This is a genomic window from Mycobacteriales bacterium (genome assembly GCA_030697205.1).
Taxonomy (GTDB): domain Bacteria; phylum Actinomycetota; class Actinomycetes; order Mycobacteriales; family SCTD01; genus JAUYQP01.
Window position 1 is genome coordinate 1 of sequence record JAUYQP010000047.1, and the last position, 112,807, is coordinate 112,807.

114 protein-coding genes (1 of these 114 cut by a window edge) are annotated in these 112,807 nt (G+C 73.1%); 50 read left to right on the forward strand and 64 right to left on the reverse strand.

Annotated features, from left to right (window positions below):
• Positions 1-408: 408 nt before the first annotated feature.
• The 3 genes from Q8R60_15215 to Q8R60_15225 form a co-directional block, all read right to left on the reverse strand.
• On the reverse strand, positions 409-1,809 hold the full coding sequence (locus Q8R60_15215; GenBank protein MDP3713824.1) for a diguanylate cyclase: 1,401 nt from the start codon (positions 1,807-1,809) through the stop codon (positions 409-411).
• Positions 1,810-2,097: 288 nt separating this feature from the next.
• A complete protein-coding gene (locus Q8R60_15220; protein ID MDP3713825.1) occupies positions 2,098-3,510 on the reverse strand; it encodes an NAD(P)-binding protein in 1,413 nt (470 codons plus the stop codon).
• A 69-nt stretch (positions 3,511-3,579) separates the two neighbouring features.
• Positions 3,580-4,551 carry a DUF2157 domain-containing protein gene (locus Q8R60_15225; protein MDP3713826.1) on the reverse strand — a complete coding sequence of 324 codons (972 nt, stop codon included), beginning with the start codon at positions 4,549-4,551 and terminating at the stop codon, positions 3,580-3,582.
• A 133-nt stretch (positions 4,552-4,684) separates the two neighbouring features.
• On the opposite strand from Q8R60_15225, the gene Q8R60_15230 reads away from it, so the two are divergent.
• The 3 genes from Q8R60_15230 (at position 4,685) to Q8R60_15240 (ending at position 7,923) form a co-directional block, all read left to right on the forward strand.
• Positions 4,685-5,242 carry a hypothetical protein gene (locus Q8R60_15230; protein MDP3713827.1) on the forward strand — a complete coding sequence of 186 codons (558 nt, stop codon included), beginning with the start codon at positions 4,685-4,687 and terminating at the stop codon, positions 5,240-5,242.
• Between the two features lie 268 nt (positions 5,243-5,510).
• Entirely contained in the window at positions 5,511-7,643 is a 2,133-nt protein-coding gene (locus Q8R60_15235; GenBank protein ID MDP3713828.1) for a DEAD/DEAH box helicase, read from the forward strand.
• Positions 7,644-7,653: 10 nt separating this feature from the next.
• Complete coding sequence (locus Q8R60_15240) at positions 7,654-7,923, forward strand: DUF2277 domain-containing protein (protein ID MDP3713829.1); 270 nt, start codon at positions 7,654-7,656, stop codon at positions 7,921-7,923.
• On the opposite strand, the gene Q8R60_15245 is transcribed toward Q8R60_15240, so the two are convergent.
• The 3 genes from Q8R60_15245 to Q8R60_15255 all read right to left on the reverse strand — a co-directional run bounded on the left by Q8R60_15245 (position 7,911) and on the right by Q8R60_15255 (position 11,868).
• On the reverse strand, positions 7,911-8,303 hold the full coding sequence (locus tag Q8R60_15245) for a rhodanese-like domain-containing protein (GenBank protein ID MDP3713830.1): 393 nt from the start codon (positions 8,301-8,303) through the stop codon (positions 7,911-7,913). The two genes, Q8R60_15240 and Q8R60_15245, sit on opposite strands and share 13 nt — an antisense overlap.
• The gene (locus Q8R60_15250) at positions 8,300-8,665 is read right to left on the reverse strand and encodes a hypothetical protein (protein ID MDP3713831.1); all 366 of its coding nucleotides are present in this window, start codon (positions 8,663-8,665) and stop codon (positions 8,300-8,302) included. Before Q8R60_15250 ends, Q8R60_15245 begins: the two co-directional genes overlap by 4 nt.
• A gap of 74 nt (positions 8,666-8,739) precedes the next feature.
• Positions 8,740-11,868, reverse strand: coding sequence for an AAA family ATPase (locus tag Q8R60_15255; GenBank protein MDP3713832.1), 3,129 nt, complete (start codon positions 11,866-11,868; stop codon positions 8,740-8,742).
• Positions 11,869-12,187: 319 nt separating this feature from the next.
• Here Q8R60_15255 and Q8R60_15260 point away from each other — a divergent pair, with 319 nt between their 5' ends.
• Complete coding sequence (locus Q8R60_15260) at positions 12,188-14,005, forward strand: diguanylate cyclase (GenBank protein MDP3713833.1); 1,818 nt, start codon at positions 12,188-12,190, stop codon at positions 14,003-14,005.
• Here the strand turns inward: Q8R60_15260 and Q8R60_15265 are convergent, their stop codons facing one another.
• Complete coding sequence (locus Q8R60_15265; protein MDP3713834.1) at positions 14,006-15,787, reverse strand: acyl-CoA dehydrogenase; 1,782 nt, start codon at positions 15,785-15,787, stop codon at positions 14,006-14,008. It lies immediately after the preceding gene.
• 35 nt (positions 15,788-15,822) lie between these two features.
• Here Q8R60_15265 and Q8R60_15270 point away from each other — a divergent pair, with 35 nt between their 5' ends.
• The gene (locus tag Q8R60_15270) at positions 15,823-17,508 is read left to right on the forward strand and encodes a Mur ligase family protein (GenBank protein MDP3713835.1); all 1,686 of its coding nucleotides are present in this window, start codon (positions 15,823-15,825) and stop codon (positions 17,506-17,508) included.
• 8 nt (positions 17,509-17,516) lie between these two features.
• On the opposite strand, the gene cphA is transcribed toward Q8R60_15270, so the two are convergent.
• The 3 genes from cphA to Q8R60_15285 are packed head-to-tail and all read right to left on the reverse strand — an operon-like array spanning position 17,517 to position 21,542.
• Positions 17,517-20,243 carry a cyanophycin synthetase gene (gene cphA / locus Q8R60_15275; protein MDP3713836.1) on the reverse strand — a complete coding sequence of 909 codons (2,727 nt, stop codon included), beginning with the start codon at positions 20,241-20,243 and terminating at the stop codon, positions 17,517-17,519.
• On the reverse strand, positions 20,240-21,184 hold the full coding sequence (locus tag Q8R60_15280) for a cyanophycinase (protein ID MDP3713837.1): 945 nt from the start codon (positions 21,182-21,184) through the stop codon (positions 20,240-20,242). Before Q8R60_15280 ends, cphA begins: the two co-directional genes overlap by 4 nt.
• Before the next feature lie 58 nt (positions 21,185-21,242).
• The gene (locus tag Q8R60_15285; protein MDP3713838.1) at positions 21,243-21,542 is read right to left on the reverse strand and encodes a WhiB family transcriptional regulator; all 300 of its coding nucleotides are present in this window, start codon (positions 21,540-21,542) and stop codon (positions 21,243-21,245) included.
• Positions 21,543-21,633: 91 nt separating this feature from the next.
• On the opposite strand from Q8R60_15285, the gene Q8R60_15290 reads away from it, so the two are divergent.
• The 3 genes from Q8R60_15290 to Q8R60_15300 are packed head-to-tail and all read left to right on the forward strand — an operon-like array spanning position 21,634 to position 24,749.
• On the forward strand, positions 21,634-21,945 hold the full coding sequence (locus Q8R60_15290; protein ID MDP3713839.1) for a BlaI/MecI/CopY family transcriptional regulator: 312 nt from the start codon (positions 21,634-21,636) through the stop codon (positions 21,943-21,945).
• 3 nt (positions 21,946-21,948) lie between these two features.
• Positions 21,949-22,842, forward strand: coding sequence for a M56 family metallopeptidase (locus Q8R60_15295; protein MDP3713840.1), 894 nt, complete (start codon positions 21,949-21,951; stop codon positions 22,840-22,842).
• 29 nt (positions 22,843-22,871) lie between these two features.
• Entirely contained in the window at positions 22,872-24,749 is a 1,878-nt protein-coding gene (locus tag Q8R60_15300; GenBank protein ID MDP3713841.1) for an acyl-CoA dehydrogenase, read from the forward strand.
• A gap of 4 nt (positions 24,750-24,753) precedes the next feature.
• Here the strand turns inward: Q8R60_15300 and Q8R60_15305 are convergent, their stop codons facing one another.
• The gene (locus Q8R60_15305) at positions 24,754-27,219 is read right to left on the reverse strand and encodes an EAL domain-containing protein (protein MDP3713842.1); all 2,466 of its coding nucleotides are present in this window, start codon (positions 27,217-27,219) and stop codon (positions 24,754-24,756) included.
• Between the two features lie 50 nt (positions 27,220-27,269).
• On the opposite strand from Q8R60_15305, the gene Q8R60_15310 reads away from it, so the two are divergent.
• Entirely contained in the window at positions 27,270-29,567 is a 2,298-nt protein-coding gene (locus Q8R60_15310) for a pyruvate dehydrogenase (protein MDP3713843.1), read from the forward strand.
• Positions 29,568-29,571: 4 nt separating this feature from the next.
• On the opposite strand, the gene Q8R60_15315 is transcribed toward Q8R60_15310, so the two are convergent.
• Genes Q8R60_15315 through Q8R60_15330 form a run of 4 tightly spaced genes read right to left on the reverse strand, consistent with a single transcriptional unit; the run spans position 29,572 to position 32,164 of the window.
• Positions 29,572-29,832, reverse strand: a complete 261-nt coding sequence (locus tag Q8R60_15315; GenBank protein ID MDP3713844.1) for a hypothetical protein — start codon at positions 29,830-29,832, stop codon at positions 29,572-29,574.
• Positions 29,829-30,272, reverse strand: coding sequence for a hypothetical protein (locus Q8R60_15320; GenBank protein MDP3713845.1), 444 nt, complete (start codon positions 30,270-30,272; stop codon positions 29,829-29,831). The genes Q8R60_15315 and Q8R60_15320 overlap by 4 nt, the downstream gene beginning before the upstream one ends.
• Before the next feature lie 27 nt (positions 30,273-30,299).
• Entirely contained in the window at positions 30,300-31,106 is an 807-nt protein-coding gene (locus tag Q8R60_15325; protein MDP3713846.1) for an RNA methyltransferase, read from the reverse strand.
• Positions 31,103-32,164 (reverse strand): NADH:flavin oxidoreductase/NADH oxidase, encoded by a 1,062-nt coding sequence (locus Q8R60_15330; GenBank protein ID MDP3713847.1) that lies wholly within the window; start codon positions 32,162-32,164, stop codon positions 31,103-31,105. The genes Q8R60_15325 and Q8R60_15330 overlap by 4 nt, the downstream gene beginning before the upstream one ends.
• A 48-nt stretch (positions 32,165-32,212) precedes the next feature.
• Between Q8R60_15330 and Q8R60_15335 the strand changes: the two genes are divergently transcribed.
• Complete coding sequence (locus Q8R60_15335) at positions 32,213-32,398, forward strand: hypothetical protein (GenBank protein ID MDP3713848.1); 186 nt, start codon at positions 32,213-32,215, stop codon at positions 32,396-32,398.
• A 34-nt stretch (positions 32,399-32,432) separates the two neighbouring features.
• Here Q8R60_15335 and Q8R60_15340 read toward each other — a convergent pair whose 3' ends face one another.
• On the reverse strand, positions 32,433-34,160 hold the full coding sequence (locus Q8R60_15340) for a DEAD/DEAH box helicase (GenBank protein ID MDP3713849.1): 1,728 nt from the start codon (positions 34,158-34,160) through the stop codon (positions 32,433-32,435).
• Positions 34,161-34,339: 179 nt separating this feature from the next.
• Here Q8R60_15340 and Q8R60_15345 point away from each other — a divergent pair, with 179 nt between their 5' ends.
• The gene (locus Q8R60_15345) at positions 34,340-35,299 is read left to right on the forward strand and encodes an alpha/beta fold hydrolase (GenBank protein MDP3713850.1); all 960 of its coding nucleotides are present in this window, start codon (positions 34,340-34,342) and stop codon (positions 35,297-35,299) included.
• A gap of 17 nt (positions 35,300-35,316) precedes the next feature.
• On the opposite strand, the gene Q8R60_15350 is transcribed toward Q8R60_15345, so the two are convergent.
• Both Q8R60_15350 and Q8R60_15355 read right to left on the reverse strand, forming a co-directional pair.
• Entirely contained in the window at positions 35,317-36,858 is a 1,542-nt protein-coding gene (locus tag Q8R60_15350) for a hypothetical protein (GenBank protein ID MDP3713851.1), read from the reverse strand.
• 43 nt (positions 36,859-36,901) lie between these two features.
• The gene (locus Q8R60_15355) at positions 36,902-37,726 is read right to left on the reverse strand and encodes a DUF3097 domain-containing protein (protein ID MDP3713852.1); all 825 of its coding nucleotides are present in this window, start codon (positions 37,724-37,726) and stop codon (positions 36,902-36,904) included.
• Positions 37,727-37,790: 64 nt separating this feature from the next.
• Here Q8R60_15355 and Q8R60_15360 point away from each other — a divergent pair, with 64 nt between their 5' ends.
• The 3 genes from Q8R60_15360 to Q8R60_15370 all read left to right on the forward strand — a co-directional run bounded on the left by Q8R60_15360 (position 37,791) and on the right by Q8R60_15370 (position 40,555).
• Positions 37,791-38,570, forward strand: coding sequence for a hypothetical protein (locus Q8R60_15360; GenBank protein MDP3713853.1), 780 nt, complete (start codon positions 37,791-37,793; stop codon positions 38,568-38,570).
• Positions 38,567-39,730, forward strand: a complete 1,164-nt coding sequence (gene serB, locus Q8R60_15365; GenBank protein ID MDP3713854.1) for a phosphoserine phosphatase SerB — start codon at positions 38,567-38,569, stop codon at positions 39,728-39,730. Before Q8R60_15360 ends, serB begins: the two co-directional genes overlap by 4 nt.
• 183 nt (positions 39,731-39,913) lie before the next feature.
• Positions 39,914-40,555 (forward strand): pyridoxamine 5'-phosphate oxidase family protein, encoded by a 642-nt coding sequence (locus Q8R60_15370; protein ID MDP3713855.1) that lies wholly within the window; start codon positions 39,914-39,916, stop codon positions 40,553-40,555.
• A 45-nt stretch (positions 40,556-40,600) separates the two neighbouring features.
• On the opposite strand, the gene Q8R60_15375 is transcribed toward Q8R60_15370, so the two are convergent.
• Together Q8R60_15375 and Q8R60_15380 are read right to left on the reverse strand one after the other, a co-directional pair.
• Positions 40,601-40,945, reverse strand: coding sequence for a hypothetical protein (locus Q8R60_15375; GenBank protein MDP3713856.1), 345 nt, complete (start codon positions 40,943-40,945; stop codon positions 40,601-40,603).
• The gene (locus Q8R60_15380; protein MDP3713857.1) at positions 40,888-41,967 is read right to left on the reverse strand and encodes a ferrochelatase; all 1,080 of its coding nucleotides are present in this window, start codon (positions 41,965-41,967) and stop codon (positions 40,888-40,890) included. The genes Q8R60_15375 and Q8R60_15380 overlap by 58 nt, the downstream gene beginning before the upstream one ends.
• A 53-nt stretch (positions 41,968-42,020) precedes the next feature.
• On the opposite strand from Q8R60_15380, the gene Q8R60_15385 reads away from it, so the two are divergent.
• Genes Q8R60_15385 through Q8R60_15395 form a run of 3 tightly spaced genes read left to right on the forward strand, consistent with a single transcriptional unit; the run spans position 42,021 to position 44,565 of the window.
• Positions 42,021-42,728: a Type 1 glutamine amidotransferase-like domain-containing protein gene (locus Q8R60_15385; GenBank protein ID MDP3713858.1), complete on the forward strand. Its 708-nt coding sequence runs from the start codon at positions 42,021-42,023 to the stop codon at positions 42,726-42,728.
• Positions 42,725-43,816 carry an N-acetylmuramoyl-L-alanine amidase gene (locus Q8R60_15390; GenBank protein MDP3713859.1) on the forward strand — a complete coding sequence of 364 codons (1,092 nt, stop codon included), beginning with the start codon at positions 42,725-42,727 and terminating at the stop codon, positions 43,814-43,816. Before Q8R60_15385 ends, Q8R60_15390 begins: the two co-directional genes overlap by 4 nt.
• Positions 43,813-44,565, forward strand: a complete 753-nt coding sequence (locus Q8R60_15395; protein MDP3713860.1) for a sulfite exporter TauE/SafE family protein — start codon at positions 43,813-43,815, stop codon at positions 44,563-44,565. Before Q8R60_15390 ends, Q8R60_15395 begins: the two co-directional genes overlap by 4 nt.
• Here Q8R60_15395 and Q8R60_15400 read toward each other — a convergent pair.
• Complete coding sequence (locus tag Q8R60_15400; GenBank protein MDP3713861.1) at positions 44,562-44,963, reverse strand: hypothetical protein; 402 nt, start codon at positions 44,961-44,963, stop codon at positions 44,562-44,564. The two genes, Q8R60_15395 and Q8R60_15400, sit on opposite strands and share 4 nt — an antisense overlap.
• A 101-nt stretch (positions 44,964-45,064) precedes the next feature.
• Between Q8R60_15400 and Q8R60_15405 the strand changes: the two genes are divergently transcribed.
• Positions 45,065-45,763 carry a hypothetical protein gene (locus Q8R60_15405; protein MDP3713862.1) on the forward strand — a complete coding sequence of 233 codons (699 nt, stop codon included), beginning with the start codon at positions 45,065-45,067 and terminating at the stop codon, positions 45,761-45,763.
• Positions 45,764-46,052: 289 nt separating this feature from the next.
• Positions 46,053-46,454 (forward strand): hypothetical protein, encoded by a 402-nt coding sequence (locus Q8R60_15410; GenBank protein MDP3713863.1) that lies wholly within the window; start codon positions 46,053-46,055, stop codon positions 46,452-46,454.
• Positions 46,455-46,483: 29 nt separating this feature from the next.
• Here Q8R60_15410 and Q8R60_15415 read toward each other — a convergent pair whose 3' ends face one another.
• The gene (locus tag Q8R60_15415) at positions 46,484-46,726 is read right to left on the reverse strand and encodes a DUF86 domain-containing protein (protein ID MDP3713864.1); all 243 of its coding nucleotides are present in this window, start codon (positions 46,724-46,726) and stop codon (positions 46,484-46,486) included.
• 40 nt (positions 46,727-46,766) lie between these two features.
• Between Q8R60_15415 and Q8R60_15420 the strand changes: the two genes are divergently transcribed.
• Together Q8R60_15420 and Q8R60_15425 are read left to right on the forward strand one after the other, a co-directional pair.
• Positions 46,767-46,964 carry a hypothetical protein gene (locus tag Q8R60_15420; protein MDP3713865.1) on the forward strand — a complete coding sequence of 66 codons (198 nt, stop codon included), beginning with the start codon at positions 46,767-46,769 and terminating at the stop codon, positions 46,962-46,964.
• A 183-nt stretch (positions 46,965-47,147) separates the two neighbouring features.
• A complete protein-coding gene (locus tag Q8R60_15425; GenBank protein MDP3713866.1) occupies positions 47,148-48,098 on the forward strand; it encodes an NADPH:quinone oxidoreductase family protein in 951 nt (316 codons plus the stop codon).
• 6 nt (positions 48,099-48,104) lie between these two features.
• Here the strand turns inward: Q8R60_15425 and trmB are convergent, their stop codons facing one another.
• Both trmB and Q8R60_15435 read right to left on the reverse strand, forming a co-directional pair.
• The gene (gene trmB / locus Q8R60_15430) at positions 48,105-48,788 is read right to left on the reverse strand and encodes a tRNA (guanosine(46)-N7)-methyltransferase TrmB (protein MDP3713867.1); all 684 of its coding nucleotides are present in this window, start codon (positions 48,786-48,788) and stop codon (positions 48,105-48,107) included.
• A 206-nt stretch (positions 48,789-48,994) separates the two neighbouring features.
• Positions 48,995-49,597, reverse strand: coding sequence for an acyltransferase (locus tag Q8R60_15435; GenBank protein MDP3713868.1), 603 nt, complete (start codon positions 49,595-49,597; stop codon positions 48,995-48,997).
• Between the two features lie 26 nt (positions 49,598-49,623).
• Here Q8R60_15435 and Q8R60_15440 point away from each other — a divergent pair, with 26 nt between their 5' ends.
• Both Q8R60_15440 and Q8R60_15445 read left to right on the forward strand, forming a co-directional pair.
• Positions 49,624-49,824: a hypothetical protein gene (locus Q8R60_15440; GenBank protein ID MDP3713869.1), complete on the forward strand. Its 201-nt coding sequence runs from the start codon at positions 49,624-49,626 to the stop codon at positions 49,822-49,824.
• Complete coding sequence (locus tag Q8R60_15445) at positions 49,818-51,050, forward strand: hypothetical protein (GenBank protein ID MDP3713870.1); 1,233 nt, start codon at positions 49,818-49,820, stop codon at positions 51,048-51,050. Before Q8R60_15440 ends, Q8R60_15445 begins: the two co-directional genes overlap by 7 nt.
• 21 nt (positions 51,051-51,071) lie before the next feature.
• Here the strand turns inward: Q8R60_15445 and Q8R60_15450 are convergent, their stop codons facing one another.
• On the reverse strand, positions 51,072-51,443 hold the full coding sequence (locus tag Q8R60_15450) for a hypothetical protein (protein MDP3713871.1): 372 nt from the start codon (positions 51,441-51,443) through the stop codon (positions 51,072-51,074).
• 43 nt (positions 51,444-51,486) lie between these two features.
• Between Q8R60_15450 and Q8R60_15455 the strand changes: the two genes are divergently transcribed.
• Genes Q8R60_15455 through Q8R60_15465 form a run of 3 tightly spaced genes read left to right on the forward strand, consistent with a single transcriptional unit; the run spans position 51,487 to position 54,810 of the window.
• Positions 51,487-52,506, forward strand: coding sequence for an LLM class flavin-dependent oxidoreductase (locus Q8R60_15455; protein MDP3713872.1), 1,020 nt, complete (start codon positions 51,487-51,489; stop codon positions 52,504-52,506).
• Positions 52,493-53,068: a GNAT family protein gene (locus Q8R60_15460; protein ID MDP3713873.1), complete on the forward strand. Its 576-nt coding sequence runs from the start codon at positions 52,493-52,495 to the stop codon at positions 53,066-53,068. The genes Q8R60_15455 and Q8R60_15460 overlap by 14 nt, the downstream gene beginning before the upstream one ends.
• Positions 53,065-54,810: a DEAD/DEAH box helicase gene (locus Q8R60_15465; protein MDP3713874.1), complete on the forward strand. Its 1,746-nt coding sequence runs from the start codon at positions 53,065-53,067 to the stop codon at positions 54,808-54,810. The genes Q8R60_15460 and Q8R60_15465 overlap by 4 nt, the downstream gene beginning before the upstream one ends.
• 6 nt (positions 54,811-54,816) lie before the next feature.
• On the opposite strand, the gene Q8R60_15470 is transcribed toward Q8R60_15465, so the two are convergent.
• The 4 genes from Q8R60_15470 to Q8R60_15485 all read right to left on the reverse strand — a co-directional run bounded on the left by Q8R60_15470 (position 54,817) and on the right by Q8R60_15485 (position 57,848).
• Positions 54,817-55,995, reverse strand: coding sequence for an amidohydrolase family protein (locus tag Q8R60_15470; GenBank protein MDP3713875.1), 1,179 nt, complete (start codon positions 55,993-55,995; stop codon positions 54,817-54,819).
• 101 nt (positions 55,996-56,096) lie between these two features.
• Positions 56,097-56,417, reverse strand: a complete 321-nt coding sequence (locus Q8R60_15475; GenBank protein ID MDP3713876.1) for an AzlD domain-containing protein — start codon at positions 56,415-56,417, stop codon at positions 56,097-56,099.
• Complete coding sequence (locus tag Q8R60_15480; GenBank protein MDP3713877.1) at positions 56,414-57,061, reverse strand: AzlC family ABC transporter permease; 648 nt, start codon at positions 57,059-57,061, stop codon at positions 56,414-56,416. The genes Q8R60_15475 and Q8R60_15480 overlap by 4 nt, the downstream gene beginning before the upstream one ends.
• A gap of 271 nt (positions 57,062-57,332) precedes the next feature.
• Positions 57,333-57,848 carry a YbaK/EbsC family protein gene (locus tag Q8R60_15485; protein ID MDP3713878.1) on the reverse strand — a complete coding sequence of 172 codons (516 nt, stop codon included), beginning with the start codon at positions 57,846-57,848 and terminating at the stop codon, positions 57,333-57,335.
• Between the two features lie 24 nt (positions 57,849-57,872).
• Between Q8R60_15485 and Q8R60_15490 the strand changes: the two genes are divergently transcribed.
• The gene (locus tag Q8R60_15490) at positions 57,873-58,295 is read left to right on the forward strand and encodes a hypothetical protein (protein ID MDP3713879.1); all 423 of its coding nucleotides are present in this window, start codon (positions 57,873-57,875) and stop codon (positions 58,293-58,295) included.
• Here Q8R60_15490 and Q8R60_15495 read toward each other — a convergent pair.
• Genes Q8R60_15495 through Q8R60_15515 form a run of 5 tightly spaced genes read right to left on the reverse strand, consistent with a single transcriptional unit; the run spans position 58,265 to position 64,668 of the window.
• A complete protein-coding gene (locus Q8R60_15495; protein ID MDP3713880.1) occupies positions 58,265-59,464 on the reverse strand; it encodes a molybdopterin molybdotransferase MoeA in 1,200 nt (399 codons plus the stop codon). The genes Q8R60_15490 and Q8R60_15495 overlap by 31 nt on opposite strands.
• A complete protein-coding gene (locus tag Q8R60_15500) occupies positions 59,464-59,691 on the reverse strand; it encodes a DUF6457 domain-containing protein (protein ID MDP3713881.1) in 228 nt (75 codons plus the stop codon). The genes Q8R60_15495 and Q8R60_15500 overlap by 1 nt, the downstream gene beginning before the upstream one ends.
• Before the next feature lie 52 nt (positions 59,692-59,743).
• Entirely contained in the window at positions 59,744-60,730 is a 987-nt protein-coding gene (gene moaA, locus Q8R60_15505) for a GTP 3',8-cyclase MoaA (protein ID MDP3713882.1), read from the reverse strand.
• The gene (locus Q8R60_15510; protein ID MDP3713883.1) at positions 60,727-64,080 is read right to left on the reverse strand and encodes an adenylate/guanylate cyclase domain-containing protein; all 3,354 of its coding nucleotides are present in this window, start codon (positions 64,078-64,080) and stop codon (positions 60,727-60,729) included. Before Q8R60_15510 ends, moaA begins: the two co-directional genes overlap by 4 nt.
• A 3-nt stretch (positions 64,081-64,083) precedes the next feature.
• The gene (locus Q8R60_15515) at positions 64,084-64,668 is read right to left on the reverse strand and encodes a hypothetical protein (protein MDP3713884.1); all 585 of its coding nucleotides are present in this window, start codon (positions 64,666-64,668) and stop codon (positions 64,084-64,086) included.
• Positions 64,669-64,805: 137 nt separating this feature from the next.
• On the opposite strand from Q8R60_15515, the gene Q8R60_15520 reads away from it, so the two are divergent.
• Positions 64,806-65,102, forward strand: a complete 297-nt coding sequence (locus Q8R60_15520) for a putative quinol monooxygenase (protein ID MDP3713885.1) — start codon at positions 64,806-64,808, stop codon at positions 65,100-65,102.
• Between the two features lie 7 nt (positions 65,103-65,109).
• Here Q8R60_15520 and Q8R60_15525 read toward each other — a convergent pair whose 3' ends face one another.
• Positions 65,110-65,460 (reverse strand): hypothetical protein, encoded by a 351-nt coding sequence (locus tag Q8R60_15525; GenBank protein MDP3713886.1) that lies wholly within the window; start codon positions 65,458-65,460, stop codon positions 65,110-65,112.
• 40 nt (positions 65,461-65,500) lie between these two features.
• Here Q8R60_15525 and Q8R60_15530 point away from each other — a divergent pair, with 40 nt between their 5' ends.
• From Q8R60_15530 to Q8R60_15560, 7 genes are all read left to right on the forward strand, one after another.
• On the forward strand, positions 65,501-65,977 hold the full coding sequence (locus Q8R60_15530; protein ID MDP3713887.1) for a PH domain-containing protein: 477 nt from the start codon (positions 65,501-65,503) through the stop codon (positions 65,975-65,977).
• A complete protein-coding gene (locus tag Q8R60_15535) occupies positions 65,970-67,241 on the forward strand; it encodes a PH domain-containing protein (protein MDP3713888.1) in 1,272 nt (423 codons plus the stop codon). Before Q8R60_15530 ends, Q8R60_15535 begins: the two co-directional genes overlap by 8 nt.
• 35 nt (positions 67,242-67,276) lie before the next feature.
• The gene (locus tag Q8R60_15540; GenBank protein ID MDP3713889.1) at positions 67,277-67,567 is read left to right on the forward strand and encodes a hypothetical protein; all 291 of its coding nucleotides are present in this window, start codon (positions 67,277-67,279) and stop codon (positions 67,565-67,567) included.
• Positions 67,564-68,334 carry an HAD-IA family hydrolase gene (locus Q8R60_15545; protein ID MDP3713890.1) on the forward strand — a complete coding sequence of 257 codons (771 nt, stop codon included), beginning with the start codon at positions 67,564-67,566 and terminating at the stop codon, positions 68,332-68,334. Before Q8R60_15540 ends, Q8R60_15545 begins: the two co-directional genes overlap by 4 nt.
• The gene (locus Q8R60_15550; protein MDP3713891.1) at positions 68,331-68,837 is read left to right on the forward strand and encodes a GNAT family N-acetyltransferase; all 507 of its coding nucleotides are present in this window, start codon (positions 68,331-68,333) and stop codon (positions 68,835-68,837) included. Before Q8R60_15545 ends, Q8R60_15550 begins: the two co-directional genes overlap by 4 nt.
• A gap of 287 nt (positions 68,838-69,124) precedes the next feature.
• The gene (locus Q8R60_15555) at positions 69,125-69,601 is read left to right on the forward strand and encodes a hypothetical protein (protein MDP3713892.1); all 477 of its coding nucleotides are present in this window, start codon (positions 69,125-69,127) and stop codon (positions 69,599-69,601) included.
• A gap of 6 nt (positions 69,602-69,607) precedes the next feature.
• Positions 69,608-70,540 (forward strand): HNH endonuclease signature motif containing protein, encoded by a 933-nt coding sequence (locus Q8R60_15560; protein MDP3713893.1) that lies wholly within the window; start codon positions 69,608-69,610, stop codon positions 70,538-70,540.
• 63 nt (positions 70,541-70,603) lie between these two features.
• Here the strand turns inward: Q8R60_15560 and Q8R60_15565 are convergent, their stop codons facing one another.
• Both Q8R60_15565 and Q8R60_15570 read right to left on the reverse strand, forming a co-directional pair.
• Positions 70,604-72,073 carry a cryptochrome/photolyase family protein gene (locus tag Q8R60_15565; protein ID MDP3713894.1) on the reverse strand — a complete coding sequence of 490 codons (1,470 nt, stop codon included), beginning with the start codon at positions 72,071-72,073 and terminating at the stop codon, positions 70,604-70,606.
• A 32-nt stretch (positions 72,074-72,105) separates the two neighbouring features.
• Positions 72,106-73,644: an AMP-binding protein gene (locus Q8R60_15570; GenBank protein MDP3713895.1), complete on the reverse strand. Its 1,539-nt coding sequence runs from the start codon at positions 73,642-73,644 to the stop codon at positions 72,106-72,108.
• Positions 73,645-73,811: 167 nt separating this feature from the next.
• On the opposite strand from Q8R60_15570, the gene Q8R60_15575 reads away from it, so the two are divergent.
• Positions 73,812-74,849, forward strand: coding sequence for a hypothetical protein (locus tag Q8R60_15575; protein ID MDP3713896.1), 1,038 nt, complete (start codon positions 73,812-73,814; stop codon positions 74,847-74,849).
• A gap of 41 nt (positions 74,850-74,890) precedes the next feature.
• On the opposite strand, the gene Q8R60_15580 is transcribed toward Q8R60_15575, so the two are convergent.
• Positions 74,891-75,163, reverse strand: a complete 273-nt coding sequence (locus tag Q8R60_15580; GenBank protein ID MDP3713897.1) for a hypothetical protein — start codon at positions 75,161-75,163, stop codon at positions 74,891-74,893.
• Between the two features lie 180 nt (positions 75,164-75,343).
• Between Q8R60_15580 and Q8R60_15585 the strand changes: the two genes are divergently transcribed.
• Positions 75,344-75,718 carry a hypothetical protein gene (locus tag Q8R60_15585; GenBank protein ID MDP3713898.1) on the forward strand — a complete coding sequence of 125 codons (375 nt, stop codon included), beginning with the start codon at positions 75,344-75,346 and terminating at the stop codon, positions 75,716-75,718.
• A gap of 14 nt (positions 75,719-75,732) precedes the next feature.
• Here Q8R60_15585 and Q8R60_15590 read toward each other — a convergent pair whose 3' ends face one another.
• The 3 genes from Q8R60_15590 to Q8R60_15600 form a co-directional block, all read right to left on the reverse strand.
• Positions 75,733-75,963 (reverse strand): hypothetical protein, encoded by a 231-nt coding sequence (locus Q8R60_15590; protein MDP3713899.1) that lies wholly within the window; start codon positions 75,961-75,963, stop codon positions 75,733-75,735.
• Between the two features lie 94 nt (positions 75,964-76,057).
• Entirely contained in the window at positions 76,058-76,312 is a 255-nt protein-coding gene (locus tag Q8R60_15595; GenBank protein ID MDP3713900.1) for a hypothetical protein, read from the reverse strand.
• A gap of 124 nt (positions 76,313-76,436) precedes the next feature.
• Complete coding sequence (locus tag Q8R60_15600) at positions 76,437-76,676, reverse strand: helix-turn-helix transcriptional regulator (GenBank protein ID MDP3713901.1); 240 nt, start codon at positions 76,674-76,676, stop codon at positions 76,437-76,439.
• Positions 76,677-76,729: 53 nt separating this feature from the next.
• Between Q8R60_15600 and Q8R60_15605 the strand changes: the two genes are divergently transcribed.
• Positions 76,730-77,047: a hypothetical protein gene (locus tag Q8R60_15605; GenBank protein ID MDP3713902.1), complete on the forward strand. Its 318-nt coding sequence runs from the start codon at positions 76,730-76,732 to the stop codon at positions 77,045-77,047.
• 27 nt (positions 77,048-77,074) lie between these two features.
• Here Q8R60_15605 and Q8R60_15610 read toward each other — a convergent pair whose 3' ends face one another.
• Complete coding sequence (locus Q8R60_15610; protein MDP3713903.1) at positions 77,075-77,764, reverse strand: AMP-binding protein; 690 nt, start codon at positions 77,762-77,764, stop codon at positions 77,075-77,077.
• 64 nt (positions 77,765-77,828) lie between these two features.
• On the opposite strand from Q8R60_15610, the gene Q8R60_15615 reads away from it, so the two are divergent.
• Together Q8R60_15615 and Q8R60_15620 are read left to right on the forward strand one after the other, a co-directional pair.
• A complete protein-coding gene (locus Q8R60_15615; GenBank protein MDP3713904.1) occupies positions 77,829-78,647 on the forward strand; it encodes an NAD-dependent protein deacetylase in 819 nt (272 codons plus the stop codon).
• Between the two features lie 29 nt (positions 78,648-78,676).
• Positions 78,677-79,807, forward strand: coding sequence for a glycosyltransferase (locus tag Q8R60_15620; protein ID MDP3713905.1), 1,131 nt, complete (start codon positions 78,677-78,679; stop codon positions 79,805-79,807).
• Between the two features lie 296 nt (positions 79,808-80,103).
• On the opposite strand, the gene Q8R60_15625 is transcribed toward Q8R60_15620, so the two are convergent.
• Positions 80,104-81,561: an SDR family NAD(P)-dependent oxidoreductase gene (locus tag Q8R60_15625; protein ID MDP3713906.1), complete on the reverse strand. Its 1,458-nt coding sequence runs from the start codon at positions 81,559-81,561 to the stop codon at positions 80,104-80,106.
• Positions 81,562-81,646: 85 nt separating this feature from the next.
• Here Q8R60_15625 and Q8R60_15630 point away from each other — a divergent pair, with 85 nt between their 5' ends.
• Positions 81,647-83,233, forward strand: a complete 1,587-nt coding sequence (locus tag Q8R60_15630) for an alkaline phosphatase D family protein (GenBank protein ID MDP3713907.1) — start codon at positions 81,647-81,649, stop codon at positions 83,231-83,233.
• A 2-nt stretch (positions 83,234-83,235) separates the two neighbouring features.
• Positions 83,236-84,318 carry a Zn-dependent alcohol dehydrogenase gene (locus Q8R60_15635; protein ID MDP3713908.1) on the forward strand — a complete coding sequence of 361 codons (1,083 nt, stop codon included), beginning with the start codon at positions 83,236-83,238 and terminating at the stop codon, positions 84,316-84,318.
• Here the strand turns inward: Q8R60_15635 and Q8R60_15640 are convergent.
• Positions 84,308-85,363 carry an AraC family transcriptional regulator gene (locus Q8R60_15640; protein MDP3713909.1) on the reverse strand — a complete coding sequence of 352 codons (1,056 nt, stop codon included), beginning with the start codon at positions 85,361-85,363 and terminating at the stop codon, positions 84,308-84,310. The genes Q8R60_15635 and Q8R60_15640 overlap by 11 nt on opposite strands.
• On the opposite strand from Q8R60_15640, the gene Q8R60_15645 reads away from it, so the two are divergent.
• Positions 85,362-86,804 carry an NAD(P)/FAD-dependent oxidoreductase gene (locus Q8R60_15645; protein ID MDP3713910.1) on the forward strand — a complete coding sequence of 481 codons (1,443 nt, stop codon included), beginning with the start codon at positions 85,362-85,364 and terminating at the stop codon, positions 86,802-86,804. The genes Q8R60_15640 and Q8R60_15645 overlap by 2 nt on opposite strands.
• Before the next feature lie 531 nt (positions 86,805-87,335).
• Positions 87,336-87,719 (forward strand): alpha/beta hydrolase fold domain-containing protein, encoded by a 384-nt coding sequence (locus tag Q8R60_15650; GenBank protein ID MDP3713911.1) that lies wholly within the window; start codon positions 87,336-87,338, stop codon positions 87,717-87,719.
• Positions 87,720-87,917: 198 nt separating this feature from the next.
• Here the strand turns inward: Q8R60_15650 and Q8R60_15655 are convergent, their stop codons facing one another.
• Both Q8R60_15655 and Q8R60_15660 read right to left on the reverse strand, forming a co-directional pair.
• A complete protein-coding gene (locus tag Q8R60_15655; GenBank protein MDP3713912.1) occupies positions 87,918-88,175 on the reverse strand; it encodes a hypothetical protein in 258 nt (85 codons plus the stop codon).
• 63 nt (positions 88,176-88,238) lie between these two features.
• Positions 88,239-89,672 (reverse strand): PLP-dependent aminotransferase family protein, encoded by a 1,434-nt coding sequence (locus Q8R60_15660; protein MDP3713913.1) that lies wholly within the window; start codon positions 89,670-89,672, stop codon positions 88,239-88,241.
• A gap of 53 nt (positions 89,673-89,725) precedes the next feature.
• On the opposite strand from Q8R60_15660, the gene Q8R60_15665 reads away from it, so the two are divergent.
• Positions 89,726-90,367: a hypothetical protein gene (locus Q8R60_15665; protein ID MDP3713914.1), complete on the forward strand. Its 642-nt coding sequence runs from the start codon at positions 89,726-89,728 to the stop codon at positions 90,365-90,367.
• A gap of 9 nt (positions 90,368-90,376) precedes the next feature.
• Here the strand turns inward: Q8R60_15665 and Q8R60_15670 are convergent, their stop codons facing one another.
• Genes Q8R60_15670 through Q8R60_15685 form a run of 4 tightly spaced genes read right to left on the reverse strand, consistent with a single transcriptional unit; the run spans position 90,377 to position 94,453 of the window.
• A complete protein-coding gene (locus Q8R60_15670; protein MDP3713915.1) occupies positions 90,377-92,269 on the reverse strand; it encodes an ABC transporter ATP-binding protein in 1,893 nt (630 codons plus the stop codon).
• Between the two features lie 54 nt (positions 92,270-92,323).
• The gene (locus Q8R60_15675; GenBank protein MDP3713916.1) at positions 92,324-93,478 is read right to left on the reverse strand and encodes an acyl-CoA dehydrogenase family protein; all 1,155 of its coding nucleotides are present in this window, start codon (positions 93,476-93,478) and stop codon (positions 92,324-92,326) included.
• Between the two features lie 4 nt (positions 93,479-93,482).
• Positions 93,483-94,208, reverse strand: coding sequence for an enoyl-CoA hydratase/isomerase family protein (locus Q8R60_15680; protein MDP3713917.1), 726 nt, complete (start codon positions 94,206-94,208; stop codon positions 93,483-93,485).
• Positions 94,209-94,243: 35 nt separating this feature from the next.
• Positions 94,244-94,453: a helix-turn-helix domain-containing protein gene (locus Q8R60_15685; protein MDP3713918.1), complete on the reverse strand. Its 210-nt coding sequence runs from the start codon at positions 94,451-94,453 to the stop codon at positions 94,244-94,246.
• 236 nt (positions 94,454-94,689) lie between these two features.
• Here Q8R60_15685 and Q8R60_15690 point away from each other — a divergent pair, with 236 nt between their 5' ends.
• From Q8R60_15690 to Q8R60_15700, 3 genes are read left to right on the forward strand one after another with little or no spacing between them, the layout of a single operon-like run.
• Positions 94,690-95,718: an extracellular solute-binding protein gene (locus Q8R60_15690; protein MDP3713919.1), complete on the forward strand. Its 1,029-nt coding sequence runs from the start codon at positions 94,690-94,692 to the stop codon at positions 95,716-95,718.
• Complete coding sequence (locus tag Q8R60_15695) at positions 95,715-97,307, forward strand: iron ABC transporter permease (GenBank protein ID MDP3713920.1); 1,593 nt, start codon at positions 95,715-95,717, stop codon at positions 97,305-97,307. Before Q8R60_15690 ends, Q8R60_15695 begins: the two co-directional genes overlap by 4 nt.
• On the forward strand, positions 97,304-98,317 hold the full coding sequence (locus Q8R60_15700) for an ABC transporter ATP-binding protein (GenBank protein ID MDP3713921.1): 1,014 nt from the start codon (positions 97,304-97,306) through the stop codon (positions 98,315-98,317). Before Q8R60_15695 ends, Q8R60_15700 begins: the two co-directional genes overlap by 4 nt.
• Positions 98,318-98,412: 95 nt before the next feature.
• On the opposite strand, the gene Q8R60_15705 is transcribed toward Q8R60_15700, so the two are convergent.
• Positions 98,413-100,005, reverse strand: coding sequence for an ABC-F family ATP-binding cassette domain-containing protein (locus Q8R60_15705; GenBank protein ID MDP3713922.1), 1,593 nt, complete (start codon positions 100,003-100,005; stop codon positions 98,413-98,415).
• A 106-nt stretch (positions 100,006-100,111) separates the two neighbouring features.
• Here Q8R60_15705 and Q8R60_15710 point away from each other — a divergent pair, with 106 nt between their 5' ends.
• On the forward strand, positions 100,112-100,978 hold the full coding sequence (locus Q8R60_15710) for a neutral zinc metallopeptidase (GenBank protein ID MDP3713923.1): 867 nt from the start codon (positions 100,112-100,114) through the stop codon (positions 100,976-100,978).
• Positions 100,979-100,984: 6 nt separating this feature from the next.
• Here Q8R60_15710 and Q8R60_15715 read toward each other — a convergent pair whose 3' ends face one another.
• The 13 genes from Q8R60_15715 to Q8R60_15775 all read right to left on the reverse strand — a co-directional run bounded on the left by Q8R60_15715 (position 100,985) and on the right by Q8R60_15775 (position 112,436).
• On the reverse strand, positions 100,985-101,152 hold the full coding sequence (locus Q8R60_15715; protein ID MDP3713924.1) for a hypothetical protein: 168 nt from the start codon (positions 101,150-101,152) through the stop codon (positions 100,985-100,987).
• A 33-nt stretch (positions 101,153-101,185) separates the two neighbouring features.
• The gene (locus Q8R60_15720; GenBank protein MDP3713925.1) at positions 101,186-101,443 is read right to left on the reverse strand and encodes a hypothetical protein; all 258 of its coding nucleotides are present in this window, start codon (positions 101,441-101,443) and stop codon (positions 101,186-101,188) included.
• A gap of 42 nt (positions 101,444-101,485) precedes the next feature.
• Positions 101,486-102,367: a methyltransferase domain-containing protein gene (locus tag Q8R60_15725; protein ID MDP3713926.1), complete on the reverse strand. Its 882-nt coding sequence runs from the start codon at positions 102,365-102,367 to the stop codon at positions 101,486-101,488.
• 71 nt (positions 102,368-102,438) lie between these two features.
• On the reverse strand, positions 102,439-103,737 hold the full coding sequence (locus Q8R60_15730) for an ATP-binding protein (protein ID MDP3713927.1): 1,299 nt from the start codon (positions 103,735-103,737) through the stop codon (positions 102,439-102,441).
• On the reverse strand, positions 103,734-105,803 hold the full coding sequence (locus Q8R60_15735) for a SpoIIE family protein phosphatase (GenBank protein ID MDP3713928.1): 2,070 nt from the start codon (positions 105,801-105,803) through the stop codon (positions 103,734-103,736). The genes Q8R60_15730 and Q8R60_15735 overlap by 4 nt, the downstream gene beginning before the upstream one ends.
• Positions 105,804-105,911: 108 nt before the next feature.
• On the reverse strand, positions 105,912-106,271 hold the full coding sequence (locus tag Q8R60_15740) for a metal-sulfur cluster assembly factor (GenBank protein MDP3713929.1): 360 nt from the start codon (positions 106,269-106,271) through the stop codon (positions 105,912-105,914).
• On the reverse strand, positions 106,268-106,729 hold the full coding sequence (locus Q8R60_15745) for an SUF system NifU family Fe-S cluster assembly protein (protein ID MDP3713930.1): 462 nt from the start codon (positions 106,727-106,729) through the stop codon (positions 106,268-106,270). Before Q8R60_15745 ends, Q8R60_15740 begins: the two co-directional genes overlap by 4 nt.
• Positions 106,726-108,000, reverse strand: a complete 1,275-nt coding sequence (locus tag Q8R60_15750) for a cysteine desulfurase (GenBank protein ID MDP3713931.1) — start codon at positions 107,998-108,000, stop codon at positions 106,726-106,728. Before Q8R60_15750 ends, Q8R60_15745 begins: the two co-directional genes overlap by 4 nt.
• Positions 107,997-108,833, reverse strand: a complete 837-nt coding sequence (gene sufC, locus Q8R60_15755) for a Fe-S cluster assembly ATPase SufC (GenBank protein ID MDP3713932.1) — start codon at positions 108,831-108,833, stop codon at positions 107,997-107,999. The genes Q8R60_15750 and sufC overlap by 4 nt, the downstream gene beginning before the upstream one ends.
• A 1-nt stretch (position 108,834) precedes the next feature.
• Positions 108,835-109,149 carry a non-heme iron oxygenase ferredoxin subunit gene (locus Q8R60_15760; protein MDP3713933.1) on the reverse strand — a complete coding sequence of 105 codons (315 nt, stop codon included), beginning with the start codon at positions 109,147-109,149 and terminating at the stop codon, positions 108,835-108,837.
• A complete protein-coding gene (sufD, locus tag Q8R60_15765; protein ID MDP3713934.1) occupies positions 109,146-110,390 on the reverse strand; it encodes a Fe-S cluster assembly protein SufD in 1,245 nt (414 codons plus the stop codon). The genes Q8R60_15760 and sufD overlap by 4 nt, the downstream gene beginning before the upstream one ends.
• Positions 110,383-111,795 (reverse strand): Fe-S cluster assembly protein SufB, encoded by a 1,413-nt coding sequence (gene sufB, locus Q8R60_15770; GenBank protein ID MDP3713935.1) that lies wholly within the window; start codon positions 111,793-111,795, stop codon positions 110,383-110,385. Before sufB ends, sufD begins: the two co-directional genes overlap by 8 nt.
• Positions 111,792-112,436, reverse strand: a complete 645-nt coding sequence (locus tag Q8R60_15775; protein MDP3713936.1) for a transcriptional regulator — start codon at positions 112,434-112,436, stop codon at positions 111,792-111,794. Before Q8R60_15775 ends, sufB begins: the two co-directional genes overlap by 4 nt.
• Positions 112,437-112,571: 135 nt before the next feature.
• Here Q8R60_15775 and Q8R60_15780 point away from each other — a divergent pair, with 135 nt between their 5' ends.
• Positions 112,572-112,807, forward strand: the 5' portion of a protein-coding gene (locus Q8R60_15780; protein MDP3713937.1) for an ABC transporter ATP-binding protein. 712 nt of this gene lie beyond the right edge of the window; the window shows 236 of its 948 coding nt (coding positions 1-236); it begins with the start codon at positions 112,572-112,574; the stop codon falls past the right edge of the window.

Consider the following 112,807-nt stretch of genomic DNA (forward strand, 5'->3'; position numbering starts at 1 on the left):
GGCCGCCGTTCGAGATGTCGTCGTCCGAGGTGGTCACAGCGGCCTTCGCAAGCGTCGGTGCCTTCATCGTGCAGTCTCCTGTCCGAGGCGTCAGCCCCAGCGTCGGACCTCAGCGACTTACACAGACGATCTGACACGCCCTGAACGCCGGTTCGCCCACCTCGCGGTAACGAGCCAGGAGCTCGACGAGCCCCGACGTCGACACGCCGTACTCAGCGATGACCTCGGCCGGTGGGGGGCCCCGGGAGGACGACGGCAGTGATGACCAGACGGGCTGTGGACACCCCACCAACGTCGGCACGGCTGGTTCGGGACGTCCTGAGACATCAGTCCGGGATGTCCTGACGCAGCCCTCCCCTCGGACACGACGTCGCAGGCGCGACCACGCACCAGGCCCAGCTGCCCGGCTCAGGCGTCGTACTCCATCCGGTTGCGGCCGCTGCTCTTCGCCCTGTACAGCGCCGCGTCAGCCCGCGCGTAGGTGTCGGCACTGTCCTCGTGGGTCCGCTTGCTCGCGACACCACCACTGAAGGTCGTCGACGGGGCCGTGGCCAACCAGGCGTCTTTGATGCGGCCCAGCACCGCCTCCGCCTCGTCCCTGTCGACAGCAGCGAGCACCAGCAGGAACTCCTCACCGCCCACGCGGGCGACGCTGTCGAGGTCACGCAACCCGGCACGGACGTGATGGGCGAACTGCTGGAGGGTGGTGTCTCCAGCAGCGTGGCCACGTGTGTCGTTGACGGCCTTGAAGTGGTCGAGGTCCAGCACCACGACGACGTCGCCGGGCTGGAGCTCGGCCAGCATCAGGTCGGCAGCGCGACGGTTGCCGACCTGGGTCAACGGATCGGTCTCCGCCTGCTCGGCGTAGTGACGCGTCGCTGCCTGAGCCCTCAGCAGGCGGCGCGCGTTGCCGAGAGCGGTCCCTGCGATGTCGGCGAGCAGGCTCAGCACGTCGACGTCCGAGGGGCTGAGCTTCGCCGGCTGCGTCGTCCCCGCGTGGAGCAGCGCCACGAGATCACCTGTAGTGCGCACCGGCAAGGAGATGGTGGTCCGCACCCCGGTGTCCCTGATGACGGATCTCGCCTTGGCGTAGTCCTGGTAGTCATCGACGACGACGGGGCCGCCGCCAGTCAGGACGTCCCCAGAAGCTCCCTCCTGCATCGAGAGCGCCTGGCCGTCCAGTGCCGCGAACAGCCCCCGCCCGTGACGGGTGACGAACGCCTGGCTGTCCCGGTCGAGGAGTTCGAGGCTCGAGCCGGCGTAGCCGAGCGCGAGCACCGCATCGGCCACGGCTTCCTGGATCTCCTCCGGGGCCAGGGCGTGCAGGGACGCGCTCACGCGACTGACGATCGTCAGCTGCTCCGCCAGCCGGTGGGTACGTCTCTGCTCCTGCTGCAGCTGCTGCTCGGCCAGCACCCGGGGAGTGATGTCGGCGACGAGGACGAAGAAGCCGTCCACCTGACCGGACTCTGCGATGTCGGGCACGTACGAGGCTTGGGAGTAGCGCACCGTCCCGGTGGGGTCGACGATCTCCCTGTCGAAGGTCTGCTCGACGCCGGATAGGGCCTTCTCCATGTACGGCAGGTTCTTGAGGAACAGCTCAGGACCCAGCAGCTCGCTGATGTGGACGCCGCGCAGCTGCTCAGGCATCTTCCCGAACCAGTCCTGGTAGGCCCGGTTGGCCATGCGGTTGCGCAAATCGCGGTCCCAGTAGCCGATCATGGCCGGTATGTGGTCGAGCACCGTCTGCAACCACCTGCGTCCATCCGCGAGCTCCCGCAGCCGCGCGACGAGTTCACCCGGTGACACACCGTCGAGCCATCCGTCGCCAGTTGTGCGGGGGGCAGGAGGGAACCCCTCGGTGACGACACGGGGGGACGCCGGCACGACTCGCTCCACACCCACAGCATCGGATGACGCCCTGTCGACGGCGATAGCACGAGGTGACTACTGGACCAAGGGGCGCGTCGGCGCGACAGCGGCAGCACCGGGCGCTGCGACGACAACCCGGCCGCTCGCCGCTCGACCTGAAGATCCGCGACGACGACCTCGCCGCGGGCGCCGAGAAGCAGGGCCCGGGGTGAGTGCGGACCCGCGCTACCAGGCAATGCGGACCTGCGGGTCGGGCAGGTCGGCGAGCCCGCTCAGCGACGCCAGCCGGGCCAGGCCGGGAGCCGCGTGGCGTTGCAGCCGCGCCAGCGCATCGTCGAGGTCGGGGCCGCTCGGCTCCTGCGGGGAGATGCGCGCGGGGTTCAGCGCGACGCCGTGCGACCACGCCAGCACGTCGGGTTCGGCGCCGAAGGAGGCGGCGGCCCGCGCTCCCAGGACGGTCATGTGGGCCCACCCCTCGAGCGAGTCACCGAAGGGCGTAGGCGGGCAGAGGGCGTTCTTGTCGGCGTCGTCGGCCCGGGTCGCCTCGACGTAGCCGGCGAGCGCGGCACCGAAGCACGGGAAGCCGCTGCGGATCGGCTGCAGCGTGATCGCCGCGGGCCCCCAGATCGGCACCCGGGGTGGGTAGCGCAGACCCGGAGCTGCGCAGTGCACGACGACCGCGTCCCGCGCGACGGCGACCGACCCCTCGTCGAGGTCCAGGTGCCCGGGTCGGACACGTCGGAGGTGACCGCGCCGGACCACGTGCTCGACCGTGCGCAGGCGCTCGAGCTCCCACGTGGCGAGGGTCGGCGTCTTGCCCATGGTCGGTGTGACCGATGGGTCGATGCGGAGCATGGAGCCGCGCTCCTCGAGCTCGAGGAACAGCTGGTCCAGGCTCTCGGCAGTGCCAGCTGCCTCCAACGTGTCGGCGACCATGCCCAGGAACACCGCGGGGGCCGGCTGGACGACCGCGCGGTTGAGCATCCACGGGTCGCGCGGGCGCACCCAGCACACGGCACCCGGGTCGACGCCCTGCCCGAGCAACCACACCACCGCGTCGGTGGCGGTCTTGCCCGACCCGACGACGACGAAACGCGAGGGCGGCTCCTCCAGCTCGACGAGGCCGTTCACCGTGACCACACGCGCTGCGTCGTCGACCTCGAAGGGCGCGGCCGTACGCGCAGGGATCGACGGAGCCAGGTAGCGCGCGTCCACGACCCGGCAGCCCTCAGGCACCTCGTACACCCGGCCCGAGACCCGCGAGACGAACCTGCGCCCGCCGACGTAGTCGCAGCCGGGGAACCACTCGACCCGGTCGGACGGTTGCAGGCGCTCAGCGAGGAGCTGCGCGTAGTAGGCACAGATCTCCGACACGCTCGCGCGCTCGTGCAGACCCGCCTCCGGACCCCGCTCCTGCACGCGGTTCGCGCCGAGCAAGGTCGACCCGACACCGTAGAAGGCCGAGGCCTGGTGGAGGCGGACGAAGGGGTAGGCGTCGAGCCAGTGGCCCCCGACACCCGGGCGACGGTCGACGAGCGCCACCCGCACGTCGGTGTGCTCGACGAGGGCGTCCACGAACGCCATCCCCGTCGCGCCCGCACCGACGACCAGGTAGTCAGCCGCCACCGCGTGGGTCACGCCCACAGCCAAGCACCGCAGTCCCCGCCCTGGCCACCTCCGCGAGAGTGAAGCCGGCCAGGGCCGTCGTCACCCCGGCCCAGCCGTACCGTGCCGCAGGGTCCGCAACGCCGCGAGGACGAGCAGCGTCCCGGCGAGCAGCAGTGCCAGCGGTGCGGCGACCGCGCCGGGGAACCAGCTCATCAGCACCCCCGGGAAGACGATGAACATGCCGACCGCGCCGACCGCCAGCAGCGCGAGGTCGGCCATCCGCAGCGCGAGCCCGACGAGGGCGAGCACCGCGACCAGCGCCACGACCCGGCCCCAGTCGGCCATCTGCACGGTCGCGGCCCCGAGGGCGACCCCCACGGCCCCGAGCACGAGCACGAAGCGACGGGGAGCGAGCATGTCTCGCACCCCGAGGTAGAGCCAGCCGGCCCCGACGGCGAGGATCCCGAGGGCGGGTAAGCCGTCGCCCGACGGTCCGGACGGTGCGACCCGGGCCAACGCGGCGGCACCCGTGGCCGCCAGCCCGACGAAGGCAACGGCCTGCTGGAGCGGGCTTCGCAGCAGCCACCAGAGCACAGCGGAGTACGCCGTTACCCCCGTGGCCACGACCAGCGCGGTGTCGGCGTCCCGGGTGTCCAGCACCTCGACGGCGAACAGGCCCAACAGGAACGCGACGGTCGCTGCGGACAGTCCCCAGGCGGCGGAGTGCAGCCGTCCCGCGGCCGTGCCGAGCCCCACGGGCAACGCCGCCCCGAGCCCGAGCAGCAGGCCCGCCGCCGCTGCGGTCAGCCCGAGACGGGCCCACAGCGCCAGGTCCGCCCACAGCTGCGCCGTCAGCAGCAGCCCGGCCACGACGACCAGGACTCCGCCGACGTAGCCGAGGGCCTCGGTGAGCATCGGTGCGCGACCGGTGCGTCCACCGGCGGCGAGGGCGGCCTGCTCGTCGGCGACGATCTGCGAGGCCTGCGCCGGGCTGATCAGCCCGTGCTCCACCCACCGTTCGAGGTGCTCGTCGAGGTCGTCCAGCTGCCTGACCGCGTGATCGGTGCTCATGTCGCGACGATGGGCGGCGGCGTCCTTGCAGGCCAGGGTCCAAGGTCCCTCCGCGACGGCCCGTCTGTCCTGACAGCTGTCGTCGTCCACAGGCCCCCGCGATGTCGGCAGCCGCGTGCGGTAGCAAGAGCGGATGACCGTGACCGCGCTCCGCTTCACCCGCACCGCCCGCGAGGGCGAGGCGACCCCCGAGGCCGCCCTCAAGCTCGTCCTGTCGACCGAGCCCGTCGTGCTGCCCGCCGAGATCGGGTACGACGAGAGGTGGGTGTGGGTCGGCCCTGACGGCGAGCGGGAGCCGCTCGAGGTGGTCGCGGTGTCGGTCGGCGACGACCTCGTCGTCGTGAGTGCCTCCCCGCGGATCCGCGGGGAGGAGCGCCCGGCGGGGCTCGCCTCCCCGCCGCGAGACCCTTTGCTGGCCCAGGACCTCTACCGAGGCGACGACGTCGACCTCGACGTCGAGGTCCTGCGCGACTCGCGCGGCAAGCGGTACAACGAGCGGCGCGCGCGCAACCTCAGCAACCAGACGCTGCGCGGGCTGCGCGAGAAGGGCGTGCCCGACGGCACCCGCGTCAGCCTCACCGTCGTGCTCCCCGCAGAGCTCCACGACCGGGTCGGCGACGCGGCGCGCACCCGCGGGGTGACGGTCGCGCAGGTCGTGCGCGACGCCCTCACCGCGCAGCTCGGCGGCTGAGACGGCACCCCCTCCCGCACCGCCTCCCCCCACGAGGGAGCGTGCGGGATAGAGTCGTGATCGCTACCGGGTGTGCCCTCACCGACGCGACAGCGCGCAGTCAGAGCTGCTGAGCGCTCGTCGTCAGGGCCGTCCCCTCGAGCACCCGCCCGCGGACGTCGACGACGCCCCGGGCCGGACGTGCCGCGCGGGGCGTGAGGCCTCCGGCGCGGCCGCCGGTCGCGTCCTCGACGGTGGTGACGGCACGACCGGCACACAGGGAGACGGCGTGGCAGAGCGCGGCGGGCGACAGCCCGGCAACCGGCCTGCCCAGCGCCAGCAGCCGCGCCGGCCCGCGCGCCGCGAGGAGGGCGTCCTGCCCGTTGTCGAGCGGGCCGTCCGCGAGGTCGAGTTCGCCGTCCAGCGGGGCAAGGTCCGCCCGGCGATCCGCGCGCAGTTCCAGGTCGTGGCGCTGCTGGTCCGCGAGGAACGAGCCCGCGTCAAGACCGACGCGAGCCTCACGGAGTTCAAGCGCAACGGTGCGATGAAGCGCATCGAGGCGATCGGCACCGCGATGGCGAAGTGCGCCGCCCGCGACACCTCGCTCTACGCCCTGCTCGCCGAGGACGCCGAGCTCGTCGAGGGCGCTCGCGCCCTGCTGCGCGAGCTGCGCGAGGCAGCCGGCCTCGAGGCCGCCCCTCCCCCGGCAGAGGCGGGCTCCGCGACGGTGCAGCCCCGGCAGGAGCGTCGCGTCGTACCCCAGTCGGTGATCTCGCGACAGCTGGCCAACCCCTTCCTCGAGCCCGACTTCTCAGGTGCCCCGTCCAAGCAGACCCGGCCGCGGCTGCTCGCCAACTGGGAGCTGCTGCAGCCGCTGCTGCGCGCCTTCGAGAACCCCGGCGGCGGCGCGTCGTCGTGCATGCCGCTGCCGGCTCCGAAGTCGCTGCTGGCCGCGGGCGGTCGCGAGCTCATGCCACACCAGGCGCAGGTCATCCAGGCCGCCGCCGGAGGGCACCGGACCTTCCTGCTGGCCGACGAGCCCGGTCTCGGCAAGACCGCGCAGGCGCTGCTGTCCGCGCAGGCGGCCAACGCCTTCCCGCTGCTGGTCGTCGTCCCCAACGTCGTGAAGACCAACTGGGCGCGCGAGGCCGGCATCTGGACGCCGACCCACCCAGCGACCGTCGTGCACGGAGACGGCGACAGCGTCGACGGCTTCTCCGACATCGTCGTCGTCAACTACGAGGTCCTCGACCGCCACGTCGGCTGGCTCGGCTCCCTCGGCTTCCGCGGCATGGTCGTCGACGAGGCCCACTTCATCAAGAACAAGACCTCGCAGCGGTCGCGCCACGTCCTCGAGCTGTCGCAGCGGCTCCGCTCGCGCACGGTGCGCCCGCTGCTGATGGCGCTCACCGGCACGCCGCTCATCAACGACATCGAGGACTTCCTCGCGATCTGGGAGTTCCTCGGCTGGATCGGTGACACGGAGCCGGGCCCGGCGCTGATGGAGAAGCTCGAGGCCAACGAGCTCACCCCCGTCGACCCCGGCTTCCACCCGCTGGCCCGCCAGGCCGTCATCGACCTCGGCATCGTGCGCCGTCGCAAGGTCGACGTCGCTGCCGACATCCCGGCCCGCCGCATCGCCGACCTCCCGGTCGAGCTCGACGGCGCCCTGGGTCGGTCGATCCGCGACGCCGAGCGCGTCCTCGCGCGTCGGATGATGAAGCGCTACGACAGCGCGCTGGAGGCCCGCGACGCCGGCGTCACCGTCGAGGGCATCGACCATGAGCTGGTCCGGAAGGTCGCCGGCTGGGAGCGGCAGGACACCGACGAGTCGACCGGCGGCGAGAACGTCTTCACGATGATGCGCCGCATCGGCCAGGCCAAGGCCGGGCTCGCCGCCGACTACGCCGCGCAGCTCGCCCGCAGCGTCGGCAAGGTCGTCTTCTTCGCCAAGCACATCGACGTCATGGACACCGCCGAGGCCGCCTTCGCCCAGCAGGGGCTGCGCTACTCCTCCATCCGCGGAGACCAGACGCCTAAGGCCCGCCAGCTCGCGATCGACTCCTTCGTCAACGACCCCGAGGTCGCCGTCGTGGTCTGCTCGCTGACCGCCGCGGGCGTCGGGCTCAACCTGCAGGTGTCGTCCAACGTCGTGCTGTCGGAGCTGTCGTGGACCGACGCCGAGCAGACCCAGGCCATCGACCGCGTGCACCGCATCGGCCAGGACGCCCCGGTCACCGCGTGGCGCATCATCGCCGCGCAGACCATCGACGCGAAGGTCGCGGAGCTCATCGACAGCAAGGCCGGCCTGGCCGCCCGCGCGCTCGACGGCTCCGACGAGGAGGTCTCGTCGTCGGTGGACGTGCAGCTCGAGGCCCTCGTCGGCCTGCTCACCGACGCCCTGCGCGAGCGCGGGCTCTAGCCTCGGCGGCATGTGCCGCAGCATCAAACCGCTCAACAACTTCGCGCCCCCGGCGACCGAGGACGAGATCCGGGCCGCTGCCCTGCAGTACGTCCGCAAGATCAGTGGTGCCACGCACCCGTCGTCGGTGAACGCCGCCGCGGTCGAGCAGGCGGTCGAGCTCGTTGCGCAGGCCTCCGCGGAGCTGCTCGACCGGCTCGTGACGACCGCCCCCGCCAAGCACCGTGAGGTCGAGGCCGCGAAGGCGCGGGCGCGGGCGGAGCAGCGCTACGGCTCCTGAGCGCCTGCGCGGCGCAGCGGGCGACCTTCCGCCGTCCAGGCCCGCAGCCCACCGGCGAGGTGGGCCACGTCCGTGCGACCGAGGGCCTGCAACGCCGCTGCTGCCAGGGCGGAGCGGTCTCCCGCCGCGCTGCACAGCACGAGCCGGCGACCTGGACGCAGGTCGGGGTGGCCGCGCGCCTCGACCCCGTCGGCAAGGAACTCCAGCAGGCCGCGTGGGACCGCCACTGCCCCGGGGAGCGTGCCCCGTGCCACCTCGGCCGGCTCGCGCACGTCGACGACGACGGCGTCGCCGCGCGCGAGCTCGGCCGCGAGCTCGGTGGGGCTGAGGTTCTCCAGGCCCGCGCGCGCCGAGATGACCAGCGCGCGCAGCGGGGTCACCCCGCGGCACCCTGGATGTGGGCGACCACGGGGTTGAACTCGTCGGTCGGGGAGAAGTCGACGTACTCCACGTCCTCGAGCGCCACGGGCACGTGGCCCGGGGCCCAGTAGACGGCGTCGCCGGCCTGGAAGACCTTGTCGCCGGACGGGCTGCGCATCTGCAGGCGGCCCTTGAGCAGGTAGCCCCAGTGGGGGCACTGGCAGGCGTCGCCCGGCAGGCCGACCAGGGCCGGTCCGAGGTCGGCGCCCTGGGGCAGCCGGATGAACGACGTGGACATGCCACCGCCGATCTCCTGGAGGCGGACCTCGACGCCGTTGCCCTCGATGACGATCGGGACGTCGTGACGTGCGACTGCGTGCATGGCTGGTGCTCCTTCGCGTGAGGTGGACCGTGCGAAGCGAGGGTGTCGGCCGGGCGTTCCCGGAACGTTCCCGGTCAGACCAGGGCGGTCGCAGCGTCGGCGCAACGCTGCGCGTCGAGGGGTTGACCGACGGACCCGAAGCCCTCCGCGGCCGCCGCGAGGTGGCGCAGCGCGGCCTGCTCGTCGCCCTCCGCCCGCGCCCGGTGACCGCGGACCTCGTCGACGGCGGCGTACCAGCCCGGCAGGCGCATGAGGATCGTCGTCAGCTGCGCGGCGGCCTGCTCGTAGGCCCGCGCCTGCTCCGCGCGTCCCCCGGCAGCGGCGGCCAGCGCAGCCGGCACAGCCAGGTTGATCCGGCAGCCGGGGCAGGTCTCCATCGAGCCGTGGACGGCCTCCTCCGCCTCGTCGAGGGCGGCGAGCGCCGCAGCGGGCGAGCGCGCAGCGGCGATCCGTGTGCCGTAGATGCGGTCGAAGAGGTGGAAGCCCAGCCCTGACTCGCGGGCCACATCGAGCGCCTCGTCGAGCAGGGCGTCCGCGCGGTCGGGGTCGCCGACCGCGAGGGCGTGCGCCGCGAGCCGTTCCAGGGCGAGGGCCTCGCCGCCGTTGGCACCGATGGCCCGGTGCAGCTGCACTCCGGCTGCCAGGTCACGGCCGGCCTCGTCCAACCGGCCCATGAGCAGCAAGGCCTCCCCACGGAAGGTCACCGCGAAGGCCTTCCCCCGGGCGGCACCGAGCCGGTCGGCCTCGGCCTCCAGCGCCCGCGTGAAGTCGATGACCTCGCCGTAGGGCTGGCCGCCGTACAGCAGGCGCTCCGCCACGCAGAGCTGGCCGTCGAAGACCGTGACGGCGACCTCGGGCAGGGCGTAGGTCTCGCGCAGGCCGGCGCGCATCGTGCGGGGCAGCTCGCCCTTCACGTGGGCAGCCGCGGCCTCCGCCCAGGACGCGATGACCATGGCGGAGGGGTCGCCCGAGGCGATGGCCAGCGCTCGGGTCTCGGCCGCCATCGCCACACCGACGTCGGGGTCGGCATGGCCCATGGCGGCGGCTCCGCACATCGCGAGGGCCTGGGCGAGGCGTCCCTGCAGCGTCGTCGGCTGCAGCCCGTCCAGGGCGAGCAGCGCACCGGCCGGGTCGCCGGCGCGCACGGACGCCAGTGCCTGCATGGCCAGGACGTCGTCGCGTTGACCTGCGGGCAGCGCACCGGCCGCCGCCGCGTAGGCCGAGGGCGCACGCTCGTCGCCGCGCGCCTCCAAGCACTGCGCGCGCAGCCGTAGCGCCTCGGCGTGGCCGGGCTCCTGCGCCAGCAGGACGTCCAGCCGTGCCAGCGCGTCGGCGTAGGCGCCCAGGCCCACGGAGCGCTGGGCCGCCAGCAGGAGCCAGGGCAGCGCCTCCCGGGGGCGCTCACCGGACAGCCAGTGCGCCGCGACGACCTCGGGGGCGGCGCCGAGCTCGGCGAGGCGCCGGGCCGCGTCACGGTGCACGGCGACCCTGCGGTGGGGCGGCATCTGCTCGACCAATACTTGCCGGACGAGGTCGTGACGGAAGGCGTAGGAGGACCCCCGGACCACGAGGACCCCTGCCGCGAGCGCGGCGTCGAGCACGGCGAAGGCCTCCGGCTCGGCGAGACCGGTCAGTGCGAGGACCGCGGCGGGGTCGAGACCGTCGGCCGCGACCGCGAGCCGCTGGACCATGGCCCGCGTGCCCTCATCGAGGTCGACGAGCCGAGCGGCCACGGCCTCGTGCACCGAGGTGGCGCTCCTGCCGTCGCGGGCTCCGCGGGCGAGCTCCTGCAGCACCAGGGGGTTGCCCTGGGCGCGCCTGACCAGCGGCAGGAGCACGTCGTCGGCCAGCCCGTCGGCGGTCGCCGTCACGAGCGCGGCGGCGTCGCCGTCGTCGAGCGGGGGCAGCTCCACCACCGTCGACGCCTCGTGCCGCGCGAGCCGGGCGACGACTCGTTGTAGTGCCTGGCCGGCCGCCTCGGGCCGGTATCCGAGCACGACGAGCAGGCCGGGCCCACCGGACGACGCCAGGTGACCCAGCGCCTCGACGGCATCGTCGTCGGCCCAGTGCACGTCGTCGACGACGAGGACGGTGCCGGCCCCGCCTGCGGCGGCTCGCAGCAGCCGCCGCACGGCACCGATGACCTGGTGCCTCGTTACCGGGCCGCTGGGCCCGACCTGCGGGCCGGCCAGCGGCGACAGCTCGGCGAGGAGCCCGCGGGTCGGGGCGGGCAGTCGCTCGAGGAGCCCGCGGTCGCCGCCGAGGAGCACCTCGACGGCCTGCACGAACGGCGCGAACGGGCCTTCGTCCGCACTCGCGCGCACCCGCACGACGCGCCACCCCGCCTGCTCGGCCCGCGCGCCCAGCGCAGCGCACAGCGCCGACTTGCCGATGCCACCGGGCCCGCGCACGACGAGTGCACTGCGGCTGCCTGCCCGCGCCGGAGCGAGGGCCGCCTCGGCTGCAGCGAGCTCGAGGTCCCGTCCGACCAGCGACTCCGGCTCCGACGGCACCATCCCCGCGACGCAGTCGGCGTAGAGGCCCTGCACCACGGCCCCGGGCCGGGCGCCGACGTCCCTCTCCAGCACGGAGCGCAGCCGGGCGTAGGCCCGCAGGGCGCCGTGGCGGTCGGAGGAGGCGAGCGCCACGCGCATCAGGCCTGCCGTGGCTGCCTCGTCCGTCGGGTCCGCGTGCACCAGCGACGCCCAGTCACCGCTGCGGCGCAGCAGCTCCAGCCAACGGGTCCGCAGGACCTCACGGCGAGAGCTCACCCACTCGTCGTAGGGCGACCCTGGCAGCAGGTCGCCGGCGTAGAGCCGGGCGGCGTCGGCGCAGGCTGACGAGTCCTGCGATCGCAGGGCCAGGGCGGCGGCCTGCTCGAACGCCGTCACGTCCAGCGCGACGGGCTGGTCGGGCAGCAGCTCGACCTGTCCGCCGCGCAGGACGACGCCGCGGTCCCCCAGCACGGTGCGTGCGTGATGGGCGGCCTTGCGCAGGTTCGCGGCTCCCGCCGCCACGTCGAGGGTCGGCCACAGCGCGTCGACGACCTGCTCGCGGTGCAGGCGCCGCCCGTCCGCGAGGCAGAGCAGTTGCACCAGCTCGACAGCCCGGCGGGTCGGCCAGGCGTCGGACGGCAGCCGGCGACCCGCGCGCTCGACCGTGAAGCCACCGAGCATCGCGATGCGCACCGCGTCCGTCGTCACAGGACCTCCTCACCCCGCGCCGACCCTGCCATCCCTGATCGTGTTGGTCCACGACGGGACCAGCGTCACCCGGCCGGCTCAATGAGGGCAGCGTCACGACCACGGGCCGCTGTCGTCCGACTGCACGGGCCTGACCAGCTCGGCGTTGCGTCAGCAGTAACTGTCACCTCAGGGATGGGCTTTTTGTGCCGGTCCACCGATCCGCGAGGGGTGACAATCAGAGCCAGCGGGCTGGACGCGCCTGCAATCCCGTGGGAGCACGGGCCGAGGAGGTCCGTTGAGCGGCCGCGGCGACTCTCCTGGGTCCCGTTCCTGGAGCGTGGACGACGTCGTCGCCCTGTCGGCCGAGTTCCGCGACGAGTACGCCAAGCTTCGCGACGAGCTCGCTCGGCAGCGCGACGAGATCGCCCGGCTGCGCGACGACGTGGCGCGTGATCGCGACCGAGCCGCGCTCGAGCGCGCCCGGCAGGCCGAGCAGGCAGAGGGCGACGACGCGGTCGACCTGATCGACCTGACCGCAGGAGTGGACGAGCAAGGAGCCCGACGGGACCGCGCGGCGGACCGGCGCGACCGGGTCGCCGCCGACCGCGACCGCGTGGATGACGTGTCCGAGACTGCTCCGTCCGCGGGGGCGCTCGACGGGACGGAGGTCACGACACGGGCCGGTGCCTCCCGTCAGGCAGCCGCACTCGACCGACTGCGTGCCGCCGAGGACCGCACCGCAGCTGCCCTGGAGAGGAGCCACTCGCGAGTGGAGCGGTCCAGGTCGGCCGACGACCGCAGCGCCTCCGCGAAGGAGCGGGTCGAGGCTGCCAGCGACCGCAGCTACGCGCACGCCGACCGTACGGCGTCCGCCACGGAGCGCACGACGGCCTCCTTCGACACGGTGACGGCCGAGCTGTGGCGGGCCGCGATCGCTCAGGCCCCGCTCGGCGTCATGGAGTTCGACGACGACGGCACGATCGTCAGCGCCAACCCGGCGCTGCACCGCCTGCTCGACTACCCGGACGGACAGCTGGAGGGCAGGAACTACGTGAGCGAGGTGGTGCACCCCGACCAGCGGGATCAGTCCGCGCAGGTCCTCGCCCACCACGTCGCCCGGGGAGCTGGGACCCACAGCGAGGTCCAGCGCCACCTCGTGACGGCGACCGGCGCGCACAGGTGGGTCCTGGGAACCGAGGTGCGGATCAGCAGTGCGGATGGCGCGCCCGATCGCATGATCGGCTTCCTGCTCGATGCCACCGCGGCCCGGCTCGACCGCCAGCGCCTCGCGGAGGCCAACGCGCGGTTCGAGAAGCTTCTGCAGTTCAGCACCGACGCCATCCTCGTCCTCAACGCCGGCGTCGCGCTCTACGCCAGCCCCGGTCTGGCCGCCGTGACCGGCAGCACCTCGGCGTCTGCCGTCGGCGCGAGCGTCCGCACCCTCTTCCACCCCGACGACGTCCCCGCCATCGAGGCCATGCTGGTCGAGATCACCAACGGAGCCGTCGCGGTCATCGGCTTCACGGCTCGTGTCGCCCACGTCGACGGGCGATGGCGGCACGTGGAGGCCACCGCGTCCGACCAGGCCGGTGACCCCGCCATCGGCGGGACCGTCGTCAACATGCGTGACGTGACCGACCGGCTCGACGTGGTGAACCGCCTTGCCCACCAGGCCACGCACGACGACCTCACCGGTCTCCCTAACCGGTCGCTGCTGCTCAAGCTCCTCGAGCAGGCCCTGGCGCGGGCGGCCCGCTTCGGGAAGCCGTGCGCTGCGCTCTTCCTCGACCTGGACCACTTCAAGGACGTCAACGACACATTTGGCCACGACGTGGGCGATACCGTGCTGACGGCGACGGCCGAGCGACTCCGCGCGCTCGTCCGCCCGGGCGACAGCGCGGCACGGCTGGGTGGAGACGAGTTCGTCGTCGTGGCCGAGGACGTCGACGACCCTGTCGTCGCGTTGGCCCTTGCCGAGCGCATCCGCGCGGGCATCGCCCGACCCGTGTCCCTGCCGGGCGGCGGGACGATCGGCGTCAGCTGCTCGATCGGGATCGCGCGGTCTGCCGTGCTTGCCCCCGAGACCCTGCTCCGTGAGGCCGACGAGGCGCTCTACCGCGCCAAGGCGCTGGGACGGGACCGGTCCGAGGGCTGATCAGAACCACGCGTCGTGCATGTCCAGCGCCGTGCGGTCGAGGCTGTCGAGCAGGTCGAGCTGCGGCCCGGTGCGGGGCAGCTCGTGCGCGAAGAAGAAGCGCGCCGCCTGGCGCTTACCGTCGTAGAAGTCGCCCGACCGGCCGTGCGCAGCGAGCACCTGCTCGAGCCACACCCAGGCGACGACGACGTGCCCCACCGCCTCGAGGTAGGCCGTCGCGTTCGCCAGCGCGAGCTCCGGGTCGCCGGTCCCCCACAGCTTGGTGGTGGTCGCGACGACGCGCTGCACCGCGCTCGAGAGCTCACCGGCCAGCCGCGCCGGCTCGTCACCGAGCGCCAGCGCGGCGTCCGTCGTACGCCCGATGGTCTCGACCAGCAGGGCGAGCCCGGCGCCACCGCCCATGACGACCTTGCGGCCGAGCAGGTCGAGCGCCTGGATGCCGTGGGTGCCCTCGTGGATGGGGTTGAGGCGGTTGTCGCGATAGTGCTGCTCGACGTCGTACTCGCGGGTGTAGCCGTAGCCGCCGTGGACCTGGATCGCGAGGCTGTTGGCCTCGAGGCACCACTGCGACGGCCAGCTCTTCGCGATCGGGGTGAGGACGTCGAGCAGCAGGCCCGCGCGGTCTCGGTCGGCCTCGGTCTCGCCGGTGCGCTGCTCGTCGAGCAACCGGCCGCAGTAGAGGTTGAGGGCCAGGGCACCCTCGACGTAGGACTTCTGGGCGAGCAGCATGCGGCGCACGTCGGCGTGGGCGATGAGCGGGACCTGCTTGGTCGACGGGTCCTTCGCGGCCACCGGCCGGCCCTGCGGGCGGTTGCGCGCGTAGTCGAGCGAGGCGAGGTAGCCGGTGTAGCCGAGCGCGGTGGCCCCGAGCCCGACACCCACCCGGGCCTCGTTCATCATCGTGAACATCGCGGCCAGTCCTCGGCCCTGAGCGCCGACCAGGTGGCCGACAGCACCGGGCTCGCCGTCGGGCCGGTGGGTGCCCTCGCCGAAGTTGAGCATCGTGTTGACGGTGCCGCGAAAGCCCATCTTGTGGTTGAGCCCGGCGAGCACGACGTCGTTGCGCTGGCCGTCGGGAAGCACCTTCGGCACCAGGAAGAGGCTGATCCCCTTGACCCCCGGGGCGTCGCCGGGGACCTTCGCGAGGACGAGGTGGACGATGTTGTCGGACAGGTCGTGGTCGCCCGCCGAGATCCACATCTTGTTGCCGAAGAGTCGGAAGCTGCCGTCGGGCTGCGGCTCCGCGCGCGTCGCCACGTCGGCAAGGCTGCTGCCGGCCTGCGGCTCCGACAGGCACATGGTCCCCGTGAAGCGGCCCTCGACCATCGGCAGCACCCACTGCTCGACCTGCTCCGGACTGCCGTGCTCGAGGAGCAGGTTGGCGGCCGCCATGGTGAGGAAGTAGTAGGCGCTCGTGCCCGTGTTGGCGGCCTGGAACCACGCGAAGCAGGCCCCCGTGACGCTCGCCGGCAGCTGCATCCCGCCGACGGCTGCGTCCATCGAGCTGCCGATCAGCCCCGACGCGGCGAAGGCCTCGAGGGCCGGCTTGACCTCGTCGTGGACGTGCACGCGGGTGCCGTCGAAGCGCGGCTCCTCGCTGTCGTTGCGCTTGTTGTGCGGGCGGAAGCGCTCGGTCGCGATCTGCTCGGACAGCGCCAGGACCGCGTCGAAGGTCTCGCGGCTGTGCTCGGCGAAGCGCTCCCTGCTCGTGAGGTCCTGGACGCGCAGCCACTCGAAGAGCAGGAAGTCGAGGTCACGCCGGGACAGCAGGATGGAGGCCATGCCGCCCAGTATCCGCCCCCGGTAGCGTCTCGCGCATGCCGCACCGGCCCGACGAGGCACCCCCCGGGCTGGTCGAGCTCCGCTTGCTCGACGGGCCCAACCTCTACTTCCCGACAGCGACCGTGAAGGTCGTCCTCGACGTCACCGGGCCGCTGCACGCACCCGACCTCGCGTCCTGGGCGGCCGGGCTCGGTCGCGCCGACGAGCGACCGGGTACGCCGGACAGCGACCTGCGCCGCAAGGCCCTGCTGAGGGTGGCCGCCACGACCACCCGGGCCCTCGCGGCCGCGGCCGGGACCGGACGGCTCGCCGTCCGCGCCCGCAGCGGACCGGGGCCGGCCGAGGTCACCGTGGCCTTCCCCTGGCGGCGCCGCGAGCGCGGCCGGGCGCTCGGCGTCGCCCTGGCGGCAGCCTTCGCCGGGGTGCCCCTCGACGTCGCGGTCGCGCCCGTCCGGTCGGCCCGCGGCGAGGCCTCGTCGACCCCTCGGCCGCGCATCCCGGTCGTGGCGGTCACCGGCACCAACGGCAAGACGACGACGACGCGGCTGGTCGCGCACATGGGGCGCTGCGCCGGGCGGGTCGTGGGGTGGAGCAACACCGACGGCGTGTGGGTCGACGGCGAGGTCGTCGAAGAGGGCGACTGGTCCGGCTACGGCGGGGCGGGTCGGGTGCTCGAGGACCCGGCCGTCACCCTCGCCGTCCTCGAGACCGCGCGCGGAGGCCTGCTGCTGCGCGGCTTCGGTGCGGCCTGGAACGACGTCTCGGTCGTCACCAACGTCAGTGCCGACCACCTGGGGCTGCAGGGCATCACGACCCTCGACCAGCTCGCCGAGGTGAAGGCGATCGTGCCGCGCTCGACCCGGGCCGGCGGGTGGTGCGTCCTCAACGCCGACGACCCGCGGGTCCTCGCGATGCGCTCCTCGTCGAAGGGGCGCCCGTGGGCCTTCTCCCTCGACCCCGACTCACCCGGGCTCCGGGCGGCGCTCGACGCCGGCGGCCGCGGCTGCACCCTGGCCGACGGCCAGCTCGCCGTCGTCTCCGGCGACTGGGAGGTCGACGAGCTGGTCCCGGTCGTCGACGTCCCGATGACGTTGTCCGGCCTGTCGACCCACAACCTCGCCAACGCCCTCGCCGGTGCCGCGGCCGGGCTCGCGATCGGGCTGCCGCGCGAGGCGGTCGTCGAGGGGCTGCGGACCTTCCAGCCCGACGCGGCGCTCAACCCGGGGCGCCTCAACCTCTACGACGTGTCCGGTGCGGTGGTGTGCCTCGACCTCGCCCACAACGAGGACTCGCTGGCCGCGCTGCTGCGCGTCGTCCACGGTCTGCGGGTCCCTGGCGCGCGGGTCATCACGGTGCTCGGCGCGGCGGGCGACCGCGACGACGACGCCTTGCGGGCCCTGGGGCACCAGGCCGCGCACGGGTCGGACCTCGTGGTGATCGGTGAGAAGGAGCGCTACCTGCGTGGTCGGCCTCGCGAGGCCATGACGGCGCTGTTCCGCGAGGGGCTCGCCGAGGGCGGGATGCCCGAGGTCGACGCCTTCCCGGACGAGCTGTCGGCCCTGCAGGCGGCCGTGTCCCGGGTCCACCCGGGTGACGTGGTCGCCTTCATGTGCCACGCCGACCGGGCGCCGTGCGAGGACTGGCTCCGCTCCGCCGGCGCGGTGGCGCTGACCCCTGCGGCCGTCCGCGAGATGATCACCAAGGCAGCGGCGCGACGGTGATCATCTCGCTACAGGTCGGGGTCGCCCACCGCGTGCTGGCGGGCGCCGGCCTGGGCCACGTGGGACCGGGCCTCGACCTCGGCCCAGACGGCACTCGCGTCGTCGACGCAGAGCACCACCAGATCGCCCGGGTTCGCCAGGTCCATCGCCCGCTTCACGGCGGCGATCTCCGCCAGGACGATCTCGACCGTCGTGGTGCGTGAGCCCTGCGCCCCGCGCACGCCCTCGGCGACCAGGGCCGCCAGCTCACCCGCGGGCCGACCGCGCAGCCGCGCGTCCTCGCGCAGCACGATCGTGTCGAAGCAGCCGGCCGCGACCGTGCCGAGCTCGCGCAGGTCCTCGTCGCGCCGGTCGCCCGCTGTGGCCACGACGGCGATCCGGCGAGACCGCTCGATGGAGCCGGGCGCCGGCGCGGTGAGCTTCTCGACGAAGTCGGTGAGCATCCGCATGCCAGCGGCGTTGTGGCAGTAGTCGATGAGCACGGTCACGCCGTCGACCTCGGTGATGTTGAGGCGACCGGGCGCGAGGTAGTAGGACGTCGTGAAGGTGCGCAGGCCCTGCCGGATGTCGTGCAGCGGAGCGCCCGCGGCGAAGGCGGCGGCCGCCGCGGCCAGTGCGTTTTGGACGTTCATGACGGCCTTGCCGCCGAAGGTCGCGGGCAGCAGGTGGGTCCAGGCCAGCTGCATGGCCCGCCGGCCGTGGCGGATCACGATCATGTCGCCGAGCTCGCTGCGCTCCAGGACGACGGCCCGGCCGCCCCTGCGGCAGTGGCCGTCGACGCGCTGCCACTCCGGAGAGCCCGGCTCCGACATCGAGAACCAGATGACGTCACCGCTGCAGGCCCTCGACATCGCGGCGACCAGCGGGTCGTCAGCGTTGAGGACCGCGAAGCCGTTGCGCGGCACGGCCTCCACGACGACCTGCTTGACCTGCGCGAGCTGCTCGACGGTGTCGATGCCCTGCATCCCCAGGTGGTCAGCCGCGATGTTGAGCACGACGCCGACGTCGTTGCGCTCGTAGCCGAGGCCCTCGCGCAACAGCCCACCACGGGCGACCTCGAAGACCGCGAAGTCCACGCGGGGGTTCTGCAGGACCATCCTGGCCGAGCGCGGTCCGGAGGCGTCCGAGCGGATGACGAGCCGCTCGTCGATGACGATGCCGTCGGTCGAGGTCATGCCGACCTTGCGCCCGATGCCCTTGAAGATGTGGGCGATCATCCGCGAGGTCGTCGTCTTGCCGTTGGTGCCGGTCACCGCGACGATCGGGATCCGGGAGGGCGCGCCCGGCGGGAAGAGCAGGTCGATGACCGGCTTCGCGACGTACTGCGGCTCCCCCACCGTCGGGTTGGTGTGCATGCGGAAGCCCGGCGCCGCGTTGACCTCGACGATGCCACCTCCCGCCTCACGGACGGGGTCGGTGATGTCGCGCGCGATGAAGTCGATGCCCGCGACGTCGAGGCCCACCACGCGGGCGGCCTCCTCGGCGATCTCGACGTTGTCGGGGTGCGCCTCCATCGTGCGGTCGATGGAGATGCCACCCGTCGACATGTTGGCGGTGAGGGTGAGCTTGACGAGCGTGCCTGCGGGGGGCACCGACGACAGCGAGAAGCCCTGGGACTCGATGAGCTCGCGGGCCGCGTCGTCGAGGGTGATGCGGGTCAGCACCTTCTCGTGGCCGACGCCGCGTCGCGGGTCGGCGTTGGTCTGGGCGACGAGGTCCTCGACGCTCTGCCGACCGTCGCCGATGACGTGCGCCGGCACCCGCTCGGCGACCGCCACCATCCGGCCGCCGACGACGAGGAAGCGGTAGTCGGAGCCGGACAGGAAGGTCTCGACGAGGACGTAGCCGTTGCGTGACTGGCCCTTGGCGACGTCGTAGGCCTTCGCCAGCGCGGCGTCGTCGCGGATGTCGAGCCCGACCCCACGACCGTGGTTGCCGTCGAGCGGCTTGACCGCCACCGGCCAGCCCAGCGACACGGCGACCTCGCGGGCGCCCTCGACGGTGCGGACCGCGGTCGAGCGCGGCACGGGCAGCCCGGCCGCACCGAGCAGCTTGATCGTCATCTCCTTGTCGGAGGCGATGTCGACCGCGAGGTTGGAGGTCAGCGAGGTCATGGTGGCCCGGATCCGCCGGGCGTGGACGCCCTGCCCGAGCTGCACGAGGGACCCGCTGTTGAGGCGCATCGTCGGGATGTCGCGCGACACGGCCTCGTCGACCAGCGCCTGCGTCGACGGGCCGTAGGCCGCCTTCTGGGCGAGCAGCAGCAGTGTCTCGACCTCGGCGTCGAAGTCGAAGGCAGGGTCGGCCTGCACCAGGTGGTTGACCAGCCGCACGGCGAGCTTGCCGGCCGCGACACCGACGGTCTCGTCGGAGTAGGCGTAGATGACGTTGTAAACGCCAGGCTCGCCGGTGCCGCGGGTCTTGCCCCGGCCGACCTCGGCTCCGGTCATGCGCTGCAGCTGGATCGCGACGTGCTCCGCGACATGACCCACCCAGGTGCCCTCGCGCAGCCGCTCCGCGAACCCGCCCTTCTTCTTGCGCGAGCAGGAGTGGTCACCGACCTCAGGCAGCAGCCGCAGCAGCTCGTCGACGAAGCCGGGCAGCGCACTGGTCGGGTGGGCCTCGAGGACGCCCAGGTCCACCACCAGGTGCACGGCGGGGTCGTAGGACCAGAAGTTCGGCCCCCGGTAGACGCGGCTCGACCGGATCGTCAGGTCGGGGGCGGGGCTGGTCACGAGGCCTCCGGGTTGTTCGTACGGCGGGCGGATCGGGACGTGCGGCCGGTCCCGACACCCTCGGCCGCGACACGCCTCGCCAGGCCGCGCAGGCCGGCAGAGGGCAGCGCCGGCGCAGGCTCGCGCAGGTCGTCGGCGCGGCCGCTCACCGTCGGCAGCAGCACCCTGTCACGCAGGTCGAAGCGCGCCCCTGCCGGCAGCGAGTGCACCACCGCGCCGGAGACGAGCAGCGGGTCGGAGCGGCGAGCGGTGTCGACGTTGGAGGAGATGCCCGAGCCGTCGAAGATCGTCACCGCGCCCCGGCCGACGACCTCGAGCCAGCGCTGCTCGGTGACGAGCGCGGCGGTGTCCTCGTCGACGCCGATCCCGAGCAGGTGCGGTGAGTGCGCGACCAGGGTCAGCAGCCGGCCGTAGCGGTTGCGCTGGTCGAAGTGCTGGTCGACGACGACGCCCTGCACCAGGCCGAGCCCGGCCGACATCTGCACCATCCGCAGCTTCGGCGTCGCGCCCTCGGCCCCGAAGGCGACCATGTGCTCGCTCTGCCCGGACGCACCCGCGCTGGTGCCACCCACCACGGCGCCCCGGCGGTGCGCGTCGAGGATCGCGGTCCCGAAGGGCGTCCCGGCGAGTGCCCCGGCGAGGGTCATCTGGTTGCCGCCGGTCATGAAGACCCCGGTCGCGTCGGTGAGCGGCGCGACCAACGCCGGGTCGGCCGCCTCCGTGCGCGTCGTCGGCAGCGGCCCGCGCACGTCGGTCACGCCGAGCCGTCCGAAGGCCTCGCGGTAGAGCTCGACCGCCTCCTGCCCGAGCGACGACGCGGTCGCCACGACGGCGATCCGCGCGTCGGGGCCGCCGGCGAGCCGGACGAAGCGCTGCAGGACCACACGGGCCCCGACCTTGTCCTCGGCACCGCCGATCATCATCAGAGGGCCGGGCGTCATCCGGCGACCCTAGCGGGGCGCCAGGGAGAAGATCAGGGAGTACGTCGAAGCGGGTCCGTCAACGGGACCGCACCGGTCGCGGACCCCACAGCAGGTCCTGGCGCTCCCCCTCCGACAGCCCGCCCCACACGCCGTAGGGCTCGCCGGTGTCGACGGCGTGCGCCAGGCACTCTCGGCGCACCGGGCAGTGGCCGCAGACCTCTTTCGCGGCCGCCTCGCGCTGCCCGCGGGTCGGCTCGCGCTCGCCGTGCGGGTGGAAGAACAGGTCGTCGAGCCCGCGACAGCGGGCCTGCAGCTGCCACTCCCAGCGCCACGACTGCGCGCCGGGTGGCGTCGCGGTCCCGATCACGTCCGGCATGCGGGACATCATCTACGACAACAGGTAGAACTTCTACTCCAGGTAGTAGTTTGGCCGCGTGACCCGACTCGGCGACCTGGAGCGCGCGGCCATGGAGGCGGTGTGGGCCGCCGACACCGCCCTCACCGCGCGCGAGGTGGCCGAGCGGGCTGGAGGCGAGCTGGCCTACACCACCTGGCTCACCGTGCTGTCCCGCCTGGAGAAGAAGGGCCTGCTCCGGCGGGCCCGCGACGCCCGGGCCCACACCTACACCGCGGTCGCGACCCGCGAGGACCACATCGCCCGGCTCATGCAGCAGGCGCTCGGGCAGGCCGGGGACCGCACCGCCGCGTTGCAGCACTTCGCCCGATCGGTGACGCGGGGCGAGGCCGACGCGCTGCGCCGAGCGCTCGAGGACCGCTAGCCGGTGCTCGCCGCCGCGGTCCTGCTGGCGGCCTGCCTGCTCGCCCTCACCGTCGTACCCCGGCTGCTCGCGGCCGCGCGCTGGCCGGCCCGCTCGCCCGGCCGGGCCCTCCAGCTGTGGCAGGCACTGGGCCTCTCCGGCGGCCTGCTGGCACTGGAACTGCTGCTCACCCGCGCCCTGGCGCCCGTGGGCGAGGACCACCTCGACGGCGTACGCCGGGCCTGGGACGCACCGTCCCGCCTGCCCTGGTGGTCGTGGCTGGCGCTCGCGGCCTTCATCGCGCTGCTGCTGCGCCTGCTGTCGGTGCTGCTGGCCTCGACCGCCCGCACACTGCTCGCCCGCCGTCGCCACCGGTGCCTCGTCGACCTCGTGACGACCCCCGCGCCGACGCTGCGTGGCACCCGCGTCGTCGACCACGCCGTCCCCGTCGCCTACTGCCTCCCGGGCCTGCGCTCGCGCGTCGTGCTGAGCCAGGGGGTGCTCGCGCTGCTCGCGGCCGACGAGGTCGAGGCCGTGCTCGCCCACGAGCGCGCGCACCTCACCCAGCGCCACGACCTCGTCGTCCTGCCCTTCGTCGCCCTCGGCGCGACCTTCCCGCGGCTGCCACCGGTGCGCACCGCGCAGGCCGAGGTGGCGCTGCTCGTCGAGATGCTCGCCGACGACGTCGCGGTCCGCCGCCACGACCGGGCGGTGCTCGCCGCAGCCCTCGCGAAGGTCGGCGGCGGTGCCGTGCCGCCGGGCGGCCTCGGCGCGGCAGGGCCGGCTGTCCTTCGCAGGCGGGAGCGGCTGCTCCAGGCCCCCGACCCACTGACCCGCGCCGCGGCGCTGGCCGTGCACGCCGCCACCGTGGGCGTCCTGCTGCTCCCGCTGGCAGGAGTCCTGGCCGCGCAGGTGTGAAAGGGTCTCCCAACGGTTACTTCAGGGACATGGTCGAGACACCGCGCAGCGACACCGCCCTAGCCCTGCAGGCTCACCTGGACGGTGAGCACGCCGCCGTCCGCCAGCAGGTCCGCGACCGGCTGAGCCAGCTCGACCTCGCCAAGGCCGACGGCCTTGAGCGCGACGCCTATCGCGACCTCGTGCTGCAGTGGTGCCGGGAGCTCGCGGACGTCGGCATCGGCAGCCGCTCCTTCCCCGTCGAGTACGGCGGCGCCGACGACCCGGGCGGGCGAATCGCGGGCTTCCAGACGCTCGCGCACGGTGACCTGTCGCTGCTCGTCAAGGTCGGCGTGCAGTTCGGGCTCTTCGGCGGCTCCGTGCACCGGCTCGGGACCGAGCGCCACCACGCCGCCTACCTGCGCGACACCGCCACCCTGGACCTGCCCGGCTGCTTCGCGATGAGCGAGACCGGTCACGGCTCCGACGTGCGCTCGCTGCGCACCATCGCCCGCTACGACCCCGACGCCGACGAGCTGGTCGTGCACACCCCGGACGACACCGCCCGCAAGGACTGGATCGGCAGCGCCGCCCGCCACGCCCGCCTCGCCGTGGTCTTCGCCCAGCTCGAGGTCGGCGGGGAGCACCGCGGCGTGCACGCGGTGCTCGTGCCCCTGCGTGACGACCAGGGCAGGGTCCTCGACGGCATCGAGATCGAGGACTGCGGCGACAAGATGGGGCTGCAGGGCGTCGACAACGGCCGGATCCGCTTCCACGCCGTCCGCGTCCCGCGCGACAACCTGCTCGATCGGTTCGGCACCATCACCGCCGACGGCGACTACGTCTCGCCGATCACCAACCCCGCGGCCCGCTTCTTCACGATGATCGGCGCCCTCGTCGAGGGCCGGATCTGCATCGGGGGCGCCGCCCTGTCGGTCGCTCGCAACGCCCTCACCATCGCGGTCCGCTGGGGCGAGGAGCGACGGCAGTTCGGCACCGGGCTCGAGGAGGACATCGCGCTGATGGACTACCTCACCCACCAGCGGCGACTGCTGCCGCGCATCGCCCGCAGCTACGCGCTGCAGGCCGCGCACGACCACGTCACCGCGCGCTACGCCGCGGCGGTGGACGGCGCAGACAGCGACGAGCAGCGCGCGGTCGAGTCGCTCGCGGCAGGGATCAAGGCCTACGCCACCTGGGAGATGGTCGACGCGGTGCAGCAGGCCCGCGAGTGCTGCGGCGGCAAGGGCTACCTCGCGGAGAACCGCTTCGCGTCACTGCGCGCCGACTCCGACGTCTTCACGACCTTCGAGGGCGACAACACCGTCCTCATGCAGCTGGTCGCGAAGGGCCTCCTGTCGGACTACGCCTCGCAGTTCGAGGACCTCGACCTGGCCGGCGTCGTGCGGCACCTGTCCACCCGGCAGGTCGGCCGCTTCTTCTCCGAGAGCGGACCACTCGGCCGCTTCCTGCGCGACGACGCCGAGCTGCGGTCCTTCGACTGGCAGTCCGCGGCGCTGCGGTTCCGCGAGGAGCGCACCGTCGACGCGCTGGCCCGCCGGATGCGCAAGCTGACCACCGAGGGCACCGACGCGCTGCGGGCGCTCGCGCTGTGCCAGGACCACGCACTCACCGCCGCCACCGCCCACGTCGAGCGCGTCGTCCACGAGCAGCTCGGCGAGCAGACCGGGTTGCGCAAGGACGTCGCCGAGCTCGCGGCGCTGTCGGTCATCGAGCGCGACCGCGCGTGGTGGCTGGAGCACGGCTTCCTGTCCGGTGACGACTCGCGGGCGCTGCAGAAGGAGGTCAACGCGCTGTGCCACGAGCTGCGTCCGCACGCGCTCGACCTCGTCGACGGCTTCGGGGTCCCCGACGCGCTGCTGCGCGCCCCGATCGGGGTGAGCCCCCAGCGGGTGGCTGCGGAGTAGCCGCTCACTCCCCCGACAGGGGCAGCGCGCAGGCCGCGGGGAAGGGGAGCGCGTCGAGCCGGCTGGACACCACCGCGGCCAGCGCCTCGAGGTGGTCGCGTACGGGCTGGTCGACCCTGACCTCCGAGCGCCAGGTGACGCTCAGCGCCCCGACCACCTCACCCGCGCGGAAGATCGGCACCGCAGCGAGTCCGGTCAGCCCACGCGCGAGCCGCACCTCCGATGACGGGTGCTCCCCCACGTCGGCAGTGCTGATCCAGACTGCGTCACCCTCACGGGCTGCCGTGACGGTGGGGAGCGGGCTGTCCAGCGGTTGCGACCGGAACCGCTCCACGGCCCAGGCCGGGTAGCCCGCGGCGTGCACGGTGCGCAGCGTGGCCGGGGCGGCAGCGCGGTCCACGAGGCTGAAGGCGCCCGCGTCCGCACCGACGAGCCGGCGGGCGGCCTGCACAGCGAGCTCGGCGACCTGCGCCACGTCCTGCGCCAGCTCCAGCGCGCGGGTGGTGCGGCGCAGGTCGTCCTGCAAGTCGTGCGCGAGCGGCCGCACGCCCTGCGCGGCAGCGCCGCTCGGCGGGGCGACGGGTGACGGCCCGGGCCGAGGCTCGGGACGGCCGAAGTACCAGCCCTGCGCGATCTGCACCCCGAGCGTCGTCAGCTCGACCGCCTGCTCGACGGTCTCGACACCCTCGGCGACGACTTGGAGGTCGAGCACCGTGGCGAGCCCGACGACCGCACGCACGATGCTGCGGCTCACCGGGTCGTCGACGAGCCCTGCGACGAAGACCCGGTCGATCTTCACGGTGTCGACGGGCAGCCGCTGGAGGTAGGTCAGCCCGGCGTAGCCCGTCCCGAAGTCGTCCAGGGCCACGCGCACGCCCAGGTCGCGTAGGCGGCGTACGTCGGCGACGTCCTGCCGCTCGTCGATCGGCCGGTCCTCGGTGATCTCCACCCATAGCAGTCCGGGCTCGAGGCCGGTCCGTTGCAGGACGGCAGCCACCCGAGATGCCAGGTCGGCGCGCGCGAGCTGGCGCGGTGAGACGTTGACCGAGACGAAGGGCGCGACGCCGCCGACCCGCGGCCAGCGGGCCGCGTCGGCACAGGCGGTCTCGATGACCCAGTCGGTCACGGGCCCGTCGAGGTCGCTGTCCTCCAGGACGTCGAGGAACGAGCCCGGGAGCAGCAGCCCCCGCGTGGGGTGCTCCCAACGCAGCAGTGCCTCGAAGCCCAGCGGGGAGCCCGACACGAGGTCCACGATCGGCTGGTAGTGCAGCCGCCACTGCCCACGAGGCAGGGCCTGACCCAGCTCGGCCCGCAGGGCGAGCTGGGCGAGCGCCTCTGCCCGCATCGCCGCGTCGAAGACCTCCCACCGCCCGCGTCCCGCGGCCTTCGCGCGGTAGAGGGCAGTGTCGGCCTCCGCCAGCAGCGAGCCCGTCGTCGAGCCCGCGGTCGCGATGGCGATGCCGACCGACAGCGAGCTGCGCACGACCTCACCCGCGACGACGACCGGCTCACGGCTGGTCTCGAGCAGCCGCTCCGCCACGGCGATCGCCTCGGCGGGACCGCCGAGGTCCTCGAGCACCAGGACGAACTCGTCGCCACCGAGCCGTGCGGCGGTGTCCCCCACCCGCAGGTGGGCCTGCAGCAGCCTGGCCACGGCCATCAGCAGCTCGTCACCGGCGAGGTGGCCCAGGCTGTCGTTGACGAGCTTGAAGTGGTCGAGGTCGAGGAAGACCACGGCCAGCACCGAGCCGGTGCGCGACGTGCGGGCCAGGGCGTGATCCAGGCGGTCCAGGAGCAGCTCGCGGTTGGGCAGGCCCGTCAGGGAGTCGTGCATCGCGCGGTGGACCAGCTCTGCCTGGGACTCGCGCTGCTGGCGCATGCTCTCCTGCAGCTCGGTGTGGATGCGCGCGTGGTCGATCGCGAGCGCGGCCTGGGCGGCGAAGACCTCGAGCAGCAGGCAGTCGCCCTCGTCGGGGCGCAGGCCGTCGACCGGCAGGTCGACCGACAGCACGCCGAGCATCCGGCCGTCGGCGGCGTGCAGCGGCGCGAACAGCGCGTCGAGGGGGTGCCAGCTGTCGGGCGAGTCGTCGACCTCGATGTCCGGGACCCAGAAGAACATCTCCTCCGGTGCGGTGTCCTCCTTGCGACCGTCGACGAAGCGCAGCCGACCGCGCGGCTCGGACTCGCTGAGCAGCTGCTCCCAGTCCTGCTTGCGGTGCCGCTGACCGGTGAGGCTCTCGCGGACGGACTCGGGCCCGGTCATGGCCGAGACCACGAGATCGCCCTCCGGCGTCACCAGGTTGAGCACCGCCACGCCGAAGCCCAGCAGCTCGACGACGGCAGCCGTGACCTCCTGCAGCGTCCGCTGCAGGTCGAGGGACCCGCCGATGCGCGCGACGACGTCGGAGAGGACGGCAGCCGCGTGCGGATCGGGGGTCGCGACGGGTCCTCCGCCGCCGTTCTCCGGCACGCCGGTCACCGTACGTGAGGTCGCCAGGAGGTCTGCGCAAGGATGGCGTCGTGGATCACGACGACGCCGTCCTGCGCGCGGTCGAGGCGCGGGTGCTGTGGCTCGCGACCTCGATCGTGCACGCCGCCAACGCCCGCCGACCCAACGACTCCGGGGTGAAGGTCGGGGGTCACCAGAGCTCCAGCGCCTCGATGGTCACGATCATGACCGCGCTGTGGTTCGACGCGCTGACTGCTGCCGACCGGGTGTCCGTCAAGCCGCACGCGTCACCGGTGCTGCACGCGATCAACGCGCTGCTGGGCCGCCTCGACCCGTCGTACCTCCCCCGGCTGCGCGAGCTCGGCGGGCTGCAGCCCTACCCCTCGCGCACCAAGGACCCCGACACGCCCGACTACTCCACCGGGTCGGTCGGCATCGGTGCGACCGCGCCGGTGTGGGGGGCGATCGCGAGCCGCTACGTGCAAGCGCACTTCGGTGGGGAGCCGGGGGGGCGGCAGATCTCGCTGCTCGGCGACGCCGAGCTCGACGAGGGCGCGATCTGGGAGTGCGTCGCCGACCCGCAGGTGCAGCGGCTGGGCGAGGTGCTGTGGGTGGTCGACCTCAACCGACAGTCGCTCGACCGGATCGTCCCGGACATCGCGATCGGCCGCTGGATGGGGATGTTCGCCGCGGCCGGCTGGCAGGTCCTCGAGGTGAAGTACGGCCGGCTGCTGCAGTCGCTGTTCTCGGAGCCGGGCGGCGAGGCGCTGCGCTCCCGCATCGACACGATGGGCAACGAGGAGTACCAGTGGCTGCTGCGCTCCCCCGCCGACGTCCTCCGGGAGCGGCTCGCCGGTGACCGCCTCGAGCTCGCCGAGCTGCTCGACGAGCTGTCCGACGACGAGGTCCACGCCGCCCTCCGTGACCTGGGCGGCCACGACCTGGGCGAGCTCTCGCGGGCCTTCCGCGCGGTCGACAACACCCGCCCGACCGTCGTGTTCGCCTACACGATCAAGGGCCGGGGCCTGCCCGTCGAGGGTCATCCCGGCAACCACTCGGCCCTGCTGACCGAGGAGCAGTACGCCGCCCTCGCGGCCGAGCTCGGCACTGCAGCGGACGACCCGTGGGAGCTCTTCGACGCCGCGTCACCGGAGGGTGCGCTGTGCAGCGCCACGGCCGAGCGGCTCGCCCGCCCCCTGCTGCCGGCCGTCGCCGTCCCCGAGGTCCCCGTCGAGCTGGGCCGCGACCACCGCGGGGAGCAGTCCACGCAGGCCACCCTCGGCAGGGTCCTCACCGACCTGGGCCGTGACGCCCCCGAGGTCGCCGCCCGCGTCGTCACGGTCAGCCCCGACGTCGCCTCGTCGACCAACACCGGCGGCTGGATCAACAAGGTCGGCGTCTGGTCGGTGTCGGACCGCCACGACTGGTTCGCCGAGGACGGCGATCGGCTGGTGCGCTGGCGCGAGACCTCCACCGGTCAGCACGTCGAGCTTGGCATCGCCGAGGTCAACCTGGTGTCGCTGCTCGGCGAGCTCGGATCCACCTGGTCGCAGCTCGGCCAGCCGCTGCTGCCGATCGGCACGGTCTACGACCCGTTCGTCGGCCGCGCGCTGGAGCCGTGGGTCTTCGGCACCTACGGCGGTGGGCAGTCCATCCTCGTCGGCACGCCGTCGGGCGTGACGCTCGCCCCGGAGGGCGGCGCCCACCAGAGCATCACGACGCCGTCGATCGGCCTCGAGACCCCGGGCGTCACGGCCTACGAGCCGGCGTTCGCCATCGAGACCGAGTGGTGCCTGCTCGACGCGCTGTCCCGGATCGGCCGGCCGGGCGGGGAGTCGGCGTACCTCCGGCTCACCACCCGACCGCTCGACCAGGCCCTGTGCGACCTGCCGACGGACCCGGCCGGGCGGGCAGCGCGACGCCACGACGTCCTCGCCGGCGGCTACCGGCTCCGCTCTGCCGACACGGTCCCCGACGTGACGATCGCCGTCGTGGGTGCGCTCGTCCCGGAGGCGCTCGGGGCCGCGGACCGGCTGGCCGACCTCGGGGTGGCCGTCGACGTCGCGGTCGTCACGTCCTACGACCGGCTGTGGCGCGCCGTGCAGGCCCGTCGTGGGCTGCTCGTCGGCCCGGCGCACGGCGTCGACGAGACCGTGCTGGAGCGGCTACTGCGGCCCTCACCGCTGGTCACCCTGCTCGACGGCCACCCGCACACGCTGGCCTTCCTCGGCACGGTCCACGGCTCGCCGGTGAGCTGCCTCGGGGTGTCGGCGTTCGGTCAGGGCGGTGGGCTGGCCGACGTCCACGCGCTGCACGGGCTCGACAGCGCCTCCGTCGTCGGCGCGGCCCTCGACCTCATCGACCTCTAGGACCTCAGCGGCGGCGGGGGAGCCAGCGGCGGTCGTAGATGCGGGCGGTCGTGACGTCGGCAAGCTCAGCCTCGGTGAGGCCCTCGACGACGTAGCCGGGCTTCTTGCGCCGCTTCGCCTGGATCTTCTCCTCCAGTGCGATCAGGTCGACCTTCGACTGCCGCCACTGCCACAGCGCGACCGCTGCGGTCCACAGCAGGAAGAGCACCGCGGCGGCACCCAGGATGGTGAGGATCGCCTCGTCGCTGGTGTCGACCCACGTCATGCGATCGCTTCGGCGCAGGTGGTGAGGCCGTAGGCCTTGGCGTAGGCGGCGTCCACGGTCGGCTTCGGCCGCGAGGACAGCAGGCCGAGCAGCTTCGAGCCGTCGCCGCCGGCGGCCTGGACCTTGGCCTGGAAGTCCTTCCCTGCCGTGACGTCGACGGCCAGGGGGTCGAGCAGCTTGGCCTTGAGGTCGGCCGCATCGTCCTCGGGCAGGTCGAGGGCGAGCAGGTCGCGCTGGGCGGTCTCGGCGATGTCGACGACGGTGTCGACGTAGACCTCCAGCGACGCGACCGAGGTCGGCTGCGGCGTCTCGTCGGCGGCCTTCTTGGCGGTCGCGCAGATCGCCTCGGCCTTCGCGACGAACGCCGCCTTGGGGTCGTCACCGCCGCCACAGGCGGACAGCACGAGCAGGACCGGGACCACGAGCAGCAGGCGCTTCACACGACGAGTGTGGCAGGCCAGGGCGCGTCAGGGGCGTAGGCCGACGACCCAGCAGGCCACGGCGGCGGCGGCCGCGACGTTGAGCGAGTCGACCCCGGCGGCCATCGGGATCCGGACCCGCTGGTCGGCTGCCCCCATCGCCTCCTCGGTGAGCCCCGGACCCTCCGCGCCGAACATCAGCGCGACCTTCTCGTCAGCGCCGAGCACGACGTCCTGCAGCGGCACGGCATCCGCCGCGGGCGTCAGCGCCAGCACCCGGAAGCCGGCCTCCCGGACGAGGTCGACGCCTCCCGGCCAGGTCGGCAGGTAGGCGTAGGGCACCGCGAAGACCTGCCCCATCGAGACCCGCACGGTGCGCCGGTAGAGCGGGTCGCACGACTGCGGGTTGAGCAGCACCGCGTCGATGCCGAGACCGGCCGCGCTGCGAAAGACGGTGCCGAGGTTGGTGTGGTTGGTGACCGCCTCCATCACCAGCACCCGCCGCGCACCGGCGAGGACGTCCTCGGCCGACCGCAGCGGCAGCCGGCCGAACGACGCGAGCGCACCCCGGTGGACGTGGAAGCCCGTGACGGCCTCGAGCACGTCGTACGACGCGACGTAGGTGGTCGCCTCGAGGGCGGCCACCGGGGCGGACAGGTCGGCCAGCCGCTGAGGCGAGAGCAGCAGCGACCGCACGGGGTAGCCGGCGGCGGCGGCCCGCGCGATGACCTTCTCGCCCTCGGCGATGAAAAACCCCTCCGTCGGGTCGTGCTTCATCCGCCGCGCCCCGTCGGTGAGCCCGACGTAGTCGGCGACCCGCGGGTCGGTCGGGTCGCTGACCTCGACGAGCGTCACCAGCGGGCTCGCTCGTACTGCGCCGGCCACGGACCCTCGGCGTCGAGCTCGTGGGCCGCGCGCAGCGGCCAGTGCGGGTCGCGCAGCAGCTCACGGGCGAGCAGCACCAGGTCGGCGTCACCGTCGGCGAGGACCTGCTCGCACTGCCGCGCGTCGGTGAGCAGGCCGACCGCGCCGGACAGGACCCCCGCGTCGCGGACCGCCCGCGCGAAGGGCACCTGGTAGCCGGGGTGCACGTCGATGACCTGCTCCGGCGCGAGCCCACCGGAGGAGCAGTCGACGAGGTCGACCCCCCGCTCAGCGAGCAGCAGCGCGAGCTCGACGGTCTCCTCGAGCGTCCATCCGCCCTCGACCCAGTCCTGCGCGGACACCCGGTAGAGCAGCGGCTTGTGGTCGGGCCAGACAGCACGGACAGCCTCGGCGACCGCGAGTGGGAGCCGGATGCGACCGCTGAACGAGCCGCCCCAGGAGTCGGTGCGCAGGTTGGACAGCGGCGAGCAGAAGCTGTGCAGCAGGTAGCCGTGGGCGCCGTGGAGCTCCACCACGTCGAAGCCCGCGTCGTCGGCACGGCGGGTCGCCGCCACGAAGTCCGCGACGACCTTCGCGATGCCGGCCTCGTCGAGCTCCCGCGGAGCGGCGTACCTGCCGAAGGCCGCCGGGCTGGGACCGACGCTCTCCCACCCGCCGTCCTCGATGGGGACCGACCCGCGACGGGAGTGCCACGGCCGGTAGGTGGAGGCCTTGCGGCCGGCGTGCGCCAGCTGCACCCCGGCTGCCGCGCCCTGCGCCCGGACGAAGGCGACGACCCGCGCCCACGCGTCTGCCTGCGCGTCGTTCCACAGGCCGGCGTCCTCGGGGCTGATGCGCCCCTCGGGGCTGACAGCGGCGGCCTCGGTGAGCACCAGACCGGCGCCGCCGACGGCCCGGGCACCGAGGTGCACGAGGTGCCAGTCGCCGGGCAGCCCGTCGACGCTTGTGTACTGGCACATCGGCGAGACGGCGATGCGGTTGCGCAGGGTGGTGCCGCGCAGGGTCAGGGGCGAGAGGAGGTGAGACACCCCCCTAGGATGGACGAGTCCCGGACACCACTCCTCGGAGGCTCCCGCATGGCTGACACGCACACCCACAAGATGACCTCGTGGGTCTCCGTGCTGCTCATCATCGTGTCGAGCACGATCCTCGGCATCGCCTTCGTCGCGGAGTCGGTGCCGCTCGCGGTGGCCGGCGGCGTCGTGGGCGTCGCCGGTGCCGTCATGGCCGTCGTCTACGGCCTCATGGACGACGCCCACTAGCGGGTACGCCGCACCGCCGTCCGCGGGCCGTCCCTCAGCGGCGGACCGACTGGCGGGCCCAGGTCCGCATCTGCTCGATCCGCTCGGTGATCTCCACCGCGGTCGCGACCGGCGTGGGCGGGCCGCCGCAGGCGGTGCGCAGCTCGGCGTGGATGACGCCGTGCGGCTTGCCGGTGCGGTGGTGCATGGCGCCGACCAGCCCGTTGAGCTCCTTGCGCAGCTGCTGCAGCTGCTCGTAGGCGCTGGGCTCGCGCACCCCCGGGGCGATGACCCTCGGTGCGGCGGCGATCTGCTTGGCCTGCCGCGCTGACAGCAGCGCGCGGACCTGGTCGGGCTCGAGCAGACCGGGGAGGCCGAGGAAGTCCTCCTCCTCGGCGGACCCCACGGCCGCGCCCGTGCCGTACTCACCGCCGTCGTAGATGACGCGGTCGAGGTGCGCGGAGGCCTGCAGCGCGGTGAAGGCCGCCTCCTCCTCGCCGGCCTCGTCGACCTCGCGGTTGGCCGCGGCGATGAGCTCGTCGGCGAGGAAGACCTCCTTTGCCGGGCCGTCGAGCGCGTGGTCGCGCTCCTTCTCCATCTCGCCTGCGAGGGTCATCAGGCTCGGCACCGACGGCAGGAAGACGCTGGCGGTCTCACCGGTCTTGCGGGCGCGCACGAAGCGGCCGACGGCCTGGGCGAAGAACAGCGCGGTCTGCGTCGACGTCGCGTAGACGCCGACCGCGAGCCGCGGGATGTCGACGCCCTCCGACACCATGCGGACGGCGACCAGCCAGCGGTCGTCGGAGACGTCGAAGCCCGCGATCTTCTTCGACGCGCCGGGGTCGTCGGAGAGCACGACCACGGGCGGCCGGCCGGTGATGCCGGTGAGCAGCTCGGCGTAGAGCTTGGCGGTGGCGTGGTCGCTGGCGATCACCATGCCCCCGGCGTCGGGCATGCCACCCGCGCGGTACTGCGACAGCCGGCGGTCGGCGGCCTGCAGGACCGCGGGCATCCAGTCGCCGTGCGGGTCGAGCGCGGTGCGCCAGGCGGCGGCGGTCTGCTCCGCGGTGAGCGGCTCGCCCAGCGTCGCGGTGATCTCCTCGCCGGCGCGGGTCCGCCAGGTCGCGGTGCCGCTGTAGGCGAGGAAGAGCACGGGGCGTACTACGCCGTCGCGCAGTGCGTCGCTGTAGCCGTAGCTGTGGTCCGACGCGCTGCGGGTGATGCCGTCGGGACCGCGCTCGTAGCGCACGAAGGGGATCGCGGCGGTGTCGGAGCGGAACGGCGTACCGGTCAGGCACAGCCGGCGGGTCGCGGGCTCGAAGGCCTCCCGGACCGCGTCACCCCACGACAGCGCGTCGCCACCGTGGTGGACCTCGTCGAGGATGACCAGGGTGCGCCGGCGCTCGGTGCGGGCGCGGTGCAGCGCCGGGTGCGCGGCGACCTGGGCGTAGGTGACGCAGACGCCGGCGAAGTCGCGACTGGCCTGGCCCATCGCGTTGGTGAAGGCCGGGTCGAGCTGGATGCCGACGCGGGCGGCGGCGTCGGCCCACTGCGTCTTGAGGTGCTCGGTCGGCGCGACGACCGTGACGGCCTGGACGGCGCCGGTGGACAGCAGCTCAGCGGCGACCCGCAGCGCGAAGGTCGTCTTGCCGGCGCCGGGGGTGGCGACCGCGGTGAAGTCGCGCGGGCTGGACCGGAGGTACTTCACGAGGGCGGCCCGCTGCCATGCGCGCAGCGGTGCCGCGGCGACGGTGTCGGGTGCTGACTCGGATGCTGCGGTCATCGGGTGGTGTGGGTCCCCAGGGTCGGTCCGGACGGGCGCTGAACACGCACACGGTCGCCCCGGAGGTGCTCGGAGCGACCGGTCCCGAGGGTAGCCCGGGCGGCCGACGGCGACCTGCCGCGACACGCCCCCGAGGCCGTGACACACGGCTGTGACACGGGAGTGGCAGGCTTCGCGCCGTGACGAAGGGGTTGCGGGTCCGGCGCGAGGTCAGGGTGGTCCACGGCCACCGACGGGCGTTCCTCCGGGCGGGGCGGGGGCCGGTGCTGCTGCTCGTGCACGGGATCGGCGACTCCAGCGAGACCTGGACCGACGTGATCGGCGAGCTGGCGCGCACCCACACCGTGATCGCGCCCGACCTGCTCGGTCACGGCGCGTCGGACAAGCCGCGGGCCGACTACAGCGTCGGCGGCTTCGCCAACGGCCTGCGCGACCTGCTCGTCATCCTCGGCGTGGAGTCGGTGACCGTCGTCGGGCACAGCCTCGGCGGCGGGATCGCGATGCAGTTCGCCTACCAGTACCCCCAGCTCGTCGAGCGGCTGGTGCTGGTCGCGAGCGGTGGCCTCGGCGAGGAGGTCAACCCGCTGCTTCGCTGCGCGGCCCTTCCGGGCGCGTCGCTGGCGATCTCCGCCTCGGTGCTGCCGCCGGTCCGGCTGCCGGTGCTGGCGGCGTCCCGCCAGCTCGCCCGGCTGGGCGTCGTCGAGCGCTCCGACGTCGAGGAGGTCGCGACCGTGTGGGGTGCCCTGCGCGACCGCGACACCCGCCGCGCCTTCCTGCGCACACTGCGCTCGGTCGTCGACCTGCGCGGCCAGTCGATCACCAGCCGCGACCGGCTCTACCTCACCTCGGCGATCCCGACGCTGCTCGTGTGGGGCGAGCGCGACCCGATGCTGCCCGTGCGCCACGCCCGCGAGACCGCCGACGCCCTGCCGGGCGCGCACCTCGAGGTCCTCGAGCGCGCCGGCCACCTGCCGCACCGGTCCGACCCTGACCGCTTCGTCCGCGCGGTCCGGGCCTTCGTCGACACCACCGAGCCGGCCCGCCACGACCCGACGGTGTGGCGGTCCCTGCTCTCAGGTGGCGACCCGTTCGAGCTGCACGCCGAGGTCGACGCCACCGTCGAGCTCCTCTCCGGCTGACCGCGCCGGGATCCGGGTCAGCAGACGGTGTCCCAGACCTTGCCGTTGGTGGGGTTGACGGTCGGGACGGTGTCGCGCACGACCCGGGGGGCGCGCAGCCGGTCGACCTTCGCCTGCACGGCCGCGGTCCGGGTGGGCAGGGGCGAGCTCTTGGTGTAGCGGGCCGGCGAGCTGTTGCCCTCGACCAGGGCGGCCTTCGCGACCTGGGAAGCGTGCTTGCCGGTGTAGCGGAGCACGTAGAGCCCGAGGTCGATGTCGACGACGTAGATCAGCCCGTCCTGCACGACCGGGTAGCTCCACATCGCGCCCGTGCGGCGCGACTCAGCGGGCATGCCGGTGAAGAACAGGCGGGTGTCGCGCATGGACGGCGCGTCCTTCGTGGCCTTGGGCACGAAGGCACCCGCCTCGACCGGCTTGTAGGGGTCCGTGACGTCCACAGCCCGCAGGCCCCCGGCGTACCACGTGAGCAGTGCGAGGTTCGGGAACGTCGTCTGGTTGTGGGCGGTGAAGGTGGCGTTGGCCCTCCTCGACCGGTCGCAGTCGTTCTCCGGGAGCTTGTACTCACCGGCGAGGACCGGAGCGGCCGGGTCGCTGAAGTCGCCCATCCGCAGGTGGCCGAAGGGGCAGCCCGTCCCGGCGTTGGCGTAGTCCTCCTGCACCATCACCGCGAACGGCCGGCCCGGCAGCGGGACGGTCCCGTGCACATTGGCGCCGTAGTCGAGCTTGTTCGGGCCGAGCGGCAGGATCACGGGCACCCCGGCGGGGTCGGCGACCCGCGAGGTGTCCGCGACGTAGGTGCCGTAGTCCCAGGTGCCGAGGTAGGCCCGGGTGCCATCGTCGTTGACGTAGATCGAGTGCGCGTAGCCGCTGCCGGACTCGGCGACCGCGGCGGCGTTGTCGAGCTGGTCGATGACGGTGTCGTAGGTCGTCAGCAGCTCGGGAGCTGTCGGGTCGGACAGGTCGAGGACCGTGACGTCGGGGGCGAACAGCGTGGTCGTGACGTAGGCCAGGACCCGCCCGGGGGTCTTCGGGTCCTTCCAGATGAAGAACTCGTGGGGGGTGCGGACGCCGAAGTCGTAGGCGGCCAGCAGCTTCGGGGCGCGGCAGTCGGCCTTGATGTCGAAGACCTGCAGCTGGTTGAACCCGCCGTTGGCGCCGTTGCCGATCGCGTTGCTGAAGGCCAGGACGTAGAGGACCCCGAGCGCGGCATCGGCGCGCAGCTCGCGCTGGGTGACGCTCGCCTTCGGCGGGATCGTCCCGACGCGGGTCGGCTTGGCGGGGTTCTTGACGTCGACGATCGCGATGCCGCCGCCGGGGCGGTTGACGGTCGCGCGGTCCCCGACGTAGGCGCAGCGGCCCGCGACCGCGACGGGTGAGTTCATCCCGCGGTTGCCGAGGTCGGTGTGGCCGACCTGCTGGAAGCCCTTGGAGGTGCCGGGCACCGACGGGCTGCCGACGGTCGTCACGGGCGTCGGGGCGGCACCGGCGGGCACGGTCGACACGACCAGACCCGCGAGGGCGGACGCCAGGGCGATGCGCAGGACAGGGCGGCGGTTCACGGCAGCTCCGGATCTCATCGGTTGACTCACCGGTTCGCCGCTCTCAGCCCGATTCCTCCCGCGGCTCGGTCACGAAGTCGATGAGCCGCTCGACGCTCTGCAGCAGCGGGACCTCCAGGTCGGTCCAGCCGTCGACCGCTGCCAGCACCCGCTTCCACCCCTCCCACGGCTCTCCCCACCCGAGCGCCGCGCAGACGCCCTCCTTCCAGGGGGTGCCGCGCGGGATCTCGGGCCACGCCGTGATGCCGAGCCGGGCAGGCTTCACGGCCTGCCACACGTCGACGTAGGGGTGACCGGTCACGAGCACCTGCGGGTGGGTGACCTCCGCGACGACCCGCGACTCCTTCGACCCGGCGACGAGGTGGTCGACGAGCACGCCGAGCCGCCGGTCGCGGGTCGGGGCGAAGGCCCGCACCTCGGCCGCGAGGTCGTCGACTCCGTCGAGCGCCTCGACGACCACGCCCTCGACGCGCAGGTCGTCGCCCCACACCCGCTCGACGAGCTCCGCGTCGTGGCGGCCCTCGACCCAGATCCGGCTGCCGGCCGCGACCCGCGCCCGCTGACCGACGACGGCGACAGACCCAGAGGCAGTACGCCGGGGGCCGGCGGGCGTCACCGCCCGCGGGCGCTCCAGCGTGACGGCGACCCCGTCGAGGAGGAACCCGCCGGGCTCGAACGGGAAGACGCGGACCTTGCCGTGCCGGTCCTCCAGGGACACCCGCTCCTTGTCGCAGTCGACGACCGCGCCGCAGAAGCCGGTGCTGCGCTCCTCGACGACCAGGCCGCGCTCGGCGCCCACCACCTCGGGGGCCCGCCGCACCGGGCGGCCTGCGGCCAGGACGTCGTCGGCGTACTCCCTGCTCCTCACCTCTGTGACGCTAGGCGCGACCCCGCTCCGGGCCGGGGAGCGACACGACCTACCGTGGCTCACCGTGTCGACGTCGAGCCCCCGCAGCGCGCTGCTCGCCGCGTGGGGTTGCGCGTGGCTCTCCGGCGAGGCGTCGCTGCCGGAGCTGGTCGAGCGGGTCACCGTGGCCGACGACGAGCACCGGGTCGTGGGGCTCGCGGTCGACGACGTGCCGCTCGAGTCCGCGGTCGGGCGGCTGCGCGCGGACGGCGTCACGCGGCTGCGGGTCGTGCTGCCTGCTCCCGGTGACGTGTCGTCGCTGCCCGGGCCGGGTCCCTTCAGCAGCGCGGCCCTGGTGGCGTCGGAGGGGGTGCTGGCCCTGCGGGCCGACGGCACCGGCCGCGGGCTGGTGCCGACGGTGACGGCCCACGGGTCGGAGTTCGACGGGACGGTGACGACGGTCGTGTGGCAGGCGTTCGCGCTGGACGCGCCGGTGCCGGACCGCGGGCCGTGGCTGCACGACGCGGAGCACGACCTGCGTCGCGGCGTCGTCGAGGCGGCGACCGCCCTGCGCGACCTCGACGTGGCCCGCTGGCGCCCCGAGGTCGCCGACGCGCTGACCGACCTGCGGCGGGACGCGCGGCGCGGCCTCGACGACGAGCTGCCCGGCAGCTTCCCGCCGCGGGCGCGCCAGCTGCTGGCCCAGGCCCGCCAGCTCGGCGGGGTGCTCTCGCTCGCGGCCGAGGACCACGGCGGCGCCGTCGACACCCACGAGACCGCGGTCCGCGAGCGCGCGCTGCGCGAGCTCGGCGTCCTGGTGCGTCGGGCCCGCCTCGCGGCCTACAACTCCTGGGGGGCCGCATGACGAGACTGCTCGCGACGGTGACGGGCCGGGACCACCCGGGCGTCACCGCCGCGCTGATGGACGCGCTGACCTCGGTGTCCGCGACCGTGGAGGACGTCGAGCAGGTCGTCGTGCACGGCCGGCTGCTGCTCGGGATCGCCGTCGCCCCGGACTCCCTCGCGGTGCGCGACGCCCTGACCGCTGCGGCTCGGGCGCTCTCCGTCGACGTCGACCTGCAACCGCTCGCTGACGACGGCGCGGGCGGCTCGGTGGTGCGCCACCACGTCACCGTCCTCGGTGCTCCCCTGCTGCCCGCCGCCCTGGCCGCCGTGACCCGCCGGATCGCCTCCTGCGGCGCCAACATCGAGCGGGTCGTGCAGCTGTCGCGCTACCCCGCGACCGCCTACGAGCTGCTCGTGTCCGGGGGCAGCGGCCTGCAGGCAGAGCTCGCCGCCGAGGCGGTGGCGCAGTCGGTCGACGTCGCCGTCGAACGGGCCTCGCTCTACCGCCGCGCCCGACGGCTGGTCGTGATGGACGTTGACTCGACCCTGGTGCAGGGCGAGGTCATCGAGATGCTCGCCGCCGAAGCCGGCTGCGAGGCGGAGGTCGCAGCGGTGACGTCAGCCGCGATGGCGGGCGAGCTCGACTTCGAGGAGTCGCTGCGGGCCCGGGTCGCGCTGCTCGAGGGCCTCCCCGTCGAGGCCGTCGACCGGGTGCGCGCCGCGGTCGAGCTGACCCCGGGAGCCCGCACCTTGGTCCGGACCCTCAAACGCCTCGGCTACGCCGTGGGCGTCGTGTCGGGCGGCTTCACCGCGGTGACCGACGACCTCGCTGCGTCGCTGGGTCTCGACCACGCCCGCGCCAACGTCCTGGAAGTCGTCGACGGCCGGCTCACCGGTCGGGTCGTCGGCGCTGTCGTCGACCGGGCCGCGAAGGCCACCGCGCTGAGGGAGTTCGCCGCGCTGGAGGGCCTGACGATGGCGCAGACCGTGGCGATCGGTGACGGCGCCAACGACCTCGACATGCTCGACGCCGCCGGACTCGGGATCGCCTTCAACGCCAAGCCGGTCGTCCGCGAGGCGGCCGACACGGGCATCTCGGTGCCCTGGCTCGACACCGTGCTCTACCTGCTCGGCATCACCCGCGACGAGGTCGAGGCGGCCGACGCGCAGGATGGGTAGGCCCGCTGCCTCACCCACGCGACACACGCGGGTCTCGTGAGACAGGCGAGCGCGAGGCCCGGACGCGCTGCTTCGGACCTGCGCCCGAGACTGCGTGCCACGTCGTCCTGGCGCACCGCCCGGAGAGGCGTCATTGTGGCTCCTGCATCGCACGAATCCGACCTGTTTGCCTCAGGAGTGCCAGTGCCGTCCTCATACGTCCCCACGCAGCTCGTCGCGACCGTGAGCGAGGTCGAGGCAATCCTCGGCGAGCAGTTCGAGAACCAGGTCGAGAAGGTCATCGACCACATCGACGAGCACTGCAGGGCCTGGATCGAGCGCAGCCCCTTCGTCGTGATCTCGAGCTCGTCGGCAGCGGGCGCGGTGGACGTCGCCCCCAGGGGCGACCCTGCCGGTTTCGTGCGCGTCCTGGATCCGAAGACCCTTGCCGTGCCGGATCGTCCAGGCAACCGCAGGGGTGACACCTTCCGCAACGTCCTGGAGAACCCCCATGTCGGCCTGATGTTCGTCGTCCCCAAGCGCCGCGAGGTGGTGCGCGTGTCCGGCACGGCACAGATCGTCAGGGACGAGCCGCTGCTGAGGTCCATGGCCGTGCACGACAAGGTGCCGACGTTGGCGCTCCTGATCCGCGTCGAGGAGGCGATGTTCCACTGCGGCAAGGCGATGATCCGGTCGCACATGTGGGAACCGGAGCTGTGGGGCCCGATCGAGGGCTTGCCGACCTACGGGCGAGCCCTTGTCGACCATGGGGCACTGACGACCTCGGTGGCCGACATGGAGTGGATGACCGACGTCAACGAGCAGTACCGGCTCTACGACGACTGAGCCGTCAGGAGGTCGTGACGGCGCGCGACCTCGCGACCTCGGGGGTCAGGCCCGCGTGGGCAGCGGTGGCGCGGGTGGGGCCTCGGCGATGCCGCAGGCCAGGAAGCCGTGGGTGCCGCGCGGCTTGGGGGCGAGCGCCGTCGACGTGTACTGCGCCCAGATGTCGGCGTCGAGCAGCCGGTCGCCCCAGACGCGGTTGAGGTCCGCCGGGCCGAGGGTGTTGGCGGTGTTGCCGGAGACGGGCGTCAGGGCCTGGGTGTCGACCCAGCCCGACAGCGACGCGGCGGCCGCGAACTGGCCGGGGAAGCGCTCGTCCGGGTTCGTCGGCCCCGTCAGGCAGGCCGCCTGGCGGCGGGACGGACGGGCGCGGGGCAGCAGCGGGCCGGGCACCGGTCGTGGGTCGCGGGCGCGCCGTGGTCGGGCAGCTCGGGACCGGCGAGCCGCTCCACGACCAGGTCGCGCAGCATCGAGACGAACGCCGGCGAGGTCCCGACGGTCGGGGCACGGCGCAGCTCGAGGCCGAGCCCGGCGGCGGTCTCGCGGGCCTGCAGGTCGAGGTCGTAGAGCACCTCGACGTGGTCGGAGGTGAAGCCCACCGGCACGAGCACGACCTCGCGGACCCCCTCGGCCGCCAGCGCCACGAGGTGGTCGTTGACGTCGGGCTCCAGCCACGGCACCGACGCAGGCCCCGAGCGCGACTGGAAGACGAGGTCCCACTCCAGCCCGACCCGCTCCCCGACGGTCGCGGCGGCGTGCCGCAGCGCGGTGACGTAGCCGTCGCCGTCCGGCCCCGAGGACGCGGCGACCGACAGCGGGATCGAGTGGGCCGTGAAGACCAGCCGCGGCGCGGGCAGCCCGGCCAGCTGCGTCCGCACCCCCTCTGTGAGCGGCCCGAGGAAGCCCTCCTCGGCGTAGTAGTGCCGCAGCTTGGTCACGAGCGGTCCCTCGCCGGCCCGGGCGCGCCAGACGTCCTCGCGGTACTGACGACACCCGGAGTACGACGGGAAGGCGCTCGTCACGACGGCGAGCGCGTGACGCCGGCCATCGGCCCGCATCGTCGAGAGCGTGTCGGTGAGGAAGGGATGCCAGTTGCGGTTGCCCCAGTAGACGGGCAGGTCGGGCCCGCGGGCGGCCAGCTCCGACTCGAGCGCCGCGACGAGCGCCCGGGCCTGGGCATTGATCGGCGACACGCCCCCGAAGTCCTCGAGGTAGTGGCGCGAGACCTCCTCCAGCCGCTCGGGCGGGATCCCGCGCCCGCGGGTGACGTTCTGCATGAACGGAAGGACGTCGTCGGGACCCTCCGGCCCGCCGAAGGACACGACGAGCAGCGCGTCCACCGGAGGCGGGTCGGGCGGCACGGTGTCGATCCCGGCGTACGGCTGGTCGGCGCTCTGCTCTCGGGTCTGCTCCATCGCGACCATCCTCCCCTGTGCGCGACCGGGCGCGCACGTCGTAGCGTCGTCGCGTGCCCGGACCCCTCGCTCTCGTCGGCAGCGGTGAGTACCTCGAGGTGATGCTCGACGTCGAGCGCGCCCTGCTCGCCGGCCGGCCACCCGTCTACGTGCAGGTCCCGACGGCCGCGGCACCGGAGGGCGAGGCGTCGCTGCAGCGCTGGGTGGAGCTCGGCCGCACCCAGGCCGCGCGGCTCGGGGTCGAGGCCCGCCCGCTCGTCGCGCGCGACCGGGCCGAGGCCGACGACGCGGCGCTCGCCGCGCAGGTCGAGGGCGCCGGTCTGGTCTACCTCTCGGGCGGCAACCCGCCGTTCCTCGCCGACACCCTGCGCGGCACCGCGCTGTGGGCGGCGGTCGAGGCGGCCTGGCGCGGCGGTGCGGCGCTGGGCGGCTGCAGCGCCGGCGCGATCGCGCTCACCGGCTGGGTCCCCCACATCCGCCACCCGCTCAACCCCTCCCGCGAGGGCCTCGGGCTGGTGCCGCAGCTGCGGGTGATCCCGCACTTCGACCGCTTCCTCGGCTGGATGCCCGACCTGGTCGACCGCTTCCTGCTGCGGGCGCCCGAGGGCACCGCGGTGCTCGGCATCGACGAGGACACCGCGCTGGTCTGGGACGACGGGGTCTGGACCGCACGCGGACGCCAGGCGGTCTGGCTCATCAGCCGCGACGGGCGCGAGCCCTTCCGCGAGGGCGACGTCCTGGACCTCCCGGCGCCGGGGTGAGGCGGCTCGCCGGCCTGGTCGTCGTCCTCGCCCTCGCCGGCTGCGTGCAGTCCGACGGCGGCGACGAGTGCGGCCCCGGCAACTCCTGCGAGGCGCCCGCGCCGACGACCACCGGACCCAGCGCGGTGACGACGTCGAGCCCGTCGAGCCCGCCGAGCCCCAGCCCGGTGGCACTGCCCACGTCGTACGGCGGAGAGGGCGTCCGCTGGCCGGTGGTCCGTCGTACGTCCGTGGCTCCTCAGGCGCTTGGCGCGGTGCGCACCCTCGCCCGCGTTCAGCGGTCCGACGGCGGCACGCTCGCGGCGGGGCTGCTGCTCCCCCGGGTCTCCGCGTCCTTCCTGCTGACACCGTGCGGGGAGCGGGTGGCCGTCACCGGTCGCACCGAGCGGGTCGCGCCCCGCGGCTCCTCGCCGCTGGTGCTGCTGGACCCCGGCCACGGCGGCCACGCCGACGGGACCCGCGCGCCTGATGGGACCCGCGAGGCCGACCGGGTCCTGGACGTCGCGCTGCGCACCGAGCGGGCCCTGTCGGGCACGCGGGTGGAGCTGACGCGGCGGACCGACAGCGACGCCTCGTTGCCCTACCGGGTCGCGCTCGCGGACGCGCTGCGGGCGGACCTGTCGGTGTCATTGCACCTCGACGCGGCCCCAGAGACGACCGCCGCGACCCCCGGCACGCGCGTCTTCGGGTCGGTGTCGGACCCCTCGGGACGGCGCGCAGCGGGGGTCGTCCACGAGCACCTGAGGCGCTACCTGCAGACCCTCGGCGACCGGGTCGGTGGGCAGTGGGCGTCGGACCGGGTCCCCGGCGCTCTCTACCGCCTCGGGTCGCGCGGCACCGACTACTACGGGCTGCTGCGCCGGGCCCACACCACCTGGGTCATCGCCGAACCCGCCTACCTCAGCGACCCGGAAGAGGCTGCCCTGCTGGCCGACCCGTCAGTGCGGGCCGGGCTCGCGAGGGCCTACGCCGACGGTGTGCGGGCGTTCCTGCGGGGCGGCGCCGGCAGCGGGTGGGCCGTGCCCGAGCCAGACCCGACCGACCCTGCGCCGGCTCCCGGCCAGACGACCTGCACCGACCCGACGTGAGCGCCGCGGACGTCGTGCTGCTGGGGGCCGCCGGCTTCACCGCGGGGGCCTTCAACGCCGTCGCGGGCGGCGGCTCGCTGCTGTCCTTCCCCGCGCTGCTGGCGGTCGGCCACGGGCCGCTGGTCGCCAACGTCACCAACACCGTCGGCCTGCTGCCGGGCTACCTCGGCGGGACGCTCGCCTACCGGCGAGAGCTGATGGGTCAGGCCGCCCGCGTCCGCTCGCTCGGCGCTGCGGCCTGCGTCGGCGCGGCGCTCGGCTGCGTCGTGCTGCTCACCACGCCGGAGGGCGTCTTCGAGGCGGTGGTGCCGTGGCTCGTCCTCACTGCGTGCGCGCTGCTCGCGCTGCAGCCGCGACTGACCCGCGCGCTCCCACGACGCGACGGCGGGGAGGTCCAGCCCCGACCAGTCGCGCTGCACCTGGCGGTCGGTGTCGCCGGGGTCTACGCGTCGTACTTCGGCGCAGCCGTCGGGGTCGTGCTGCTCGCCGTGCTGGGACTGCAGGTGGCCGACGGGCTGCAGCGGCTCAACGCGCTGAAGGGGGCGCTGTCGCTGCTCACCAGCGTGCTCGGCGCGGTCGTCTTCCTCGCCGTCGCGCCGGTCGACCTCTCCGACGCGGGCCTGCTCGCGGTCAGCTCGCTGGCCGGCGGGCGACTCGGTGGCGGGCTCGCGCGACGGCTGCCCGACCGGGTCCTGCGCGGCACCGTGCTCGTCGTGGGCGTCGCGGTGGCACTCGCGCTCCTTCTCTAGGGACGTTTGAAGGGGTCCGGGGTCGGCGGTGCGACCAGCCCCGCGCGCGGGCAGGTCGCGAGGGTGAGGCCGGCGTGCTGGAGGGCGTCGTCGGTGAGCGACTCGACGCTCCAGCCGGATGCCTGACCGTGATCGCTGATCGTCACCCGGTAGATCGTGATGTCGTACTTGCCCGGGGTGCCGTAGACGGTCCCGATCGAGCCGACGACCTTCGCGGTCCCCGGGCCGGTCGGCGTGCCGTTCCACGGCTGGTCGTAGCGCTGCCACAGCCCCACCGAGGCGTTCCACACGCCACCGCGCGCGACGTCGCGGTACTCGAGCTCGCGCAACACCTCCTGTGCGGGCTTCTCCCCCAGCACGGCGGAGGGGCGGATGACGGTCGTGGACTCGCTGGGCACCCGGACATCCTGCCCGAGTCGGCCGGTCGGAGCAGTCAAGTGGCGGCATCCGGAAGTCGATGTGTCCTGTACGCGGCATTCGCGTTGATCTGAGGTGGGACATGAGGGGCACGAGCCGGCTGACGCTGGTCGGAGTGGGTACGACGCTGACCGCCGTGGGGATGCTCGCGCTGTCGGCGCCTGCGCTGGCCCTGGGGCCGGTCCCGGGACCCGAGGCGCTGCCGGCGCTGGTGGAGGCCGCCGCGGCGCCCGTCCTCGCGGCTGTCCCCGCGCCCACACCGGCCCCTTCGGCCGAGCCTTCCGCCCAGCCGTCAGAGGACCCCGTCGTTGCGCTGCTGCCCGAGCCGGTCAAGGGCCTGGTCGCGCCGGTCATCAGCCCGGTCACCGGCCCGGTGACCGAGGTCCTGCTGCCCGCTCCCGCCCCGTCGCCGACCGCACCCGCGCCGACCGCGCCGGCTCCAGCCCCTGCTGCCCCGCGTTCGCCGGTGGCGGCCCCCGTCGTCGCCGCTCCGGTCGGCGCCCCGGTCGCGCCCGTCGCGGTTTCGCTGCCCCGCGTCGACTCGGCTGCGTCGAACGCGTCCGGCGCGACGACCGGAGCCGTCTCCGCAGCTCCTGCAGCCGGTAGCGGCGGTCCGCGCTCGGCCCCTCTGACCCTGGCCCGTCCGGTGCCCTCTGTCGGCGCCGCTCTGCCGGTCGACCCGGCCAGCCCCGCGCTGCCCGCCGCCGTCGTCGCGATCGCGATCTGCATGGTCACGGCCGCTGCCGCGGGCCAGGCCGCCGAGATCCGCGCCCGCCGGTAACCAGCCCTGGCGTCAAGTCGGCTCGGTGCTCACTCCCGGCGCCCGGCGCGTCGTGACGATCGTCGTGAAGCAGGGGTCGAGCCGGCAGCCCGCTTACCAGCGCTTTCGCGCGCCCGCCCCCCGGGGCCACTACACGACGATCTTCACGACCTCTGGTTCCGGAGTCCACCGCCGCGGAGGTTTCTCTCCAAACGTATCAAGCACTACCTACTTCCCGGCAGACAGCCCCCAGTAAGTCGCCGTACTGGGGGGAGTTGCTGACCCAGGCACTCATCGCTAACCTCCGAGGATGCCTGACGGGGACGTGGCAGCCTGGTTCCACGAGTACCTCTCCGCGTTCGCCGCGTGTGGACGAGGTGAGCGATCGCCTTCGTCGGTGCTGTCGTACTACGACACGCCGCTCCTGATGAGCACCGACGCAGCTCTTGAGTCGCTCACCGGCCCGGATGAGGTCCTGGCAATGGTCGAGCAGCAAGTCGAAGCCATGCGGGCTGCCGGGTACGACCACAGCGAAGTGCTAGACGCGCAGACCAAGATTGTGAACGCAGGTACCGCCGTCCATTACAGCCGATTCTCCCGCCGACGAGCCGATGGCTCTGAACTCAGCAAACTAGCAGTGACGTACCTCATCTCGCGCCACCCGACCGGCCGACGAATCTCAGCCCTGCTGATACATAGCCAGGTGGAGTAGGTGCCGTTCCTCGCGGTGGCCGTCCGGCCCTATTCGGTCTTACGAAGGCGCTGCTGGAGGCGCTCCACCGCGGCTTTGAGTGGCTCGAGGTCGTGGTGGACGGCGCCCGAAACGTGGCCGTGCGTGGCGTCGAAGTAGCGGTGGACCAGCCGGTCTCGCATGCGGGCGATGTCACTCCACGGGTGAGTCGGCTCGGTGTCCAGCAGTGCCGTCGAGGTGGCTTTGATCGCTTCGCCGATCTCCATGAGGCGGACGCGTACGGCGTCGAAGATCAGACCATCCGACAGGTCCCCGCGGGCGACGTGACTTCTGATGGCCGCTGGCGTCGAGGATGTCCTGGAGGCGTTCGGAGTCGCGCCGGCTCATACCCTCCGGGTGCTGTCGGAGGAGGAGTACCTGCGTCGGGGCCGGCGCCTGGTGGACCTGTGGCACCCGCTGCGCGACGACCCTGTGCCGCGCTTCTGCCTCGCCGGCCACGAGTGGGTGGACGGACACGAGGCACGGCGCTGACGGAGCCTCGGGTCGAGCGGGCGACCGAGCAGGCCGCGGTCGGTTCCCTGCCCCGCGGCGCCCGCGCACGGGGCCCTCTTGTCGTACCTGCTGGTCGGGCGCATTGCCGTCCCCTGTAGACACGTAGTCGTCCGGAAAGTGGCAGCGAGACGGTCTGCCACTCGTGAGCAGACAGGAGCCGTCATGCGCGCGATCCAGATCACCGAGTTCGGCGGACCGGAAGTCCTACAGCTCAGCGAGGTGGCCGACCCGGTCGCCGCCGACGGGTTCGAGGTCGTCGCGGTCTGGAGCGCCGGCGTCAACTACGCCGACACCCACCAGGTCGAGGACAGCTACTTGTCCAAGACGACGCTGCCGCTCATCCCCGGCTCGGAGGTCGTCGGCGACCTCGGCGGCACCCGAGTGGCAGCCTTCACGATGACCGGCGGCTACTGCGAGCAGGCCCTCGTCCACCCCGCGATGTCGTTCCCGCTGCCCGAGGCGGTCTCCGACGGGCAGGCGCTGTCGCTGATGGTGCAGGGCCTCACCGCCTGGCACTTGCTCCGCACCTCCACCCACCTCGTTGAGGGCGAGTCCGTCGTCGTGCACGCCGCTGCCGGCGGCGTCGGCACCCTCGCGGTCCAGCTCGCCAAGGCATGGGGTGCCGGCAACGTCATCGCGGTTGCCTCCTCGGAGGACAAGCTCCAGCTGGCCAAGGACCTCGGCGCCGACAGCCTCGTGCTCGCCGGCGAGGCCGACCTCAAGGGCGCGCTCGAGGCGGCCAACGGAGGCCGCAAGGTCGACGTCGTGCTCGAGATGGTCGGTGGTCCGACCTTCGACGCCTCCCTCGCCGCGCTGGCGCCCTTCGGACGGCTCGCGACCTTCGGCATGGCCTCGCGCACGGCCCCGAAGCCGGTCCACTCCGGCGAGCTGATGTCGCGCAGCCGCGCGGTCATCGGCTTCTGGCTGGCCCACTGCTTCGGCAACCCCGCGATGCTGCAGCCGCAGATGGCCGAGCTGCTCGACATGGTCGTCGCCGGCACCCTGCGCCCGCTGGTCGGCGGCACCTACCCGCTCGCCGACGCCCGGCAGGCCCACGAGGACCTGCGCGGCCGCGGCACCACCGGCAAGCTCGTCCTCGATTGCACCGCCTGACGAGCCTCAGTCGCGGGCGGCGACGACGTCCAAGGGGCAGCGGCCGGCCCGCAGGCCCTGCTCCTCGAAGCGGGTCACCGGTCGCCCGCGCAGCCGCGCGCCGGTCTCCACGACCCGCAGCGGTGACTGCCCGAGGACGTCGCGCACGACCTCGGCGTACTCCTGCCAGTCGGTCGCCACGTGCAGGACGCCCCCCGGCGCGAGGCGGTCGTGGACCAGCGCGGCGAAGGCCCGCGTGACGAGGCGGCGCTTGTGATGGCGGCTCTTGGGCCACGGGTCGGGGAAGAGCACCCGCACCTCGGCGAGCGACCCCGAGCCGACCATGTCGCGGAGCAGCACGAGGGCGTCGCCGTCGGCGACCCGCAGGTTGGTCAGGCCCGCGTCGCCGACGAGCCGGAGCAGGTTGCCGTGCCCCGGCGTGTGGACGTCGACCGCGAGCACGTCGAGCTCGGGGTGGTCGCGCGCGGTCGCGAAGGTCGCCTCCCCCATGCCCGCACCGATCTCGAGCAGCACGGGAGCCTCTCGGCCGAACAGCGCGGGGAGGTCGAGGGGCCGGGGCTCGACCCGCAGGCCGTACGACGACCACAGCCGCGCGATCGCGTCCGCCTGCGTCGCCGAGACCCGGCTGCGCCGCATCTTGAAGGTCCGCACGGTGTCGGAGGCCGCGAGGTCCAGCGGGGGCAGCTCCACCGCATCGAGCCTAGGGCTCCTGCTCGCGCGCCCGGACGGGTGTGGCGATCACGCACGCTGCGGCCGGCCTGCATGATCGCCACATCCCCGAGGCGGGGTGGACGCCGACGCGTGTGCCCTGGCAGATGTGGCGATCACCCACGCTCGGGCCCGCCTGCATGATCGCCACATCCTGGTGGGGGCTGTCGCAGGAGGCCAGGGTGGGTCTACAGGCGCGGGCGCTCGGGGCAGGCGCAGAAGTAGTCGCACCAGGCCCGCTGGCAGTGCGCCGGGTAGTCGAGCTTGCGGGTCACGACGCCCGGGTTGCCCGCGACGATGCAGTCGTCGGGCACGTCGCGGGAGACGACCGCGCCCGCGCCCACGACGACCCGCTTGCCGATCGTCACGCCGGGGAGGATGACCGCTCGGGCGCCGACCCAGGTGCCGTCACCGATGCGCACCGGGGCGTCGTAGGGGTTGCGGCCCTCGGTGCCGTGGCTGTTGCTGTCGAGGATGTAGACCTCGTTGGCGAGCGCGACGTCGTTACCGATCGTCACCTCGAGGACCGAGAACAGGATCGTGCCGGCGTTGACGAAGCAGCGGTCGCCGAAGGTGACCTTGCCCCAGCCGCACAGCAGGGTGCGTCGGTGGCCGGACACGACCCGGAAGTGGTCGCCCACCGTCATGTCGCTGCACTCGAGGCGCGGGTGGCCGTAGACCTTGGCCCACTGGCCGTGCGTCATGCCGCGCAGGTGGTAGGCGGTGTTGGCAGCGAGCTTCGCCGCGTCGGCGTGGCGCCGCGCGGTCCCGAGCACGTCAGCGGCCCCCACGGCTCCAGACTATTAGCCTCGAGCCGGTGGACGCCGATCAGGACGAGCGGGTGGTGTGCTCGGCGAAGGGCTGCCGGGCCGACGCGGCCTTCGCGGTGGTCTGGAACAACCCGTCGATCCACACGCCGGACCGCGAGAAGGTCTGGCACGCCTGCCCCGACCACCGCGACAGCCTGGCCCAGCACCTCGACGTCCGCGGCTTCCTGACCCGGGTCGACCCGTGCTAGCACTGGCCGGTCAGCAGGTCGTCGCGGAGGGCTTGCCGGCCGACGTGCCCGGTGCCGTCGTGATGAACATGCACGTCACCGGCCTCGCGGTCGCGCGCTCGCTCGGGCGCGCGGGCGTGCCCGTGCTCGGCCTCGACAAGGAGCGCGGCGGCCTCGGCCAGCACTCCCGCCACCTCTCCGCGCTCGGGCTCGTGCCAGGCCCCGAGGACGCAGAGGCCCTGGCGCAGCACCTGGTCGCGCTCGGACCGTCCTTCCCGACCCGTCCCGTCCTCTTTCCCTGCAACGACGACTGGGTGCTCGCGCTGGCCGCGCACCGCGACGTGCTGGAGGAGCACTACCTCTTCCCCTTTGCGCCCTACGACGTCGTGCAGCGGGCGCTGTCGAAGACCGACCTCTACCGCGCCTGCGAGGCGCTCGGGGTCGACGCGCCGCGGTCGTGGTACCTCGACGACCGGCCTGCGGAGCACGTCGCCGACCAGGTCCCCTACCCCTGCGTGCTCAAGCCCGACGACTCCCGCGGCTTCTACGACGCCTTCCAGGCGAAGGTGTTCGTCGTCCACGACCGGGCCGAGTTCCTCGAGCGGTACGCCACAGCCGCCGCGCACGGCCTGTCCCTCGTCGCGCAGGAGTGGATCGGCACCGACCCGGGCGGCTTCTGGTCGGTGGCGTCCTACCTCTCCCCCGACGGGACACCTCGCGGGGTCTTCACCGGGCGCAAGCTCGAGCAGTGGCCGCCCGACTTCGGCACCTCCTGCCTCGCCGACGCGCAATGGGACCCGGCCATCGCCGACGCCGGCGTGCGGGTTCTGCAGCAGCTCGGCTACAGCGGCATCAGCGAGATCGAGTTCGTCCGCGACGCGGCGACCGGGCGGCTGCTGCTGCTCGACGTCAACACCCGCGCCTGGAAGTGGATCGGGCTGCCGGTCGCGGCCGGGGTCGACCTGCCGCTGCTCGCCTGGTCCGACGCCGTCGGCCGGACCTTCGACGCCGGGCCGCAGGTCGACGGGACCCGCTGGGTGTTCCTGCGCGACTACGTCCGGCTGGTCCACGCGCGGGCCGCGACCGTGCCGCACGAGGCCGTCACCAAGGACGAGTGGACCGCTCTGATGGCGGGTCGAGCGACCGGCCTCGTCGACGGCATCCACGACCCCGACGACCCGGAGCCGGCGTACGACGCCCTGTGGTCGGAGCTGTCCGGCGGCAGCGGCTACACCTGCGCCTGCTGACCAAGCCAGGTCAGTGCCGGGTCAGTGTCGGAAGCCGCCGAAGAAGCGCCGGAAGACCCCGCCCTGCACGGGCAGCGGCGGGGCGGCCGGAGGTGGCGTCGTACGCCGTCGCGCGATCGGCTGGTCGTAGTCGGTGTGCCAGATCGCCTCGATGGTCTGCGCCTCGTCGTAGTCCTCGGACCCCGCGATCTTCGGGACGAAGCCGACGAGCATGCCGTTGGCCATCACCTGCGCCTCGAGCCCGGCAGTGCCGTCGGTGTCCCAGACCGCCTCGCGGCCGTCGGGCAGGGCGACGACGACCCCGAACTGGTAGACCCCGGCCTTCTTCACGGTCGCGTGCACGCCGTGCGAGCGCAGCGCGTCGACCACGCGGTGCGCGCGTCCCTCGTCCATGGCGGCCACGCTACCCACGCCACCTGTCACTAGCCTGGCAACCATGCGCTTCGGCTACTGGATGCCCATCTTCGGCGGCTGGCTCCGCAACGTCCCCGACGAGGGGATGTCGATCGACTGGCCGTACCTCCGCGACCTCGCCGTCGCGAGCGAGCAGCACGGCTTCGACCTGTCTCTCATCGCCGAGCTCAACCTCAACGACATCAAGGGCCACCGCGCCCCGTCGCTGGACGCGTGGGCCCTCGCCCCGGCTGTGGCGGCCGTCACGCAGAGCCTCGAGCTGATGCTCGCGGTCCGCCCCAACTACCACTCGCCGAGCCTCACCGCGAAGGCCGTCAGCACCCTCGACACGATCGCCCCGGGCCGCATCAGCCTCAACGTCGTGAGCTCGTGGTGGAAGGACGAGGCCACGCAGTACGGCGCGCCCTTCGACGTGCACGACGCCCGCTACGCGCGCACCGCCGAGTGGCTCGAGGTCTTCACCCGCCTGATGAAGGAGGAGACGGTAACCCACCACGGTGAGCTCTACGACCTCGACGGGTGCGTGCTCGAGCCCAAGCCGGCCGAGCCGCCGACGGTCTACATGGGCGGGGAGTCCCCGACGGCGAAGGACGTCATCGCACAGCAGGGCACCGCCTACGTCATGCACGGCGATGCCCCCGAGGTCATCGCCGCGAAGGTGCAGGACATGGAGGCGCGCCGCACCGCCGCGGGCCGACCACCGTTCCGCTACGGCGTGTCCGGCTACGTCATCGTGCGCGGCACCGAGGCGGAGGCGCAGGCCGAGCTCGCCCGCGTGCTGGACGTGCAGTCGAGCCCGGAGGCCTACGCGTCTTACCAGGACTTCGTCGCCGGCTCCCAGCTGGAGTCGCAGGTGTCGCTGGAGGAGTACTCCGTGTCCAACAGGGGCCTGCGCGCTGGGCTGGTCGGCACGCCCGAGCAGGTCATCGCGCGGATCCGCGACTACGAGGCTGCGGGCGTCGACCTGATGCTCCTGCAGTTCTCCCCGCAGCACACCGAGATGGAGCGCTTCGGTCGTCAGGTCATCCGTGCGTACTCCTGAGCCCGTCGTCCTCACCGGCGACCGCGTCCGCCTCGAGCCGCTCGGGCCCGAGCACGTCGAGGACCTCTTCGCCGCCGCCCAGGACGACCGGGTGTGGAGGTGGCTCCCCGCCCTGCGGCCACGCACCGTCGAGGACGTCGTGACCCTCGTCGACGCCGCCGAGGCCGACCCCGACCGGCTCGCCTTCGCGGTCGTCGTCGACAGCCGGGCGGTGGGCTCCACGAGCTACCTCGACATCGACGTCGCGCTCGGCGGGCTCGAGATCGGCTGGACGTGGTACGCCGTGGAGCAGTGGGCGAGCCGCACCAACCCGCAGTGCAAGCGGCTGCTGCTCGGGCATGCCTTCGACGACGTCGGCGCCGGGCGGGTGCTGCTCAAGACCGATGCCCTCAACGCCCGCTCGCAGGCCGCGATCCGCCGGCTCGGGGCGGAGTACGACGGGACGCTGCGGCACCAGCGCCGCCGGCCCGACGGGACGGTGCGCGACACGGCGTACTTCTCGATCCTCGCGGCCGAGTGGCCGGCGGTCCGTGCCGGCCTCGACGAGCGGCTCGCCCCGTGACCGACTTCGCCGACCTCGGCCTGCGACCCGAGCTGGTCCGGGCGCTGGCCGCCCTCGGCTACGAGGAGCCGACACCGGTGCAGGCCGCGGCGATCCCGCCGCAGCTCGAGGGCCGCGACGTCCTCGGCCAGGCCGCGACCGGCACCGGCAAGACCGCCGCCTTCGCGCTGCCGCTGCTGCAGCGCCTCGGCGAGTCGCGCGGCCGGCTGCCGTCGGCCCTCGTGCTCACCCCGACGCGCGAGCTCGCGATGCAGGTGTCAGAAGCGGTGCACACCTACGGCAAGCAGCTCGGTGTGCGCGTGCTGCCGGTCTACGGCGGCCAGCCGATCGGGCGGCAGCTGCGCGAGCTCGAGCGCGGCGTCGACGTCGTCGTGGCAACGCCGGGTCGGGCCATCGACCACATCAACCGGGGCACCCTGCAGCTGTCCGAGCTCGCCGTCGTGGTGCTCGACGAGGCCGACGAGATGCTCGACATGGGCTTCGCCGACGACCTCGAGGCAATCTTCGCCGCGACGCCGGCACAGCGCCAGACCGTGCTCTTCTCCGCGACCCTGCCGAGCCGGATCACGGCCATCGCGAAGCGCCACCTGCACGAGCCGGTGCGGGTGCAGATCGAGCGGGAGACCACGACCGCCGGTGAGGCGCCGCGCGTCCGCCAGGTCGCATACGTCGTGCAGCGCGCCCACAAGCCGGCGGCCCTCGGGAGGCTGCTCGACGTCGAGCAGCCCGCGCGCGCGATCGTCTTCTGCCGCACCCGCGAGGAGGTCGACAGCCTCACCGAGACCCTCAACGGCAGGGGCTACCGCGCGGAGGCGCTGCACGGCGGGCTCAGCCAGGAGCAGCGCGACAGGGTCGTCAACCGGCTGCGCGCTCGCACCGCCGAGCTGCTCGTCGCGACCGACGTCGCGGCCCGCGGCCTCGACATCGACCACCTCACCCACGTCATCAACTACAACGTCCCGTCGGCCGTGGAGCCCTACGTCCACCGCATCGGCCGGGTCGGGCGCGCCGGCCGGGTCGGCACCGCCATCACCCTCGCCGAGCCGCGCGAGCACCGGATGCTCAAGACGATCGAGCGGGTCACCGGCGCGACCATCGCGCAGGAGCGGCTGCCCAGCGTCGAGGACCTGCGCAGCCGGCGCCTCGAGCTGACCCGCGCTGCCCTGCACGCGTGCCTCACCGACGACGACCTCGAGGGCTTCCGGGGGGTCGTCGACTCGCTGACCGCCGACTTCGACCTCGCCGACGTGGCGGCCGCGGCCGTCAAGCTCGCCCACGAGGCGACCGGGCCGGCCCCCGACGAGCAGGACATCCCGACCGCGACCGCCCCGGCGACCGGCACCCGAGACTCCCGCCCCGACTCCCGCCCCGACTCCCGGGCCGACTCCCGGGCCGACTCGCACTCGGGCAGCCGACCGGTGGCGGGTCCCCGGTCCTCACCGCACGACCGCAGCCGGCCAACCTCCGGCGGCCCCGACCCGGCCCGCGAGCCACGTGGCGGCGGCACCTGGGGCAGGGTCTTCGTCGGCCTCGGCCGCTCCTCGGGGATCCGTCCGCAGGACCTCGTCGGTGCCGTCGCCGGCGAGACGTCGCTGTCGGGCCGTGATGTCGGCGCGATCGAGATCAGCGAGCGGTTCTCCCTCGTCGAGGTCCCGGAGGACAGCGTCGACGAGGTCGTCGCGGCCCTGCGCACCACGCTCATCCGCAACCGCAAGCCCGTCGTGCGGCGCGACCGCTTCTGACCGTCGTCAGGCAGCCGGGCCCATGAGCGACAGGGCGTTGTCGCGCAGGATCTTGCGGCGTACGCCGTCGTCGAGGTCCTTGAGCTCGACGAGGTAGTCCAGCGGCGAGGGCATGCCCTCGATGTGCGGCCAGTCCGAGCCGAACAGCACCCGGTCGGCGCCCATGAGCTCGACGACCTCGTGGACGTCGTCCTCCCAGAACGGGTTGACCCACAGGTGGCGGCGCAGCGTCTCGACGGGATCCTCGGCCCAGTAGCCGGGCATCTTCTTCGCAGCGGACCGCAGCCCGGCGAACAGCCCCGGCAGGAACTGGGAGCCGTTCTCGACCGAGGCGACGCGCAGGCCGGGGAAGCGGGTGAAGAGCTGGTCGAAGGCGAAGCTCGCGACGAGGTCGTGGATCGAGCGCTCCATGGTGAGCATCGAGATCCGGGGGCGCGCCATCGCCTTGAACGACGAGGAGAAGCGGCCGCCGCTGTAGCCGGCGGTCGCGGTCGGGCCGCTGTCGCCGGCGTGCACGACAAGGGTGATCCCGGCCTCCTGCAGCCGCGCCCAGAAGGGGTCGAAGGCCTCGTCGCTCATCGGCAGCCGACCGTCGCGGGTCGTCGGGGCGGCGGCCCGCACGACGACCGAGCGGGCGCCGAGCCCGACAGCCCGCTCGAGCTCCGCGCAGACCCAGTCGACGTCGCACAGCGACAGGTAGGGGGCGGCCCAGATGCGGCCGTGGTAGCCGTAGCCCCAGTCCTCCTCGACCCAGCGGTTGAAGGCGCTGAACATCAGAGTGACCGCCTCCGGATCCTCGGAGAGCTCCTCCTCGTAGAGCATGCCGAGGGTCGGGTAGAGCCAGATCTGCTCGACGCCCTGGTCGTCCATCGTCGCGATCCGGGCGTCGCGGTCGCGGTAGGCCGGGCGCACCGGCTCGCGCTCGCGCAGGAACTCCATCGGCAGCTTGCCGTCGGGGTTGCCGCGGAAGTAGTCGGCCATCGCCCCTGGCGGGCTCACCGGGTCGAAGGTCGGGTTGACGACCGCCTTGTTGAGCCGGCCACCCACGATCGGGTAGCGGCGGCCACCCACCTCCGCCCACTGGAAGACCCGCTCGCCGTGGCGCGGGTCGAGGTGACGCGTGAAGGCGTCGAGCGCCTCGTAGTAGTGGTTGTCCGCATCGATGACGCCGTAGTCGAGGTCCACGCCCCGAAGGTAGAACACGTTCTCTTTGGCGGCCACCCCCCTCGCCGTCCCAGCCCCCGTCCCAGTCCCCGTCCCAGCCTCCTTGTGCAAGGAGGTGGCGGTCAGGAGAGGCCGGCGGCGCGGAGCGCAGCGGTGACGGCCGCGGCGCCGACGACGACCACGACGAGGTGGGCGCGCCGCCACAGCAGCACCGAGGCGACCCCGATCCCGACGGTCTTCGCTCCGACGGCGAGCTCCGGGCCCTCGGCTAGCGCGCTCGTGACGACAAGGGCCGCGAGCAGCGCCGAGCCGAGCAGCGCGACGACTCGCACGAGCGGCGCGGGCAGCTCGCGCTCCCCGATGGCGAAGGGCCCGATCCCCTTGCAGACGAAGGTAACGAGCGCGACCAGCGCGATCGTGGTCCACACCGTCGTGGCGCTCACACCGGCCGCCGCAGGCCGACCAGCGCAGCAGCGCTCGCGACGAGGACGGTCACGCCGGCGGGCACGAACGGCACCAGCGCGAGGGCGACGAGCGCCCCGGCGAGCGCCACCCCGCGGCGCAGCGGGTCGCGCAGCTCGGTCCACAGCAAAGTGAGGAAGAAGGCGGGGAAGAGCGCGTCGAGGCCGAGCGCGCGGGCGTCGAGGTCGGGCACGACAGCGCCCGCCGCAGTGCCGAGGACCCACATGACGTACTGCGCGCCGGTGTGGCCGAAGAGGTACTCCCGGGCGAAGGTGCCGTCACCGTTGGACGCCATCACCCAGGAGGAGTCGACGGTGCCCTGGCCCTCGACCGCCCGGCGCAGGCGCCCGCCGCGCAGCGACGGTCCGAGGGCGAAGCCCATGGGGACGAAGCGGCTGTTCATGAGTGCGGCGGCGCTCACCGCCGCGCCGACCCCGCCGCCGGCCACGAGGATGCCGAGCGAGGTGAACTGCGCGGAGCCGGCGAAGACGACCGCGGACATGACCACGGCGGCCAGCGGGGAGAAGCCGGCCTCGGTCGCGACCACGCCGAACGACATCGACAGCACGAAGGCGACCGCGGCGAAGGGCGCGCCGTCACGCAAGCCGTCCCGGAAGGTGCGCACCACACCGACCCTACGGACCCCTCAGGCGAGCAGTCCCGCCCGGACCGCGTGCCCCGGGTCCGGGCCACCAGCCGCAGCTGCCGTGCTTCCCCGCATCGCGCTTGGCGGACTTCGGACTTCCAGCTGGACAGCGAGATCGGACCGGTGTGCGTGCTCCCCCACCCGCGGTGACGCACTCGACCGTGAGGTGGAAGTCCCACGTCCGAGCAGCAGGCAGTCGACAGTCCTGCGTGGACGAGGCGGTGGGCGGCGTGACCGCCGGCGTCACGGCCTAGCCGGCAAGGCCTTCCACGACCTGCGCCCCGGGCAACGCGGCGAGCGAGGCGCCCGGCAGGACCAGCTTGGAGCGGCGCAGCCCGGACCCGACCACGACCCACGGGACCCCGACGACCCGGCTGTCGATCAGCAACGGCCAGCCGGCAGGCAGGCCGACGGGGGTGATCCCGCCGTACTCCATCCCGGTCTCGGCCACCGCCACGTCCATCGGCGCGAAGCTCGCCTTGCGCGCGTCGAGCAGCCGCCGCACAACGCCGTTGACGTCGACCCGCGTGGTCGCGAGCGCGACGCACGCCGCGAGCGTCGTCACCTCGCCGCGCCGCCCGGCGACGACGACGCAGTTGGCCGACTCCTCCAGCTTGACTACGTAGGCCGCGCAGAAGGCCGCGGTGTCGGCGAGCTCAGCGTCGATCTCGGCCACCAGCGCACCAGGGGGCAACAGGGGTACGACGGGAGGCGCGAGCAGGTCGGCGCGCTCGACGGCGGGCGTGGTGGCGAGGGTTCCGAGCACGCCTGCGACCTTACGGTTGCCGGTATGACCCCACGGCAGCGCATCGAGGCCCACGCCGCCCGGGTCGGTGCGGCGGCGGTCGTCGACGGCTGCCGCGCACTGCTGCGCGAGGACGGGATGGATCCCGCACTGGTGCGGGTCCTCGCCGGTGATGCCGCGACCTGGGGGCTCGAGCGGCAGAACCACTGGCTGCGGGTGTGGGGCGTCCGCGGCCTGCTGTGGTGCTGGGACGACGCGGCCCTGCCCGAGCTGGCGGACGCGCTGGCCGACCCGCAGTGGCGGGTGCGCGAGCTGGCCTGCAAGGTCGTCGCACGCCATGGCCTCGACAACCTGCACGACCCGATCGCCGGGCTGCGCGACGACGAGGTGCCCCGGGTGGCCGCGGCAGCCGGAAGGGCGGTGGTCCGTCTGCTCGCTCAGGGCAGCGCGACGACCTCGACCCCCTGACCCGCGGCGCACCCGGGCGGGACCACCGCGAGGTGGTCCGCGACAGCGGCGCCGCGCAGCATCGCCGAGCCCGCGTGCCCCGTGGGGTGGGCCGCACCGCCGGTCAGGGTGATCGGCACCAGCCGGGTGGTCGCTGCCGTCGACGGCTCGCCCCGCCAGGTCGCTCGGGCGAGCTCCGGCAGCGGTCTGCCGGCCAGCGCGGCCAGCAGCGGCTCCGCGAGCGTGACGAGGGCGACGAGGGCGGCGAGCGGGTTGCCGGGCAGACCGAGGACCCAGGTGCCGTCGGGCAGGCGCGCGAGCAGCTGCGGGTGACCGGGGCGCACGTCGACGCCGTCGACCAAGACGTCTGCGTCCAGCTCGCGTAGGACCGTCGCGAGGTGGTCGGCCGGTCCGGCCGACGACGACCCGGACACCAGCACGACGTCGGCTCGGGTGGGGGCGCTGGTGTCGGCGCTGGTGTCGGGGGCGGCCTCGGTGAGGGCGGCGCGCAGCCGGTCGCGGTCGTCCGGCACCACGTCGACCCTGACCGAGACCGCGGCCAGACCGGGGACCGCCGCCCGCAGCAACGGGCCGACCGCGTCACGGATCCGGGCCGCGGACGGCAGCCCGTGGTCGACGAGCTCGGAGCCGGTGACGACGGCGCGGACGGTCGCGCGCGGGTGGACGAGCACGCTGTCGTGTCCGGCTCCCGCAGCCAGCCCGAGGGCAGCCGGCGACAGGACGGTGCCGCGGGCGAGCAGGACCTCCCCCACTGCGGCCTCCTCCCCCGCCGACCGGACGTGACGTCCCCGCTCCGTCGCGCCGGACAGGAGGTCACCGGTGTGCGGATCCGACGACGCGGCAGCCAGGTGCCCCTGCTCGAGCGGCAGGACCGAGGTCGTGCCGACGGGCACCGCGGCGCCGGTCGCTGTGACGACGGCGTCGCCGTCACGGAGCTGCACAGACGCGACGTCACCGGCGAGCACCTCACCGACGACCCGCCACGGGCCGTCACCGCACACCGCCCAGCCGTCCATGGCGGAGGCGTCGAAGGGCGGCAGCGCGACCAGGGCCCGCAGGTCCTCGGCCAGCACCAGCCCGGCCGCGGCGTCGAGGGCGACGCGACCCGCGGGCAGCGCTGTCGCGCAGGCGTGCGCGATCGCCCGGGCCTCGTGCCAGTGGGTGCCCACTACGCGCGGTCGGTCCACGACGCCGCGAGGGCGGCCAACCGCGCGGAGGCCTCGATCGGGTCGGCGCCACGGCCGACCGCGATCCCGAGCAGGTAGGTGGTCAGCGGTGCGGCCGGCCGGGTCACGCCGTGGGCCGCGTCGCGGGCGAGGTCGAGCAGCGCGGTGACGTCGACCGGGTCGGTCAGGCCGAGCTCGGCCGCGGCGGCAGCCACCCAGTCGTCGAGCACCCGGACTCCTCTGCGTCGTACTCCGTGTCGGGTCCAGTGTCCCGCACCGGGGTCAGCCGCCGATCGCCGACATGGGGCGCTGCGGCTGCAGGAAGCCGGGGTCGTCGATGCCGTGGCCGGCGCGCTTGCCCGCGACCGCGAGTCGCGCCCGTTCGGCGAGCTCGGCGTCGGTAGCGCCGGAGCGCAGCGGGGCGCGGAGGTCGGACTCCTCGCGGGCGAAGAGGCAGTTGCGCAGCTGCCCGTCGGCGGTGAGCCGGAGCCGGTCGCAGGTGCCGCAGAAGGGCCGGGTGACCGAGCCGACGATGCCGACCTGGGCCGGGCCACCGTCGACGAGCCAGGTCTCGGCGGGAGCGCTACCGCGGTCCTCGGCGGGCGTCAGGGAGTAGCGGCGAGAGAGCTGGGCGAGGACCTCGTCGGCGGTCACCATCAGCGCGCGGTCCCAGCCGTGCTGCGGGTCCAGGGGCATCTGCTCGATGAAGCGCAGCTCGTAGCCGCGCTCGAGGCACCAGTCGAGCAGCTCGCCCGCCTCGTCGTCGTTGCGACCCCGCATGAGGACGGCGTTGACCTTGACGGGGGTGAGCCCCGCGGCCGCCGCGGCCTCCAGGCCGGCGACGACGTCGGCGTGCCGGTCGCGACGGGTGAGCTGGTGGAAGCGGTCAGGGCGCAGCGTGTCGAGGCTGACGTTGACCCGGGCGAGGCCCGCGTCGGCGAGCGGCTGCGCGAGCCGGCGCAGGGCCAGGCCGTTGGTGGTGAGCGACAGCCGCAGGCCCAGCTCGACGAGCCGGCGCACGAGGTCGACGACCCCGGGGCGCAGCAACGGCTCGCCGCCGGTGAGCCGCACCGTGCGGATGCCCTCCCGCGCGAGCAGCCCGACGACCCGCACGAGCTCGTCGTCGGTCAGCAGCTCCGGCTGCGGGAGCCAGGGCAGGCCCTCCGCAGGCATGCAGTAGTCGCAGCGCAGGTTGCAGCGGTCGGTCAGCGACACCCGCAGGTCGGTGGCCACCCGGCCGAAGCCGTCGACGAGGCCTTGTGCGGTCATTCCCCGAGGGTACGTCGGGGCATGTAGGACCGGAGCCGCTCGCGCAGCAGCGTCTCGGCGTCGTCGGGCGCCCCGCAGGCCACCAGGACCTCGCGGGCCTCGGCCAGGTGGGTCTGCTCACCGAAGAGGTGGGCGTGCCACACCAGGGGTACGGCGGTCCAGGCGGTGACCCCGAGCGACTTCCACTCCGCCGCCGCAGCGACCAGCCGCGCATCGTCGCCGTCAAGCAGGCCGTGCAGCAGGTGGTCGACCGCTCGGGCCTCGGCGAGGTCCGGCAGCGGTGGCAGCTGGAGAGCGATCGCGGGGCGCTCACCCTTCAGCAGGTCGTCGACCTCCAGCCAGCGCTGCAGGATCGCGTCGACCGGAGGCGCTCCCCACTCGCGGCTGTCCCGTTGGAGCGCGTCGGACTCACTGAACGACACGCGCTGCCCTGCCATCACCTGGCACTGCAGCCGCAGCACCCGAGGACGCAGCGACAGGAAGGGCTGGTCCCCGGCGCGGTCGGCCTCGAGGACCTGGTCGAGCAGCGGGACGGCCGCCTCCCACCGACCCGTCTCGCAGGCCCGCACTGCCGCACACCACGCTCGCTCGCGGTCGTAGGCCCTGCCGAGCTCTGCGGCGAGCTCCGACGCCTCCTGCAGCGCGCCGTCGGCCTCCCCTGGGCGTCCCTGCCTGCCGCGCAGGAGCGCTGTCGCCACCAGCACGTCGAAGCGCTGGTGCGAGGTCGGTCGCGCGGCAGCGTGGTCCGCACCCTGCTCGAGCAGCGCGTCAGCGAGCTCCAGATCCCCTACGGCGACCGCAGCCTCGGTTGCCACCCATACCGCGTTGCTCACGACCTGGCGGACACCGACAGATTCCCCGAGCTGCACGGCCTCCTGAGCATGAGCAAGCGCGTGCGTCGGTGACATCCCGGCCAGGTCCACGAGCGCGCGCCCCGCCAGCAGACGACTGCGGCCGCCGATGTCGTCCGGCCGTGCCAGTGCGTTCGCGTGTCCGAGCCACTCCTCCAGGTACCCCCGGCCGCGCAGGAACGCGTGGAAGGCCACCGTCTGCGCAGCCGTGGCCGCCATCGCCATGTCTCCCGCTCGCCGCGCCGCGTCGTAGGCAGCGGAGAACGCGACAGCGATCTGCGCCAGCGAGTCTCCCTGCAGGGCGTAAGCGCCCGCGATGTGCACCTTGGCTTGCCCCACTGCATCGTCGACCTCGATGTAGGCGGCCATGGCCTCATCGAGGAGCTCGCGGGCCCGCTCCGGGTCACTGAGCACGAAGGTCATGCCGTGCAGCAGAAGAGCGTGTGCCTCGCCGTTCCGGTCCTGCGCGGCAACGGCGAGGCGGTGCGCCAGCACAGCTGCCTTACGCGCCGCCAAGTGCTGCCCCACCAGCTCGTGCACCTCCGCGAGAAGCAGCTGTGTGTCCAGCTGCTCCAGGTCGCAGGCGGCGTACTGCTCGAAGAGGGCTGTCACGCGCGCGAGAACCGCGAGGCTCGCCGCGGGGTTCTCCTGCACGAGCCCGTGCGCATGCGCGAGCAGCGCCATCTGGGTATCGCGGGCCAGTGAGCAGTCTGGTGCGGAGAGTCCTTGGCTGAGATCCAGAGCGGCCTCCAGGTGGGCCGCCCGGGCAGCAAGCGCCCCCGAGGGGAGCCGCACGGAGTACCAGTCAGCTGCCGCTCGGTGCTGGTCCACGCGGCGCGCACGGGTCAGGCTCTCGTAGGCGACGTCGCGGACGAGCGCGTGGCGGAAGCGGAGCCGCGGACCAGCGGCCGACGCCTCCCACTGCAGGAGACCGCGGGCGACGAGCCCGTCCGCCACGTCGGCGATGTCGCTCCTGCACAGGTGACGCAACAGATCGGGGACGACGGCCTCGCCGCTGATCGACGCAGCGGCGAGGACGTCCCGCTCGATCCCGTCGAGGAGGTCAAGGCGTCCCGTGACGAAGAGCCTCATCACGGTGGGCACCCGTCGCAGGCCTTCGGGGTGCGCGATGACGGCACGCCCGCCGTCCATCTCGACGGTGCGCTCCTCGAGGAGGAGGCGCGCGCACTGCTCGAGGTAGAGCGGGACACCCCCGGCCCGCGCTGTGAGGAAGTCGATGAGCTCCGGGGGAGCTCCGGGCAGCAGCTGGTCGACCACGAGCCGGCTGTCCTCGGCGGTGAGCGGCTCGACGTCGAGGTCTGGGCACGCAAGGGCGGGCGTCCCGTCGCGGCGGCTGGTCGCGACGACCGACAGGCCGTCGAGCGCCAGCAGCGAGGACAGCAGGCGAAGCTCGACCGGCGTCGCCCAGTGCACGTCGTCGATGACGACGACGAGCTCGTCGCGGTGCTGGGCGAGGACGTTGACGAGCGCGGCTACCTGGTCCTCGACCCGATCGGGCTCTGCGCTGTCGACCGGCTCACCGCGCAGGCGACGCAGCCGGCGCTGTGCCGCCTCCGGCAGTCCTGCGAGCCACTCGGCCGGAACCGCGCAGGCGAGCTCGGCAACGGCAGCGACCTGCGCCTCAGCCCGGAACGACGGGCAGGCTGCAGTCAGGACACGGAGCCCCGCGACGTCCTGGCGACGCGCCGCCCACTCTCGGGCCACCCTGGTCTTGCCGACCCCCGGCTCGCCCACGAGAAGCACGCGCCCCGCCACGCGGTCCATGGCCCGCAGCACGTCGTCGCGACCGAGGAGCCTCGTGGTCGACGGCGTGCGCCGCGCATCGGGGACAGCGCCTTCGCGCCACAGCAGCCGACGGGCGAGGACGGGCAGATCACGACCCCGCACCTCGATCCGGTGCTCGTCGGACCAGCGCAGGCTGGCGGACACCGCCGTCAGCAGGGCCGACGCGACGAGCACTTCGTCGGGACCCGCAACGGCGCACAGCCGACTGCCGACGTTGACGGCGTCGCCGGACACCGAGAACCCATCCGTCTCCCACGAAGGGGCAACGAGGACCTCCCCGAGGTTGACCCCGATGCGCAACGACGGGAGCTCGGGACCGTAGGCCGCGCGCCGGTCAGCGACGATCGACTGCATCGCGACCGCGGCGGACAGCGCCCGGAAGGCGATGTCCTCGCTGTCACGCAGTGCTCCGAAGACGGCCATGAGACCGTCCCCCTCGATCGCGGGCACCGAGCCCCCCAGATCCGTGCAGGCGCGCCGCAGCCCGTTCATGAGCGGGCGAATCAGCAGGTGCACGTCCTCGGGGTCCAGGGACGCCGCCAGGTGGGTGTAGCCCGCGAGGTCGGCGAACACCACGGCAACGACACGTCGCTGAGGTTCGAAGGACGCGGTCCCGCACTCGGCACACGGACCCTGCGGTGCCTGCGGAGCACCACACGCCGCGCACACGCGCGCGGCGCTCGCCCGAGTCATGACTCAGTCCGCGTGGACCGCTCGGCCGGCGCCGAAGCCCCGGGTGCGTCGCGGGCTGGCGTAGAGCACCCGCGCTGTGGCGACCGACGGGTGGTCGGTGACGGCGACCAGCTGGCGGTGCAGCGACTCGGAGTCGCCGGCGACGACCTCCACGACCGCGTCGACCCCCGCGGTGCCGAACGTGAGCGCGGCCAGCGTCTGCGTCCCGCCGAGCTCCTCGGCGGCACCGAGCTCCTCTGCCCAGGCGCTGAGCCGTCCGCGCAGCAGCGTCAGGAGCACGAAGGCCACCTCCACGTCCGGCGGCACGTAGCTGGGAACACCGCGGATCGGCACCATCCGCACGAGTTCGCACGGCACGGTGTCCGGGTCAGGGCAGATGAGCGCGTAGGCAGCCTCGACGGTCTCCTCGGGAGTCCCGGCCGTGTCGTCCGGTGCAGCCACCGACGAGTAGGTCCCGAAGCCGACGCGGAAGGGCCCGTTGATGGGGTTCACGGCCGCCCGCAGGACGCCGCGATCCACGAGGTCGAGCCAGTCCTCACCGCTGATCGACCGTCGGTCCTTGAGGAACATGACGTGCAGCTCGGACACCCGAACCCCCCTTGTCTGCGCGACCCCCTGCCGCGCGAGGCGCACGCTATCGCCTGTTCTGTCCCCCGTCGTGTCGCTTGCATGACACCCGCGCGCCCGCCAGGCTGCAGCCCCCACCCACGACATCAGGAGTGCCCGTGCTGCTCGTCACCGCCCGCATCACCACCACGCCCGGCGCCGCCGACACGCTGCTGCCCGCTGCGAAGGAGATGGTCGAGGCGACCCGCCAGGAGGACGGCTGCCTGTCCTACGAGCTGCTCGCGTCGACCGAGGCGCCCGACACCTACCTGATGCTCGAGACCTGGCGCGACCGCGCGGCGCTCGACGCCCACATGGCCGCACCGGCCATGGCCGCCTTCGGAGCGGCAGCGGGCGCGCACCTCACCGGCGTGGACATCACGCTGCACGAGGTCTCGAGCAGCGGCCCGATGTAGCAGCCGGTCAGCGGTCCCCGTCGACGAGGAAACCGCGGACGGTCTCCTTGCGCGCCTCGACGCAGGCCTCCAGCGCGGCCTCCTGCCGCGGGGTGGCGCCGGTGATGACGAAACGCACCGGGAAGCGGCGCTGGATGTCCGGGTCGGGGTTGCCGCGGTCGGCGACGGCCTCGACCCCGGGCAGCCCGCCGCAGTCGGCGCGCAGCTGGTCGCGGTCGGTCTGCGTGACGCCCTGCTTCATCGTCACGACCAACACCCGGTCGCGGCCCTCCACGAAGTAGGCGAAGACCCCCGCCATCACGATGCTGCCCGTCATGAGCGTTCCGCCGACGACGAGCAGGACCTTGTTGCTGTTCACCCCACCATCATCGGTCACCACCCCGGGTAGCGTCGCGCCGGTGGAGCTGATCGCCGGGGACTGGCGCCGTCCCGACCCCGCACTGCGCCGGCTGCGTCGCCTGGAGTGCGTCCTGCTGCTGGGCCTGCCAGGACTGCTGACCTGCCTGGTCCTGACCGCCGCCGCCGGCCCGCCGGAGGGCGTCGCGGCGCTGCTCGTCGTCGGCCTCGCGGTCGCTCTCGCGGTCGGCGCCTCCGACCGCCGCGTGGCGGCGTGGGGCTACGCCGAGCGCGAGGACGACCTGCTCCTACGCCGAGGCGTGCTCGTGCGCCGGACGACCGTCGTGCCCTACGGCCGGATGCAGTACGTCGACGTCGTCGCCGGGCCGCTCGACCGGCGCTACGGGATCTCCACCGTCGTCCTGCACACCGCCGCGGCCGCCACCGACGCCGCCATCCCCGGGTTGCAGACCGCCGAGGCGGAGCGGCTGCGCGACCGGCTCGCCGCCCTGGGCGAGGCCCGCGCCGCCGGTGTCTGACTGGTCGCGGCTGCACCCGCTCACGCCGCTGCTGCGCGGCGGCCGCTACCTGCTCGCGCTGATCGCCGTCGTCGGTCAGCAGGGCCTGCGCAGCGCCGACGGCCGCTTCATCGCGGTGGCTGCTGGGGTTGGGACTCCGCTCGCGCTGCTGGCGGGCTACCTCTCCTGGCGGACCACCCGCTACCGCGTCGAGGGCTCCGAGCTGCACATCACCAGCGGCGTCCTGCAGAAGCGCGACCGGCGCGTGCCGCTCCCCCGCGTCCAGAGCATCGACGTCGTACGCCCCCTCGTCGGTCGGGTCCTCGGTCTCGCTGAGCTGCGGCTCGAGGTCGTCGGCGGGGGTGACACCGAGGCCCGGCTGTCCTACCTCACCGACGACCAGGCCGTGGCCCTGCGCGGCTCGCTGCTGGCGCTGGTGTCGGGCACGCCCGAGGCGGACGAGCAGCCGACCGAGCACGTGCTCGTCGAGGTGCCGACCGAGGCGCTGGTCGGCTCGGTGCTGCGAAGCCCCGCGACCGTGCTGCTCGTGTCCCTGCCGGTGATCGCGGCGCTCACCGCGCTGGTCGACGTGCGGGCCGCCGGCACCGTCCTGCTCGGTCTGCTGCCCGCGCTCCTCGGCACCGGCAGCCTCGCGGTGCGCCGGCTGCTGCTGGAGTACGGCTTCTCCGTCGCCGAGGTGCCCGGTGGGCTGCGGCTGCGCCACGGGCTGCTCGACAAGCGGACGCAGACCATCCCCACCGGCCGGGTCCAGACCGTGCGGGTGCGCGAGCCGCTGCTGTGGCGGCGCAAGGGGTGGGTGCGCGTCGAGGTCGACGTCGCGGGCTACGCCGGCGGCCGTGGCGAAGAGCAGGCGCAGACCTCCGCGCTGCTGCCCGTCGCTCCCCGCGAGCTGGCGCTGGCCCTCGTCGAGCGGGTGCTGGGCGGCCCGCTGCCCAAGGCGTTACTGCCCGCACCTCCCAGCGCCCGGTGGCGCGCGCCGCTGTCGGCCCGAAGGCTGCGTATCGGCTCCGACCGGCGCCTGGTCGTCTCGCGCTACGGCATCCTCACGTCGACGACCGACGTCGTACCCCTGTCCAAGGTCCAGAGCCTGCGACTGTCGAGCGGCCCGTGGCAGCGCCGGCTCGGGCTCGCCTCGGTGCACGTGGACAGCGCCGGGCGCAGCCTGCGCGAGGCGGTGCTCCAGCACCGCGGCGCCGGTGAGGCCGACGAGCTCATCACCGTCCTCACCGCCCGTGCCCGCGCCGCCCGCCAGCCGACAGGCTGACGCCTGTCGGGACCCCGCGGCGATAGCGTCGTTCGGTGACCGTGCGCGCTGTCCCGTTCGACGAAGGGCATCGCGTCGACGCCCTCACGCTGTCGTTGGAGATCGGGGCGCAGGCACTAGACCCGGCAGTCTTCGAGCACGCACTCGGTGCTCTGGGCGTCGCCCCCGCGGAGGCGTTGATGGTCGGCGACCGGTCCCGGCCCGACGGAGGTGCCGTCGAGTCAGGAGTCATGACGTTGCTGCTGCCGCCGCTGCGCCACCCTGCGGATGAGCGCCTGCACCACGTGCTCGCGCTCTGCACCTCGCACGGAGCAGGCTCGCCATGAAGCGGGCCGTCGTCTTCGACTTCTTCGGCACGCTCACCGATCCAGGCAACGAGCACAGGCGACGAGCGGTGTACGACGCCACAGCGGCCGTCCTCGGGATCGCGCCAGACCAGTTTTGGGCAGCCGTGACCGGCTCGTTCACCGAACGCGCCACGGGCGTGCTGGGCGGCACGCCATCGACGCTTCGGGAGTTGGCAGCGCGGTGCGGCACCACTCCGAGCGCGCTCGTGCTCGACGAGGCTGTCACCACTCACAGGGCCGGTGCCACCGTGCTGCACGAGCCTCGACCAGGCGCCCTTGACGTCCTCACGACGCTGCGAGCACACGGGCTGCGAATCGGTGTGCTCAGCGACTGCAGTAGCGAGCTCTGCGAGGCCTGGGACGAGCTGCCCTACGCCGGCCTTGTCGACGCGGCGGTCCTGTCGTGGCGGGTCGGCTACCGCAAGCCGGACCCACGCGGCTATCGGGCAGCGGCGGACGCGCTACGCGTCGCACCGGAGGAGTGCTGGTTCGTCGGCGACGGCGGCAGCCGCGAGCTCCAGGGCGCGGCCGCGGCAGGCATGACACCCGTCCTCGTCGCCAACACCGCCTACCCGGACCACGCTTCCTTTCGCGACGACCCCGACGCCTTCGTTCCCGACCACGTCGTGGACGACCTCGATGCTGTTCGTGGTCTCGTCGACTGGCCGAGCCAGACGGCCGCCGACGAAGGAGACCTGGAGCGTCGCCCGCCCCACGCACACACCTGGCGTCGACGAACCACATGACTGACAGACCGCAGGTGCGCATCCGGGTGGCCGGACCCGAGGACCTTCCAACACTGGCCCACTTGCTCTGGCTGCACGCTGCTCCTGATGAGCAAGCGATGCAGTCCCCCGACTCCTTCGCAGAAGAGGTCGTCGAGTGGTGGGGCCGCCATCAGTCCACCCACAAGGGGTTCCTCGCGCGATCGGGAGACGCGGCCGACGTCGGCATGGCGTGGTCGGCACTCTTGCCACGTACACCACGGCCCGGCAGTGTCGAGCGCTGGTCGGCCGAGATCCAGAGCGTCTTCGTGCTCTCGGAGTACCGGGGTACTGGGATCGGTTCGGCGCTCGTGCGGGCAGCAGCAGAGCATGCCGAGCTTGCTGGTGCCGCCCGGGTGACGGTCCACTCGGGCCGCAAAGCTGTCCCGGTCTACGAAAGGCTCGGGTTCACCTCCTCGCCGCAGCTCATGGACCGTATGCGGCAGGAGCGCCTCCGCACCGCGCATGATGATGCGAGCGGCTGAAATGGAACTGGAGTCTGGGGTAGCCGGGAGGCACATCCGGAAGCCCTGATGGCTTTTCTGGGCCTCATCGCCATCGGCGACACGACCCAGAATAGTTGTGCACACCCCTTGCGATCCGGAGGATCCGGGTTACTATTAGCACAGTTGTTCGGACGGCTGGTGCGGGGGTGGTCACGGTGGTGCAGGCGACGGCGGGGGTCCCGGCTGACGCACGCGTGTCCGCTGCCCGAGTTGCTCTGCAGGCCGCTGTCTCGCCTTCCTCTGACGGGCTCACGGCTGCGGCGGATGTGCACGAGCTGCTTGCGATGCAGGCCGAGCTCGCCGCGGCCCTCGCTGCGCGGCTGCAGGTCGTGGATGCCACGCAGAACTGGCAGCAGACCGGGTCGCGGGCGCAGTGGGCGTGGCTCGCCCGTCACAGCGCGACGGAGACCTCTGCACCGATGAGCCCTTCGGAGGCTCGCCGGTGGGCGAAGCTCGCCCGTGGCCTGCGGCAACGACCGGTGGTGGAGCGGCTGCTCCGGTCGGCCCGGATCACCGCCGCGCATGCCTCGGTGCTGCTGACGCAGCTCGACGTGCTCGACAAGCGGGTCATCGGAAGCCCGTTGAACACCCCGGAGTGGTTGGCGGGGCAGGAGCAGGCGTTCTGCGACCTCGCGGAGCTCACCGACCCCCTCGTGCTCCAGCGGGAGCTCGGCAAGCGCCTGCGGGCTCTCGCCCCCGAGCCGGCCGCGGAGGAGGACCGCGACAAGGTCACCGAACGCTAGGCGTCCCTGTCCGAAGGGTTCGCCGGCATGTGGAACCTCATCGGGACCCTCGACCCGCACAGCGGACAGATCCTCAAGGCCGCGATGAGCGCGTGGCGCCGCAACGACCAGACCGCAGGCGACACCCGTAACCCGGCGCAGCGGGATGTCGACGCGCTCGTCGGGATCGCCAGCGCGTGGATGTCGCGGACCGAGACCGTCACGCGAGGTCGTGGCGTCCAGCTCGTCGTCACGGTCCCCGAAGCCCGGCTCGCCGCCCATCAGAGCCAGCGTGACCTCTACGGGGTCCCGGTGACGTGCCCGGACAGCGGAGCCCGGCTGCCTGATCCGAGGGCCGAGCCGTTGTTCACCCGTGACGGGCAGCTTCTCCCGCACACCGACACCACCGGAGCGGACGCGACCCTGCCCCCGGAGCTGCTCGGAGACCCCGTCCCACCCGCGACCTACCTCGACGGCAGCGCGGTCGCGGAGTCGGCGCTGGAGATGCTGCTGTGCAACGCGACCCTCACCCGGGTCGTGCTCGACCAGGACAGCGCCGTGCTCGACGTCGGCCGGGGCAGCCGGGTCTTCACCCACCCCCAGTGGCTCGCGAGCATGACCCAGTGGGACTGGCAGTGCGCGACCGACGGCTGCCAAGCCCCTGCTGACCGCCTCGAGCTGCATCACGCCCTGTGGTGGCGCGACGGCGGCACCACCGACCTCGTCAACTGCGCACCGCTGTGCCACGGCACCAGCAGCTGCCACAGCCGCGTCCACGACGGCGCGACCCTGCGACTACGCGACGGCCGGCTCCTCGACCAACGCGGCTTCCGACCCGCTACCCCCGACAGCGAGCAGCCCTGGCCACCACCCCTCACAGCACGACCAGCACAGCAGCCCCGCAGCGCGGCAGCAGCCACCCACCGCCTGCACACCATCCTCGGCACCGCCGCTGCCTGAGCGGATCCCCCATTACAGGTCACGCTAGAGAAGCGAGCGCCCCCAACCCTGGAGTTGGCGGGGCTAGGGCGGGGACGTGCCGCGCAGCTGCTCCTGCTCGACGAGCGCCTCCCGGTCGCGCAGTCGATCCAGCCCGGCAAGCGGTTGGCGCATCCGGTGGTTGCCGGCAAGCAGCTCGCGGTCACGGTCGAGGAAGGCCCAGTAGCCGGCGGTGAAGGGGCACGCGGTCGGGCCGACCCGGACCTTGGGGTCGTAGGCGCAGGGCGTGCAGTAGTCCGACATGCGGTCGATGTACGCGCCGCCGGACGCATAGGGCTTGGTCGCCATGAGGCCGCCGTCGGCGTGCTGCGACATGCCGACGACGTTGGGCAGCATCACCCAGTCGTAGCCGTCGACGAAGGCCTGATGGAACCAGCGGGTCAGCTCCTCCGGGTCGATGCCGCGCTGCAGCGCGTAACCACCGAGGACCATGAGCCGCGGGATGTGGTGCACCCAGCCGCGGTCACGGACGTCGCGCAGCACCGAGGACAGGCAGTTCGCGGTGACCGCGTCGGCGTCGAGCTCCCACCACCAGTCGGGCAGCGGGGTCGTCGCGGCCAGGGCGTTGCGGTGGCGGTAGTCGTCGTCGATGTGCCAGTAGACCGACCAGATCCACTCGCGCCAGCCGAGCACCTGGCGGACGTAGCCCTCGACGCTGGCCAGCGGCGCCCGACCCTCGCGGTGCTCGCGCTCGGCTGCGCGGACCAGCTCGGAGGGGTGCAGCAGCCCGAGGTTCTGCGCGGGCGACAGCACGCTGTGCGACATCCACGGGTCGGCCGCGAGCATCGCGTCCTCGTGCGGTCCGAATCCGGCCAGCCGGGTGCGCATGAAGCGGACCGCTGCCTTGACCGCCTCGTCCCGGGTCGCCGGCAGCCAGCGGGGCCCGTCGACCCCGAGGAAGGACACCTCCCCGTCGCGCTCCCACCGGTCGAGGTCGGCGCGGACCTCCTCGTCGATCTCGTCCTCTTGCGGCCACCAGGGCTCGGGCGCCCCCAGCGTGGCGGACCGCGGCGGAGCCTCCCGGTTGTCGTGGTCGAAGTTCCACCGACCACCGACCGGCTCGGACCCCTCCATGAGCACCTCGAAGCGGGCGCGCTGCCAGCGGTAGAAGTCCTCCATCAGCAGCCGCTTGCGGCCACCGGCCCAGGCCGCGAAGTCCTCCCGCGACGTCGCGAAGCCCCGGTCCGGCAGGACCGTCACACCCCGGCTCTCGACGAAACGAAGCGCGCCCTTCGTCGTCGGGTGCACGCACTCGAGCGGCCCGGTCACGGCGGCGAGCGCCTCGTCGTAGGTCTCGACCTGCAGGACGGTCGCCCGGTCGCCGAGGTCGCGCGCGCGGTGGCGCAGCGCCGACAGCACCAGGTGCGCCTTCTGCCGGTGGATGCGGCGACGCCGGAAGACCGCCTTCGACTCGACCAGCAGCACGGGCTGGTCGCTGTCATCGAGGTAGTGCGGCCCGAGCTGGTCGGCGAACAGCCACCGGGTCTTCGTCACCCGCCCACCCTGTCGCGGGGGCGCACGCTGCGCTAGTTGACCTGGCGGTCCTGACCGGCCCAGTACTGCTCGCGCAGCTTGAACTTCTGCACCTTCCCGGTCGCGGTCCGCGGGATCTCCTCGCGGACCTCGACGCTGGTCGGCGACTTGTAGCCGGCGAGGTTGGCCTTGCAGTGCGCGATCAGCTCGGCCTCGGTGGCGCTCGCCCCGGGCGCGAGCACGACGAGCGCCTTGATGGTCTCGCCCCACTTCTCGCTCGGCACCCCGATGACAGCGACCTCCGCGACCGCGGGGTGGCTGAACAGGCAGTCCTCGACCTCGATCGACGAGACGTTCTCGCCGCCGGTGATGATGACGTCCTTCTTGCGGTCGCTGATGGTGAGGAAGCCCTCGTCGTCGATCGTGCCGCCGTCGCCGGTGTGGAACCACCCGCCGTCGAGAGCGTCCGCGGTCGCCTCCGGCTGCTGCCAGTAGCCCTCGAGCACGACGTTGCTGCGGGCCAGCACCTCGCCGTGGTCAGAGGTCGACAGGCGTACGCCGAGGGCCGGCTGCCCGGCCCGCGCCAGCCGTCGCGCCCGCTCCTCCGGCTCGCGCGCGTCGTCCTCGGCGCGCGCCCGGTTGACGGTGAGCAGCGGTGAGGTCTCGGTGAGGCCGTAGATCTGCAGGAACTCCCACCCGAGCTCGGCCTCGATGCGGGCGATGGTGCGCGAGGGCGGCGGGGCGCCCGCGCACACGACTCTCGTCGTACCCCGTCCGGGGATCTCGCCCTCCCAGGACTGCGCGGCCTCGAGCACCGAGGCGACGACGGCGGGCGCGGCGCACAGCAGGGTCACGCCGTGCTCGGCGACGCGGCGCAAGATGTCGGCACCGTCGACCTTGCGCAGCACGACTTGGGGTACGCCGAGACCGGTCAGTGCGAAGGGCATCCCCCAGCCGTTGGCGTGGAACATCGGCAGCGTGTGGAGGTAGACGTCGCGGTCGCTGACGCCGGCGTGCAGGGCGAAGGTGACCGCGTTGACCCAGATGTTGCGGTGCGTGATCTGGACGCCCTTGGGACGCGCGGTCGTGCCGCTCGTGTAGTTGATGGTCGCCGTCGCGTCCTCGTCGGGCTCCCACGCGGCCGGCTCGACACCGGGCCGCAGCAGCGCGTCGTCGGATTCCTTGCCGAGCAGGAAGCGGCGCTCGGCTGTGACCGACGCGAGCGAGGCGTCGAGCTCCGGGTCGATCAGCAGCGTCGTCGCGCCGGAGTGCTCGACGATGTAGCGGACCTCGGCGGGGGCGAGCCGGAAGTTCACCGGCACGAGCACCCGGCCCCAGGCGGTGACACCGAAGAAGGACTCGAGCAGCCGGGCGCTGTTGTGGCTGACGACCGCGACCCGCTCACCGCGGCCGACGCCCAGCGCATCAAGCCCCGCGGCCATCGCGCGCGCCCGCCGGCCGAACTCGGCGTAAGTGACACTGCCAAGCCCGCCGTCCTGGGACGGTCCGGGCTCGTCGACGATGCCCGTACGCAGCGGGTAACAGGTGATCGCCCGATCCAGGAAGTCGCTGGTGCCGAAGGGAACCTTCATGAGGTGCACCGTACGGTGCCGCACGTCCGCAGGACGGCACCCCAGCCGCCCGACTATCAACGGGGCACGTACCCTTGGCCCTGCAGCACGTGCCGACGACCAAAGTCACGGCCGCGCGCCCGTCGCGTCTCTTCGCCCTCGTACGGCGACCTAACTAGCCTGCCTTCATGGCCGACGTTCCTCCTTTCCCAGAAGCGATCAAAGCGATAGCGCTGGACGCGAACGCCATGCCGAAGGGCGCTTTCTCGCACGAGCATCTAGTGAGGATTGCGGGCGTCGTCGAGGAGAACGAGCTCGACGCCGCGGTTTGGCTGCCAGAGCCGGTGCTCTGGGAGTGGGCAGAGCACCTATTCGGGCTGCTGCTCTCGGCCGATGCCGCCGTCGGCAGCGCCGTCCGCGCCCAGTCGACCGCTGGCCTTGCCCCTCACTGGAACCCGAACGACACGCGGCCGTCACAGGTGGACCGCGTGCTCGCGGAGCTCGAACGCTGCATCGCAGACGTGGATGGAGTCGAGATCCTGCGCCTCAGCTCCTATCCAGGGATCGCGGGGGCTGCGCTGCGCGACCAGGTCCTCCAGGTGGGCACAGGGCGCCGCAAGACCAGCGGGGAGCTGCGGATCAAGACCGGCGCTTCGGACTCGGCGTCCTTCCGGCTCATAGAGGCCGCCGCGGCTACAGCGGACGACCCGGTGATCGTCATCTCCAACGATCGCGACGCGAGGACCTACTTTGCGAGCAGCGCGACGGTCTCCGTCTTCCCGGACTGGTGGACGCTACACAGGCCGCTCTTGAGGATGTCGCCGGCGCACGAGGTGCAGCGCCTGCGAATCGCAACCGAACTCGCCGGACGGCTTGAGACCGCGAGCGACGTCGACCTCACGGGCGCGACCGTCAGCGGTGGAAGCGGCACGTTCCCGCTCCTATTTGACTCCAGCCTCTACCTGAGTGTCCAAGTGGACTTGCAGGGGATCAACCTCGCGATGGACTACCAAGAGCTCGACATCAGCCCGAACGGTAACGAGATCACGGGCGAGGTCCTCGGATCAGTCAGCCTGACGGCGCAGGCAGCGTGGTGGAACGATAGGGAGGAGCGCCTCGAGCACGAGTGGGTCAACGACGACAACGTTGGGGCTGTGATCCGCTTTTCAGCGACGCGAGCCGCGTCGGGCTGGGACATCACCATCGTCGGCGTCGACGTTGACTAGCCCGCGGGTGGGCCATGTCGGCTGCGTGTGCGTAGCGGCATCTACCCGCTGATGGCCTCCGCCTGCATTCGCAGGTCGCGTAAGTCCTCGACTGCGAGCCTCGCCGCATGCGCCAACCTGTCCAAGCGACCCTCCGACACCGTGAGGATGTCCACGACCACGTTGTCCGGCGGGCTGACATCGCCGTAGCAGTCATGCCATGCGAACTCTGTCAGTTCCAGCACGTCAAGTGCAGCCTCCGCATCTGAGCCGAAGGCCGCTTCGACGCTAACCCGTCGTTGCTCACGTCGAGACGCTCGGCTGTTGACTGCCACGCACCGAGGGTAAAGCCGGACTGCCAACGCTGGGAACGGCACTTCTTCGCGGTCGGTTAGCGTTGGCGCATCCGCTGAACTCGGGCTGAAGGGTCTTGCGTGGCCTCCAGTTCCCTTCCGATCGTTGTCGCGGTCCTTGAGGGCACAAGTCGTGCGTTGGCACGGGATCATCCGCCCGCCATGACGGTCGGCCTCAACTCGCCTGAAGGAAGCGAGCAAGCGGACGACGCCCTGTCCGACATCCTGGCGCAGCACATGTTCGCTGCGGCGATCGTTTCCTTTCTGGCCATCGGGCTCTCTTTCGCTCTGGATGCGCTCGGGCTGTTTGCGCTTGAACGTGCTTCCTTGTTGCCTGCCGCGGCGACGCTCGGCGCGATCGTGGGCAGTGCGCTCGGCGTGGGCCGAGTCGAGACATCGTCTCGAGGCTTGGACCAGTCTTTGCGGGAGACGCTCGCGATGTCTTTGGCCTGCCGATGGGGAACACGACTTGGCGCTGGCGTCGCCAGCACTGGGATGACGCTCGCCTATCTACTTGTCCCAGCCATTCGAACGTAGCGAGGGAACGGCACCTACTCCTGGTTGGTCAGCAGGCTCTCCGCCCTGCGTTCTGCCATCCCGACCGCCGCTGGCGGAAGCCCGAAGGCCACGGCCTGCTGCTCCAACAGCGACACGGCCTCGTAGAGCCCGAAGGCGCGTCCGCGCTTGTACGAGTCATCGCCCGCCGTACGTCGCGCCTCGTCGGCCAGCGTCCAGAGGAGGTCGCCGAGGTCGCGGACGTAGGGCACAGCAGCGTCGGTCACGCACGGAGGCTAATGCGTGGTTCTCCTCCTGTGGACAACTCGCTTGAGCGGAAGCGTCGAACCGCGAGGCCAGGCTCCCCGCCAGGCGGGCCTCCTAGTCGTCGTCGCCGTCGTCCGCGGTGAACTCGTCCACAAGTTCGCGCTCCAAGAGCGCAGCCTGCACGCGCAACGCACCAAGGAGCTCTTCGCGGTTCGGCGCGCTGGTCGTTCGGTACACCCAGCTAGACCGACCCCCGTCGTCGAGGCACTTGATGACGACGAACGCTTCGACGGGCGTCCAGCCCGGTTGCAACGGGTGGAGCGACATACCAGGCAGGACTTCGGCCACGGGAAGGCGCTCGTCGGTCATCCCGGCAACCTACCGACGTGCAGCACATCCGCTGAGAAGGCCGGTTACCGGCGGTGCCCGGCTGTGCGCGGCACACAAGCGGAGCGGGGCTCCCGCTCGACACCAGCCACGGTAAGAAGGCTAACTAGGAACGTCGCCCCTCGGCGTGGGCAATGACATCGCTCAGCTTGACACCCAGAGCAGCGCTCAAGGCTGTGGCCGTAGCCAACGTCATGCCGCGCTTACCCCGGACGATCAAGCCGATTGACGTCGCATGGAGGCCGGTGGCTTCAGCCAGCGCATCGAGGGACTTCCCCTGCTCGTGCCGAAGCTCCTGGATGCGGTCTGCGACGCGCAGCGACAGACGCTGCCCGTCCTCGATCACGGGATCGACGCTATGGCCGTCTAGACACTGGCGTCATCCAGACTATAGTCTGGATGATGCGCGAGGCGGGCAGGAAAAAAATTCTCGAACTTGCCGCCTTGCGTCTGCTCGTCGCACAGCTCCAGCGCGAGCTTGCCGAACTCAAGGGATTCTCGGGCAGCTTGACCACCGGCACGACCAGAGGACTGCCGATCAAGTGGCCCGTCCCACGGACATCACCCACCCCAGTTTCACGCTCCGTAGCTCGGCCTCCACCCGAGCGAAGGCCCACTGAGGAAGAGGCCCTTGAAAGCTTCTACCAGCTCTACGGGAAGCTCGTCGCCGCCAGGATTCGTCGGGACGAAGCTCAGCACTGCACCTCAGAGACATGAGCAAGCTTGGGCATCGCGATCAAGCTGTCACGCGCATAGCCGCACGTCAGAGACCTGCGGGCTGCATACCCCAAGGCTTCCATCAACGTGGAACATCGGCAGCGTGTGGAGGTAGACGTCGCGGTCGCTGACGCCGGCGTGCAGGGCGAAGGTGACCGCGTTGACCCAGATGTTGCGGTGCGTGATCTGCACGCCCTTGGGCCGCGCGGTCGTGCCGCTCGTGTAGTTGATGGTCGCCGTCGCGTCCTCGTCGGGCTCCCACGCGGCCGGCTCGACACCGGGCCGGAGCAGCGCGTCGTCGGACTCCTTGCCCAGCAGGAAGCGGCGCTCGGCGGTGATCGACGCGAGCGAGGCGTCGAGCTCCGGGTCGATCAGCAGCGTGGTGGCGCCGGAGTGCTCGACGATGTAGCCGACCTCGGCGGGCGCGAGCCGGAAGTTGACCGGCACGAGCACCCGCCCCCAGGCCGTGACGCCGAAGAAGGACTCCAGCAGCCGGGCGCTGTTGTGGCTGACGACCGCGACCCGCTCGCCTCGAGCGACGCCCAGCTCATCGAGCCCCGCGGCCATCGCGCGCGCCCGCGTGGCGAGGTCGGCGTAGGTCTGGGTCCCGAGTCCACCGTCCTGCGCCTCGCCGGGCTCGTCCACCACCCCGGTGCGGGAGCCGTAGCAGAGCGCGCCGCGCTCGAGGAAGTCACTGGTCGAGAAGGGGACCTTCATGACCGCAACCTACGACCCCGGTGTGGAACGTGCTGGACACGCGGACGCGCGGCACACTGATGGGGTGAGCGAGCTGCGGGAGGTCGTCGCGGGCGGTGACGTGCTGGTGCTGACCGGTGCCGGGCTGTCGACGGCCTCGGGCATCCCGGACTACCGCGGGCCGCAGGGGTCGCTGCGGCGGCACACCCCGATGACGCACCAGGCCTTCACTGGCAGCCCCGAGGCGCGGCAGCGCTACTGGGCGCGCAGCCACCTCGGCTGGTCGCGCTTCGGCACGGCGTCCCCCAACCCGGGCCACCTGGCCGTGACCGCTCTGCAGGACCTCGGCCTGCTCATCGGGGTCGTCACGCAGAACGTCGACGGCCTGCACACAGCCGCCGGCACCCGCGACGTGGTCGACCTGCACGGCCGTCTCGACCGGGTGGTGTGCCTCGACTGCGGCGACGTGACCGCCCGTGACCTGCTGGCGGCCCGGCTCGCCGACACCAACACCGGCTGGACCGCGCGGGCCGGCCACCTCAACCCCGACGGCGACGTCGAGCTCGACGACGAGAGCGGCTTCACGGTCGTGGACTGCCTGCGCTGCGGCAGTGTCCTCAAGCCTGACGTCGTGTTCTTCGGCGGCTCGGTACCGCGGGACCTCGTCGAGCAGACCTACGCGCTCGCCGACCGGGCCCGGGCGCTGCTCGTCCTCGGCTCGTCGCTGCAGGTCATGTCGGGCTACCGCTTCGCCCTGCACGCGGCCAAGCGCGGTGTGCCGGTGGTGCTGGTCAACCAGGGCGAGACGCGGGCCGACCACCTCGCAGCCCTGAAGGTCGAGGCTCCCCTGCAGGACGTCCTGCCCGCGCTGGCGAAAGCACTGGCGCCCGCGGCGATCGCCTGACAGTCTCTCCCCGACTCGGGGGAGGTCCTGTGCGCGTCCTGCTGTCCACTACGTCCGGGACCGGTCACTTCCGGCCTCTGCTGCCGTTCGCGCGCGCCTTGCAGCGCGCGGGCCACGAGCTGGCCTGCGCGGCGCCCGCCGAAGCCGCCCAGATGGTCGAGCGCGAGGGCTTGCGGCATCTGCCGTTCGCAGGTGTGCCCGGCGACGACCCCGACCGGATCGCGGTCTTCCGGCAGCTGCCGACGCTCGACGAGGCAGAGGGCCGGCAGCTCTTCGGCTCCGAGATCTTCGGTCGGCTCAACACCACGGCCGCGCTGCCCGGCGCCCGGACCGCTGTCGAGACCTTCGCTCCCGACCTCGTGCTTCACGAGGCGGCCGAGCTCGCGGTGCGGATCACGGCAGAGGCCGCTGGGGTGCCCCAGGTCGCGGTCAGCCCGTCGCTCACCATTCCCGCCTTCCTCACCTCGACGGCCGCGGGCATCGCCGACCTGCGCGCCGGCCTCGGCCTCGACCCGGACACGACAGGCGCGGGCATGCTCGCGGCGCCGGTGCTGTCGGCCTTCCCTGCGTCCTTCGACTTCCCGCACGCCGCCGAGCACGACGTCCACCGCTTCCGCGACCCCGACCTGGCCACCGCGGTGGCCCCGGAGGGCGACCTCGTCTACGTCACGCTCGGCAGCGAGGCGCACTCGCTGCCGTTCTTCGCGCCCGTCCTGCGCGACGTCGTCGAGGGCGCCCTGTCAGCCCGCCTGCCCGTGGTCGTCTCGACCGGAGCCGACCTCGACGGCGACGTCCTCGCCGGGCTCGTGGGCGACCTGCGCGTCGAGCGCTGGGTCGACCAGGCGGAGATCCTGTCGCGCGCCCGGGCGATCGTCTGTCACGGCGGGTCGGGCAGCACGCTCGGAGCACTCGCGGCAGGGGTGCCGCTCGTCGTCGTGCCGCTGTTCGCCGACCAGCCCGACAACGCCGAGCGGGTCGTCGCGACGGCGACCGGCAGCCGCGTCGACCCCGGACCGGACCTCGCCGGGCGGGTGGCTTCCGCCGTACGTCTGGTGGTGGACGAGCGGCCGCCGGGGTGCGATCGGATCTCCGCCGACATCGCTGCGCTGCCCCCCGCCGACGAGGCCGTCCGGTGGCTCGAAGGCCTCACCCGTCGCTGAGGACAGCATTCAGGTGCGGTCCGGGTCGACGCGCCCACGTCTGAGGCGGGGCAAGCCGTGATCACCTCGCGGAACGACTCGCTACCTGCCACTGATATCGAGCGGTTCCGCGCCCTGATCAGGTGGCCGTCCCGCACCTGAAGGCCGGTCCGCGTCATGACGCGAGCGGCACCCCGCGCGGCGGTCGCTGGGAAGATCAACAGCACATTCGGTACGGCGGTCACGCTCACGCAGCCGCTCCCACGCGTGCAGATGTGCTGTTGATCTTGCGGGTGCGGGCGGGTGCGGGTGCGAGCTCACCAGTCGCTGACGCGGTAGTCCTTGAGGAAGCAGCCGTAGACGTCCTCGCCGGCCTCGCCGCGCACGATCGGGTCGTAGACGCGGGCCGCGCCGTCGGCGAGGTCGAGCGGCGCGCGGAAGCCCTCCTCGTGAAGGCGGGCCTTCAGCGGGTGCGGGCGCTCGTCGGTGATCCAGCCGGTGTCGACGGCGGTCATGAGGATGCCGTCGGTCTGCAGCATCTCCTTGGCGCTGGTGCGGGTCAGCATGTTGAGGGCGGCCTTGGCCATGTTGGTGTGCGGATGCCCGGGGGCCTTGTAGCCGCGGGAGAACTGCCCCTCCATCGCCGAGACGTTGACGACGTGCTTGCGACGGTGCGGTGAGGCGGCCATGGCAGGACGCAGCCGCGACACCAGCAGGAAGGGGGCCGTGACGTTGCACAGCTGCACCTCGAGCAGTTCGAGCGGGTCGACCTCCTCGACGAGGCGGGTCCAGCTGTTGATGTCGTCGAGGTCGGGCACGAGGCCGCCGGCGTCGATGGCGGTGCCGGCGGCGACCCGCTCCAGCGAGCTCGACCCGGCGACGAGGGCGAGCGCGGTGACATCGTCGGCGGACACCAGCCGCTGGACGGGAGGGCTCACCCCGCCGGTCAGGGCGGCCGGCCCCGCGCTGCGGAAGGCGTCGAGCGCCAGCACCTCGGGCAGCGGCCCGGCGGGCAACGGTGCGGACTCGGCCGCGACGAGGTGGCCGTAGGAGCCGGGCGAGCGCTTCACGGTCTGGCAGGCGTTGTTGACGAGCACGTCGAGCGGGCCGTCGGCCGCGACGCTGTCGGCGAGGGCGACGACCTGCGACGGGTCGCGCAGGTCGACGCCGACGACCTTGAGGCGGTGCAGCCAGTCGGCGCTGTCCTCCATGCCGGCGAAGCGACGAACCGCGTCGTGCGGGAAGCGGGTCGTGATCGTGAGGTGAGCGCCGTCGCGGAGCAGCCGCAGCGCGATGTACATCCCGATCTTCGCGCGGCCGCCGGTGAGCAGGGCGCGCCGGCCGGTGAGGTCGGTGCGGGCCTCGCGCTTGGCCCAGTTGAGCGAGGCGCACGACGGGCAGAGCTGGTGGTAGAAGGCGTGCACCCGGGTGAAGCGCTGCTTGCAGACGTAGCAGGAGCGCGGCTGCAGCAGCTCCCCGGCGCTGTCGTCGACGGTCGCGGTCGCGAGCGGGATGCCGGCGGTCTCGTCGTCGATGCGACCCGGGGCTGCGGTGGCGGTGCGCGCGTCGACGGCCTTGTCGGCCGCGATGACCTCCTCGCGGCGCTCGCGGCGACGCCGGACCTTCACGTCCTTGTAGAGCGCGGCGGTGGCGCGGCGGACCCGCACCGCGTCGGGGTGCTCGGGGGGCAGCTCCCCCAGCTCGTCGAGCACGCTGAAGAACGCCGCCATCCGCTCGGGGTCGATGCCCCCGCTCGCCGCGTCCTGCTCCACCATCGTCACGACGACAAGGGTAGGGGCCGGATGAGCCTTTCCCGTGCCGGTGCGGTGGACGTCACCCCCGCTGGGTAGGGGCCAGGACGTGCCCGTCTTCCGCCATGCCGTCGCGTCCTTCGACCCCACCGCCACCGCGGTCCTGCTCTGGACCCGCCTCACCGGCGCGACCGAGGCAGAGTGGGTTCTCGCCCGCGACGAGGCGCTCACCGACATCGTGGCGAGCGGCAGCGCCGTCACGGGACCGGCTCGGGACGCGACGGTCGTGGTCGACGTCGACGGCCTGGAGCCGGGTCAGACCTGGTGGTACCGCTTCACCGCCCTCGGCGAGCGCTCCCCCGTCGGGCGCACCCGCACGCTGCCCCTGACCGGGCCGGTCGACCTCGGGCTGGTGTCGTGCGCGCGCTACTCCGTCGCTCCGCTCACGGTCTACCGCGCCCTCGCCGAGCGCGAGGTCGACCTCGTCGTGCACCTCGGCGACTACGTCTACGAGGACGACGGCCACAAGGGGCACCGCTCCCACCGGCCGGCCCGCACCGCCGTCTCGCTCGAGGACTACCGCGACCGGATCGCGCAGATGCGCGAGGACGCCGACTGCCAGGCCCTGCACCTGCGCCACCCGGTCGTCACCGTCCTCGACGACCACGACCTCGCCGACAACGCCTGGCGCGGCGGCGCGAAGGCCCACGACCCCGCGGAGCACGGCCCGTGGGGCGCCCGCGTCGAGGCCGCGCTCCGGGCCCGCGCGGAGTGGCTGCCGACCCGCGACCCGCGGCTGTGGCGCGCGGTCGATCTCGGCGGGGTCGGCAGCCTGCTGCTGCTCGACAGCCGGTCCGAGGGCCGCGACCTGCAGGCCGGGGAGTCGGGGGCCACGGCGTACGACGACCCGGACCGCTCGCTGCTCGGCGACGAGCAGCGGGCCTGGCTGTCGGAGCAGCTGCGTGACCCGCGACCGTGGGCGCTGGTCGCCAACGGGGTCGTCGTCAACAGCCTCGAGCTGCCCGCGACCGTGCCCGCCGCGCTGCTCCCCGAGGACTACGCCGAGCACGACGGCCACGTGCTGCGCTCCGACCTCTGGGATGGCTACGCCGCGGAGCGGGACACCCTCGTCCGCGAGCTGGCGGCCCGCGAGGGCAGCTCGCTGCTGCTGTCCGGCGACGTGCACTCCTCCTGGGCCTTCGACGGCCCGTGCCTCGACGGCGAGCCGGTCACCAACGAGCTCGTCGTCCCGTCGGTGTCGAGCGCACCGCTCGGCCGCACCCGGCTGCCCGGGGCGTGGCGGCTGCTCGACGCGCTGGCCGACCGGATGCCGCACGTCGTGTGGTCCGACCTCACCGAGCGCGGTTTCGTGCACCTGCGCGTCACCCCCGCCGAGGTCCACGCGACCTGGCACTGGGTGGACCCCTACGCCAACGACCTGCACCCGTCGACCGAGCCGGCCGCGAGCCTCACCGTCACCGCCGGCCGGGCGCGCTGGACCACGGCCGAGCCGCTCGTGATGGACACCCCGCCGGGCCCGCCGCTCGGCCCGCGACCGCCCGACGTCGCGGCCGTCCGCCACTGGCACCAGCGGCGCCGGTGGGCCGGCCTCGCGGCCGTCGGAGCGGCCCTGGGCGCCACGGGGCTGCTGGCCGCCCGGTCGTTAGGGTCGAGGCTCCCCACCGCAAGGAGCTGACCGTGGTCCGCGCTGCCGTCCTGTCCGCCGTCGGGTCACCGCTGTCCGTCGCCGAGCTCGTCCTGCCCGAGCCCGGGCCCGGTCAGGTGCGGGTGCGGGTCGCGGCCACCGGGGTCTGCCACAGCGACCTGTCGCTGGCCCGCGGCACGCTGCGCCAGCCGGTGCCCGCCGTCCTCGGCCACGAGACCGCCGGCACCGTCGTCTCGGTCGGCGACGGCGTCACCACCTGCTCCCCCGGTGACCGGGTCGTCCTGTGCTGGGCGCCGCCGTGCGGTGAGTGCTGGTTCTGCGGCGAGGGCGAGCCGTGGCTGTGCGAGCGGTCCTCCGACGCCGCGGCCGCGCCCTACGCCACCGTCGACGGGACGCCGGTCTACCCCGGCCTGTCCACCGGCGGCTTCGCCGAGGAGACCGTCGTGTCGGCGCGCGCGGTCGTGCCCGTGCCCGACGCGGTGCCGCTCGAGCACGCGGCCCTCGTCGGCTGCGCCGTCATGACCGGCGTCGGCGCGGTGACGTCCACCGCGAAGGTCCGGGCCGGCCAGACCGTCCTCGTCGTCGGCCTCGGCGGCGTCGGCCTGTCGGTGCTGCAGGGCGCCCGTCTCGTCGGTGCGTCGACGGTCATCGCCGTCGACCGCTCGCCGGAGAAGCTGCAGCTGGCGCTGACGATGGGCGCGACCGAGGTGCTCGAGGCGAGCGACGACCTGGCCAAGCAGGTGCGTGAGCTGACCGGCGGTCGCGGCGCCGACCACGCCTTCGACTGCGTCGGCACCGCCGGCACGATCCGCTCGTCGTGGAGCGCCACCCGGCGCGGCGGCACCACCGTCGTCGTCGGGATCGGCGGCAAGGAGCAGCAGGTGTCGTTCAGCGCGCTGGAGCTCTTCCACTTCGCGCGCACCCTCACCGGCTGCGTCTACGGCTCGACCGACCCGCTGCGCGACATCCCCGTCCTGCTCGACCACGCCGCCGCCGGCCGGCTCGACCTCGGCGCCCTCATCAGCGCGACCGTGGGCCTCGACGGCATCGAGGGCGCGTTCGCCGCGATGGAGGCCGGCACCGGCGCCCGCACCGTCGTGGTGCCTACCGCCTGACCGAGCTCGGCGGGGCGCCGCGCCACCTGCTGAAGGCGTGCGTGAAGGCCGCAGTCTCGGCGTACCCGAGTCGTCGGGCGACCTGCTCGACGGTCATGCCCGACCCGAGGAGCTCCAGGGCCAGCGTCTCGCGGACCTCGGCGACGAGCGCGCGGTACGACGTCCCCTCCGCGTCGAGCCGGCGGCGCAGCGAACGCTCCGACAGCGCCAGGTCCGCGGCCACCTGCGCGACACTCGGCATCGCGCCGGGGGGGCGCAGCAGCCGGTCGCGGACGTCGGAGGCGACGCCGGTGCGGGTGCGGCGGCGCGCCAGCAGCGCCCGGCACTGCTGCTCGGCGAGCTCGGCGGTGACCGCGTCGGCCTGCGGCAGCGGGAGGTCGAGGAGCGCGGCGTCGAGCACCGCCGTCGTGCGCGTCGTGCCGAAGACCGGCACGACGCCGTAGACCTGCTCGTAGGCAGCGACGTCGGGTGGCTCGGGCAGCGCCAGCTCCATCCGGCGTAGCGGCACCGCGGCGCCGAAGACCTCGACCTGGATGGTGCGCAGCGCGGCGCTGTCGCGCAGGCTGACGAAACGCCGGACCGCGGCGGGCACGTCGACCGGGTCGAGGTGCAGCAGCAGCTCGTCGCCGGACTGCTCGACCGACAGCGCGCAGAAGGCGTAGGACAGATCCACGTAGCGCACGCCCACGTCCAGCGCCGCCCGCAGCGTCGGGCTCGACAGCAGCGCGAAGCCCCAGATGCCGTAGGTCGTGAGGTGATAGCGGGTGCCGGCATCGAGGCCCAGCTCCGGCTCGTCCCCGGTCGCGGCGACGAGGTTGCGCACGACCCGGAGCTCCTGCGCCGCCGTGACGTCCGGTGGCAGGGCATCAGCGGCGAGCCCCGTGCCGGCGAGCGAGGTCTCGGCGGCGACCCCGCGGTCCAGGCCGAGCCGCACGAGCAGCCCGACGCTGGTCGCGCTGCGGCTCGTCACGTGGCCGAAACTATCAAGCAGGTGACCGGCAGGGACGTGGGCACCGTGGTCTGCGGTCCCTAGCGTCGCCAGCATGAGCCACTCCCACGTCGCCGTCGTCGGGGCCGGCTTCGGTGGGCTCGCCGTCGCGATCCGCCTGCAACAGGCCGGCGTCGACGACGTGGTGCTCTTCGAGCGGGCCGACGACGTCGGTGGCTGCTGGCGCGACAACACCTACCCCGGCGCGGCCTGCGACGTCCCGAGCCACCTCTACAGCCTGTCCTTCGCGCCCAAGCACGACTGGAGCCGGCGCTTCGCCGAGCAGCCGGAGATCCTCGACTACCTGCGCGGGGTGGCCACGGACTCCGGCGTACGACGCAAGGTCCGCTTCTCCACCGAGGTCGTGTCGGCGGCCTTCGACGACGGGACCTGGACCCTCGAGCTGTCCGACGGCACGACCCACACCTGCCGGGTGCTGGTCAGCGCGACCGGCCAGCTGAGTCGGCCCGCGGTGCCGGACCTGCCAGGGCTGCCGGACTTCGAGGGCGACGCCTTCCACTCCGCCCGCTGGCGCCACGACGTCGACGTCACCGGGCGCGACGTCGCGGTGATGGGGACGGGGGCGAGCGCGATCCAGGTCGTGCCGCACCTCGCCGCCACGGCCCGGTCGGTCACGGTCTTCCAGCGCGACGCCGCGCACGTCATCGCGAAGCCCGACCGGCCCTACCGCCGCGCCTTCCCGCCAGCGCTGCAGCGGCTCAACCGCTGGCGCAACTACTGGCAGAACGAGACCCGCATCGCGGCCTTCCAGCACCCGTCGGTGATGCGGCTGCTCGAGCGCCGCTTCATCCGCCACCTCGCATCGTCGGTCTCGGACTCGGAGCTGCGCTCGACCCTCACGTCGTCGAGCCCGATGGGCTGCAAGCGCATCCTCATCAGCAACGACTACTACGCCGCGCTCGCCCAGCCGCACGTCACGGTCGTCCCGCACGCCGTCGCCTCGGTGCGCCCCGACGGGCTCGTCGACACCACCGGCGCGCAGCACCCGGCGGACGTCCTGGTGCTCTGCACCGGCTTCGCCACCCACGACTTCCTCGCGCCGATGCGCGTCGTGGGCCGGCACGGCACCGAGCTGTCGGAGGCCTGGCGCAACGGCGCGCGCACCCACCTCGGCGTCACGGTGTCGGACTTCCCCAACCTGTTCCTGCTCTACGGCCCGGGCACCAACCTCGCCCACTCCTCGATCACGCTCATGCTCGAGACACAGGCGTCGTACGTCGTGCAGGCCGTCCGTGCGCTGGACGGCGCGGCGTGGATGGACGTCCGCCCCGAGGTGCAGGACGCCTACGACACCCGGCTGCAGCAGCGGCTGGCGGGGACGGTCTGGGCGCAGGGGTGCAGCAGCTGGTACAAGTCCGCGGACGGCCGGATCGACACGAACTGGAGCGGGTCGGTCACTGCCTACCGCCGCCGATTGCGCAGGCTGCGGCTCGCGGACTTCCACGTCGAGCCGGTGCGCGAGCGGGTCCCGTCATGAGGCCTGCCGACGTGCGGCTGCCCCGACCGGTCGTGCGCGCGGTGGTCCGCGGACTGGTGCAGCCGGTGATGTGCGAGGACCGGCTGCCGGTGACCGTGCGCCGGCGCTGGCTCGACGTGCTCGCGGCCACCTCGACCCGGCCCCTGCCTGGGACCCGCGTGACTCAGACGGTGCTCGCCGGGCGCCCCTGCGAGGTCGTGACCGGACCCGGGGCTGCCGGGGGTGCCGCCGTCCTGCACCTGCACGGCGGGGGCTTCACGACGGGCTCGCCGCGGGTCTACCGCGCGCTCGCCTCCCACCTGTCCGCGGCCGTCGGCACGCCGGTGCACGTCCTCGACTACCGGCTCGCCCCCGAGCGCCCCTACCCGGCAGGGCTGCAGGACTGCGTCGCGGCCGTCCGCGAGCTCGCGTCCACCGGCCCCGTCGCGGTCTCCGGAGACTCCGCGGGCGGCAACCTCGCGCTCGCCCTCACGCTGACCCTGCAGCGCGAGGGTGGCCCGACCCCTGTCGCCCTCGCGCTGCAGTCACCCCGTGACCGACCTGACCCGCGGCCACGTCCTGGCCACCCGGCACGCGGACCCGGTCCTCACCGGCAACTGGCTGCGGGCCAACGCCCGCGACTACGCCCCGGGCGCCGACCTCTCCGACCCCCTGCTGTCCCCGGTGCACGCCGACGCCGCCGAGCTCGCGGGCCTGCCGCCCGTGCTCGTCCACGTCGCCGAGCAGGACCTGCTCCACGACGAGGGCGTGCTGCTCGCCGAGCGCCTGCGCGCCGCGGGGGTCACCGTCGACCTCGTCGAGCACCCCGGGCTGTGGCACGTCCATCACGTGCAGGCCGGACAGCTGCGCGCGGCCGACGAGTCGCTCGCCGCGGTCGGGGCCTGGCTGCGCCCCCACGTCACCGTTGCGTCATAACGACCGCCTCGTGGGCAAGGGGCATTTCGTATGACGCAACGGCACGGATGGTGGCGGACAGGGCACCCTCGGGGCTAGCGTCCCGCCATGACGCAGGTGCTGATCGTGCTCGCTGTCCTCGCCGTCGCGGCAACCGTCATGGCGCTGCGGGAGTCGCCGCAGGGTCGCCGCCGGCGGGCCCGCCGCACCGGTGACGGCTCAGACGGCGCGAACGCCTTCCCACCCGGGTCCACCAGCCAGGTCCTCGGCAACGGGTCGGCTGGCGGGGATCAGCAGCTCTAGCTCGACGACGTCGTCGACGACCCGGTGGGCCACCGGGTCGCCCTCGGCCGTGACGGCCCGCACGGCCCCGTCGACCGTCCGCAGCAGGACCGTGCGGCCACCGAGCAGCACCCGCACGTCGCGGTCGGCGGGCACGCGGTCGGCACGGGACACGGCCCGCCAGGTCAGCTCCACCACGCCATGATCACGACCGGTGGTTGCGGTGCCGTATCTGCGACATGACGTGCGCGTGACGTGTCAGACGACGAGCTCGCGCGAGGTCTCCGCCGCCGTGCGCGGACCGAGCGACGCCCACGACTGCGCGAGCAGGTGGACGGCCCGCACCAGCACGTCTGCCGGCTGGGAGTAGGGCAGCCGCAGCCGGTCCTCGAAGGCGTGCCCCGTCCCGAAGCGCGGCCCGGCGGCGAGCCGCAGCCCTCGGGTCGCGGCCTCCGAGACCAGCGCATTGGACGCCGCCGCCGGCAGCTCGCACCACAGCACCAGCCCGCCGGCGGGGACCCGCACCCGCCAGTCGGGCAGCCGCTCGGCCAGCGCCGCCACGAGCACGTCGCGCTGACGGCGCAGCCGCGTGCGGTGGGCGGCGAGCACCTCGTCGGCGGCGTCGAGCAGGTGGCAGACCGCGAGCTGCTCGAGCACCGGGGTGCCGAGCTGGGTGCGGGTGACGGCGTTGGCGAGGGTCCGCGCGAGCTCCGGCTCAGCGCGCAGCCAGCCGACCCGCAGGCCGCCCCAGAAGGCCTTGCTCGTCGTCCCGACGGTCACGACGAGCTCGGGCCGCCCGCACGCCCCGAACGGCACCTCCGGCTGCGCGTCGAGCCCGAGGTCGACCAGGGTCTCGTCGACGACCGCCGTCGTGCCGCACTGCTCGAGCGCGACCGCGAGCCGCCGCCGCTGGGCCTCGTCGAGCAGCAGGCCGGTGGGGTTCTGGAAGTCCGGCATGAGGTACGCCGCAGCAGGTCTCGCCTCCCGAGCGGCCCGCAGGACGTCGCGCGCGAGTGCGTCGGGGTCCGCCGCGTCGACGGCGACCGGTAGCAGCCGGGAGCCCTGCGCGACGATCGCGTCGAGGACGTTGGGATAGCTGGGGTGCTCGACCAGCACGCGGTCGCCCCGGCCCGCGAGCGCCGACAGCGCCGCCACGCACGCCGACAGCGCTCCCCCGGTGACGACCACCTGCTCCGGCTTTGTCGGCAGTCCCCGCGCGGTGAAGCGCTCGGCGAGCCGGGCCCGCAGGTCCGGCAGGCCGTGCGGGTAGTAGCCGTGGGTCGGCAGCACCCGCGGCAGGTCCTGCAGCGCGGCGTGGAAGGCGGCGGGGATCTCCGGAGGGGCCGCGGCGGGCGCGGCGTGGGCGAGGTCGAGCACGCCCTCCTCGGGCGGCGTCAGCACCCACGCGCCGAGGTCGGGCCCGGCGGGCAGCCGGGTCCAGGTGCCCGACCCCTGCCGCGCGACCGCCCAGCCGTCGTCGCGCAGCCGGCCGTAGGCGGCGGTCACCGTGGCCCGGCTGACGTGCAGCGCGGCCGCGAGATCGCGCTCCGCGGGCAGGCGGACCCCGACCGGGAGCCGGCCGTCGCCGACCAGGAGCCTGAGCCGGCGGGCCAACGCGTCGTACAGCGGTGGTCGCTCTGCTCCGAGCGCGCCGACGAGCGCCGCGAGCCGACCTGCGTCCACGACAGCCACTTCCCCTCGATTGGCCCGCCCTGTCCAGTCCAATCATGCCCCATCCTGGGTCCATGACCACCGCCGTCGCGACCGTCCCGGGCACCACCGGCCGTCAGCTGCCGCGACGCCTCGCGCAGCTCTACGCCGGGCTCGCGCTCTACGGCATCTCGATGGCGCTGCTGGTCCGCTCCGACCTCGGCGTCATGCCGTGGGACGTCCTGCACCAGGGGCTCGCGCCGCACCTCGGCTGGTCGCTGGGCACGGTCACCATCGTCGTCGGCGCCCTGGTCCTGCTCGGCTGGATCCCGCTGCGCCAGCGCCCCGGGCTCGGGACCGTGAGCAACGTCGTCGTCATCGGGATCGTCGTCGACGCAGCGCTGCGGGTGCTGCCGGAGGTGTCGCCGCTCGCCCCGCGGGTCGGGCTGGTCGCGGCCGGCATCGGCCTCAACGCCATCGCCACGGCCGCCTACATCGGGGTGCACCTGGGGCCGGGCCCGCGCGACGGGCTCATGACCGGCCTGGTGCGCCGCACCGGTGGGTCGGTGCGGCGGGTCCGGACCCTCATCGAGGTGGTCGTGGTCGCTGTCGGCTTCGCCCTCGGCGGCACCTTCGGCGCGGCCACAGTCGCCTACGCGCTGCTCATCGGCCCGCTCGTCCAGCCCCTGATCCCCCGCCTCGAGGTCCGCACCACCCCCGCAACCGCAACCGGGTGATCGTGACCGTCAGGCCGCGCCCTCGGTGACGCGCGGGGGCTCGGTCGGGTCTTCCTGCCGGGCGAACTGCGTGCGGTAGAGCTCGGCGTAGAGACCACCGCGGGCGAGCAGGTCGTCGTGGCGGCCGCTCTCCACGACCTGGCCGTCGTCGACGACGAGGATCTGGTCGGCCTCGCGCACGGTGGAGAGCCGGTGCGCGATGACCAGCGAGGTGCGGCCCTGCAGCGCGGTCGACAGCGCCCGCTGCACCGCCGCCTCGGACTCGCTGTCGAGATGGGCGGTCGCCTCGTCGAGCACGACGATCCCGGGCGCCTTGAGCAGCAGCCGGGCGATAGCCATCCGCTGCTTCTCCCCGCCCGACAGGCGGTAGCCGCGGTCACCGACGACGGTGTCGAGCCCGTCGGCGAGCGAGCGCGCGAGCGGCCCGACCTGAGCGGCCTCCAAGGCCGCCCACAGCTGCTCGTCGGTGGCGTCGGGGCGGGCGTAGAGCAGGTTCGCGCGGATCGTGTCGTGGAACATGTGGGCGTCCTGGGTGACGACGCCGACGGTCTCGCGCAGCGACTGCATGGTGACGTCGCGGACGTCCTGCCCGGCGACGCGCACCGCACCGGCCTGTACGTCGTACATCCTGGTGACGAGCTGGGAGATGGTGGTCTTCCCGGCGCCGGAGGGCCCGACGAGCGCGACGAGCTGGCCCGGCTCGGCGCGGAAGGACACGCCCTTGAGGACCGGCACCGACGGGGTGCTGTCGAGGACCGCGACCGACTCGAGCGAGGCGAGCGAGACCTCGGAGGCCTGCGGGTAGCGGAAGTGCACGTCGTCGAACTCGATCGCTCCCGGGCCAGGCTGCACCGTGACGGCACCGGGTCGGTCGGCCACCATCGGCTCGAGGTCGAGCACCTCGAAGACCCGCTCGAAGGACACCAGCGCGGTCATGACGTCGACGCGGACGTTGGACAGCGCGGTCAGCGGTCCGTAGAGACGGGTGAGGTAGGCGGCCAGGGCGACGACGGTGCCGACACCGAGCGAGCCGTTGGCGGCCAGGGTCCCGCCGACGCCGTAGACGAGCGCGGTCGCCAGGGAGGCGACGAGGGTGAGCGAGGCGAAGAACACCCGGCCGTACATCGCGGACGTGACCCCGATGTCGCGGACCCGGCCGGCCTTGTCGCGGAAGGCGCCGTCCTCCTGCTCGGGGCGGCCGAAGAGCTTGACGAGCAGCGCGCCGGAGACGTTGAAGCGCTCGGTCATCGAGTTGTTCATCGACGCGTTGAGGGCGTAGCTCTCGCGGGTGAGGTCCTGCAGCTTCTGCCCGACGATCTTGGCGGGGATGACGAAGACGGGCAGCAGCACCAGCGACATCAGTGTGATCTGCCACGACAGGACGAACATCGCGACCAGGGTCAGCGTCACGCCGATGACGTTGCTGACGACCTGCGACAGCGTGCCGGTGAAGGCCTGCTGCGCCCCGAGCACGTCGTTGTTGAGCCGGCTGATCAGCGCGCCGGTCTGGGTGCGGGTGAAGAACGCGATCGGCATCCGCTGGACGTGGGAGTAGACCTCGGAGCGCAGGTCGTAGATGAGGCCCTCGCCGATCCGCGCGGAGTACCACCGGCTGAACAAGCTGAGGACCGCCTCGAGCACGGCGAGCCCGGCGACGACCAGCGCCATCGCGAGGACCAGCCCTGGCCGACCGGTCTCCGGCGGGGCCGTGCCGATGCCGTCGTCGATGATCTTCTTGAAGACCAGCGGGTTGGCGACCGAGGCCACGGACCCGATCACGATGACGACGAGGAAGCCCAGCAGGTCTCGGCGGTAGGGCGCGGCGAAGCGGCCGATCCGCCGGGCCGTGCCCGGTGCGAGCTTCTTCTCCGTCACCGAGGGGTCGCGGCGGAACGACCGCATCATCTGCCAGGGGGCCATGCCTCCGGGGCCGTCAGGTCCCATGCAGGCCCCCTCTCAGAACGCGCTGATCCCGGTGAGGGCGCGCCCGATGATGAGCTGCTGGATCTGCGAGGTGCCCTCGTACAGCGTCGTAACGCGGGCGTCGCGCAGGTACTTCCCCGCGGCGTACTCGTCGATGTAGCCGTAGCCGCCGTGCGCCTGCACGCAGGCGTTGGCGGCGCGCACCGACATCTCGCTCGCGTAGTACTTCGCCTTCGACGCGGCCAGGGAGTAGTCCTCGCCGCGGGTCTTGAGGTCGGCGACCCGCCAGGTCAGCAGCCGGGCGCAGTCGACCTCGACCGCGGTGTCGGCGATGAGGGCCTGCACCAGCTGGTGACCGGCGACGGGCTTGCCGAACTGCACGCGGTCCTTGGTGTAGGCGACCATCGTGTCGAGCGCGGCCTGGCCGAGCCCGGTGCAGGACGCGCCGAGCGACATCCGGCCGTCGTTGAGGGCGGTCAGCGCGACCCGGATCCCCTTGCCCTCCTCGCCGCCGAGCAGCGCCTCGGGGCCGACCTTGACGTCGCGCAGGACGAGCTCGGCGGTGTCGCAGGAGCGCAGGCCGAGCTTGCCGTGGATGGGGCGGGCCTCGAAGCCCGGCGCGTCGTTGGGCACCAGGAAGGCGCTGACGCCGCGGGCGCCCTCACCGCCGGTGCGGGCCATGAACAGCGTGACCCCGGCGATCGTGCCGTTGGTGATGAAGATCTTGTTGCCGTTGAGGACGTAGCCGCCGTCGCTCTGCTTGACCGCGGTGGCCTGCAGGTCGGCGGGGTTGCTGCCGTAGTCGGGCTCGGTGAGGCCGAAGCAGCCGAGCACCTCGCCGGTCGCCATCCGCGGGAGCCACTGGTCCTTCTGCGCGTCGGTGCCCCAGCGCGCGATGGAGCCGGCGACCAGGCCGAGGTGGACGCTGACGACGGAGCGCACGTTGGCGTCACCGCGGCCGAGCTCCTCGATGAACAGCACGTAGGACAGCGGGTCACCGCCGCCACCGCCCCACTGCTCGGGGATCGACAGCCCGATGAAGCCGGTCTGGCGCAGCCCGTCGAGGGCCTCCTGGGGGAAGCGCTCCTCGCGGTCGTTGGCGAGCGCGCGCGGCGCGACGACGTCGTCCACCCACTCCTTGACCGCCTTGCGGACGGCCTCCTGCTCGGCGCTGAGCGTGAGGTCCACGGTGCTACTCCCCTGCGGTGTCGATGAGGTCGGTGTCGATGAGGTCGCGCAGCCGCCTCAGCTGCGCATCGCGCTCAGCCTCGCACTGCTCGTCGTAGGTCCGCGACCCGGCTCCGTCGACGAGGGCCTTGACCTCGATGACGGCGTCGCGGGGCGGGGCCAGCAGCTGCTGCGTCAGCTCGGCCGTGGCGGCCTCCAGGTCGGCCGCTGGCACCACCCGGTTGACCAGGCCGGCGGCCAGCGCCTCCTGCGCGCCGACCCGCCGACCGGTCGCGCACCACTCCAACGCACGGGCCCGACCGACCGCCGCCACGAGCGGATGGGTGCCGGCGAGGTCCGGCACGATGCCGTAGCCGACCTCCGCCATCGCGAACTGCGCGTCGTCGGCGGCGATCCGCAGGTCGCAGGCCAGCGCGAGCTGGAAGCCGGCACCGACCGCGTGGCCCTGGACCGCCGCGATGCTGACGAACGACGGCCGACGCAGCCAGGTGAAGGCCTGCTGGTACGACGACAGCGTCGCGTGGGCGTCGTCGTCGGAGCCGGCGACCGTGTCCCCGAGGGTCGCGAACAGCGCGCGGTCTAGGCCGGCACTGAAGGACGGGCCTTCGCCTCGCACCACGACGACCCTGACCTCGCCGGTGAGGTCGCGGGCGAACCCGTGCAGCGCCGCCCACAGCGCAGGGTCTTGGCAGTTGCGCCGGTCCGGCCGGTCGAGGACGACCGTGGCCACGGGGCCACGGACCTCGAGCCGGACACCGGTCTCGGTCAGGTGGCCTTCTTGCGGGTGGCACCGCCGCGGCCGCGCAGGGTGACCCCTGACTCGCTGAGGATGCGGTGCACGAAGCCGTAGGAACGGCCCGAGTCCTCGGCCAGCAGCCGGATCGACTGCCCGCCCTCGTACTTCTTCTTCAGGTCAGCCGCCATCTTGTCGCGGTCGCCGCCGGTGATCCGGCTGCCCTTCTTGAGCTCTGCCACGTCGTGCCCTCCGTCGGTGTCACCAGTCGGGTCGCCTGTCGCGGGGCGCGGGGGTGATCGTCCCGGCCCGCCCACGTCGTTACTACCTGCCCCTGATCATCGCAGGCAACCGCTCTGCATGTGGCGTCGTGGTGACGGTCCTGAGACCCCGCGATCGGGCCGGCCGCAGAGAACCGCTAGGGTTTGGTGAGGTTGCCCTAAGTCCTACCTCCCGCCCTCTCCCGACAGGAGCCCCCGTGACGCCCCGCCGGCTGCTCGCCGCCGCCCTCGCCGCAGCGCTGCTCGCACCGCTCGCCGCCTGCTCGCAGAGCGAGGCCGACAAGCTCGCCGACAGCGAGGGCCTGGTGGTCTACAGCGGGCGCAACGAGGGGATCATCTCGCCCCTGTTCGACGCGTTCACCAAGGCCACCGGCATCGAGGTGGCGGTGAAGTACGGCTCGAGCGCCAACCTCGCCGCCACGCTGCTCGAGGAGGGCGACAAGACGCCCGCGGACCTCTTCCTGTCGCAGGACGCGGGCGCCCTTGGCGCACTGCAGGACGCCGACCGGCTGCGGGCGCTCGACCAGCCGCTGCTGTCGAAGGTGCCCGCCGAGCTGCGCAGCCGCGAGGGCCGCTGGGTGGGCGTGAGCGGCCGGGTCAGGGTGCTCGTCTACAACCCTGACCTCGTGCCCGCGTCGATGCTGCCGAAGACGGTCTTCGACCTCACCGGTCGGCAGTGGAAGGGCAAGCTCGGCATCGCGCCGCCCAACGCGTCGTTCCAGGCCTTCGTCACCGCGCTGCGGGTGCAGGAGGGCGAGGCCAGGGCCAAGGAGTTCCTCGAGGCGCTGAAGGCCAACGAGCCCAAGACCTTCGAGGGCAACGCGCTGATCGTCGACGAGGTCGACGCCGGCCGGCTCGCCGCGGGCCTGGTCAACCAGTACTACCTCGCGGAGAAGATCGCCGAGGCGGGCGCGGGCACGGTGAAGGCCAAGAACTTCTACTTCCCGGCAGGCGACCTCGGTGGGCTCGTCAACGTCGGCGGGGTCGGCATCCTCGACGACGCCGACACCGACCCGCGGGCGGCGCAGTTCGTGGAGTTCCTGCTCGGCAAGGCCGGCCAGGAGTTCTTCGCCGACGTCACCAAGGAGTACCCCCTCGTCGCCGGCTTCGACGCCGACCCGTCGCTGCCGCCGCTGGCCTCCCTCGAGACGCCCGACATCGACCTGTCGAAGCTGGACTCTCTCGAGCAGACGTTGGCCCTGCTCGACGAGGTCGGTCTCACTTGACCGAGGTCCTCCTCCGACCGGCCCGGCCCGACGACCCCGACGTCGTCGCACCGGGCCGTCGGGCTGCCCAGGGCCTGCGCCCACCGCTGCTGCTCGTCGTACCCGCCCTCGTCACCGCGGCGGTCGCGCTCGTCCCCGTGCTCTACCTCGTCGTGCGGGCCCTCGACGGCGGCCCCGGCGAGCTGGCCGACCGGCTCTGGCGCCCGCGCACCCTCGAGCTGCTCACCCGCAGCCTCGTCCTGGCCGGGTCGGTGACCGCAACCTGCCTCGTCCTCGGCGTCGCCCTGGCCTGGCTGGTCGTGCGCAGCGACGTGCCGTGGCGGCGCGGCTGGGTCGTGCTCGCCGCGCTGCCGCTCGCCGTGCCGACCTACGTCGCGGGCTTCGCCTGGATCTCGTTCTTCCCCGACCTGGTGGGCTTCCGGGGCACCTTCGTCGTGCTCACCGCCTGCAGCTACCCCTACGTCCTGCTGCCCGTCGTCGCGGCGCTGCGCCACCTCGACCCGGCCGGCGAGGAGGTCGCCCGCTCCCTGGGCCTGTCCTCGCGGCAGGCCTTCCTGCGGGTCGTGCTCCCCCAGCTGCGCCCGGCGCTGGCCACCGGCGGACTGCTCGTCGCGCTCTACGCGCTGTCCGACTTCGGGGCGCCGTCGATCATGCGCCACGACGTCTTCACCCGCGCCATCTACACCTCCTACAACGCCTCGACCAACCGGCAGACCGCCGCGGTGCTGTCGCTCGTGCTCGTCGCGGTCACCGTCGTCCTGGTCGTGCTGGAAGGCCGCACCCGCGGCCGCGCCCGCTACTCCCGGGTCGGCCAGGGCGGCGCGCGGAGCCAGCAGACCGTCGGCCTCGGTCCGCTGCGCTGGCCGTCACTCGGACTGCTCGCCGCCGTCACCACGACCTCGCTCGGCGTGCCCGCGGCCGCGCTCGTCTACTGGACGGCCAAGGGCACCGGCGACTCCTTCCCCGGCGAGCGGCTCGCCTCCGCCGCCACGACCTCGCTGACGCTGGCCGCCCTCGGGGCCGTCGCGACGACCGTGCTGGCCATCCCCGTGGGCCTGCTCGCCGCCCGTCGCGCGGGCCGGCTCCCCCGCCTGCTGGAGCAGTCGTCCTACGTCGGCCATGCTCTGCCCGGCGTGGTCATCGCGCTCGCCATGGTGTTCCTGTTCATCCAGGTCGACGCGCTCTCGCCGCTCTACCAGCGGACCCCGATGCTGGTGCTGGCCTACGTCGTGCTCTTCCTGCCGCTGGCCGTCGGCGCGGTGCACACCTCGGCCGCGCAGGCCCCGCCGGTCCTCGAGGAGGTCGCCCGCGCGAGCGGCTCCGGGCCCCTCGACGTGCTGCGGCGGGTGACGCTGCCGCTGGCGATGCCGGGCATCGCGTCGGGCGCCGCGCTCGTGCTGCTCACCTGCATGAAGGAGCTGCCCGCGACGCTGCTCGTGGCGCCGCCGGGCACGGCGACCCTGGCGACCCGGCTCTGGACCGAGACCGGGGTCGCGAGCTACTCCGCCGCGGCCCCCTACGCTGCACTGCTCGTGGCCCTCTCCGCCGTCCCGACCTACCTGCTCGTCGTGCGCGGCGGCACCCGGTGACGGCTGCGCTGCGGGTCCGGGGGCTCGAGAAGGCCTACGACGCGCCCGTGCTGCGCGGGCTCGACCTCGACGTGCCGGCGGGCTCGCTGGTGGCGCTGCTCGGCCCGTCCGGCTGCGGCAAGACGACGCTGCTGCGGTGCGTCGCGGGCTTCGAGCGGGCCAGCGCCGGCACCATCGAGGTCGACGGCCGCGACGTCACCGCGCTGCCGCCCGAGAAGCGCCGGGTCGGGGTCGTGCCTCAGGAAGGTGCGCTCTTCCCCCACCTGTCGGTGCGGGCCAACGTCGGCTTCGGGCTGCCGCGCGCTGAGCGCCACGGGCCTCGGGTGGACGAGGTCCTCGACCTCGTCGGCCTCACCGGCTACGCCGACCGGATGCCGCACGAGCTGTCCGGCGGCCAGCAGCAGCGGGTCGCGGTCGCCCGCGCGCTCGCGCCCGCACCCGCACTGGTGCTGCTGGACGAGCCCTTCAGCGCCCTCGACGCGGGCCTGCGCGCGGCCGTGCGCGCCGAGGTCCGCGCCTGCCTGCAAGCCGCCGGCGCGTCCGCCGTCCTCGTCACCCACGACCAGCAGGAGGCGCTGTCGGTCGCCGACGTCGTGGCGGTCGTGCGCGACGGCCGGGTCGTGCAGGCCGCCGACCCGTGGGAGGTCTACGCCCACCCGGCCGATCTCGGGGTCGCGATGTTCGTCGGTGAGGCGGTGGTGCTGTCCGGCGCGGTCGTCGACGGCCGGGTCGAGTCACCGCTCGGGGAGCTGACCGTGGAGGACCGCTCGCTGTCCGGGCCGGTCGCGCTGGTCGTGCGACCCGAGCAGCTCGAGGTCGCGCCCGACGACCTGCCCGTCGTCTCGGCCCTCGTGGTCGACCGGGTCTTCTACGGCCACGACGCGCTGCTGCGCCTCGAGCTGCCGGGTGGCGCGACCGCGACGGCCCGCACCCCGGGCCACCCACTGCCGCCTGTCGGCTCATCGGTGGCCGTCGGCGTACGCGGTCCCGTCGTCGCCTTCCCCCGCTGATCCCCTGCCCTGCCGCCCCCACCTCCGCTACGTCATAGCTGGTGAGCGTGGGCAGCTCCTGAGCCGCTATGACGCAGTGGGGTGGGCCGCAGCGGTCAGGCGAGCGAGACGAGGTCGAGCAGCTCGTCGGACCACTGGTCCTCGACGCCGTCCGGGAGCAGCAAGACCTTCTCCGGGTCGAGCGCCCGCACCGCGCCCTCGTCGTGGGTGACCAGCACGACCGCGCCCTTGTAGCCGGCCAGCGCGGAGAGGATCTCCTCGCGCGACGCCGGGTCGAGGTTGTTGGTCGGCTCGTCGAGCAGCAGCACGTTGGCGCCGCTGACCACCAGCGTCGCGAGCGCCAGGCGGGTCTTCTCGCCACCCGACAGCGTCCCGGCGGGCTGGTGCACCACGTCACCGCTGAACAGGAACGACCCGAGCACGCGACGGGCCTCCGGCTCGGGGAGGTCAGGCGAGGACGAGCGCATGTTCTCCAGCACGGTGCGGTCGACGTCGAGGGTGTCGTGCTCCTGCGCGTAGTAGCCGAGCCGCAGGCCGTGGCCGGGCAGGACCTCGCCGGTGTCGGGGGCCTCGGTGCCGGACAGCAGCTTGAGCAGCGTGGTCTTGCCGGCACCGTTGAGGCCGAGCACGACGACCCGCGCGCCCCGGTCGATCGCGAGGTCGACGTCGGTGAAGATCTCGAGCGAGCCGTAGGACTTCGACAGCTCGCGGGCCGTCAGCGGCGTCTTGCCGCACGGGGCCGGCTCGGGGAAGCGCAGCTTGGCGACCTTGTCCTGCGCCCGCTGGCCCTCGGTGCCGGCGAGCAGCCGCTCGGCCCGCTTCGCCATGCCCTGTGCGGCCTTGGCCTTGGTGGCCTTGGCGCGCATCTTGTCGGCCTGCAGCAGCAGCACGCCGGCCTGCTTCTCGGCGTTGGCGCGCTCGCGCTTGCGGCGCTTCTCGTCGGTCTCCCGCTGCTGCAGGTAGGTCTTCCAGCCGACGTTGTACTGGTCGAGCTCGGCCCGGTTGGCGTCGAGGTGGAAGACCTTGTTGACGACCGCGTCGAGCAGCTCGACGTCGTGGCTGATGACGATGAGCCCGCCGTGGTGCTTCTTGAGGAAGTCGCGCAGCCACACGATCGAGTCGGCGTCGAGGTGGTTGGTGGGCTCGTCGAGCAGCAGGGTCGTCGCGCCGCTGAAGAGGATCCGGGCGAGCTCGATGCGGCGGCGCTGACCACCCGACAGGGTGCCGAGCCGCTGGTGCAGCGCCCGCTCGGGCAGCCCCAGGTTGGAGCAGATCCGGGCCGCCTCGGCCTCGGCGCTGTAGCCGCCGAGGGCGGTGAACCGCTCCTCGAGCCGACCGTAGCGCTCCAGCACCTCGGCGTCGTCGGGCTTCTCGGCGAGCTCGACCTGCAGCTTCTCCATGCCGGTCACGATCGTGTCGAGGCCGCGCGCCGACAGCACCCGGTCACGGGCGAGCTGGTCGAGGTCACCGGTGCGCGGGTCCTGCGGGAGGTAGCCGACCTCGCCGCTGCGCGTGATCTGCCCGGCGGCCGGCAGCGTCTCGCCGGCGAGGGTCTTGGTGAGGGTGGTCTTGCCGGCGCCGTTGCGGCCGACCAGGCCGATGCGGTCGCCGGGCTGCACCCGGAAGGTGACGCCGGACAGCAGTGCACGCGCACCAGCGCGCAGCTCGACCTCGGTGACGGTGATCATGGGACAGGCTCCTGGGACGGCGTGGCAGAAGGACGGCGGTAGCGCCGGCTCACGGCGTCGGGCGGGTCACGATCGACAAGGCTACCGGCTGGGTACCGTCAACACCGTGGACTTCAACGACGGGGCCCGGCTCGACACCTCCCAGGTCCGCGACGCCCGCGGTCGCGGACGTGGCCTCGCGGCGGGCGGCGGTGGCATCAGCATCGTCGGCCTGATCCTGTTCCTCGTGCTGGGCGGCGACCCGCAGTCGCTCGTTCAGCAGGACCCAGGAGGGAGTACGCCGGGGGCGACCTCCGACCTCGCCGAGCGGTGCGCCACGGGCGCCGACGCCGACCGGGACGTGGACTGCCGCGTCGTCGGGGTCGTCAACTCCGTGCAGGCCTACTGGACAGGCGCGTTCGAGCGGACCAACCGCACCTACCAGGAGGCCGACACCGAGATCTTCCAGGGCTCGACGACCACGCAGGGGTGCGGCTCCGCGACCTCGGCCGTCGGGCCGTTCTACTGCCCGGCCGACGCCACCGCCTACCTCGACCTGGGCTTCTTCGAGAGCCTGCGCGACGACTACGGCGCGTCCGGCGGTCCCTTCGCGGTCGCCTACGTGCTGGCCCACGAGTACGGCCACCACGTGCAGAACCTGCTCGGCACCACCGAGAAGCGCCAGCGCAGCCGCGACACCGGGCCGCAGTCGGTCGCCGTCCGCATCGAGCTGCAGGCGGACTGCTTCGCCGGGGTGTGGGCGGCCAACGCCGTCGACACCGGATTCCTCGCGCGCATCACCGAGGCCGACGTCAAGGACGGACTGTCCGCCGCCGCGGCCGTCGGCGACGACCGCATCCAGGAGGCCTCGACCGGGCGGGTCGACCAGGAATCGTGGACGCACGGCTCGGCCGAGCAGCGCCAGACCTGGTTCCTCAAGGGCTACCGCGGCAAGGACCCCGGCGACTGCGACACCTTCACCGGCCGGGTCTGAGTCCCGTCAGGGCCCGGCCGGACCGCGCCGGCCGCGCGAGACCGCGTCGCGGGCCCGCTGCCGGTTGGCCGGGGTGTCCACCTTCGCGCGGGCGTCGCGCAGCATCCGCTGCCCGCGCTGACTGCGCGCGAAGGAGAGAGCCAGTCCGATGATCCCTGCACGTCCGAGTCGCATGAGGCTGCTCTGCCCACGACCGGACGACGTCACTCAGCCGTAGCGGTGGTTCTTCTCGCTGTGCCCGGCGTCGCGGGTACAACTGCGGCCGTTCATGCTGCGGTGCCCGCACAGGCCGGTGCTTGCCGCAGCACCCTCTGCCGGGAGCTCCTCAGCCGGGGACTGCGCGGCCTTCGAAGCGGACGCCTTGGCAGCGGGCGCTGCGGGGCGCGCAGCGACCCGGGCGGCAGGGGCGGCCGCGGCAGCCCGACGGGCCTCGCGGAGGGCACGCATGGCGTCGACCTTGCTCATCGCGCCAACCTAGCGGTGCCGACCGTCAGCCGAGCGGCTGCGTCACCACGGCGCGCCCCTCGAGCGCATGAGGGCGACCCCGGCGTTGCCCAGTGGCCCTCGCTGCGGAGCGGTGTCAGCTCTGCGCGGCCTCTCTGCAGTGACCACGAGGGCGGCCATGTGTCCCACGACAGGGCCCGCCCCGAAGGCGCCCACCAGCGAGGCCGCCACGGCGCGCGTGGCGGTGTCGAGGTCGCCACGAGCCTCGATCTCCGCCCGCAGCGGAGTACCCCGGCAGTACCCGCGTGCCAGGTCGACAGCCGATCTACCCCGGCACTCGAGCTCGATCGGCTCGATGCGGATTCCGCGCAGGCCCGCCGCGAGAAGGTCGGCAGTGATGCGCTCCTGGTCGTGGTAGCCGTGCGGCACCCGGTCCAGGAAGCTCGGGGGGTCCTGCGGGAACACCTCCTCCAGCGCCTTCAGGACAGCCGCCTCCACGTCGTGTGTCGCGAGCGGGCACCAGGCGGTGAAGACGACGTGCCCACCGGGCTTCAGCACCCGCGCGACCTCGGCGTAGGCAGCTGGCCGGTCCGGGAAGAACATGACCCCGAACTGGCACGCGACGAGGTCGACCATCGCGTCGGGGAACGGCAGCCGCATCGCATCTGCCTGCTGCCAGGTCGCTGCGGGCACCCGAGCCGATCCCAGATCGACCATCGCCACGTTGAGGTCGGTCGCCGTGACGCGGACCCCTGGCAGGCGCTGAAGGAGGGCACCGGTCAGCACCCCCGTGCCCGCAGCGAGCTCGAGGACGTCCCTCGGCCGCTGGCTCGCCACCCGGGCGGCGAGATCGTCGGCGAAGGGCCGGAAGACCGCAGGGACGAGGTGCTCGTCGTAGGCCTCGGACATGTCAGCGGCCCACACCCGACTCGCGGAGTCCGACATGCCTCGATCATGCCTCTGGTGGACCCGCCAGGGAAGCCGTGCCCACGTAGAGCTGCCCTGACGTTCGAGGGTCAGACAGCGTCCCCGAGGGGGTCGATCCAGGCGAGGTACAGCTCCCTGCCCCGCCCTGTGCGGCGGGTCTCCAGCAGGAAGCGGCACCTGATCTCGCGCCCGTCCCGGTGCAGCAGCGGCAGCTCGAGCGGCACACCCGTGACCGTCGTCGCACCCGTGCTGACGTGGCGGATGAAGCCCGCCACGTGGGCCTGGCGGAACTGCTCGGGGACGAGGACCACGACCCGGCGTCCGACGAGGTCCGCTTCCTGCCAGCCGAGCGCCTGGGCGAGGGACGGGCTGATGCTGAGGATCCGGTTGGTCTCGTCGGCAGCCACGACGCTGCCGCCAGCGGCACGCAGCGCGTCCAAGCTGGCGTCGAGGCGCGGGACGACCGCCGCGTCGGACACGGCGGTGGCACTCAGCCCGCCCCAGCGCTCAGGTGGCCGGCCGTCCAGCTGCGCCAGCACCTGGGCACAGGCCCACGCGCGCATGTCAGCGACCTCGGGCAGGGACGGGGGCACCAGCAACCGCTGCGCGGCGGCGGCGCGCTCGGCCGCCTCGAGCACCGCGTGCAGGGCGTCGAACGCGACCCGGTCCTCGCCGGTCGCGGCGACGTGGACGTCGAGCTCCCCCGGGACGTCCTTCGATGCTGCCTGTGCTGCGACCTCTCCTGGCTCGGCCCACTGCGAGACCGCGCGGCCCACGGCGTCGCGCAACCGGGCGCGCGCGATGTCTGCGCCCGCGAGCTGCGCCTCGAGCACGCACCCCACCAGGGCCAGTTCGCGCAGCAGGGCGTCCTCGTGCTGGCAGGCTGCCAGCCACAGCAGCGGAGGCAGGCCCTGGAGCACGACACCGTCTCCGGCCACGCTCGCAGGGGCCACCCCCTCCGCGCGCACACCGCCCACGGCGGGGTCCCTGGAGTCGCGCAGCTCGGACGTGTCGCCCAGCACGAACCAGACGACCTTCCCACCCGCGCTGAGCTCCTGCACGCCGTGAGCGTCGGTCACGGCCGCGACCAGCGCCATGCCACGGCCCGTGGTCGCCTCGTCGTCGTAGTGGCGCAGCGCGGGCAGGCGGGCGCTCCCGTCACGCACCTCCACTCTGAGCCGGTGCTGGTCGAGCGAGACGGTCACCCACGCCGTGCTGTGACCGTGCAGGACAGCGTTGGTCACCAGCTCGCTCACCGCGAGCTCCGCGGCCTCCTGCCAGATCGCCCGTTGAGCGACGAGCAAGGCCTCCCGGACGAAGCGGCGCGCCTGACGCACCGAGACGGGCTCCGGTGGCAGCTCGAGCGTGCGCTCCAGAACGGCGGTCACCGCCCCATCCCGTCGTGGGCCTGCACCAGCAGCAGCGCCGTGTCGTCGTCCTGGAGGCCGCGCTGCACGGCCTCGAGGAGCCGGTCGAGGTCGATCTGCCCTCTGTGCTGCCCCACCTCGTCGCACAGCCGCGCGAGCCCCACGTCGATGCTCTCGCTACGCCGCTCGACGAGACCGTCGGTGAACAGCAGCAGGCTGCTGCCCGGCGGGAACGCGACGGTGGTGGGCACCGGCCGCTGACCGAGCGCCCCCAGCGGCCCGGCCGGCTCGCCGCTGACCAGCTCAGGGGCGTGGCCCGGACGCAGGAGCAGCAGGGGCAGGTGTCCGGCGCTGACCAGCTCCAGAGAGTGCGCGCCGGGGTCGTGCACCGCCACAGCGCACGTCGCGATCCGCTCACCGGGCAGGTGCTGGAGCAGGTCGTCGAGGCGCTCGAGCGCCTCCCCAGCGCTGTGACCGGCCAGGAGGAGCACCCGCAGAGCGGTGCGCAGCTGGCCCATGGCGGCGGCGGCCCGCAGCCCGCGGCCCATGACGTCGCCGACGACCATCGCGGTGCGCCGGCCCTCACCCCCGATGACGTCGTACCAGTCTCCGCCGACCGTCGCCTCGGCCCCGCCACCGGGGAGGTAGCGCGCGTCGAAGGACAAGCCGGGCCGGGGTGGGAGGTCGGGCGGCAGCAGGCTGCGCTGCAGCTCCGTCGCCGCGTCTCGCTGGTGGCTGAACAGGCGCGCGTTGTCGAGGCCAAGAGCGGCGTGACCGGCGATGCCGACGAGGAGAGCCTCCGCCCTCGCGCCGAACGCGGTAGGGGCGGGGTGACCCAGCAGAACAGCGCCCAGCACCCGTCCGCACCGAGCCACCACCGGCGCAGCCAGGTAGCTGCCCACGCCGTCGAGGGCCAGCGCCTCGGCCCGCAGCACGCCCTCCCCCAAGCGGGCCAGCTCGGCCATCTCGACGAGCGCCGCCGCCGTGGGCGCGTCCTCGGCCAGGCCGAGCAGGTGGCTGCCTCGACGGGTGTCGCCGTCCGCATCCACGTGGTCGAAGACGCAGACACCGACCGTCGCACCCGTGGTCCGGACGGCGGAGCGGACGACGAGGGCGACCAGCGCCTCGAGGTCCAGCTCGCAGGCCAGCTCGCTCCCCAACCGCTGGAGCTCCTCGACGAGCGCCGCCTCGGAGCGCAGCTCGACCGCCTGCCGCTGCAGGTCGTCGCCGAGCACGGTGACGAGCTGCTCCAGCGCGTGCCGCTCGGCCGCCTCAAGGGCCGCGGCCGCCCCCGGCCTGACCGTGGGCGCGGTCCCCGCGCCGGCGAAGACCGGGGCGTCCGTGAGCGGAAGCAGAGCCAGTCGCAGGCTGACCGCGAGCGCCCCGAACAGCTGCGCGCGCCAGGCCGGCAGGGGGACGCGCGTGAACTGCACGACCGCGATCACGCGACCGTCGGCCAGCGCGCAGCCGACACCCAGGACCGAGCGCACACCGAAGTCGTGGACGAAGTCCTGCGCCGGCACCAGGGGGCTCCCTGCTGCCTCCTCGACGTGGAAGACGCTGAAGTCGGCGGCAGCGGAGCGGTGCGCGTACTGACCGAACGCGTCGGGGACGAGCCCGAACTGCTCGAACAGGCCGTTGATCATCGGCATCCCGGCCAGCGGGTTGGCGTCGGAGCTGCTCAGCGCCAGCACCTGGTGCGCCTGCGACTGCCGTCTGTCGTCCCAGTCCGTCACCGCACCCCTGGTCGCCAGCAGGGCCAGGCAGGGGGCAGCGTCCGGACCCGGATCGAGGAGGGCGCGCACCTCGTCCTCGAGCTCATCGGCACGCGTGGTCACGAAGACGCGGGTCAGGAGCGCGCAGGAGCCGAACTCGTCGCCGAAGGCCTGGTGCAGGTGGGTCGCGACCTGCTGCGCCGCCTCCTCGAGCGAGCTCGCCTCGCGGACGACACGCCGCAGCTGCGCACCGCAGGCGGCCACCGCAGCCAGGTCGACCCGCGCCAGGGAACCGAGGGAGCCCGGCTCGAGATCGATCTCCGACCTCGGCGCTGCGCGCCCGCTCGCCACCGTCACGTGCGGCACGCTCACAGCCCACCCTCCCCGGACAGCAGCTGGTGGGTCAGGTCCGCCGTTGTGGTGACATCGTGCCAGAGGTGGTCACCGACGGCTAGAAGCACCACGTCCGAGTCCTCGGGCTCAGACGTTGAAGCCGAGCGCCCGCAGCTGGTCCCGACCGTCGTCGGTGATCTTGTCGGGGCCCCACGGCGGCATCCAGACCCAGTTGATGCGGACCGCGTCGACGAGCGGGGCCAGCGCGTTGTTGGTCTGGTCCTCGATGACGTCGGTCAGCGGGCAGGCCGCCGACGTCAGCGTCATGTCGAGGGTGACGGTGCGGTCGGCGTGCACCTGCGCGCCGTAGACCAGGCCGAGGTCGACGACGTTGATGCCGAGCTCGGGGTCGACGACGTCCTTCATCGCCTCGATGATGTCGGCCACGCTGGTGTCCGGCTTCGGGGCGTCACCGACGGTCGGGGTGTCGAGCACAGGGTCGGTCATGACGTCTCCTTGTCCTGCGCGACGGCCTGTGCCGTCGCGTCCTTCCACGCCATCCAGCCCAGCAGCGCGCACTTCACGCGCGCCGGGTAGCGCGAGACGCCGGCGAAGGCGATCCCGTCCTCCAGCACGTCCTCGTCCGGCTCGAGCTGCCCACGGCTCTGCATCAGCTCGAGGAACGCCTCGTGCTTGGCGAGCGCGCCGCCGACCGGCTGGCCGATGACGAGGTCGGTCATCACCGAGGTGGACGCCTGCGAGATCGAGCAGCCCTGTCCGTCGTAGGACACGTCGGTCACCACACCGTCGACGACGTGGACGCGGAGCGTCACCTCGTCGCCGCAGGTCGGGTTGACGTGGTGCACCTCGACGACCCCGGGACCGCTGGAGGGGTCGCGCAGACCCTTGTGGTGGGGGTTGCGGTAGTGGTCGAGGATGATCTCCTGGTACATCGACTCGCTCATCCGCCCGCCCCCCAGAAGCGCTGGACGCCGACGATGCCCTCGAGCAGCGCGTCGATCTCGGCCTCGGTGTTGTAGAGGTAGGTCGACGCGCGCGCGGTGGCGGGCACGCCGTAGCGGCGGCAGACCGGCGCGGCGCAGTGGTGGCCGACGCGCACGGCGATGCCGAGGTCGTCGAGCGACTGGCCGACGTCGTGCGGGTGCACCCCGTCGACGACGAAGGACACGGCACTGCCCCTGCGCTCGGTCGTGTCGGGCCCGATGACCGAGACCCCAGGAGTACGCCGGATGCCGTCGAGCAGGCGAGCCGTCAGCAGCTGCTCATGGCTGTGGACGCGCTCGAGCCCGACCTCGGTGAGGTAGTCGCAGGCGGCGGCCAGTGCGACGGCCTGGCTGATGACGGGAGTGCCGGCCTCGAACCGCTCGGGGGCGGGCGCGTAGGTCGAGCCGGCCATCTCGACGACCTCGATCATCGACCCGCCGCCCATGAAGGGAGGCAGCGCGTCGAGCAGGTCGAGCCGCCCCCAGAGCACGCCGACACCGGTGGGCGCGAGCATCTTGTGGCCGGTGAAGACGACGAGGTCGGCGCCAAGCGCCTGCACGTCGACCGGCTGGTGCGGCACGGACTGGGCGGCGTCGACGAGGGTGAGCGCACCGACCTCGCGGGCCCGCGCGACGAGGACGTCGACGGGGTTCTCGGTGCCGAGCAGGTTGCTGACGTGGGTGAAGGCCAGCACCTTGGTGCGCTCGTTGACCAACGACGCGAGGTCGGTGAGATCGAGCCGCCCCTCGTCGGTGAGCGGCAGCCAGCGCAGGGTCGCGCCGGTCCGCTCGCAGAGCATCTGCCACGGCACGAGGTTGGAGTGGTGCTCCATCTCGGTGACGCAGACCTCGTCGCCGGGGCCGACGTGGAAGGGACTGCCGGGCGTGGCGTTGCCCATCGCGTAGGCGACGAGGTTGACCGACTCGGTGACGTTCTTGGTGAAGACGACCTCGCGGGCGTCGGCCGCGCCGAGGAAGCGCGCCACGGTGGCGCGCGCCCGCTCATAGGCGTCGGTGGCCTCCTGCGAGAGCGTGTGCACGCCGCGGTGGACGTTGCTGTAGTGCTGCTCGACGAAGGCCCGCTCGGCGTCGAGGACCTGCCGCGGCTTGTGCGACGACGAGGCGCTGTCGAGGTAGACCAGCGGCTTGCCGTTGACGGTGCGCGACAGCACCGGGAAGTCGGCGCGCAGGGCGTCGACGTCCAGGGCGGTCGCGACCGTCAGCGTGGTCATGCGGGGGTCACCGCACCGGGCAGCACCGCACCGGGGAGCGCGCGGCCACCGGGAAGCGACCGGCCCGCGACCGCCGCGTCAGCGGCGGCGCCGTACTTCTCGTAGCCGTGGGCCTCAAGCTCGTCGGCGAGCTCCGGGCCGCCCTGCTCGACGATGCGACCCTTGACGAAGACGTGCACGAAGTCGGGCTTCACGTAGCGCAGGATCCGGGTGTAGTGGGTGATGAGCAGCGTGCCCGTCTCGCCCGCCGCGTGGACCCGGTTGATGCCCTCGGAGACGTCCTTGAGGGCGTCGACGTCGAGGCCGGAGTCGGTCTCGTCGAGGATCGCGATCTTGGGCTTGAGCAGCTCGAGCTGCAGGATCTCGTGGCGCTTCTTCTCGCCACCGGAGAAGCCCTCGTTGACCGAGCGCTCCGCGAAGGCGGTGTCCATCTTGAGCTGGACCATGGCCTCCTTCTGCTCCTTGACCCAGAGCCGGAGCTTGGGGGCCTCGCCGCGCACGGCGGTGGCCGCGGAGCGCAGGAAGTTGGCGACCGAGACGCCCGGGACCTCGACGGGGTACTGCATGGCGAGGAACAGCCCTGCGCGGGCCCGCTCGTCGACGGTCATGGCCAGCACATCCGCCCCATCGAGCGTGACGGTGCCACCGGTGACGGTGTACTTCGGGTGACCGGCGAGCGCGTAGGCGAGCGTCGACTTGCCCGAGCCGTTGGGACCCATGATGGCGTGGACCTCACCGGCCCGGATCGTCAGCGTGACGCCGGTGAGGATCTCGCGGGTGCCGCCGTCTGCGTCGACGGTGACGGTGAGGTCGCGCACCTCGAGGGTGGCCATGTCAGGTCTCCTGGATCTCGATGAGGACGTCGTCGCCCTCGATCGTCACGGGGTAGGTGGGGACGGGGCGGTTGGCCGGCAGCCCGGTCGGCTTGCCGGTGCGAAGGTCGAAGCGCGAGCCGTGCAGCCAGCACTCGACGGCGCCCTTCTCGACGTCGCCCTCGGACAGCGACACGTCGGCATGGCTGCAGACGTCGCCGATCGCGAAGACCTCGCCGCCACTGCGGGCGAGGCAGATCGGCGTGCCGGCGACCTCGACGCGGGTGGCGCTGTCGTCGGCGAGGTCGGCCAGCGAGGCGACCCGGTGGGCGGTCATGCCGTGGCTCCGACGGGGTCGCGGCGGGAGAGCTCCGCGTCGACGGCGGCCAGCAGTCGCTCCTCGAGCTCGGGGATCCCGAGGTCGACGAGCAGCTCGGCGAAGAAGCCCTTCACGACCATCCGGCGCGCGGTGTCGGCCGGGATGCCGCGTGACTGCAGGTAGAACAGCTGCTCGTCGTCGAAGCGACCGGTGGCGCTGGCGTGACCCGCCCCGGCGATCTCGCCGGTCTCGATCTCGAGGTTGGGCACCGAGTCGGCGCGGGCCTCAGGGGTCAGCAGCAGGTTGCGGTTGAGCTCGTAGGTGTCGGTGCCGTCGGCTCCGGCCCGGATGAGCACGTCGCCCACCCAGACCGTGTGGGCCCGGTCCCCCTGCAGCGCGCTCTTGTAGGTGACCCGGCTGCGGCAGTGCGGCACCGCGTGGTCCACGAACAGCCGGTGCTCGAGGTGCTGCCCGTCGTCGGCGAAGGAGAGCCCGCGCAGGTCGACGTCGCCGCCAGGGCCCGCGAAGGCGACCGTCTCGGTCACCCGCACCAGCGAGCCGCCGAGCGTGACCTGGGTGGAGCGCAGCCGCGCGTCGCGACCGACCCGGGTGGCGACGTGCACCGCGTGCACGGCGTCGTCGTCCCAGGACTGGACCTGCACCAGATCGAGCGACGCGCCGTCGCCAAGCAGCACCGAGACCGCCGCGGCGTAACGCGCGGACCCGGAGTGCTCGAGCACGACCCGCACGACGGCCTGGTCGGCGACGTCGAGGACGACGTGGCCCCACACGACCTCGTCCGTGCCGGTGCCGGTCAGTCGCAGGACGACCGGCTCGGACACCTCGGCTGCCTTGGGCACCCGCACGACGAGCGCCCCACCGCTCCGGCGTAGAGCCAGCGCGGCGAGCCGGTCAGCGGGGGCTGGGACCGTCGCCAGCAGCGGGTCGTCGACCGCCAGCGTGAGCAGCTCGACGCCCTCGGGCAAGTCCGTGTCGATGCGCAGGTGCGCGTCGGACTCGGGTGCGTCGAGGAGCACGCGGAGCCGGTCGAGCGGCGTGAAGCGCCACTCCTCCTCGCGACCCGTGACGGCCGGGAAGGCGTCCGGGTCGAACGACGTCATCCGCTCAGGACGGATGTCCGCCGGCTGCCGCGGCGTCGAGGGCTTGACGCCCACCGCGACGCTGCCGTCGGTCACACCGCCCTGGTCCCCCAGTGCGTCGCGCTCGGTGGCGAGAGCGGCCTGCATGGACTCAGCCAACGGAGCCCTCCATCTGGAGCTCGATGAGGCGGTTGAGCTCCAGCGCGTACTCCATGGGCAGCTCGCGGGCGACCGGCTCCACGAAGCCGCGCACGACCATCGCCATCGCCTCGTCGTCGGTGAGGCCGCGGCTCATCAGGTAGAAGAGCTGGTCCTCGCCGACCTTGCTCACGGTCGCCTCGTGGCCCATCGACACGTCGTCCTCGCGGACGTCGACGTAGGGGTAGGTGTCGCTGCGGCTGATGGTGTCGACGAGCAGGGCGTCGCACTTCACGTTGGCCTTGCTGCCGTGCGCGCCCTCCTGCACCTGCACCAGACCGCGGTACGACGTGCGGCCCCCGCCACGCGCCACCGACTTGCTCACGATGTTGGAGCTGGTGTTGGGGGCGGCGTGGACCATCTTCGCGCCGGCGTCCTGGTGCTGGCCCGGGCCCGCGAAGGCCACGGACAGCGTCTCGCCCGACGCGCGCTCGCCGAGCAGGTAGCAGGCGGGGTACTTCATGGTGACCTTGGAGCCGATGTTGCCGTCGATCCACTCCATGCGGCCGCCCTCGTGCACCGCGGTGCGCTTGGTGACGAGGTTGTAGACGTTGTTGGACCAGTTCTGGATGGTCGTGTAGCGGACGTGGGCGTCCTTCTTCACGATGATCTCGACGACCGCTGAGTGCAGGCTGTCGGAGCTGTACGTCGGAGCGGTGCAGCCCTCGACGTAGTGCACGCTCGAGCCCTCGTCGGCGATGATCAGCGTCCGCTCGAACTGGCCCATGTTCTCGGTGTTGATCCGGAAGTAGGCCTGGAGCGGGATGTCGACCTTCACGCCCTTGGGCACGTAGATGAACGACCCGCCGGACCAGACGGCGGTGTTGAGCGCCGCGAACTTGTTGTCACCGACGGGGATCACGGAGCCGAAGTACTCCCGGAAGAGCTCCTCGTGCTCGCGCAGCCCGGTGTCGGTGTCGACGAAGATGACGCCCTTCTCCTCGAGGTCCTCGCGGATCTGGTGGTAGACGACCTCGGACTCGTACTGCGCGGCGACGCCGGCCACGAGGCGCTGCTTCTCGGCCTCCGGGATGCCGAGCCGGTCGTAGGTGTTGCGGATGTCCTCGGGCAGGTCGTCCCACGACGTCGCCTGCTTCTCCGTGGACCGCACGAAGTACTTGATGTTGTCGAAGTCGATACCCGACAGGTCGGAGCCCCAGGTCGGCATCGGCTTCTTGGCGAACAGCCCCAGGCCCTTGAGCCGCAGGTCGAGCATCCACTGCGGCTCGGACTTCAGCGCCGAGATGTTCTCGACGACCTCGGCGTTGATGCCGCGCCGCGCGGTCGAGCCCGCGACGTCGGAGTCGGCCCAGCCGAACTTGTAGGTGCCGAGCCCTTCGAGCGCGGCGTCCTGGGTCGTGGTCATCGTGGTGCCTTCCCGGTCGGGATGAAGGTGGTGCACACGCCGTCGCCGTGGGCGATGGTCGCGAGTCGTTGGACGTGCACGTCGAGCACGCGCCCGAGGGCGGCGGTCTCGGCGTCGCACAGCACGGGGAACTCCTGCGCGACGTGCTGGACGGGGCAATGGTGCTGGCAGAGCTGGACGCCGAGCCCCTGGTCGGTGACGCCCGCGGCGTAGCCGTCGGCGGACAGCGCGGCCGCGAGGGCGGCGGGCTTGTCGTCGGCGCCGGCGACGATCGCGGCGTAGCGGCGCTCGAGGTCGGCGCCGCGGGCCTCGGCGAAGCGCTCGACGGCGTCCTCTCCCCCGAGGTCGGCGACGAAGCGCAGCGCCGCGGCCGCGAGGTCGTCGTAGCCGCTGGGCCCAGCGGCGTGGCCCGCGTCGGTGAGCGCGTAGAGCCGCGCGGGGCGGCCCCGGGTGACGGCGCGCAGCCGGGGCTCCCGGGTGCTGACGGTGCCGTCGGCGAGCAGCGCGTCGAGGTGCTTGCGGATCGCCGCGGGCGAGAGCCCGAGCTGCTCGCCGAGCACGGCGGCGGTCGACGGGCCGAGCTCGAGGAGCAGCCCACGGACGCGCTCGCGCGTGCCCGTCTGCTCTCCCACGATTTTCACAACGTCAGTGTCGCGTAAATGCTGCCCGACGTCGAACCCGGACCCGCGTCGGCGGCGTGGCGTCGCTCACTGAGGGTGCCCTCACCTGCCCTTACGGCAGGCTCGGGGGCCCGCGGACGGCTAGCCTTCCGCCCCGTGACCGCCCCCGCTCCCCCGGTCGCCGCGCCATCCGGCCAGCCGGCGCTCGTCGTGAGCGGCCTGGTGAAGCGCTACGGCGCGCGCACCGCGGTCGACGGCCTGTCCTTCTCGGTCGAGACCGGCACCGTGCTCGCCCTGCTCGGCCCCAACGGCGCGGGCAAGACCTCCACGGTCGAGGTCTGCGAGGGGTTCCGGTCCGTCGACGGCGGGACGGTGCGCGTCCTCGGGCTCGA

Coding starts and splice junctions, on each gene's coding strand:
- Q8R60_15270 (MDP3713835.1), top strand. CDS start 15,823: ATGCCGCACCGGCCCGACGAGGCACCCCCCGGGCTGGTCGAGCTCCGC.
- Q8R60_15665 (MDP3713914.1), top strand. CDS start 89,726: ATGACCACCGCCGTCGCGACCGTCCCGGGCACCACCGGCCGTCAGCTG.
- Q8R60_15550 (MDP3713891.1), top strand. CDS start 68,331: ATGACTGACAGACCGCAGGTGCGCATCCGGGTGGCCGGACCCGAGGAC.
- Q8R60_15720 (MDP3713925.1), bottom strand. CDS start 101,443: ATGAGCAAGGTCGACGCCATGCGTGCCCTCCGCGAGGCCCGTCGGGCT.
- Q8R60_15225 (MDP3713826.1), bottom strand. CDS start 4,551: ATGAGCACCGATCACGCGGTCAGGCAGCTGGACGACCTCGACGAGCAC.
- Q8R60_15380 (MDP3713857.1), bottom strand. CDS start 41,967: ATGGAGCAGACCCGAGAGCAGAGCGCCGACCAGCCGTACGCCGGGATC.
- Q8R60_15340 (MDP3713849.1), bottom strand. CDS start 34,160: ATGACCGCAGCATCCGAGTCAGCACCCGACACCGTCGCCGCGGCACCG.
- sufB (MDP3713935.1), bottom strand. CDS start 111,795: ATGACCACGACCCAGGACGCCGCGCTCGAAGGGCTCGGCACCTACAAG.
- sufC (MDP3713932.1), bottom strand. CDS start 108,833: ATGGCCACCCTCGAGGTGCGCGACCTCACCGTCACCGTCGACGCAGAC.
- Q8R60_15725 (MDP3713926.1), bottom strand. CDS start 102,367: ATGTCGGACTCCGCGAGTCGGGTGTGGGCCGCTGACATGTCCGAGGCC.
- Q8R60_15610 (MDP3713903.1), bottom strand. CDS start 77,764: ATGAAGGTCCCCTTCTCGACCAGTGACTTCCTCGAGCGCGGCGCGCTC.
- Q8R60_15645 (MDP3713910.1), top strand. CDS start 85,362: ATGAGCCACTCCCACGTCGCCGTCGTCGGGGCCGGCTTCGGTGGGCTC.
- serB (MDP3713854.1), top strand. CDS start 38,567: ATGACGAGACTGCTCGCGACGGTGACGGGCCGGGACCACCCGGGCGTC.
- Q8R60_15290 (MDP3713839.1), top strand. CDS start 21,634: ATGGAGGCGGTGTGGGCCGCCGACACCGCCCTCACCGCGCGCGAGGTG.
- Q8R60_15545 (MDP3713890.1), top strand. CDS start 67,564: ATGAAGCGGGCCGTCGTCTTCGACTTCTTCGGCACGCTCACCGATCCA.
- Q8R60_15715 (MDP3713924.1), bottom strand. CDS start 101,152: ATGCGACTCGGACGTGCAGGGATCATCGGACTGGCTCTCTCCTTCGCG.
- Q8R60_15300 (MDP3713841.1), top strand. CDS start 22,872: ATGGTCGAGACACCGCGCAGCGACACCGCCCTAGCCCTGCAGGCTCAC.
- Q8R60_15575 (MDP3713896.1), top strand. CDS start 73,812: ATGGCCGACGTTCCTCCTTTCCCAGAAGCGATCAAAGCGATAGCGCTG.
- Q8R60_15750 (MDP3713931.1), bottom strand. CDS start 108,000: ATGACCACGCTGACGGTCGCGACCGCCCTGGACGTCGACGCCCTGCGC.
- moaA (MDP3713882.1), bottom strand. CDS start 60,730: ATGACCGCACAAGGCCTCGTCGACGGCTTCGGCCGGGTGGCCACCGAC.
- Q8R60_15510 (MDP3713883.1), bottom strand. CDS start 64,080: ATGACTCGGGCGAGCGCCGCGCGCGTGTGCGCGGCGTGTGGTGCTCCG.
- Q8R60_15595 (MDP3713900.1), bottom strand. CDS start 76,312: ATGACCGACGAGCGCCTTCCCGTGGCCGAAGTCCTGCCTGGTATGTCG.
- Q8R60_15285 (MDP3713838.1), bottom strand. CDS start 21,542: ATGCCGGACGTGATCGGGACCGCGACGCCACCCGGCGCGCAGTCGTGG.
- Q8R60_15670 (MDP3713915.1), bottom strand. CDS start 92,269: ATGCGGTCGTTCCGCCGCGACCCCTCGGTGACGGAGAAGAAGCTCGCA.
- Q8R60_15760 (MDP3713933.1), bottom strand. CDS start 109,149: ATGACCGCCCACCGGGTCGCCTCGCTGGCCGACCTCGCCGACGACAGC.
- Q8R60_15250 (MDP3713831.1), bottom strand. CDS start 8,665: ATGCACGCAGTCGCACGTCACGACGTCCCGATCGTCATCGAGGGCAAC.
- Q8R60_15315 (MDP3713844.1), bottom strand. CDS start 29,832: ATGACGTGGGTCGACACCAGCGACGAGGCGATCCTCACCATCCTGGGT.
- Q8R60_15745 (MDP3713930.1), bottom strand. CDS start 106,729: ATGAGCGAGTCGATGTACCAGGAGATCATCCTCGACCACTACCGCAAC.
- Q8R60_15425 (MDP3713866.1), top strand. CDS start 47,148: ATGCGCGCGATCCAGATCACCGAGTTCGGCGGACCGGAAGTCCTACAG.
- Q8R60_15280 (MDP3713837.1), bottom strand. CDS start 21,184: ATGACGCCCGGCCCTCTGATGATGATCGGCGGTGCCGAGGACAAGGTC.
- Q8R60_15450 (MDP3713871.1), bottom strand. CDS start 51,443: ATGGACGAGGGACGCGCGCACCGCGTGGTCGACGCGCTGCGCTCGCAC.
- Q8R60_15490 (MDP3713879.1), top strand. CDS start 57,873: ATGACCCCACGGCAGCGCATCGAGGCCCACGCCGCCCGGGTCGGTGCG.
- Q8R60_15570 (MDP3713895.1), bottom strand. CDS start 73,644: ATGAAGGTTCCCTTCGGCACCAGCGACTTCCTGGATCGGGCGATCACC.
- Q8R60_15605 (MDP3713902.1), top strand. CDS start 76,730: ATGATGCGCGAGGCGGGCAGGAAAAAAATTCTCGAACTTGCCGCCTTG.
- Q8R60_15740 (MDP3713929.1), bottom strand. CDS start 106,271: ATGACCGACCCTGTGCTCGACACCCCGACCGTCGGTGACGCCCCGAAG.
- Q8R60_15335 (MDP3713848.1), top strand. CDS start 32,213: ATGGCTGACACGCACACCCACAAGATGACCTCGTGGGTCTCCGTGCTG.
- Q8R60_15625 (MDP3713906.1), bottom strand. CDS start 81,561: ATGGTGGAGCAGGACGCGGCGAGCGGGGGCATCGACCCCGAGCGGATG.
- Q8R60_15420 (MDP3713865.1), top strand. CDS start 46,767: ATGGCCGCTGGCGTCGAGGATGTCCTGGAGGCGTTCGGAGTCGCGCCG.
- Q8R60_15265 (MDP3713834.1), bottom strand. CDS start 15,787: ATGGCCTCCATCCTGCTGTCCCGGCGTGACCTCGACTTCCTGCTCTTC.
- Q8R60_15705 (MDP3713922.1), bottom strand. CDS start 100,005: ATGATCACCGTCACCGAGGTCGAGCTGCGCGCTGGTGCGCGTGCACTG.
- Q8R60_15640 (MDP3713909.1), bottom strand. CDS start 85,363: ATGCTGGCGACGCTAGGGACCGCAGACCACGGTGCCCACGTCCCTGCC.
- Q8R60_15240 (MDP3713829.1), top strand. CDS start 7,654: ATGTGCCGCAGCATCAAACCGCTCAACAACTTCGCGCCCCCGGCGACC.
- Q8R60_15410 (MDP3713863.1), top strand. CDS start 46,053: ATGCCTGACGGGGACGTGGCAGCCTGGTTCCACGAGTACCTCTCCGCG.
- Q8R60_15455 (MDP3713872.1), top strand. CDS start 51,487: ATGCGCTTCGGCTACTGGATGCCCATCTTCGGCGGCTGGCTCCGCAAC.
- Q8R60_15585 (MDP3713898.1), top strand. CDS start 75,344: ATGACGGTCGGCCTCAACTCGCCTGAAGGAAGCGAGCAAGCGGACGAC.
- Q8R60_15230 (MDP3713827.1), top strand. CDS start 4,685: ATGACCGTGACCGCGCTCCGCTTCACCCGCACCGCCCGCGAGGGCGAG.
- Q8R60_15405 (MDP3713862.1), top strand. CDS start 45,065: ATGAGGGGCACGAGCCGGCTGACGCTGGTCGGAGTGGGTACGACGCTG.